Below are 115,343 nucleotides of genomic sequence, written 5' to 3'. Positions count from 1 at the left end.
GTCAAATTACGTACAACGGTTACGTATAAGAATAGTGAGTAGTTTGTGTGCGTGGATTTTCCGAAGGAAAATCATAAGCAAGCAAACGCGCATTTACTCTTGATTAGGTACTAAACTAAGCATTATTTTTATACAATGTTGGCATGCGTAGTTTTTTTGTAGGTAAAGTTTTTAGTTTTAAACCACAAAGTTGAGCACGTTTTAAGTCAGTCGTTCGCAACAGTTGCGTTGTGTTTGTAAAAAGTCCGAATATTTCGCGCAAGAGTGATGTCAGTCGTACGTACACTTTGCGTTTTGATTTGTTAAAAGTCAGTTGCACAATCTTTTTAAAGCACTTTTAAGATCGGTTTAATTCCTTTTTAGAGCAGAGTGAGCTATGAATGCCAACGTGTTTGTATATGATTTGTTGCGTGGTTTAAGCAACTAATTTAGTAAATAATTACCGACCAATAAAGTCCGCGAGGACTTTCGTAAGTAGGCGAGAAGCCAGCAATAAATTATATACGGTGTTAGGCACTGGTATTTTTAATTCGAATATTGATTTCTTTATTGAATAACTCTATTAATTTAGGTAGTCCAATACATTCAACATTTATTTCTTTGCAAATCGAAGGGATTTTTTTAAATAATTTATTGTCATTATTAGAACTTGTTTCCTCAGTTACAACTGTGATTTGATTATCTAAAGTTTTTGAGATTTCGATAGATTTAAGAATTATTTTTGCATCAGCTGATTTTAGAAAATCATTTGTTAAAGATTCAATATCTGTTTCTGATAATAATCTTTTTTGGAATTGATTACAAAACTGATTATCTAATAAGTTATAAAACTTCCTAGTTGGAAGTAAACTTGCTGTTTTTGTAATAAATTTTTTGTCAATTATAAAGTCCAGTTCTTTTGGAACTATTTTTTTTGAAACATAAGAACATTCTAATGATACTTCTGATAATAAGATAAATTCTCCATCTCTAATTTTTTGTTTGAAAAAATCATAGATTACAGAATTATTATCAAAAGGTTTGTAGTATCTAACTAATGAAACCCAAGTGCTTGTATCAATTATAAATCTCATTAGATATATTTATCAATTTTTTCAGGTTTAATATTTAGTTTTTTACAAAAGTCATATTCATTTATAACTCCTCCATATAATGCTGTTTGTAATGTGTTTACAAATAGTGGTGAGTTAATAGGTTTAGGGACTGAACCACCTTTTTTTATTCCTGAAATTTTATCTAATTCCTTTTTTTTGTTTTCTTCCTCTATTTTTTTTCTATAAAGTTCTTCAAGTTCATTTTTGACATTGTTATAATCTTTATAAGAAATCTTTTTAGAGTACAACAATCTTGTATATAAAGCTAATGTGCTTAAGTTCGTTTCTTTTGAAATCCTTTGAATAAAATCAAAATGATAATCATTTGATGAATCTACTTTATTTAGACCTTCAATAGTGTTTGCATAATTACCAACTAAAAAGAAATAAGAAAATTCATTACACCAATTTTCTATTTTACTTAAATCTTTTTGAGATATTGATTTAACATCAACTTCTTCAATTTCTTCTTCATTAAGTAAATAATGACCTAATTCGTGAATTAAAGTAAAGATTTCTCTTCTAAATGATTTTTGTTGTCGTTTTAAAACAATCACATTTGGGTTTAGATAAAATCCATTAATATTTGCAGTATCTTTTTTATTCCAAGTTTCTACAAACTCAAATACCATTATATTGTTTTCTGCAAATTTTGAGATAAGTTCTTTTAAGAAGTCTCTTAAAATTGGCGAAAACTCGTTAGGATATAATAAATCTCTAATTTCTTGTGCTACTTTTCTAGGACTATCTTTTATTGAGAAAATTGGAATTTTTCTCTCAAATTGTATGTCAGAAAGTTTAGATATTGCAGTTAATGAATTTTTTAAATCCTCAAATTGATTTACGATTTTTTTTGCTCCAATATTTAAGTCAGAATTGAATTTATCTTTTCTGAAAAAAATACTAGCATCTTTGTTTTCTGAAATTGGTCGAGGATTAATGTAGTACTCAAGACCTTTGTTGAAAACCTTATCAATTTTCTTTAAATGACTAATTTTAATTTCACTAGAGTATAAGTCATCCTTAGTTATTGGATTTTTCAGCCCTTCGCTGATTTTTTCCAACAACTCTTTCAAAGTTATTCTGTATAACTTTAGAAGATAATCTATTCGTGATATGTTATGTTCAATTGTCAAGAATCTTTCTAGTGTTTTTTACTAAATGCAAAGGTACATTTTTTTACTGAATTTTCATTCGTGGGTTACTTGTGCCTAACGTTTCGTGTATGGTTAGTGCGGAAATAGAAAGTCCCAAGACTTTCAGTTTAGCACTTAGCCAAAACTTTTTATTTTGTTTTAATTTTTCTTGTTCTAAAGCCAAATCAAAAGATTTGGCGGACTTTATAAAAATACACAAAACTTTGGATTAAGCAACAAACCCCGCATTAATTATACACATTGTTGGCAATAGGTTGTTTTAAAAATCATCGTGAATAAATTTATCGTTTATTATCATTAGATTCCCACTAAGTATAGAGTCTATAACCTTATCAGAACCGAACTTTTTGTTCAATACATTTAACAATATATTTCTTTGATTTTCATTATTAATTATAATATATCGAATATCATTAATGTCGTTAAGTTTAACAGAGTATTTCGGTAAATGAGGTTTTTCTCGAAATTCATTATTTTTAATTTGGTTAAATTCATTATCATACTTATTAAATATTTTTTTTTCATTTTCTAGTTCTGGAATAAATCTCCATTCCCTTTCTTGATATGTTATTATTTCGTTTTCTTTATAGTATGTTTTCCAATTTTTAAAGAATTGTATTAAAGAAATGTTTACAGTTGAAATTTTCTTTGAATTCTCGGTATGTCCTTCTATATTCTCATTGAAATTATTCTCTAGGTTCGAAAATGGTTGATTATTAAACAACTGTTTCATCATATTATTTAAAAAAATAAGATTAATGTTTTTATTGAAATCCCTAAAAGGTGTGTTTTCATGTATATAAATAACAGGTGAAATAGAGTTTTTTAACGCCCAATTTAAACTCATTCCAATACCATGCTTTCCATAACGCATATATAGGTCAACATCTCTTAGTGGTATATTACAAAAACTAACCATTGGTATATAATATTCTATGTCATTTATTTTTTCTTCACAATATGAAGGAATAAATCCATTATTTAATATTTTTAGAATGACTTCAAAATTATTTGTATAATGAAATATATGATTGATTTTCTTTTGATTAAATTGATTTTTTTCAATATTTATCTTTTTTTTTGAAGCCATTTATTTTCCCTTATATCAATTCTTTATAGTTTTACTTGTTGCCAACGTGTTTGTATATGGTTTGTTGCGTGGTTTAAGCACCTAATTTAGCAAATAAAAACCAAATAGAAAATCCGCGAGGATTTTCGTAAGTAAGTTAGAACTAGCAATAAATTATATACGGTGTTACATGGCGTTTTTAATTATTTTCTCAATCATATCAAAATTTTCATCTTTTGAAAAAATAAATCTATTTGCATGTTTGTATTGTAAGTAATTTAGATTCTCAATTATTTCTTCATTACAAATTAAATTAGATGCTTTTTTTGAAACTGTAGTCTGGCAAAATAGACATAAAAGAAGAGAACAACTTAAAGGAAAGTAGATTTCAATTCCTATACTATTTAAGCCAAGATTACCTCTTTCTTCTCTATAGTTTGTGGTGTTTTGCAAAACAATTGGATTGTCGGAAGTATAGAACTGTTCATTAGATTCTGCTAAAATCCATGTTTTGTTCAATAAGCTATCTTTATATTTATCAGCATCTTTTAATATATCTAACCAGAAATATTTAGAGTTTGGTCTTTCTTTTATGTTAAATAGGTTTTCAATTGGGCTATAAAATTCATTTAAAAAACGCTTTATATTTAGATAACTTTTTTGGGTTCTTAAAATTTGAAAAGCGATAAATTCACTTAAAATATCTTTATCTAAAACTGATAAATTCTTGATTTTACGGCTTTTAAGCAATTTTGTGATTACAGGTTCAGTTTTTGTTTCTAACTTACCTAATTGATATTCAATGCTTTTTTTTGAACTTCCAGGTATATAATCATAGATATATATATCAGTAGGCGTGTTTTTGATAGCTCTATTTTTCTTGCTTTTCCATCTTTTGTCAACAGCATTTTTGTCAAAACTCCATATGTGAGTTTGATTTTGATTACTGAAGTTTTTTAAAATAAATCTTGGGACGATATGTTGATTTTTAACATGTGACATTAAGATAGATATTCTAATTATTATTCAATAGATTTTCTAATTCACTAGAATACTTATCAAAATCGTTTTTAGCTATTTCTATTAATTGTTTATTATTTATGGCAATTCCGTTTCCTAAATCATTTAAAAAAGTTTTGAGTAATCTAAGGTGTCTAATTTCCTGCGTATTTTTAGAAAACCAATTTGGAAAGTTTTCTAAATCATTTATTTTCTTATTTAGTTTCCCAATGCTATTTTTATTAGTGTTATTAAGTTCTAATTTAATTTCTTTGAATTCATTAAATCTGTTTATAATATAGATTTTTTCTTCTTTTGTTAAAGAATTTTCAATTTTTTGTTCCTTTACAATTTCTTGTTTTAATTCAGTTTTTTTCTCGGTTTCTTTACAGCTTACTAATGTTAGCATAAATAATGCTAATAATGTTAAATTTTTCATAGATATTTGGTTTTAAATGACATGTAACAATTGTATATAGTTAGTACTAACTATATATCTATTATATGCGCACTAAGATAGTAAATCTTTAATTTCTGTAAAGGAACTCGTAGCAACATGTGTGTAAATTTCTGTTGTTTTAGTCGAATTATGCCCCAGTAGTAGTTGAATGTAACGAATATCGGTGCCACTTTCTAGTAAGTGAGTAGCAAAACTATGTCTTAACATATGCGGAGTAACTCTTTGTTTAATACCAGCATTCTTGGCAGATTTCACAACAATTTGTAACACGCTAGAGCTACTGTATGGATTACCCGAAATAGGGCTTTCAAATAAGTAGGTTTTAGGTCTGTAAATTTTAAAATACTTTCTCAAATCTTCTAGAACACTTTTGTTCAGTACAGTATATCGGTCTTTATTTCCTTTAGCTTGTTCAACTCTAATAACCATTCGTTTACTATCAATGTCTTTTATTTTTAATTGTAAAAGTTCATTTCTGCGCAAACCAGAAGAGTACAATAAGCTTATAATGCATTTATGTTTTATATTATTAGTTAAGTTAATTATTGCAATTATTTCTTCCTTTGATAGTACTTTTGGTAGTTTAGATTCTTTTCTAGGTCTTTCAATGGAGTAAAACCGATTAGGCATTCCTAAAACCATTTCATAATAGAATTTAATAGCGTTAATCGACATATTTATATATGAATTTGATCTATCTTCATTAACTAACTTTTTAAGATAGATTCGGATATCATTTTCGTTAATGCTAAATAATTCTCTTTCTTTATAGTAGTTGATAAATTTCTCAAAGCTATGCACGTAGTTTTTTACCGTGCTATTAGAATATTTTTTCAACTCTAATTTCTGTAAAAACTCATCAGGACATGCTCTAAAGTGTTTTTTAATAGGTCGATTTCTAAACCAAGATACATCTGTATTTTTGTTATCACTATTTAGTTTTTTGTCTTTAAAAAAATAGTTGCAATTAACCCAGGCAACACCTTCAAATTTCTCAAAAACCAAATTGATATTAGATTTGTTATTTATAATATATACCATATTAAACTCTTTACTCCATTTTGGGTTAGGTAACTCTTTAATTAGAGCTTGAATAACTTTATCTGCATTAAATTGTAAGCCAATACATTGTTTTTCTTTAATAAAAAGATGTTTTAATGTTATATGTTTATTTAGCATATCAGTAATTTTAAAACAAGATATTTATATAAAATAATTTAGTCGTATCTTAAACGAATAGTATTCGTGTAATCTTCGTTTAAGTTAATATGAAATTAAAAAATAATGAGTGTTTAGCCTGCGGAAAAGAGCTGATAGGACGATCAGATAAAATTTATTGCGATTTACATTGCAAAAGCTCATATCACTACCGGAAATCTTTAGATGAAGCTCCAAGGTTCTATAATAAAGTAGACAACCAGTTGAAGCTTAATAGAAAAATTCTTAAAAACTTTAATAAATCGGGTAAAGCAACTGTGCGAGCAAAAGTTGTTCTCGAATTAGGATTTAATCCAAAATATTTTACCCATTACTGGAAAAACAAAAAACATGATGTTTATCTATTTGTTTATGAATTTGGTTTTCTAAAAAAGAAAGAAAATAATGTAGAAAAATATATTTTAATAAAATGGCAAGAGTATATGGAGTAACTATTGTTGTATAACGGGTTATTGAAATTTAGATAAAAACAACAAAGCCCTGGATTATCCAAGGCTTTATTATTACTTAATTTAATGGGTTTTAATTAAAAGAATCCCATAGGTTTCTTGTCGTAAGATATTAACATGTTTTTTACAACACGGTAATGATCTAAAGCCATTTTATGGTTTTCACGACCAAATCCAGATTCTTTAACACCACCAAAAGGAGCATGTGCAGGATAAGTATGGTATTGGTTTACCCAAACTCTACCAGCTTGTATTGCGCGAGGTACTTGGTATAATTCGTGTGCATCTCTAGACCAAACACCAGCACCTAAACCGTAAGGCGTATCGTTTGCAATAGCAATAGCTTCTTCCGTAGAGCTAAATGTTGTTAAAGCTACAACTGGGCCAAAAATTTCTTCTTGGAAAATACGCATCTTATTATTTCCTTTTAAAACTGTAGGTTGAATGTAGTATCCTTCAGAAAGTTCACCTTCATAATTACCAGCATCACCACCTGCAACAACTTCTGCACCTTCATCTTTTCCTATTTTAATATAGTCAAGAATTTTGTCGTATTGTGGCTTAGAAACTTGAGAACCAATCATTGTTTCTGGATCTAATGGGTTTCCTGTTTTAATTGCTTTTAAACGCACTTTCATTTTTTCGATAAAAATGTCTGCAATATCCTCATGTACTAAAATACGTGATGGAGCAGTACAAATTTCACCCTGGTTTAAAGAGAACATTAATGCACCTTCAATAGCTTTACTAAAGAAATCGTCGTCATGATCTGCTACAGATGGAAAAAATACGTTTGGAGATTTACCACCTAATTCCATAGTTACAGGAATAATGTTTTCGGCAGCATTGTGTAAAACTTTACGCCCAGTTTCTGTAGAACCTGTAAAAGATAGTTTTGCAATACGTTTAGATGTTGCTAAAGCAGCACCAGCTTCTGCGCCAAAACCAGTTACAATGTTTAATACACCTGCTGGTAAAATATCACCAATAAGTTCCATTAATGCAATAACACTAGTAGGTGTTTGCTCTGCTGGTTTTACAACAGCTGTACAACCTGCGGCTAAAGCTGGAGCAATTTTCCATGCTAACATTAACATTGGAAAATTCCAAGGAATAATTTCTCCAACAACACCAACAGGCTCGTGCAATACAATGCTTACTGTGTTTTTGTCGTGTTCTGAAATACTACCTTCGTCTGCACGAATTACACCTGCGAAATAACGAAAGTGATCGATACAATAAGGGATATCTGCTGCACGAGATTCGCGAATTGGTTTTCCGTTATCTATAGTTTCTAAAGTTGCTAAGTACTCGAAGTTATCTTCCATTACTTGTGCAATTTTCAATAACGCATTACTACGTTCTGTTGCTGAAGATGTACTCCAAGACGGGAATGCTTCGTGTGCTGCATCTAACGCTAAATCTATATCTTCTTGTGTTGAGCGTGCTGCTTGCGTAAATACTTTACCATCTACTGGAGAAACGTTATCGAAATATTGACCTTTTACAGGATCCACGAATTTACCGCCAATAAAGTTACCGTATCTTTCTTTAAATACTGGTTTTGTTACATTTGCCATAATTATAATTTTTAATTATTAATAGTGCTTGCAAAAACAAGCGTTGTTTAATTATGGTACAAATGTATGTTGGGTTATTACCTTTCTATTTATTGAAACGGCTCAATAACTTATGAAAAAAGGTCAATGTTGTTTGTTATCAAAAAGAAATAGTTTGATGTGTTTTTTAGTGTTTTGTAAATCAATATGTTATGTATTGTTTTTCTAGCTTGAAATATCTGTTGGGCTAATTCCGAACTTTTTTTTAAAGGCTACGCTAAAGTTAGACAGGTTGTTATAGCCAATTTCTAAGTAAATATCGGATGCTTTTAGTTCACCTCCTTGTAACAATTCTTTGGCTTTTTGTAGACGTTTATCTTGCAACCATTTTCCTGGTGCTTGGTTGTATTCGTTTGTAAAATGACGTTTAAAAGTAGATAAACTCATATTGCAGAGAAAGGCAATTTCTTCTAACTTTAAATTAGAATGCACATTGTTTTCTACTATGTTTTTAAATGGTGAAACATCTTTAGAAATTAGAGAATGTAAGTAATACTCAAAGGTATCACCATATTTATTTAATAAGTACAATAAAATTTCTTCAAACTTTAAAGCTAATAATGCATCGCTAAAATTGTGGTTTTCGAATGTATGTGATGCTAACGAACTAATAAAAGAAGCTATATATGCGTCGTTTTCAATTACAAAATAGGGTACATCTTCTTTATACGGTTTAACGTCGTTTGTGTATTTGCTTAAAAAATCGGTTAGTTTCTCTTCAGAAAAGAAAAAGAGTTTACAGTAATAAATAGCTTCTGTGTCTAATAATTCTGTCCAAAGCCAATTTCCTTTTTTCAGTAATAATGATTGGTCTTTATTTACTGCAACCGATGTTCCTGCAAAATGCACTTGTTTTTTTCCTACTTGAAGAAAACTAAACATATTCATGCCTAAATTCACCTTACTTTTAACAACATCTGTGGTCATTTTAAAGTCGTAAACAAATAAATCAGGACTTTCTGTTTTGTCCTTAATGTAGAGTTCGGGTATGTTTTCTATTGGCATCTAGATTCTTTTTTGGCTAACAGGTAATGTTCTTTTTTTTTGCTTGTAGGGCAGAAGGTAAGCTCAGCCTTTTAAATTCTTACTTGGCCAAATTTACATGTTTTGCTTTTAAATTAGCCTTAAGTCGCGCTATGGATTTGCACGTTGTTAATTTCTGTGGTTTTTTATATACTCAGTAGGGTCTAAATACCCTTCGGTATCAAAAGAATATCCGCCACCTATTGGAAGTCCAACTTGGCTTCTTAATTCTAAATGTAAGTGAGCAAGATATTGCCCATTATTATTTCCTATTGTTCCAATTTTTTGCCCTTTTTCTATGTAATCTCCTTTTTTAATAATTATTTCATCACAATGTGCATATAGAGATTCAATTTGATTTTCATTGTCAATATAATGTACTATTCTAATAACGTTTCCCCAACCTCCATAAACATTTTCAGCATTAGAGACATATCCATTTGCTATAGCATATATCGGATCGCCTAAATCGGTGTTTCCTCCTCCAACTCCATTCCAATCATCTCCTAAATGTTCGTTTTCTCCAAATTTTTGAGCATTATAATATTTTTTTGCATCTGGTTTTCCTACAGGGAAATCAAATCCATTTGTGAATTTTATCGTGTCAGATTTTATAATCTTTATATTATTTTGAGCTGTATAACTAATGTTTTTTTTGGTGTCAGGTTTACAACTAAAAAATCCAATTAATAATATTAAAATTAAGTTTTTCATAATGTTTTGTTCTGAAATATGTCTACAGGTTAAAATTGATTTTATGCTGTTTCTATATCTGTTATTCGTTTATAAATGTTTCGTTTTTTTTAGGAGGAAAAATTATTACATGAGAATTATAATCATGGTAATCGGTGAATTTAGTTTTTAAAAATAGAGGCGTGCTCTTGCTTAAGTTGTGTTTTTCAGAAGGAGCTCCAAGCCAATTACATTCTTTTAAATAGTTAAACCGGGTTATCCAAGTGTGCCATCCCTGATTGCTAAAACCCCAGCCAAACTCATTTAGATTTAGAAGATTATTAATGTCGTCTTTATCATCATCAACATCAAAAATACCCGTTAAAGGAATGTTGGGTTGTTTCCAAACATGGTATTTTTTATCCTTTTTGTAATTCTTTAAACAGGCATCATATTCATTAGAGTTTTTTGAGATAAAAAGGTAGGCTTTCCAGTTGTAGAATTTAGTTAAAATATATCCTAAGCTCCAGCCAGCATGTTCGCGGTTAGCCCATATTTTGGTATGATGTTTTTCAATAGTTTTAAATTCCTTTCCAAACCCAGCTTCTAAAGCTTTTACAGCAAATATAGTGCAGTGCATACTATCTAGCTTAATATCATTTTTTTCTAAAGCATATTTTTGAAAAACATTTATAGAGTCTAGTAAATCCTTACTTAAACCTACTGAGTAATACCATTGTGTGCCATAGTATTTACTTGAGTTTAACCTATAGTCATTAAAATATTCGTTTTCTATGTCTGCTATTCGATTTATAGCTTCTGGAGAATTAAAATTAAGATATTCATTTTCAAGTTTACTTTTTGGTGTGTAAACTATAGCGCTATCTATGACTTTCTTTTTTATATAAGTGCTTTTCTTTGTTTTTTCCTTACAGGAATAAAACAAAGATGAAATTGTTAATAGAAAACAAATTACTTTTTTCATGATGTTTGCTAAGGTTTTAGCAATGTAATATTCAAATTTAAAAATTCAACGCTTAATAAGTAAGAAAAAACACTTTAATTTAGTAGGGAATTTTCTAGTGATAATTTAAATCCTCTTTTACCTTTTAGAACTATCTTTTACACGAAAGCAAACTTCAAGCATTTGATATAAGTCTGGATGTTTTTTCTTCATCTTTTCAGGTTGTTCAAAAAAATATTCGGAAGCTACAGCTAAAAATTCGGCTTCATTGGTACCTCCATAATTTCTAATATCAGATTTATTGTTATTTATATCCTCCATTTCTTTATGGATAATTTTTAACCAAGGTATAACGTAGGGTTGCTGTATTAATGTTTCTGGTACGCCATCTGTTAAGCCATCTAGTTTGTCTATTAAATGTACAAACTCATGAATACCTGTATTGTGAATATGAGATTTTTTTTGAAAGCCACCATGCAGTGCTTTTCGTGATAAAATCATTTGATGTTCAAATTGTCCCGTACCAACCATACCTGCAATTTGTCGGTTTTCATCGGTTTGAGCAAAACCTAAATTTTCGTTAAAATGATCTGGATAAACCAAAACCGTACTTAAATTTTTGTAATGCCATTCCTCGAAATTAAAAACAGGAATAACAGCGCTACATGCAATTAATATTTTATCGAGATCTTCAAGGTTGAAACCTACACTTTCAATATTTACTTCACTTAAAAATACCATAATCCGCTGCTGGAATCGTTTTTGTTCAGTGGTAGATAAACCTTTATAAAAATTAACATGTCGCATGATTTTGTTATGCCAATTAGCGGGAAATTTTTCAGCTTTTTTCTTTTTGGTCGCATAAAGAGTATAGAGAGCGAAAGCCACTAATAATATGAAAGCAATAGTAAATGCCATAAAATGATGATTTAGTTTTTTGTAAAAGTATTCTATTTTTTAAAGAAAAGGAATTACTGTTTGTGTTGCAATGCCTTTTACTTAATAATAAAAAAGAACTTAATTCACTTCTTCCCTAAAAAAGAAAAACCACCAAACAAAAACATAACAATTGCCATTAGCAATAACCCGTAAGCTTCTCGTGCTTCTTCTACATTTTTTATATCTCCTTTACCTATTTCAAAACCTTCAAAAGTTTCTGGGTAGGCTGAGAAAAAACCGATTAGGAATAAAGTGCCAAGAACAAGTAGAACCATTTTAGGTGTTTTGTTAGCGGCATAACCAAAACTAGCAATAGAAGCAATGGTATAAATAATAATCCATAATATAGGGTCTGGGTCGTTGTATTGCACAATAGCTCCAAAAATGAATAAAACACCAAATATAATACCGAGTACTTTTAATACTATTTTCATAATACGTGTAATGTCGTTTTTGCTTATTCTAAAATAGACCCCTAGGTTAAAGAAGGCTAAGTTACTATATTTTTAAACTTTCCATTTGATTAAAAAAGGCTTAGTTGAATCGTTTCGGGTTAATTTAAAGATTAAACGTAGTAACATATTGATGGATTAAGCCGTTTATTTGTGGCTAGATATAAATTATGACTTTTTTAACCTGCTTACTTTTTGGATTTCTTATTGCTGCTTCCGGTAGTATTGTACCTAGTTTTTTAAATCTTACAGTTGTTAAGTTTAGTTTGAAAAGTGGACGGAAATCTGCTTTTTATCTCATTGGTGGTTTTGCTACGGTATTGTTTTTTCAAGCTAATATAGGCGCATATCTTTCAAGCGTTTTAATGGCGAATTCAGAATATATAACCCTGATACAAAAAGTTGGTACAGGTATTCTTATCTTGCTATCTGCAAACTTTTTTAGGTTATATTTTACTTCAAAAAAGCAAATTAAAAAACAAGAAATCGATAAGTCTAAAGCTTACTTACACGGTATTGGTATGTCTTTATTAAATACTTTTGCCATTCCGTTTTACTTCACGTCTATTTCTTTGCTAATAGGTTTAGAGTATTTCGAATACTCACTTCTTAATAGTTTATATTTCTCTATAGGTTCTACGGCGGGCTCATTTACATTATACGCCGTGTATGCCACAGTAGCGAGCAGAATTGAACATAAACTTACTTTTATAGCAATTAGAATGGATTTTATTTTAGGCTGTTTAACAGGAGTTGTTGGAGTTGGGAACCTAATTTATTTATTGTAATTACCTATCAAATTAGTTTGTAGACAACATGAAATTAACAGAAGTAAATTATTCAAATCAGAATTAGATTTTCTATTTCGTTACTATCGATAATAAATTATATAAAACAAAAAGGTTCACTCCATTCAAAAATTTCAAATAAAGTAAACCTTTTGTATAAATAAAATTTTATTTCTTAACCAATCTACGCATAGCAACCCATTGTTTTAGCATATCTCGAGCGTCTTGCGCAGGATAACCTAAAACGGTTTGTCCGGCTTTTACATCGTTCATTACACCAGATCCAGCACCTACGGTTGCTCCCGAATCAATGTTGGTATGGTCTTTAATAGAAGCGCTTCCCCCAATAATAACACCATCTCCAAGTGTAACCGAACCAGCGAGTCCGCTATGTCCAGCCATAATACAAGATCGTCCCATAACACTATTGTGAGCCACCTGTACTAGATTATCAATTTTACACCCGTCGCCAATAATGGTCGAGCTGAATTTGGCTCTATCTACACAAGAGTTTGCTCCAATTTCAACAAAATGACCAATAATTACATTTCCTATTTGTGGTATTTTAACTAAGCCTCTACCATCGTTACTTGGTCTGTATCCAAAACCATCGGCACCAATACTTACATTAGTATGGAAAATACAGTTACTACCAATAATACAACGTTCGCGAATTACGGTACCCGACCAAACTATAGTTTTATCACCAATAATGGTTTCATCAAAAACACAAACATTAGGGTATAGTATAACTTCGTTACCCAATTCTACATCTTTACCAACGTAGCAATTGGCTCCAATTTTACATCCGTTACCAATTTTTGCAGTTTCGTGTATAACTGCTGTTGGGTGAATATCGGTATCGAATACGGGAGCTGGCTGATTAAAAAGTTCCAGTATTTTAGCCATTGCTAAATCGGCATTTTTCACTTTAATAATAGCGCGATTATCTCCGGCTTCAATTTTTAAATTATCATTTACAACAGCAGCACATGCTTTTGAGTCGACCCAAAACTTTACGTATTTAACGCTTCCAACGAAAGTGATATGGTTATTATTCGCGTTTTGTAATTGTTCAGGTCCATTAATTTTTTGCGTAGTATGGCCAATTAATTCGCCTTGTAATGCATCGTTAATTTCCTCAATTGTATATGATGTCTTCAAATTTTATGTGATTAGAATGTTAGTATTCGTAAATCTAACTGAAAAAAATAAAATAGTTCTAAAAGAACAGATGTTTTTCTGTGATAGACTAAGGAATTGGTCTAAAAATACTATTTAGCCTACGTAATTCAAAAAAAATATATACAAGAAGAAGGTAAATCTATTATTTCTTTATTCTATTTTCATCGAAAGCAGAAGGTAATAATTTTGGAATAAATTTAATAACTAAGGGTAGTAAAATGGCTCCGCCTGGCAAAAGGAAAATCGCTAAGCTAGGTATAGATTTAAAAATATCTAATAATTGATCGGTTACTTTTTTCTGTTCTTCTTTAGTTAAATCTCTAACCGTAGATTGGGTAAGTAGAACCATAAGTTCCTTACTATCCTTTAGTTCTTGGTACAAGCGTTTACTATTTCTAGTAATAAGTTTGTAAACCATTTTACTAGAATTATCGTAAAAACTGTGTACAATATTTTTAGAGCTTAAAAGCGCAATGTTGCCTTTGTTGGCTGTGTAAAAGGTGTTTACACTTTGGATGGATTGTTGAATACGTTCACTATTCAATCTTAAATCTTGACCTAGTTTTACTAAAAATTGATATTCTTTCTCGTCTATAATAGCATCACTCCAAGAGGCCATGCAAGCAATGTCTAAAATATAGTAGGCTTCCTTAGAAGTTTTTACCATGGCAACGGCTGCTTTATAATCTATATGCGTGTCGTTTTGGTAGCGTAAAGATGATTCAAACAATTTAATTAAACTTTCATCATATTTGTTTTTAGAGGCTTTGGCATTCAAAACTTCTAAAGAAATAGAGGTAATGGCAGCTTCTAAATTTTTTAAATATTCAATTGAAATGGTTTCGTTTTTTAAATAACCTTGGTACGCCAATACATCTATATATAATAGCGCGTTAATAACAAAGTAGTTGAAGTTTTTTGTTAAAACATTAGCGTCTATTTGAACGCGTTTGTGAATTATTTTTTCGAGTTGCTCGCTCGATTTTTTACCACCTAATAAACCTTGGAAAAAAGAATTTTTAGATTCCTTTATAGTAGAATAAAACCCAATAACACTATCTACAAATTCGGCTTTAGAGTTCGATGTTTTGTGCGTGTATAAAAATGCTAGGCATAAATTGGTTTTACAAAGTTCTTCTTCCGTAAGGTCTTTATTTTCAAAAGTATGTTCTACAACTTCTAAATTACTTCCGTAGATAAACCCAGAATCGCGCAATGCTTCATAAAAAGATTCTTTGTCTATATTAAATAGCGCATCCTTTTTACTAACATCTGTAAGCAATTTATTTATCCAACCAGAAGCCGATGGGTTCATTCTTCTATCATTTTTAATAAGGCACAAAGATAAATTTTATATCCAATATTTAGGCGGTTTTTCGCTTTAACATAATTTTAACAAAACCACTCTTGTTGTTTCTTCGTAGGTATGCGTGAATTCAAAAATTAACAGATTAACAAAAATTCAAAATCATGAAAAACTTAAAAAGAGTATTAGGAATTGGAGTAGTAGCTGCGGCTAGTGTCTTCATTTTAGCGGCAGATCATATCGATGCACCTGCTGTGCAAGGCGGAACAAGTGATATCACAGATTTTTATGCCTTTCAAGCTGAAAACACAAATAACTTGGTGTTTGTAGCCAACGTACAAGGTTTAATTAGCCCAAGCGCAACGGCCGATGCTGCATTTGATGAAAGTGTTTTAGTTGAAATTAATATTGATACCGATGGTGACAATATTGAAGACATGGTAATTCAAGCCATTCCGAGAGACGGAAAAATGTACTTTTTTGGACCCGTTGCACCATCGCAAACAGGACTTAACAGTACCATTGCAACTACAGCAACGAATACAGGTTGGGTAGATATTACAACATATGGTGAAGCTGCCGTAACAGAAACTAATGCAATGGGTATGACGTTTTTCGCTGGCCCACGTGACGATCCATTTTTTATGGATTTTGCACAATACTCTGCAATTATTGCTGGTACTGCCGATGGTTTTAACGATCCAGGAGCCGATACATTTGCAGGTAGTAATGTTATGTCTATAGTAGTAGAAGTGCCAAAAAGTATGATTGGTGGTTCGGGAACTATTAACACTTGGGTAGAATCTAAAAAGAAATAAAAAATAACTAATTAAAATTATTAAGTATGAAAACTATAAAAAATATAAGTGTCGCATTTGCATTATCATTTTTAGCATTTAATTGCTCATCGGACGATGATAACAATATTGTAGAAAATATGGAGCCTGATTTTTCGGGAACATTTATGCAACAAGATCAAATGGGAAGACCTGCAGTAAATACTGTATTTGTTTCTGGATCTAGTAAAGATGATTTCAATGTTACTATTCCTTCAGAACAAAATGCTGCATTCCAAAGTATGTTTCAAGCAAATTTAGAAGGGTTAAGTCCTGCTTTTGCTAACGCTGGCGATAAAAATGCATTACAACAAGATGCTGCAACCTTTACAGGTTTACTGGCAACCGATGTTTTAAATGTATCCTTAGACGGAACAACAACTTTTTATGATGGTACTAATGTTTTAACAGGTCGTAATTTAACCGATGATGTTATTACTGTAGAGTTATTATTAATTTTTGGTGGTGAAGATTTTACTGAAAACCCTCAATTTTCTAATGATAATGTAAGTGCTAATGATAAAGACTTTTTGCCTTCATTTCCTTACCTAGCTTCTCCTTGGTAGAAGCTTATTTAGAGGTTGTTTATTTATTTTTTTAAACAGCCTCTTTGTTTTTTCAACCTAAAAACGAATCACAAAAAAATCACACTAAAATCTAAAATCATGAAAATCACTCATCAACTGGCGTTTGTATTATTAGCAGCTTGTTTTGTAAGTTGTAATAATGCCGATAATAAAATTACCAACTCTAAAGATTATAATGTTTTTTTAGAAAACACAACTTATAAAGCATTAGCATTGGCTCAGGCCGATTTAAATTTTTGGAAACAAAAACTAGAAAAACAACCGAATCAATTTCCTTATTTATCAAAGGTATCTGCCTCACAATCTCAAATATTTGGAGTTACGGGTAATATTGAATCTCTTTTAGAGGCCGAAGAAAGTTTAATAAAAGCGAACGAGGCTGTAAACTATACTAGCACAGGCTATTTACGTGCTTTAGCAAGAAATTATATTTCGCAACACCGTTTTAAAGAAGCTTTAGGCTTACTTAAAAAAGCAGAAAATAATGGGGAACATTTAGAAAGTACTCAAAAAATGCTTTTCGATGTTAACCTAGAATTAGGAGATTTTGAAGCTGCGAAAAGTTATTTAGAAACTTTTAAAAATTTTGAAGATTTCGATTATATCATTCGTTTATCAAAATGGTCGGATGTTCGTGGCGATTTAGATGCTGCCATCAAATATATGGAACGTGCTAAAACCAAGGCGGAATATACCAATATGCCATCTACAAAAAAATGGGTGTATACTAATTTAGCCGATTATTACGGGCACGCCGGAAAAATAGAAGCTGCTTATAAGCACTATTTAATGGCTTTAGAAATTGATCCGCAAGATGCTTATTCTAAAAAAGGAATTGCATGGATTGTGTATTCTCACGAGAAAAACCCAAAGGAAGCGTTGCGCATTTTAGATTATGCTACTAGAACTCATTTATCTCCAGATTACTATTTATTGAAGGCCGATATTGCTGAATATCTAGAAGATGCTGAGCTGCAAAAAGAGCAGTTAGAATTATACAAAAAAGCAGTAAGCAATACGCAATATGGCGATATGTATAATAAGTATAACGCGCTTTTATTTGCTGAAGATATTAATATGAAAAACAAAGCTTTAGAAATAGCGTTAACCGAAATTGAAAATCGCCCAACACCACAATCTTACGATTTGTTAGCTTGGTCTTATTTTAATTTAGGAGACACTAAAAAAGCTTTAACAGTTATGGAAGATTTTGTTATAGGGAAAACGTCGGAGCCTTATGTATTATACCATTTAGCGTGCATTTATAAGGTTAACGGAAAGTTAAAAAAAGCCGAGGAATTAAAAAAAGAATTGAATAGTAGTATTTTTGAACTTGGTCCTTTAATGGCCAATGAAATTCGTAATATTTAAATGTTTTATATGAATTATAGAAAATATTTTTCTACATTTTTAGTCTTGTTTTTAGTGAATTTAGGGTTTTCACAACGTTTAAAAGGTGTGATTATAGATGAAAATAATCAGCCTTTAGAAGCTGCTTATGTTTATAACTTAAATTCCGAAACGCATGCGCACTCTTCGGCAAACGGTATGTTTGTTTTAGATGAAAATAAAATAGGAGATTCACTTAAAGTTGGACTTCTAGGTTATAAAAATCAGGTTTTGGTTTTAGAAGAGAAGGTTTTAAATTCTGGAATAACGATTACTTTACAAGAGAAAACATTTCAGTTAGAAGAGCTACACCTAAATGAGCAATTAAATGCGTTAAGCACAATTTCTCGATTAGATTTAAGTATCGATCCCGTAAACTCTTCGCAAGAAGTATTACGAAAAGTACCTGGTTTAATTATTGGTCAACACGCTGGTGGCGGAAAAGCAGAACAACTTTTTTTAAGAGGTTTTGATATCGATCACGGAACCGATGTTGCCATTTCGGTAGATGGTATGCCAGTAAATATGGTGTCTCATGCACATGGGCAAGGTTACAGTGATTTACACTTTTTAATAGCCGAAACGGTTAACAAAATAGATTTTGGTAAAGGAAGTTATTATGCCAATAAAGGTGATTTTAACACGGCAGGTTATGTAGATTTTTCTACTAAAGATTATATAAAAGATAGTCAGGTTTCATTGTCTATTGGTCAGTTTAACTCTTTAAGAACTCTTGGGATGTTTGATTTGTTGGGCGATTCTAAAAATGAGAATGCTTATATGGCCATTGAGTATTTAGAAAATGATGGCCCGTTTGAGTCTCCTCAAAATTTTAATAGACTCAACCTATTTGGAAAGTACACCGTTATTTCTCCACAAAACAATAAATTAAGTTTAACGCTATCTCATTTTAAAAGTCGTTGGGATGCTTCTGGGCAAATACCACAGCGTGAAGTTGATAATGGAAATATTTCTAGATTTGGAGCTATCGATGATACTGAAGGTGGTAACACGCAACGTACCAATTTAAATATAGAATATAGTAAGTATATAAATGATGATACAAGGTTAAAAACCAATATGCTTTACACACATTCGGCATTCGAACTGTATTCTAATTTTACATTCTTTTTAGAAGATCCTGTAAATGGCGATCAAATAAAACAAACTGAAAATCGCGATATTTTTGGATTTAATAGTCGTTTAATTCATGATACTTATTTAGGGGAAACACCTGTAGTTTTAAGTGCAGGTGTAAGTTTAAGAAATGATGTTGCAAACGATACCGAGTTGTCTAAAACGTTAAATAGAAGTACAACATTAGAGCAAGTGCAGTTGGGTGATATAAACCAAACTAACGCGAGTATGTTTGTAAACGCAGAATTCGAGTTTGGAAAACTTGTTGTTGCTCCGGCTTTACGCTTAGAGCATTTTAAATTTATGTATAATGATAAGCTACAAACAAACTACACGGCTTTAGATGAAACCAAAACAGCGTTGTTGCCAAAGTTAAATTTCTTTTATAACGCAAAAGATAACTTACAGCTATACTTAAAATCGGGTATTGGTTTTCACTCTAATGATACACGCGTTGTTGTAACCAATGCTAGTGAAAATGTTTTGCCAAAAGCCTATGGCGTTGATTTTGGTAATATTTGGAAACCAACACCAAAATTAGTGGTTAATTCTGCTTTATGGTATTTGTTTTTAGAACAAGAGTTTGTGTATGTTGGCGATGCTGGTATTGTTGAGCCTAGCGGAAGAACAAGGCGCTATGGTGCAGATTTAGGTGTAAGATATCAATTAAACAATTGGTTGTTTTTAAATACCGATGCTACACTTACAAAAGCGCGTAGTATAGATGAAGCTTCTGGTGAAGATTATATTCCGTTGGCTCCAGATTTTACTTTAACAGGCGGACTTGCGGTTAACGATTTAAAAGGGTTTTCTGGAGGATTAAATTTTAGATATATTGATGATAGACCAGCAAACGAAGATAATAGTATTATTGCCGAAGGTTATTTTGTGAGCGATTTTAATGTGAATTATACCATCAATAATTTAACTTTTGGTTTCGCGATAGAGAATCTTTTTGATACCGAATGGAACGAAACACAATTTGCTACAACCTCACGCTTACAGAATGAAACCGCACCTGTAGAAGAAATTCATTTTACACCAGGCACACCGTTTTCTAGTAAGTTTACTGTGAGTTATAGGTTTTAATTAAAGTACATTTTAAGAAGTGTAGTGATTTGAAAATATAAAGATTAAGCCAAGAATTTTGTGATTGATTTTGTTGGTTTTTTAGGTGAAAGCACTTGATTATAGAAATATAGTCAAGTGTTTTTTATGCTTAATAATTAGGTTTTGGGAAATTATTTAACGGTAGACAGGAGTGAGGTGAATAATAAATAAGCTAAACCGCAATAGACGTAAAGAATAGAGCATTTCTGTGCCTTTTCCTAGTCATAGAAAACACAAATAAGAAGATGAAATGTTTTTAAAATGAATTAACTAGCCGCAACACCAAGTGTGTATAAAAACTCCATAGTTGGGGTTTCGCTTCCGCCAGCAGGCTCTAAGGTTATACCAAAAGCTTCACTTTGATTGGCATTTGCAATCTCGAATATTTTGTTGGTATCCGTAGCAAAATCGTCAATAGTACCTAAGCTTGTAGGTGTTAAAGGGCTAAGTTTTAAAGACCAAACTTGATATACTTTACCTTCTGGAGGTTCTGGTAATCCTTGCGCGTCTAGAAAAATACGTTGTTCTTTTTTATCCCAATATACCTTGGCGTAAGTGCTTGCAAAATTTCCTTGACCAGCAAGAGGTATTTTAGTAATGGCATCGTCTCGTAAAACGGAAACTAGAGTTTGTGCTTCTTCTAAACTGTTTTTAGAATTTGCAATTTGAGTTTCTAATAAGGCCTGTTTTACGTTGGCAACTTCTAGATTAGATTGTAAAGTAGTGTTCTGGTTTACGGTCCATAATAGGCCAGCGGCCAAAACAACAGATGCTGCCCAACCGGTATAAGTAATCCAGTTGTATTTAGTAATCGATATAACTTTAGTATCGCTATTACCTTTAAAATTTAAAGTTTTTTTGATACTCGTTAATATATAGTTTTTGTTTTTTGGAGCTGTAGCTGCGGTAAGTTTAATAACGGCGGCTTCAATATTTAAAACTTCTTGTAAAATTTCGGGATGTTTTTGCATAAGTGCATAGATCTCCTCGTTTTCTTTATCAGAAAGCGAACCAGCTACGTATAGCTCTAAAATCCCAGACTCTATGTATGCGTTAATATCCATTTTAATTTTAACTAATGTTTAAAATATAGACTTAAAAGGTTTTAATTTAAAACCATATTTCTAAGCTCTTTTATACAATTTCTATTTCTTGTTTTAATTGTGCCAATAGGCATGTTTAATGTTTCGGAAGCTTCGGTTTGTGTGTAACCTTTAAAATAAAGAAGTTCTATAACTTCAATACATTTTTTTGCAAGTTTACCTACATAATTTTTTATACCTATGGCATCCGTGGTATTATCTAGATTATCACTAGTTTCAAGTATATCTACGAAAAAAGAGGCGTCAAGGTTTTGTTTGGTGTTCTTGAAACTTTTGGAGCGCGTTTTATCTATAGCCGCGTTTCTGGCGATATTTAAAATCCAGGTGAAGAAACGGCCTTTTTTACTAGAGTACGTATCCGATTTATGCCAAGCTTTTACAAAAACATCTTGCATTATTTCTTCAGCAATATCGTGGTTTCTAACAATATTAAAAATAACGCCATGCATACTTTCGCTATACATGGCGTACAAACTTTCAAAAGCCTTTTCGTCTTTTTGTTTAAATTTTTCGACTAGAATGTCTAAATCCATAAATGGTTTTAAAAGTTGAGTGCTATTTTTGGGTAACGTTTAGTTTTCTCGTAAAAAAGTATTCACTTCAATAGCGACATCGTCCCAAGTTTTACTAACACCATCTGAGCCTTTATGTAAATCGAAACATACTTTGTTTAACGATTCTAAGGCTCCTAATGCGTCCCATTCTTTTAAATCCATAACACCTGTCATTACTACACGGCGTTCTTCTGTAATTTTAACCTCTAGAGGTAAATCGCTAGTAACACCATTCATGGTAATCGCTGCAGAATAAGCACCATTGGCATATTTAATTGTACCGGTTAACAGCTCAGTGTCTAGCATAGCTCCAAAAAATGAAGTTTTAATTTTAGCATCACGTGTGTTTGTTGCATCGTTAGTAAATACACTGCTTACTGGGATAGAAAAGCTTAAGTTGTTTAACGCTTCTTCTGGAGTTGCTCCAGTTTTTTCATCAAATCTTAAAACTTTAAATTCTCCACCAACAGGTTTTTTCTCTGTGGTTTTGTAAGCGGTCCATTTTACTGAAGTCGCTTCTGGCTTTACTACGTATTGTACAGCCGTTTCAGTTGTTACTGTTTCAGTTGTTGTGTTGTCTTTTTTTTCGTTTTTACAAGAGGCTAAACTTACAGCCATTGCTAAGAAAAGAATACTTATTTTTTTCATTTTGTTATGCTTTTTTTATTTAGTCGAAAGTTAAGCCAATAATAAATGACATGCAAGATTTGGTATGATATATATCATATTTTTAGAACCCTAATTCTTCTAATTTTGAACTATAATTATTAGGTATGAACACATCATTAGTAGATAAATATAATATTTCTGGTCCTCGATACACGAGTTATCCAACTGTTCCGTATTGGAATAATGAAACATTTTCGTTAAATAAATGGAAAGAATCATTAGTACAATCTTTTAAAGAAAGTAACTCTAAAGAAGGAATTAGTCTATATATACATCTACCTTTTTGCGAAAGTTTATGCACATTTTGTGGTTGTAATAAGCGTATTACAAAACAACACAGTGTAGAGTCACCATATATAAATGCGGTTTTAAAAGAGTGGGATTTGTATTTAGAATTGTTTGATGAAAAACCGATAATTAAGGAATTACATTTAGGCGGCGGAACACCAACTTTTTTTAGTCCGGAGCATTTAAAAATATTAATAAATGGTATTTTAAATAGATCGGTTTTAGCCGATAATTATGAGTTTAGTTTTGAAGGTCACCCAAATAATACAACACGCGAGCATTTACAAGCACTTTTTGATGTTGGATTTAGACGCGTAAGTTATGGAGTGCAGGATTATAATGAAACGGTACAAAAAGCCATTCATCGTATTCAGCCCTTTGAAAATGTTAAACGTGCTACCGAGATGGCTAGAGAAGTGGGGTACACCTCTGTTGGTCACGATATTATTTTTGGTTTACCTTTTCAAACCATAGACCATGTAAAATCTACCATATTAAAAACAAAAGCATTATTGCCAGATCGATTGGCTTTTTATAGCTACGCACATGTGCCATGGATAAAAGGAAATGGGCAACGCGGTTTTAATGATAACGATTTACCAGCGCCAGAACTAAAAAGAAAACAGTACGAGTTAGGTAAACAATTATTAGCAGAAGTAGGATATCACGAAATTGGGATGGATCATTTTGCATTAAAAACCGATAGCCTTTTTAAGTCTATGGGAAATGGCGATTTACACCGTAATTTTATGGGCTACACAGCCTCTAAAACACAAGCCATGATAGGTTTAGGTGTGTCATCTATTAGTGATAGTTGGTACGGGTTTGCTCAAAACGTAAAAGGCCTAGAAAGCTATTATAATTTGTTGGAAGATAATATAATACCTGTTTATAGAGGTCATATTTTAAATGAAGAAGATTTGGTAATTAGGCAACACATTCTTAATTTAATGTGTCGTTTTAAAACCAGTTGGACCAATGATACTCTTCGTTTTCCGGAATTGCCCGATGCTTTAATTAGGCTAAAAGAAATGGAGCAAGATGGCTTATTGAAAATAGAAACAGATAGTATTGCCGTTACCGATAAAGGACAACCATTTGTACGCAATATTTGTATGGCTTTCGATTTACTATTGCAACGTAAACAGCCCGATACACAACTGTTTTCTATGACGGTTTAAAAAACCGCTACCAAATTAATTTAATATTTAGTAAGCTGTAATGGCTCTGAGATTTATAACAACTTAAAACCCAAGTAACATGAAAAAAATTATTGTACCCGTCGATTTTTCAGAACATTCAGAATATGCTTTAAAAACAGCAGCAAAATTAGCAAAAAAACATGATGCTGAGGTGCTTGCATTGCATATGCTAGAAATGTCTACTGAAGCCCTTTCTGTCTCAGATGAACTTCTAGGACAAAAAGCAGTATTTTTTATGAAATTAGCTGAAAAGAAGTTTAACGATTTCTTAGATAAAGACTATTTAGAAGGTGTTAAAATCACTCCAATTATTAAGCATTTAAAAGTGTTTAGCGAGGTTAACGATGTTGCTAAGCAACACGATGCAGATATTATAATTATGGGCTCTCATGGCGCCAATGGCTTCGAAGAGATGTTTATAGGTTCTAATACAGAACGCGTTGTACGTAGTTCAGAAATACCTGTGCTTGTTGTTAAAAGCAATGTAGCCAATATTAATTTTGATGTGGTTGCATTGGCTTGCGATTTCTCGGAAGAGTCTATAGAATCATACCACCATACCATGGAAATGTTCCAGGATATTGCCTCTAAAATTTATTTAGTGCATGTTAATTTACCAAACGAAAAGTTTAGTAGCACAGCACAATTAGAGAAAATGGCCGTTAACTTTTTTACAAAAGCAGATAAGCATTTAAGAAGTTTAGAGAACGTTCGTTATGTAAGTGACTATACCGTAGATGATGGTATTGTAAATTTCTCTAATAAACACAATGTAGATTTAATTGTAATGCCAACCCATGGCAGAAAAGGTTTAGCGCGCTTTTTTAAAGGCAGCGTAGGTGAGGAAGTTGTAAACCATTCACCTATACCAGTATTAACATTGAAAATTTAATAGTAATTTTTTGTATTGTAATGGGGGTAATTTCGTCATTCTGGTTAAACTCAGGGTGGCGAAATTATATTTTATAGCTATACCTAAAAGAGAAAATAAAATAGCTTAAAGCTGGCAATCCATACTAGCCGAAACTGCATCCAAAACCGGAGCAGGAGAGAGGTAAGGGATCCCTAAGCCTAAACCACGAATAATAAATAGCACACCAATAATAACTACAAAAACAGGAATTGCTTTCTGTATTTTTTGGCGAGCGGCACCTTTTAAAAACTGCGAAAAATAAATAGCCGTTGTCATCAATGGTATGGTGCCCAAACCAAAAACAGCCATGTATAGTGCGCCATTTAGCGCATTGCCGCTAGCAATAGCTGCAAAAACAGCCATGTAAACTAAGCCACAAGGTAAAAAGCCATTTAAAAAACCAATGGTTAAAAAAGTATCCATTGTTTTTTTCTTCATAGCAGATCCTAAAGTCGATTTAACTTTAGAAATTACCTTGTAAACCGGTTTAGAAAAGTTGTATTTGTTAAATGTTTTCTGCGGAATTAAAACCACTAGAATCATTAAAATTCCAATAAAAATAGAGAGTTGTTGCTGGAAACCAAATAAGTATAAGCTTTTGCCAATTAAGCCAAAAACGAGGCCAATAACGCTGTAAGCTAGTAGTTTTCCGAGGTGATAAACACCAATTTGTAATGCTTTTTTTAACGCATTATTTCGATCTACAGGCAGCATAAATGCAATGGGACCACACATGCCCACACAATGAAAACTACCTAAAAGGCCTAGTATAAATGCTGAGAAAAGCATGTTAATAAATTATAGATTCCTTAAATAAATAAGAATTTCCCTTATATTGCCAGTCAATTTTAATGTTCCAACGACCATCTACCAAACGTTTGTCAGGTATGAGCAAAGTAGAATCAGACAGTGAAACAATAGAAGTCTCAAAGTCTAGTTGTTTGTTAGATGGTCTATATAGGAACACTTTTCCTGTAATTTCTTTATAATCAAAACCCTTTGGGAATACCACTTTTAAGCCATCATTAGTGCGCAAGTAATTTACGTTTACCGTTAATTCTTTCGATTTTTCAAGCTTATTAATATCCTTTTGATACAATAATTCTGCACCATAATAATCTTCAGTAACCAATTCATTTTTAAACCTATTGTCCGCAAACATGGTTACAACAAAGTACATTATAAAAGCTATAAAGCCTATAAATGCAAGTACTACGCCAGTTCCCCAATTAAATTTCATCTCAATTATATTTTTTTATATTTCCGCGAAAGCGAAAAATGTAACGTTATTAATTTTATATTTAGGGCATTACCCTACGGGTCGGGCTATCACTACTCGCTCCCTTCCTTTGGTCGGGGAGCTCAAACATGCCGTTCTATCCCTAATGCAACTACGTGCTAAATTCCTTTTTAGTTTATAGCAATAGGTTTACTTAAAACTACGCGGCCCTAAAAAGTTGGCTGTAGTGGTTTCTATTAACTTATCACCAGAGTAAACTCCAATTTTAATTTTATTTCTATCGCCACTTAAAGCCGAATTATTTATTTCAACAAACAAAGTACCTTTCGATATTTCTTGCTTTGGCACTACAAAATGATCGTTTGTTGCAACCAATTTTAATTCCCCTTTATGCGACAGTAATTTAAAGCTTACGCTCTCAATATCTTTAGATGTTTTGTTTACCAGCTTATAGGTAAACACATTACTAATAATGTTGTTTTCCTTGTGTTCGTAAAGTTGACCTGGTAATCTTAAAATTGTCGCTTCTACATCGTTTCGTAAAAAAAGCATACCAACAAGCAAGCCGGTTAAAATGGCTAATACTGCTATGTAACCTTTAATTCTTGGTGTTAATTTAAAAGGTGTTTTCTTCTCTATATTTTCTTCGCTGGTATATCTAATTAAACCTTTTGGAAGATTAATGCTTTCCATAATATGATCGCACTCATCAATACAAGCTGTACAGTTCACGCACTCTAATTGTGTACCGTTTCTAATGTCTATACCTGTTGGGCAAACATTAACACATTGCATACAATCTATACAGTCACCATGGCCTAAAGCTTCGCGATCTTCAGTTTTTCTGAATTTTTTTCTACCATTTTCTGCCTCACCACGTTTATGGTCGTAAGCCACAACAATAGACTTGGTGTCTAAAAGTACACCTTGCAATCTACCGTAAGGGCAAGCAATAATACAAACCTGTTCTCTAAACCAAGCAAAAACAAAATAGAATACAGCTGTAAATATGGTAAGAGATATAAGGGTGCTTAAATGCTCTGTCGGACCATCAATGATGTAAGATATTAACTTGTCGCTTCCTATTAAATAAGCCAAAAATACATTGGCGATTATAAAAGAAATTAACACAAAAATTACTGTTTTTAATGTTTTCTTTCTAATTTTTTCGGCATTCCAAGGTTGTTTAGCTAAACGCATTTGTTTACCACGATCGCCTTCAATCCAATATTCAATACGTCTAAAAACCATTTCCATAAAAATGGTTTGCGGACAAATCCATCCGCAGAAAATACGTCCGAATGCTACCGTAAATAAGGCAACAAACACAACACCAATAATCATCGATATTACAAATAGATGAAAATCTTGTGGCCAAAACGGGAAACCAAAAATATTAAAACGCCTCTCTAAAATATTAAACATTAAAAATTGGTTGCCATTAATTTTAATAAATGGCGCCAATAATAAAAATGCTAATAGGGCATAGCTTACATATTTACGGTATTTGTAAAACTTGCCACTAGGTTTTTTAGGAAATACCCATGCACGTTTACCGTCTTTGGTAACCGTTCCAATGGAATCTCTAAATGTTTCGTTATCTGGCGTTTCCACAATGTTTGGTGTTAAATAGACCTGCTAGTTAGTTTTACTACCAGGTCTTGGATATATTAAGTTAGTTTTTTGCTTAATTTACTTCTGTAGCAGCATCACCTTCGGGAGTCCAAATATCGCCTTGTGGCTCTTTTGGGTTTGCAGGTGTTGTACCTTGAAGACTTAAAACGTAACTAGAAACCTGTGCAATTTGCGCTGGTTTAAGTTGTGCTTTCCAGGCAATCATACCTTTTCCAGAACGTCCACCTTCAGAAACTGTTTTAAATACGTGTTTAATATCGCCACCTAAAATCCAGTTTTTATCGGTTAAGTTTGGTCCAATTCCACCACCACCGTCAGCCATATGGCAAGCCACACAGTTGCTTTCGAAAATGGTTTTTCCTGCCTTTAGATCCGATGCTTCAGTTAATAGAGTTACCGTATTAAAATCGACTAAATCTTTTGCTGTTTTTTTGTATTCTTCAATAGCTATTCTTGCTTCTGCTAATTCAGTTTCTAATTCATCAATTTGATTATCTCCATTAAAAACTTCGTATTTCAACATGTAACCAATAGCAAAAATGATTGAAATATAAAAGGCGTATACCCACCATGGTGGTAAATTATTATCTAGTTCTTTTATACCATCGTAATTATGATCTAAAACAATTTCAGCTTCTTGTTCAATTGGTTTCTGACCTAATAATTTAATGTAGGTTTCTTTAACCCAAGTGAATTTATAGCCCAATTCTTTTTCAGCTAAAAAACGAGCTTTAGCTTCTTCATCTAATTTATGAAGCATAACATTTTCCAATGCTCCAATAACACCTTCAATAGCAATTAAAATTAGCAGCACTAAAATTAAAAATAATTGAACGGCAGTGTACTCCATAAAAGCAGGCTTTTCGCCAGAATCTACAAAGTATTCTGTTGCTGCGAAAATTATTAAAAAGGCTACGGGAATTCGTATCCAAGATGGAATTAGTTTTCTCATAATGTATCGTCGTTTTGAGTTTCTAAAGGCAGGTTGCTAACGTTTTGTATATAGTCTTTTTTCGCAGTAATTACCCACCAAAAAAGTAGTACAAAAAAAGTAAAGAATATCACTAACGAAATTATTGGATAAATCTCGATACCGTCAATACTCTCCATGTGGTATTTTACAAATTTCAACATGATTTTATATTGTTTTGGTGGTTATTATTTTTGTTCTGGTTTAACATGGATATCGGTGCCTAATCGCTGTAAATAAGCAATAAGTGCAACAATTTCTCTATTTTTCATTTCTATAAAAGGCTCTCCGTTTTCGGCTGCATATTTTTTATCAGCTTCATAGGTTTTGGCGAAATCAGGATCTTGATATAGGTTTTGTTCAATTTGCCCACCTTGCTCTAACATAGCTTGTTGTGCATTATCAATTTCTTCTTGCGTGTATGGTACGCCTAGAGTTACCATAGCTTCCATTTTTGTTTCGGTTAACGATTTATCTAGTTCACTACCTTCTCCAGTAATTAACCAAGGATATCTTGGCATAATAGAACCAGATGAGGTACTTTGCGGATCGTACATGTGGTTAAAGTGCCAGTTATCTGAATATTTAGCACCAATTCTATGTAAATCTGGTCCAGTACGTTTAGAACCCCAAAGGAATGGATGATCGTAAACAAATTCTCCCGCTTTAGAGTATTCTCCATAACGTTCAACCTCGTGTCTAAACGGACGAATCATTTGTGTATGGCAGCCCACACAACCTTCACGTATATAAATATCTCGACCTTCTAACTCCAGTGGTGTATATGGTTTTACTGTAGAAATAGTTGGTATATTAGATTTTACCATGATGGTTGGTACAATTTGAATAATACCTCCAATTAATATGGCAATAGTTGCTAAAATGGTTAGTTGTATTGGTTTACGTTCTAACCAAGTGTGCCATCCTTCGTTTGCAGTTCTACTTTTAGAAACACGTTCTAAAGCAGGTGCTTCGGCCAATTCATCTTGAACTTTGCTACCTTGTCTAATCGTCATGATTACGTTGTAAACTAAGATAAACATACCGATAATATATAAACTACCTCCAATAGCACGCATTAAGTACATTGGCATAATTTCGGTAACAGTTTCTAAGAAGTTACCATAAACTAAAGTTCCATCTGGATTAAATTGTTGCCACATAGAATACTGAGTAAAACCAGCAACATATAGTGGTAAAGCGTACATAATAATACCTAAAGTCCCTACCCAAAAGTGTAAGTTGGTTAAACCTGTAGAGTACATTTTTGTTTTAAATAATTTTGGTATTAAATAGTAGATAATACCAAAGGCCATAAACCCGTTCCAAGCTAATGCACCAACGTGTACGTGAGCAATAATCCAATCTGTAAAGTGTGCTACGGCATTTACACTTTTAAGTGAAAGCATTGGGCCTTCAAACGTAGCCATACCATAACCGGTAATGGCAACAACCATGAATTTTAAAACAGGATCGGTACGTACTTTATCCCAAGCACCACGAAGTGTTAATAATCCATTAATCATACCACCCCAAGACGGCATTAATAACATTACTGAGAATGCAACACCTAAATTTTGTGCCCATTCTGGTAAAGCCGTGTATAGTAAGTGGTGAGGTCCAGCCCAGATATAAATAAATATAAGAGACCAAAAGTGTACAATAGATAATCTATATGAGTATACAGGTCTGTTGGCTGCTTTAGGAACAAAATAATACATAAGTCCTAAAAACGGTGTTGTTAAAAAGAAAGCAACCGCATTATGGCCGTACCACCATTGTACTAGGGCATCTTGAACACCCGCGTAAACCGAGTAACTTTTCATTGCGCTTACAGGAAGCTCTAAGCTATTAAAGATATGTAGTACAGCAACAGTTACAAACGTGGCTAAGTAAAACCAAATAGCTACATATAAGTGACGTTGTCTACGTTTTAAAATAGTCCAAATCATGTTAATACCAAAAACAACCCAAATAACTGCAATAGCAATATCTATAGGCCATTCTAATTCGGCATACTCTTTAGAAGATGTATAACCTAATGGTAATGAAATAGCTGCTGCAACAATAATAAGTTGCCAACCCCAAAAGTTAATGTTACTTAACAGGTCGCTTGCCATTCTCGCTTTTAATAAACGCTGTAGCGAGTAATAAATACCAGCAAACATGGCGTTACCAACAAAAGCAAAAATTACAGCATTGGTGTGTAATGGTCTTAAGCGTCCAAAACTTAACCATGCAATTCCATCGGTTAAGTTGGGGAACAAAAACATAAAAGCAAGTAGTAAACCTACCGACATACCCACAACACCAAAAACGATGGTGGCGTAAATAAATTTTGTAACGATTTTATTATCGTACTTAAACTGTTGCATTTCCATAAATTAAAATGTTAATCGTTTTTAGTTAAAATTGTTTTTTCGGTTTTTTCTTTAACCAGTTCGTCTTCAAAAAGCATACGAACAGACGGCGTATAGCTATCATCAAACTGCCCATTACGAACAGCTATAATAAACGCCACAAAGAAGCCAATAGCAACAATAATGCTAATAGTTAATAAAATATATATAACACTCATACCTAATTGAAGTTATGCATCAAAAGTACTTTGATAGCGATAGTTAAAACATGACATTTGTCATGTTTAGTAAAATTTGACTCTATTTTGATTCAATAAAAATAAACACTCTTTTAATTATTTTTCTATTCTTTTTAATAGGCCTTTTTCTTTTGCAATTTTCGACCTAAAAAATTTGTACTAACGGTTGTAAATACTACAATGCTAATAGAGCTTAAAGGCATTAATATAGCAGCTATAACGGGGGCTAGTTGACCTGTAACGGCAAAATATAACCCAATACTGTTATAGAAAAAAGACAGTAGAAAACTCCATTTTATAATTTTGATAGCCGATTTTGAAGCTTTAATAAAATCATGCAATTGATTAAATTTTGAAGCATCGAGAATAGCATCACATGCTGGAGAAAAAATGTTTACATTTTCTGAAATGGCGATACCAACATTACTTTGTGCTAAGGCGCCAGCATCATTTAATCCATCACCTATCATTAAAACCTTAGCTCCAGATTTTTGATGATGTTTAATGTACTCTAGTTTATCTTCTGGTTTCTGGTTAAAAAACAGTTTCGTTTTTGCAGGCAATAGTTTAGTTAGGTTTTCTTGCTCGCCAGCATTATCTCCTGAAAGGATTACTAAATCGTAATGTTTTTTTAATTTATTAAATAGTTTAGAAAGTCCTTTTCTGTATTTGTTGTAGAAAGTAAATCGTCCTTTATACTTGCTATTGGTGCTAACGTAAACAGCAGTGTTTAAAGTAGCTGTTTCTGCGGTGGCACCTACAAAAGGCGCAGAACCTATTTTAATAGTGTCTTGGTTATGTTTGGCTTCTATACCTTTGCCTATATGTTCTTCGTAAGTATCTAGAGTAACAATATTGTGTTGATCTAAAAGGGAGTATAGCGATCTGCTTAATGGGTGATTGGAGTTTCTTAAAGTGCTTCTAAGTAAAGATTCTTCATTGTCAGAAAGATTAGAGCCTTCGTACATTACAGAAGTTTCTTTATTCGCAGTAATGGTTCCGGTTTTATCAAAAATAATAGTGTTAATAGCTGCTAATTGCTCTATAACGGAAGCGTTTTTTGCATAGAACTTCAGTTTCCCGAAAATACGAAGTAAATTTCCGAAGGTAAAAGGAGCAGCTAATGCGATTGCGCATGGACAAGCGATTATTAAAACGGCTGTAAAAACATTTAATGCTTTAGATGAATCTACAAAAAGCCAATATCCCGTAGCTATAAATGCGATGCTTAAAACAGCAATTGTGAATTTTTTACTAATAGCATTGGTTAATGTGGTAAAACCATCCTCTTTGTTTTTATTAAAGACATCGTTACTCCAAAGCTGGGTTAAATAACTTTGCTCTACGGTTTTTAATACATCTACTTCAATGCTGCCATTTAGTTGTTTTCCTCCTGCAAATAATTTATCGCCCGATTTTTTAGAAACAGCTTCAGATTCGCCTGTTACAAAACTATAATCAATACGTGCTTTTCCGTTAATTAATATACAATCTACTGGAATTAACTCTTCATTCCTAATCAATAATCTATCACCTTTTACAATATCGTAAACCTGCACAGATTCTTCTTTACCATCATTATACAATTTAGTGATTCCGATAGGGAAATACGATTTGTAATCTCTTTCAAAAGATAAAAAGTTGTATGTTTTCTGCTGAAAAAATTTACCGAGTAGTAAGAAAAATATAAGGCCAGTTAGACTATCGAAAAAACCTGTGCCTAAATTCAGAATTATTTCTGCAGTACTTCTTACAAATAAAACTACAACACCTAAAGAAATAGGAACATCGATATTTAAAATTTTAGATCGTAAACCTTTATATGCTGAAATAAAATAATCTTGGGCCGAGTAAAAAACAACAGGAAGTGAGAATGAAAACATAAGCCATCTAAACACGGGAGCGTAAGTTTCAATCCAAAAACCAGTAACCTGAAAATATTCGGGAAAGGATAAAAACATCACGTTTCCGAAGGCAAAACCAGCAACACCTAGTTTATAAATAAGCGATCGGTCTACATTTTTTTTACCAACGCTATAATCGTCTAAACTAATAAAAGGCTCGTAACCAATGCTGCCTAAAAGTTTAACCAATTGCTTTATGGTAATGTTATTACAATTGTAAGTTACACGTACTGTTTTTTTACCAAAATTTACAATTGATGCGCTTATGGCAGGATTTAATTTGTTTAAGTTTTCTAAAATCCAAATGCAAGAACTGCAGTGAATATGTGGTATGTATAAGGTTGCTATTTGTGTTGTATTGTCGTTAAAATCTAATATGCTTTCAACAATTTTAGCGTTGTCTAGAAAGTTGTATTTGCCTTCAATATCGCTAGGTTTGGCTCCAGCAGATGCTTGTAAATCGTAATAGCAAGTTAAATCGTTTACAGAGAAAATCTCGTATACGGTTTTACAGCCGTTACAACAAAACGGTTTATCATCAAATGTAATTTCAGCCGCAGACGCGTCTAAACCACAGTGAAAACATGGGGTTTTACTCATTTCTAATTGCTCATTTATACCTATTGCAAAATTCAGAAATCAACCGTATTTTAAATATGATATTAATCATGTTTTTGCTATTTTTACAAAGTACAAAATTTTACTACAAGGAAATTCTGACAGTATGAAATTAAGATAATTAGCTTAATTCTGTGTTTATCACTATTTCTGTTTTCGTGTTTCATGTAAGGTTTCAAAATCAATTTCAATAATGTTTCAGAATAGTGATCGAATTTTTAATGTGCTTTTTGAAGCTGTTTCAGAAGGTGTTATTGTTGTCGATAAAAATCAAAAAATTGTTGCAACCAACAAGTCTTCCGAGAGTATGTTTGGTTATACCAAAGAAGAACTTTTAAACGCAGACTTAAATATTTTAATTCCTAAAACTTATCATGCCAATCATGGTGCTCATTTTGATGGTTTTATGAAGAATAAAGAAAGCCGTAAAATGGGGCACGGTAGAGATTTGTATGGCGCTCATAAAGATGGTTCTACATTCCCCGTTGAAGCTGGATTAAATCCGTTAGAAATTGGAGGAGAGTCCTTTATAATGACATTAATTATAGATATTTCTATAAGAAAACAGCAGGAGCTTGAGTTACTCGAACTTAATAACGAGTTAGAGCGAAAAGTTAACGAGCGTACTACAGAGTTAAGTAATACGGTTGAAGAATTAAAGATTGTAAATGTTGAGCGTGACGAAGAAATAAAAAAACGTATTGATGCTCAAAATAAAATAAGCAACGCGCTTAAAAAAGAAAAAGAGCTTAATGAGTTAAAAACTAAATTTTTATCATTAGTTTCTCATGAGTTTAAAACGCCTTTAAGTGGTATTTTAACATCATCTATGTTGTTAAGTAAGTATAAGTTAACAGAGCAACAGGAAAGACGCGATAAGCATATAAAGACTATTTCCGATAAGGTACATTATCTTAATAATATTTTGAATGATTTTCTATCTATTGAAAAGTTAGAAACTGGAAAAATGAATTATAAATTAACTACTTTTAAATTGAGTAAAGTGGTTAACGAGGTGGTTTACAATGCAAATATGCTTTTAAAAGATGGGCAAAAAATAAATTATCCTGAGAATATTGATGATTACTCCATGCATCAGGATGAGAAAATTTTAGAATTAGCATTATCTAATTTAGTGCATAATGCTATTAAGTATTCTTCGGAAAATACCATTGTCGATATCATGATTAAGCAAGATGATACCCATACTACATTCGATATAAAAGATAACGGTATTGGGATTCCAGAAAAAGATCAAAAAAGTATATTTAATCGCTATTTTAGAGCTGAAAATGCCTTACTTGAGCAAGGAACGGGTATTGGATTAAATATCGTGAAAAGCCATTTGGAAAACTTAGGCGGTACTATAAGTTTTAAAAGTGAAGAAAATAAAGGAAGTATATTTACAATTATAATAAAAAATAAAGCAGAATAATGAATAAAGTATTATTGATAGAAGATGATGTTGTTTTAAGAGAAAACACAGCAGAATTATTAGAACTGTCTAACTATAATATGATGACTGCTCGAAACGGGAAATTAGGAGTAGAATTGGCTATTGCAAATTTACCGGATATAATTGTATGCGATATCATGATGCCAGAACTCGATGGTTATGGTGTTTTAGAAGCGCTATCTAAAAATGAAACGACTAAGCATATTCCTTTTATATTTTTATCTGCAAAAACAGAGCGTAGAGATGTGCGAAAAGGGATGGATTTGGGTGCCGACGATTATATCACTAAACCCTTTGAAGAAGATGAACTTATTAGTGCCATAGAAAGTAGATTAGCTAAAGCAGCTATTTTAAAAGATATAAGCGATAAAAAAGAAGACGCAAAGGTTGACGAGTCTGAGATTAGAACGCTTAATGATTTAAAAAACTTTTTTGATGATAATGGTGAAATAACAAAGTACGGAAAAGGCGATGTTATTTATGAAGAAGGACAACACTCTAATTATATTTATTTAATAGCTAAAGGTTTAGTGAAGTCTCATAAATTTGATGAAAAAGGGAAAGATTTAACCACTGCGCTCTATAAAGAAGACGATTTGTTTGGTTACACATCTTTTGTGCAAAACACAACTTACGAGGAGTCTACAACCGCCATAAAAGAAACCACCTTAATAGGTGTTACAAAAAGCGCTTTAAAAGAGGTGCTTAATAACAACCACCAAGTCACCTTAGAATTAATACAATTACTAACAGAAAATCTAACCGATGTAAAAGATCATTTACTGCAAATGGCATACAGTTCGGTTAAAAAAAGAACAGCAAATACCATTTTACAATTTGCTGAAAAATTAAATAGAAATCCACAAGATACTATTAGAATTTCGCGTAACGATTTAGCCAGTGTTGCTGGTATTGCTACCGAAAGTTTAATTAGAACCCTATCTAGTTTTAAAGACAGCGGTATTATTGAAATTGAAGGTAGAAATATCAAAATTTTAGATTTAGATAAACTGCAACAAGTACGTTAAAATATTCTAAATATGGCGTGTTCATGATATTGGTCATATTTCCTTAAACATCCTGCCTTTATTTTTGTTCTCTAGAAGAAGATAGGCATGAAGAATATTTTAATACCCACAGATTTTTCTGAAAACGCATGGAATGCCATAGAGTATGCGTTGCGTTTTTTTAGTAAGTCGTCGTGTAATTTTTACATATTGCACGTAAACACTTCCGAGGTTTCCAGATTTCAGGAACAGGTATCAACAAATGATGATACCATAGTTTCTAGTGTCGTAAAAAGTCCGTCAAAAAAACTGCTACAACAAACTATAAAACGTATTGTAAAAAGTCCTTATTTAAGTGATAAACATCGTTTTTATCCGGTAATGGATAACAACTATATTCTTAATTCTATTAGAAAACAGGTTACAGAAAAAAAGATTGATTTTATTGTCATGGGTACACGTGGCGCGTCTGGTTTAAATAATTTAGCTGTTGGGAGTAATACCGGGAATGTAATAACAAAAGTAAAATGTACTACATTAGTTGTGCCCGAAAACGCAAAGTACGTTAGTCCAAAAGAAATAGCTTTTCCTACAGATTTTTCTTTTTTCTATAATGTAGAAACCTTGCAGCCTATGGCCGATATTATTGAGGCAAACCATGCAGCGGTTAGAGCGCTTCATATCAATAAAAAAAGCACAGATCTTAATGAAGATCAACAAAAAAACAAAGAATTTCTAGACGATTATTTTAATAACCACGAGCATACGTTTCATTTTTTAACAGACCATCATATCGAAGATGCTGTTCAGAATTTTGTTGAACATAAGCACATTAATTTAATTGCCATGATGGCCAAGAATTTAAATTATTTTCAAAAAATTCTGTTTCATCCTACAACACCCAAAAAGCGCTATTATACAGATGTTCCTTTTTTAGTTTTACATTAAATGGAGTTTTCAATCAAAATTATTTTTAAAGTAAAAACAGCAAGATAGGTATGGGGAAGTGTGAACAATGTATAATAAAGCAGTTTAATGCAATGAAGTCTTTAACTAAAGATGAGTTAATTCGTATTTCAGGCTGTAAAACTTCTAGAATTATTAAAAAAGGAGAAGTTATTTTCGAAGAAGGAGAGAATATAAACGGAGTCTATTGCATAAAAGATGGTATTTGTAAGTTGTCTAAACTAAGTGAAAATGGAAAAGACCAAATAGTGAAAATGGTTGTAAAAGGCCAGTTGTTAGGGCAACGCTCACTAATAACTGAGGAAGTTTCTAATCTACAAGCTGTAGCATTAAATGATATGGAGGTGTGTTTTATTCCTCGTGGAGAGATTATGGCAGACCTTCAGAACAATCTAAAATTCTCTTTTGATGTGCTTAAGGTTATGGCTAGAGATTTGCGAGAGTCCGATGATATTATTGTCAACATGGCTCAAAAAACAGTGCGTAAAAGGCTGGCAGATGTTTTAATTTATCTGCATAGTAATTTTGGTGAAAACACAGATGGCACATTAAGTATTTTGTTATCGCGCGAAGATTACGCTAATATTGTAGGCACTGCTACAGAATCTGCTATTCGTATTATTTCTCAACTAAAAAAAGAAAACCTTATCTCTACTAAAGGCAAGTATATTAAAATCGAAGATTTGGCGGGTTTAAAACGTGTAGAATAACACAGTATAACCGAACTCATTCTACCCATAGATAATTCCGATTATCACTTGCTGCTTTTTTGATTTTAAATTGAGTATTTTTATAGAGTTATGAATAGAAATACATCAAGAAAAGGTTTTGTTTTTAAAACTTACGAAGCGCCTTATCAATCGCCTTTCGATAAGTTATTCGATATTTTTAAAGAACTTATTACACATACTTCTGGCGATTTCGACGAGGCTATAGATTGGTTGCGCGAACTCGATAAAGAATACACTTTAACTACTGCAGAATATACTATAGACGATTTTATTGAAGACCTTAAAAAGAAGGGCTACATAAAAGAAGAAATAGATCCAGATGGTAATGGCGGTATCGCGATTACAGCAAAAACCGAACGTGCTATAAGGCAGCAAGCCTTAGACCAGATTTTTGGAAATATAAAGCGCAGCGGGCAAGGGAATCATAAAAGTAAAGGGCAGGGCACAGGCGACGAGCATACTGGCGATTTTAGAAACTATCAATTTGGAGATGCTTTAGATAAAGTATCGATGACGGAAAGTTTAAAAAATGCGCAAATTAATCATGGAATTTCTAATTTTACCTTATCGGAAGATGATTTAGTTGTTGAAGAAACCTTGCATAAAGCGCAAATGAGTACCGTGTTAATGATTGATATTAGCCACAGTATGATTTTGTATGGTGAAGATAGAATAACACCAGCTAAAAAAGTAGCCATGGCTTTAGCCGAATTAATTACCACGCGATATCCAAAAGATACACTCGATATTTTGGTGTTTGGTAACGATGCTTGGCAAATAGAAATTAAAGATTTGCCGTATTTAAAAGTTGGACCATACCACACAAATACCGTTGCTGGTTTACAATTGGCTATGGATTTACTCCGAAGAAAACGAAACACCAACAAGCAAATTTTTATGATAACCGACGGCAAACCAAGTTGCTTGCGTCTTCCGGATGGTCAATATTATAAAAATAGTAATGGCTTAGATACCCATATTGTAAATAAATGTTATGCCATGGCGCAACAAGCGAGGCGTTTACATATTCCTATTACCACCTTTATGATTGCACAAGATAACTACTTAATGCAGTTTGTTCGTGAGTTTACAAAGGCCAACCAAGGGAAAGCATTTTACACCGGTTTAAAAGGTTTGGGTGAAATGATTTTTGAAGATTACGAAACCAATAGAAAGAAACGAATTAAAGGATAGAAAAGATAAAAGAATAAAGAGATTAGAAAAAGAGAGTTGTTGACGACTACGTATTGTCTTTTTTCTCTATTCTAGAATCTCTTTTCTAAATATAAGATATGAAAATAGAAAACATAAAAACATTAGGCGAACTTAAAAAGTCAGGTTACAGCAGTAAATCAATAAAAGATGAATTGCGAGATAATTTAATCGTAAAAATTAAAAATAAAGAAACCACTTTCGAAGGGGTTCATGGTTATGAAAATACTGTGATTCCTGAATTAGAGCGTGCAATTCTATCAAGGCATAATATCAATTTATTAGGTTTACGCGGACAAGCAAAAACACGTTTAGCACGTTTGATGCTGAATCTTTTAGATGAATACATTCCGTTTGTATCAGGTTCGGAAATTAATGACGATCCGTTACAGCCTATTTCAAGATTTGCCGTAGAGTTAATAAAAGAAAAGGGAGACGATACACCAATTTCTTGGTTACATAGAAGTGACAGATTTGCAGAAAAATTAGCAACGCCAGATGTTACGGTTGCCGATATTATTGGAGACGTCGACCCTATAAAAGCGGCAAATTTAAAGTTAAGTTATGCCGACGATCGTGTGATTCATTATGGTATGATTCCGAGAGCAAATCGATGTATTTTTGTAATTAACGAACTTCCCGATTTACAAGCAAGAATACAAGTAGCCCTGTTTAATATTTTACAAGAAGGCGATATTCAAATTAGAGGTTTTAAGCTGAGGTTGCCTTTAGATATTCAATTTTTATTTACGGCAAACCCAGAAGATTATACCAATAGAGGGAGTATTGTAACGCCTTTAAAAGATAGAATTGGTTCGCAAATATTAACGCATTATCCCGAAGATATTGAAACAGCTAGACGTATTACCGAACAAGAATCTAATTTAGTTGAAGGGCAAAAAAGCGCTGTGAAAGTTCCTGATTTTGCTAAAGACCTTTTGGAGCAAATTGTTTTTGAAGCTAGAGAAAGTGAATATATAGATGCTAAAAGTGGTGTAAGTGCTAGGTTAAGTATTACAGCATTCGAAAATTTATTAAGCACAGCCGAAAGACGTGCCCTAATTTGTGGAGACGATAGTACTACGGTTCGTTTAAGTGATTTTTCAGGTATAATTCCGGCAATAACTGGTAAGGTCGAGTTGGTTTATGAAGGTGAGCAAGAAGGTGCTGCTGTGGTGGCTTACAATCTTATAGGTGAAGCTGTAAAGAGTCTTTTTGAAGAATTTTTTCCGAAGATAAGTAAACTTCAAAAGCAAGATGAGGAAAGTCCGTATGATGATATAGTATCATGGTTTTTCAATGAAAAGGATGGTTTTGAATTGTTAGACGATTTAAAAAACAAAGAATACACTAATTTATTAGATGCTATTTCTCCTTTAGATGATTTACTTGGTGAATATCAACCTAATTTAAAACCTGAAGATGCTTATTTCATGAAAGAGTTTGTGCTTTGGGCATTAGTAGAGTTTAAATTATTAAGTAAACAACGTTTTTCCGAAGGCACTCAATTTAGAGATCCTTATGGAAGTTTTATAAGTGGGATTTAATCACTTGATAAATAAGTTTTTAATTAAAAAAGCGATAAGAAATAAATTTTCTTATCGCTTTTTTGGGTTCACCAATTATCATATACTCAAAAATTATAGTACTGTTTTTAATATTTCGTAGTCTTTATCTTTCTATTTTCCATATAAGGAAAACACTTTTGGTTTAATCCGTTTTCTTTGGTTTTTTGACGAAAAATCGTTAGTTTATACTCAAAACAGAGTAAAAATTGACAATAATCGATAAATTTTAAAGATTTTATGGAAAAACCTAATAGTGAAATTCAACATGATATCAATTTATTATCTTTTGATATAGATAACACGCTTATAGATTTTAATACTCATAAAAGTAACTTTCGGAAAGTATGGAAAAAACACAAGCCAGAACAAGGTGTTTTACTTGCATACAATACGGGGCGTTTGGTTGATGATGTTATTCATTTAATAGAAAAAGGGACATTGCCAGAGCCCGATTATATTATTTCTGGTGTAGGTACTCATATTTATGATTACAATAAAAAATGTGTTGTTAAGGAATTTAATGACGTTTTAGACGATGGTTGGGATTTAAAATTGGTAGAAGATATTATACAAAATATCGACGGCCCAATAAACGAACAACCAAGTAAATATCAGCATGATTATAAGCGTAGTTATTATTTTCACAATGCTACAGAAGCTGTTATTACCGAGATTGAAAATACTTTTGTTAGAGCCAATATGGATATTAACGTGGTATATTCTCAAGAGCAATTTCTAGATATTCTTCCTAAGTGGGCCAATAAAGGAAATGCGTTACAATGGCTTCTACGAAAACTAAATTTAAAAGCTTCGAATGCTTTAGTTGCTGGAGATAGTGGTAACGATTCTGCTATGTTCGATATGGAAGATATTAAAGGAATCGTGGTAGCGAATGCTCACGAAGAACTTTATAAATATACCAAATACCGTCAAATCTACCATGCAGAAAAAGATTGTGGAGATGGAGTTATAGAAGGTTTAGTGTATTATGGTATTCTGCCCGAAGAGGCTATTGTATCAAGCAATACAGACCATACCGAAGATTATATTATTCAACAGGAATTAAATAGTATTGCTTCCGAAGATGATAAAGAAAAACTAGATCTTATTTTAGAAGGCTACGAGAAAGCCATTATTGCTCTAAAGAAAAATATAACACCTCTTGGGTTTTCCGCATGCTCTATTGAAGATAATATTACCCATGGAACCGATGAAAACTACCATAGTGTTTGGGCGAGAGATGGCGCCATTACAGTAATTGGTTCGTTGTCTTTAGTTGATGATGAAGAGATACATAAATGTCAACGGCAGACTTTAGTAACATTAATTGAGAATAGCTCGAGAAACGGGCAAATCCCTTCTAACGTGCGTTTAAAAGATAAGCAACCCGATTATTCTGGAGTAGGTGGTATTTGCTCTATAGATAGCGGTATATGGGTTGTAATTGCATTTTACGAATATGTAAACGTTACAAAAGATATTAAGTTTTTACGTAAATATATTGGAGATATTAAAGAAACCATGCGTTGGCTTGGTGCGCACGATAGTAATAATGATGCTTTATTAGAAATTCCTGAGGCCGGAGATTGGACGGATTTATTTGGCGGAAGCTACAATATTTTATATGATGAAATTCTTTGGTATCGCTCTAATGTGTGTTTTGGTAGAATGTTAGAAATGCTCGGCGATTATGATGAAGCTGGAGAATACATCCGTTGGTCTCAAGTTATTAAAAAGGAAATTTTACAGAATTTCTGGCCATCTACCCAACAGAAATTATTTCAAACGGTGTCATTCGCAGAGCGTCAGTTTACACTAGGTGATACCCCGTATTTAATTCAACAAACTACTCCATTTGATTTTAGTTGGCGTTGTGATGTTTTCGGAAACGTGCTCGCCTTTTTGTTTGGTACAGTCGATGCAGAAAAAGCGCATCAAACCTTTAAATTTATGTTAGGCGTAGGGGTTAACGATCCTTTTCCGGTATCTAATGTGTATCCGGTTGTAACACCAGGAGATCCAGATTGGAAACCCTATTACACCGTTAATTTATTGAATTTACCAAACCATTATCACAACGGGGGTATTTGGCCTTTTGTAGGTGGTTTTTGGGTGAAGTTTATCGGGAAACTTGGTTTTAGAGATATGGCTATTTCTGAGTTGCATAAGCTGGCATTAATAAATAAGGAAGGTTTAAATGATGAGTGGGAGTTTAATGAATGGGCACATGGTATCACCGGAAAAGCTATGGGGAAAGCTTATCAAGCTTGGTCTGCTGCACAGTATATTTCGGCTTGTCACGATTTAAAAATAATTAAGAAATAATTTAACAAACTATAAAACTATAAAACTATGAAATCAATATTAATGATCTCTTTACATGGATATGTAGGAGCAAATCCAGAACTTGGTAAGCCTGATACAGGAGGCCAAGTAGTTTATGTTTTAGAACTTGCAGAACGTTTTAGTCGGTTAGGTAAGCGGGTAGATTTGGTAACACGTCAATTCGAAGATCAACCGGAGTACGATAATGTTCATGAAAATTATAGTGTTTGGCGAATTCCTTTTGGAGGTAAAAAATTTATTAGGAAAGAAGATATGCACGACCACCTTAAAGCTTTTGTAACAAATACTTTGGCTGCCATAAAAAAAGAGAATAAAAAATATGATGTCGTGTATTCGCATTACTGGGATGCCGGTTGGGCAGGTCAAAAAATAGCTGAAGAATTGGGCATATCTCACGTACATACACCGCATTCTTTAGGTTGGTGGAAACAGCATAGTATGGGAAGCGATATGGACGAAAAGGAAATGGAAAAGACTTATCGTTTTAAAGAGCGCATTAGAAAAGAATATTTTGTTTACCAAATGTGCAACCATATTGTGGCAACTACTTTGCCTCAAGTGGATTTATTGACTCAACAATACGATGTGCTGTCTAAAAATTGCACCATGATTCCTCCTGGTATTGATGAAAATCGTTTTTACCCAGTGCCTTCCAAAGAGAATGATAAAATTAGAGCAAAATACGATATACAACCTACAGATATTCTTGCTTTAGGTAGAATGGCGCATAATAAGGGTTACGATTTATTAATTAGAGCGCTCCCAACAGTTTTTGAGCTTTGTCCAGAAGCACGATTAGTCGCAGCCATTGGTGGTGACCAGTCTGAGCAAGATGATAAAGGTGTTGCAGGTTTAAAAAAACTAGCTAAGGAATTAGGGGTTTTAGATAGAATAACATGGAAAAATTATATCGCTGATGAAGACTTAGCCAACGTCTATCGCGCAGCTAATATTTTTGTAATGCCTTCACGTTATGAACCTTTCGGAATGGTAGCCATTGAAGCTATGGCGTGTGGAACACCGAGTGTGGTAACTGTGCATGGTGGCTTATACGATTTAATAGATTTTGGAAATCAAGCATTATTTGCAGATCCGCATAGACCTACAGAATTTGGAGCTATGATGGCCATGCCTTTATTATATCCTAAAATGCGAAATGAGCTATCTGTGGAAGGTGCTCGTTTTGCTAGACGTAATTTTGGATGGACAGGTATTGCCAAACGTATGTTGCAAGTATTTACAAGTTCTATCAGTCAAAACACCATGGAATCTAATCTGTTTTATTAATAGAAATTCTTGATTTACCAGGTATCTCTACTTTTGATATTATTAGCGCATAATCGAATAATTTCGGTTATGCGCTTTGTTTTTGTAGCCTCTCGTTTAGCGCTATGCAACCAAAATAAATAATGTTTTTTATAGGAAGGGGCAAAGTTTTCGTAATTTTTAAAAGCTTCAGGGTTTTCATCAAAGGCTTTTTTTAAAGCATCTGGTATAATGCCTTTTTCAACAGAATCAAGTGCAGTCCAGCTGCCGTTTTGTTTACCTAGATTTATAATGTCTAATCCAGACTGATGCATTAATCCTTCTGCAGTAAGCGTTTTAATATACTTTTTGTTTAAGGCGCTCCAAACGCTTTTTTGGTTTCTTGGAGAGAAATATTGTTTGCGTTTTCCGTCTCCCAAACTTTTTACTGTAGAATCTATCCAGCCATAACAAATGGCAACTTTTACGGCTTCTTCCCAGCGCATCGAAGGCTGTTCATTTTCAACTTTATAAAAAATCAAATAGACACCTTTAAATTCTTTATGGTTTTCATGTAGCCATTCGCGCCAAGTGGTGTCTGTTTTAAAATAGAGTTCCGGAGTTTCCAAAGGTATTATAGTTTCTTGGTTTCAACATAAAAATCAATATCCACATCGAATGTTGAAATGTTTGAGTTAAAGTCTAATGTTTTCCATTCAGAAGTTGGTTTTAACCAAACGTCTTCATCATTTATTTTAACTTCAAGAGGCATATCAAAATTGGTAACAATGTTTGTCCATCGATATTTTAGTGTTTTCTTGTCAATAGAATATTCTAAAGTAGGGACTTTCACAGATCTTAAATATTGATTGAAAAATGCTGTTAAATCAATGCCTGATTCTTTAGATAAATAATCTTCAATTTGCTTAGTAGTTACTGTTTGGTGATAGAATGTTACGTTCATTTTACGTAATATTTGTCTCCATTTTTCATCGTCTTCAATGAGTTGACGTAAGGTGTGCAGCATATTGGCACCTTTGTAATACATGTCTCCAGAGCCTTCTTTGTTTACGTTGTAATTTCCAATAATTGTGCGGTCGTTTCTAATGCTGTTTCGAGTTCCAACTACATATTCCGAAGAGGCTTGTTTTCCGTAGTAATAATCTAAAAATAAATTTTCCGAATACGCTGTAAAACTCTCATGGATCCACATATCGGCAATGTCTTTATTCGTAATATTATTGGCAAACCACTCGTGTCCCGATTCGTGAATAATGATAAAATCGAATTTTAAGCCCCAGCCTGTTCCCGATAAATCTCGGCCTAAATATCCTGGTTTGTATTGGTTGCCATAAGTAACCGAGCTTTGGTGTTCCATGCCTAAATAAGGTACTTCTACTAGTTTGTAGCCGTCCACATAAAAAGGATATTGCCCAAACCAATGTTCAAAAGCTTTCATCATTTTTGGCGCGTCTTTAAATTGTTCTTTGGCTTTTTCTATGTTATCTTTTAAAACATAATAATCCATGTCTAGGTTTCCTCCTTGGCCATCATAAACTTCAGAAAAATGAGCATAATCGCCAATGTTTATATTTACACCGTAGTTATTAATAGGGTTTTTTACAAACCAACTATATGTTTTGGTATCTCCAATACGCTCTTCAAGTCTCAACCTTCCGTTCGATACATTCATTAAATCTTTTGGCACGTTTACGCTAATAAGCATACTGTCTACTTCATCGTACATATGGTCTTTACATGGCCACCAAACGCTAGCGCCTAAACCTTGGCAAGATGATGCAATAAAATCATTTCCATTCGAGTCTTTTTTCCAAGAAATTCCGCCATCCCAAGGTGCGTTAACGGCTTCTTTCGGGTTGCCTTCATAATATACATCTAAACTTTTTACAGTATTTAAAACTTGGTTTTCTTGAAGTTTAATAAAGTGAGCATTGCCATCATGTTTAACATCAAGTTCAATATTATCTTGAACAACTTTAGTTATTTTTAAAGGTGATTGTAAATCAATTTGCATTACAGAATCGGCTTTCAATACTTTATATTGAATAGTGTTTTTTCCAGAGATAAATTTATGCTCCGGGTCTACTTTTATGTCTAAGTGATAATAGGTTAAATCCCACCATTCGCGCTCAGGAGTAATACTTCCGCGTAGCGTATCTTGCCTTGTGAAATTATGTTTTTCTTGCATTAGTCCTTGTGAAAATAACGATATAGAAAATAGAAACATTAAGAAGCAAACAGGCCATTTAAATTTCTGAGTAAACATGTTTTTTGGGTATTTGTTAGTTAATATATTTTGCGCTTATACAATAGTATTATTTTTTACGGCTCGAACCAAATATATTCTATGACTGATCAGAATAGATTAAATCTATTTGTTTCTAAAATATTTTAATTCATACTATAAAAAAACGCCTCAAAAATAAATTCGAAGCGCTGTGTTTTTAAGTTTTGAGTAACAGGTTTAGTTGGCGCACAAATCTAACTGCATTACATAATCTGAAGCTAATTTTTTTAAGCTCGAAATATAGTGCGTCTTAATAGTTTCCATGCTTTCTTGAGATACATCTGTATCTGCAGCTGTTAACGTATTACTGTTGTTACACAATTTTAAACTTTCATTATAAGTTTTAACTGTAGAGCTAATTGCCAGTTTGTATTTACCTATAAGTTGTTTCTTTTCTAAAGCCAAAGCTTCCGTTTGTTGTTCGGCTAACTTTTGTTTTATTTCTTGTTCTTTAAGTTTTAAAGCCGCTTGTTGTTGCTTTAATTGCTCTTGTTCTTTTTGTAAATTGGCTAAGGCATTATTTTCAGTTGGTGTTTCTTCAACTTCAATATTATTAGCATTGTTGTAGGCACATTTGTCAATTTCAATAACGCTTTGTTTACTTAAATCTCTGGCGCGTTTTACATAAAATCGGCCATCTTCATTTGTTGTTGCAGATTCTACCTGAACTAATAAATCTGAAACCTGATTAGCCAAATCAAGGGCTTTTTTACAATTACAATCTGCTAAATTTTGCTTAGATAGTTTTATAGATTCTACCGAGCGGTTCGAATAGTATTGTAAATGGCTAATATTGTTAGAGTCGTAAGCATCCTTAACATGCGAGTAAGAATTAATTAAGTAAGCACTTGCATCTTCGCAATTTCCTTGGCCCTGCATGGCGTAGGTTAAAAATAAAATAGGTAGGAGTAAAAGGGTTTTCATAATAAGTAGGTATTTAATAGGGATTTGGATGGGCTAAAGTATTAAAAACAATTTGGTCGAGGGTGCAGTTTGTCGAAAACACGGATAATACTTGGTATTGCCCTTAAAATTTGGGGTATTCGCTATTTCTAAATTCGGTTAGTAAGTGGTTTAATAAATTCTTTATTATATTTATACAAATTAATTTCCGCAACACTGTTATATGAAAAATATTGAAATAGATAAATTTAAGGTAACCTCAAATATTTCCCTAAAAAACTCCGAAACTAAATTGGTAATAGACGATGCTAAAAGTGAATTAAAAAGCATTCGTAAAAAACTGGGTGAGTGGCAAAACATAATGTATGCGCACGATAAACACGCGGTTTTGGTCTGTTTACAAGGTATGGATACCTCAGGGAAAGATAGTTTGGTGCGCGAAGTTTTTAAAGAGTTTAATGTGCGTGGTATCGAGTGCCATAGTTTTAAAGTACCAACCGATTTGGAGCGTGGTCATGATTATTTATGGCGTCATTATTTAGTACTTCCACAACGTGGTAAATTTGGTGTTTTTAACCGTACACATTATGAAAATGTATTAGTAACTCGAGTGCATCCCGAATATATTTTGGGCGAAAATATTCCTGGAATAGAAACTGTAGACGATGTAAATGAAGCCTTTTGGGATAAGCGTTTCGAGCAAATTAATAACTTCGAAAAGCACCTAGCCGATAACGGTACCATAATATTTAAGTTCTTTTTAAACCTATCTAAAGAAGAACAAAAAAGTCGATTATTACGCCGTTTAGATAAGCCTGAGAAAAACTGGAAATTCTCGCCAGACGATCTTAAAGAACGTAAACTATGGGACAAATATCAAGACTGCTATCAAGATGCCATAAATAGAACCTCTAAGCGACACGCGCCTTGGTACACTATTCCTGCCGACGATAAACCTACAGCGCGATTATTAGTTGCAAAAATTTTACACGATAATTTAATTAAATACACCGATATCACAGAGCCAGAATTAAACGATAAAATTAAGGCTAATTTAGAGAGTTATAAAGCTCAGTTAGCTAATGAGTAAAAGGTTTTGGGCGTTTTAACACGCTTTCACTACTCGCTCCCTTCCGCTGGTCGGGGAGCTTAAACAGGCCGTTCAATCGTTAACGCAATTTCGGCTGGTTAATTAACAAAAAGTTATAATTTTCAATCAAGCTCGGTTTTGATGAAATATTATCTTTAACAAAAAAAAACTAACCCATATTAATAACCAAAGTATATTACTAATGATAAAATTAAAAAGAGTTTTAACAATTGCAATGGCTTTAAGTTCTGTTGTTTTAGTTGCCCAAAGTGATGAAGATGTACTTAAAACCATCTACAAACAATCTTTAACAAACGGACAAAGTTACCAGTGGTTAAATCACCTTTCAAATCAAATAGGGAGTCGTTTATCAGGGTCTTTAGGTGCAGAGAAAGCAGTGGCTTACACCAAAGAAGAACTCGATAAATTAGGATTAGATAAAGTTTGGTTACAACCTGTAATGGTACCACGTTGGGTACGTGGAGCAAAAGAATATGCTTTTATAGAAACCGAACGCGGTAAAACAAACACGGTAAATATATGTGCCTTGGGAGGTTCAGTAGCTACGCCAGGTTTAGGTTTAAAAGCTAATATAGTTGAGGTTAAAAACTTTGAAGAATTAGAAGCTTTAGGGAAGGCTGAGGTCGAAGGTAAAATAGTGTTTTACAATCGCCCAATGCAGGCCGATTTAATTAGCACTTTCGAAGCTTATGGTGGTTGTGTAAATCAACGTTACAGCGGTGCTGTTGAAGCAGCAAAATATGGAGCAGTAGCAGTAATAGTGCGTTCTATGAATTTAAGACAAGACGATTTGCCACACACAGGAAGCATGACTTATGGTAATTTACCAGTCGATGAACGTATTCCTTCAGCAGCCATAAGTACTAACGATGCTAATTTATTAAGTACTATGTTGCAGCTTAATAAGGACATTAAATTCTATTTTAAGCAAAGTTGTAAACAGCTGAAAGATGTACAATCTTATAACGTTATCGGGCAAATTACCGGGAGTGAATTTCCAAATGAATATATGGTCGTTGGTGGTCATTTAGATTCTTGGGATTTAGGCGATGGATCTCACGATGATGGCGCAGGCGTTGTACAATCTATGGATGTTTTACGATTATTAAAAGAATCTGGAATAACACCAAAACGTAGCATAAGAGTGGTGCTTTTTATGAATGAAGAGAATGGTTTACGTGGCGGAAAAAAATATGCCGAAGTTGCTAAACAAAAAAATGAAAATCATGTATTTGCTTTAGAAAGTGATTCTGGTGGATTTACACCTAGAGGTTTTAATTTCGATTGTAGTGATGCTAGTTTTAGTCAAGTTTTAAGCTGGGAGCCACTATTTAAACCTTACCTAATTCATTATTTTGAAAAGGGTGGAAGTGGAGCAGATGTTGGTCCGTTAAAAACAGAAACTAATGTGTTGGCGGGTTTACGTCCAGATTCTCAACGTTATTTCGATCATCATCACGCTAGTAACGATACTTTCGATGCTATTAACAAACGCGAACTAGAATTAGGAGCAGCAACCATGACATCTTTGGTTTATTTGTTCGATAAATACGGCATTAACCCAATAAATACCTCAGGGAATATTAAAAAATAAATGTGGCTACTTCTAGCGGAATTAATAGCCGATTTATTACTCTTGTTTCAAGATATTAAATTTTGGTTAAAAAAAAGAAAACGGCGCAAATTTGAAAAAGAGCATGGACTTCCTAAAAAGTTCATGCTTTATCCTTCTCAAAAAATAATGCTAATCGTTTTTCCTATTTCCTTAATATTATTCATTTCATGGGGATTACTATTTACAGACTCTAATCAAGATTCTACACGCGGTAAAATAATAGAATTAGCAAAAATACTCGAAAAAGAAAAACAAGATATAGGTCGATATCCAGAAAAAATTGGTGATGTTGTTAGGAATAATCCGTTGAGACAAAATGTAATATTCGATTCGTGGAAACAAGAGTTTCACTATGAACCTCTTAATAACGGAACCGAATTTAAACTACAATCTTTAGGAAGTGATGGTGAATTAGATACAAGTGATGATGTTAAACACAATAAATAAATTATGAAATTAAAACTTCTTATTTTACTAATAACAATAAGCGGAGTGGCTATGGCACAAAACAAAGAATTACCTTATTATGAAATTCCAGAAATGACAGAGGCTTATACCGCCGGAACTGTGGCGGCTAGAATGGTTGACGCCTTAGGTTTTCGTTTTTTTTGGGCAAGTGAAGGCTTACGTACTAAAGATTTAGAATATAAAGCAAGCTCGTCAAGCAGAACAAGCGCGGAAACTATTGAGCATATTTTTGGAATGTCTCAGTTTATATTGAATACAATTTCAAAGGAACCAAAGACAACCAATAAAGAGCCATTGTCTTTTAAAGTGCAAAGAGAACAAACCTTATTGAATTTAAAAAAAGCATCAGATATCTTGAGAGTAAGTAATAATTTGGAGCAATATGATACAGAAAGAGTTCAGTTTTGGAACATGATAAACGGACCAATTTCTGATGCTATTTGGCATTGTGGGCAATTGGTAACACTACGCCGTGCTTCGGGTAATTCATTTAATTCTAATATTAATTTGTTTAGTGGGAAAATTCGTAATTAGGTAGTAGGTTTTAGCGATATTATTTAAAAATTCGCTTTAAAAATGATAATAATAGAGTTTTTCTGAAAGGTAAAAAGATAATCTGTAATTTCTATGAAACGCTGTTTTTCATCGATTTAGGGGAGAGCGTTTTTTGTAAGTTTGTGCTACAATTAATCCTATAAATTACAAATTACTATGAAATTAAAATTACTTTTATTATTTCTCGTTACGAGTTTGGGATATTCCCAAAATTCGATTCCTACGTTTGAGAGTGCGGCAGGTTCTGAGTTTGCTGTTGTAAGTGTTCCTGCAGATCAAAGTGCAGCTGGTTCTAATGCTACATGGAACTTTAATGTAACTTCTAGCAATAGTAGTACATCAGATGAGTATTCTACAGCAAGTACAGATATTATTGGTTTTCCAGGTGCTACAGCAGTAATAAAAGTAAATAATGGGGCCATTACGGTCAGTAAGATTTTTATTGAAAAGGCTGGAAATACAGTTTCTTTCGCCGGAGCTGAAAGTAATAATTTAATTTTAGCTTATACAAATAAAGGCGAAATAGGAACTTTTCCTTTATCTTATCCATATGCACCAAGTGATGATGCTATTGCAGGAGGGTTTTCTTTTGGAGAAAATAGTGGTACGTTTGGTGGAACTATGAGTAGAAGTGTAGATGCAAAAGGAACCTTAAGTGTAAATGTTATAGGGAAGCCTGAACAGAACTTTAGCGGAGCCGTTTCTCGATTAGTTATTATTCAAGATATAGCTTTATCTATATTCCCAATTAAAGTCGCTGATGTTGTGCAAACATCGAACTACTATTATAAAGACAATGGCGATTTAGTTTTTAGAACAAGTCGTATAGATATATCAAGCAGTATTATTCCTAATCAGTCTTTTGAGACAGCTGAAGTTCTCACAACTAGTACCCTCGGTTTAGGTGATCAAACAATAAGTGATGCAATTTTTTCTATTTTACCTAACCCTGTAAAGGAAGAGTTAAATATTAATGTTAAAGCAGAAGTAGAGTCTATTTCAATAGTAGATCTCTCTGGTCGTCAAGTTTTAAACGTAAAAACTAACGAAAGAAAATTAGTTGTAGATCAATTGAAATCTGGTTTATATATTGCAAATATCGCTACAGATAAAGGTGTGTTCTCTCAAAAATTTGTGAAGCAATAAAATATTCACATCTACATTTTATACCAAAAAAACAAAACCTGAAAATTAAATTTTCAGGTTTTGTTTTTTTAATAGTTTTCTTTGTTGCTTAATGGTAAGCGAACTTCCATCATGGCTCCAACCAGGAGCGGCAAATGCATACATAAATTTATGATACCAGTTTTTCGATTTTTTCATATCGTTCCAGATATCTTTGTATTCGTGCGTTAAAATCACCAAAGGATTATATGAGTTTGGTGCATGTGTAACACCGTATTTTATTTCTATATTTTCATCTAGTTCTTTCCAAGTCCCAAATATTTTATCAAAAATATTTAAGAATCCACCGTGGTTTTTATCCATGTATTCAAAGTTTTGAGCATGGTGTACTTGGTGCATGGTGTGTGTGTTCATAAATTTTTCTATAATTCCCATTTTAGGAATATAAACAGAGTGTAATTGAAACTGCCAAAGCGCTTCAATACCTAAACAAACTACTAACATTTCTGGCGGAAAACCAATAGCAACAATCCACATATAGAAAAAAGGTTTGTATAAAATAGTAAACCAACCGTTTCTTACAGCAGTACCTAAATTAAAATTATCTGATGAGTGGTGTACAATGTGAGCGGCCCATAAAAAACGAACGTTATGGTTTTGTCGGTGGAACCAGTAATAACTAAAATCGTCTAGCAATTGGCAAATAATCCAGATGTACCATGCGTATCCAAAAGATTCATAACCCATAATATTGGTGCGTACACCATCTACTATAGGATTGAAAATTTCGTATACATAGTTAAAAAGAACAATAGCTGCTATGGTTTTTGTAAGTGGAGCTAAAACAGCGGAGCCAATCCCCATAGTAAGGCTGGCAGCTAAATCTTTCCAGTTGTATAGTTTCTGACTTCGTTCTTCTTTACGATGCTTACTGTATGAGAGTTCTAATAATATGAGTCCTAAAAAACAAGGAACTCCATATACTAAAGGGTTTGTAAAATCCATTAAAAAATATTTGTTTGTCTCCAAAAATAGCGTGATTTTGCTCGAAAACCTTAATAAAAATAGTTTTTTTGAATAAAAAAATCCGTTTTAAGATAAATTTACCTCAAAACGGATTTAAAATTTTATAAAAAGTAACTTACTTGGCAGCTACAGTTTCTTTTTGTTCAGAAAAATCGACAGCTATTTGATTGTGTAAAATATCATCAAAAGTTTCTCTTTTTCTAATTAAATGTGCTTTTTCATTGTACCATAAAACTTCCGCAGGGCGCAAACGTGAGTTGTAATTGCTCGCCATAGAGAAGCAATAAGCTCCAGCATTTTTAAAGGCTAAAATATCACCTTCATTTATTTCGTTTATTCTTCTGTTATTTCCAAAAGTATCGGTTTCACAAATGTAACCTACCACGGTGTAAAAACGTTCACGACCTTTCAAGTTAGAAATGTTACTAATTTCATGATGCGACCCGTAAAACATTGGGCGGATTAAATGATTGAATCCAGAATCTACCTGTGCAAAAACAGTTGATGTAGTTTGTTTTACAGCATTTACTTGCGCTAAAAAGTAACCCGATTCGCTTACTAAAAATTTACCTGGCTCAAAGGCTAAGGTTAATTCTTTACCGTAATCTTTACAGAAATCGTTAAATCTTTTTGAAAGTTTTTTTCCTAGCTCTTCAATATTAGTTTCTATATCGCCTGGTTTGTAAGGCACTTTAAAACCAGAACCAAAATCGATAAACTCTAAATTATCAAATTGTTTTGCCGTTTCAAACAAAATTTCGCTTGCATAAAGGAATACTTCAATATCTAAAATATCACTTCCCGTATGCATGTGGATACCGTTAATATTCATTTTAGTATTTTCAACAATACGTAAAATGTGTGGTATTTGATGAATTGAAATTCCGAATTTAGAATCAATATGTCCAACAGAAATATTTGCATTTCCACCGGCCATAACATGTGGGTTTATTCTAATACAAACCGGTGTGTTTGGGTGTTTTGCACCAAACTGCTCTAAAATAGAAAGGTTATCAATGTTTATTTTAACACCTAATTTAGCAGCTTCTTCAATTTCGTTTAAAGAAACTCCGTTTGGTGTGAAAATAATTTGCTCAGGCTTAAAACCAGCAGCTAAACCTAATTGCACCTCTTGTATAGAAACGGTATCAATACCAGAACCTAAACTATGTAAAAGCTTTAAAACAGAAATGTTTGATAATGCTTTTACCGCATAATTAAGTTTTAACTTCTTAACATTTTTAAAAGCACTAGTTAAGCGTTTATACTGGTTCTCAATTTTATGACCATCATAAACATATACAGGGCTGCCAAATTCGTTGGCAATTTTAAGCAATTGACTCTCTTGCATGGTTTTTATAATTTTTGTCAAAGATATTTTTTTTGCTTCAATAAAAAATAAATAAAGTAAAAATTATACAAATTAAACATTTTGTTAATTATTTAACACTGAAAAATGGATAAATGATAATTTCCGCATAAAATAATTAGTGTAATTACCAACGATTATTTACATTTGTTGCACTTAAAATTATCAAGCAGATTATGAATTTACACGAATATCAAGGTAAAGAAATATTAAGCAGTTTTGGTGTACGTATCCAACGTGGTATGGTTGCTCAAAATGCACAGGAGGCAGTTGCTGCCGCAAAACAATTAACTGAGGAAACGGGAACAGGCTGGCACGTGATTAAAGCACAGGTTCATGCAGGTGGTCGTGGAAAAGGTGGCGGAGTAAAATTAGCCAAAAACCTTCAAGAAGTTGAAGACATTGCAGGACAAATTATTGGGATGGACTTAGTAACACCTCAAACGTCTGCTGCTGGTAAAAGAGTACACCAGGTTTTAGTTGCTGAAGATGTTTACTATCCAGGTGAAACTGAAACAAGTGAGTTTTATGTATCTGTTTTATTAAATAGAGGTACAGGTCGTAACATGATTATGTATTCTACTGAAGGTGGAATGGATATTGAAACGGTTGCTGAAGAAACTCCACATTTAATTTTTACTGAAGAAATAGATCCAAATACAGGTTTATTACCATTTCAAGCAAGACGCGTAGCATTTAACTTAGGGTTATCTGGTTTAGCGTTTAAAGAAATGACAAAGTTTATCACTAATCTTTATACAGCTTACGTAAAATCTGATTCTTCATTATTTGAAATTAATCCTGTTTTAAAAACAAGTGATAACTTGATAATGGCAGTTGATGCTAAAGTGACTATCGATGATAATGCACTTTACAGACATAAAGATTACTTAGCTTTACGTGATGTACGTGAAGAAAGTGCTATTGAAGTAGAAGCTGGAGAGCTTGGCCTTAACTATGTAGACTTAGACGGTAACGTTGGTTGTATGGTAAATGGTGCTGGTTTAGCAATGGCAACTATGGATTTAATTAAGCAAGCAGGTGGTGAGCCAGCTAACTTTTTAGATGTTGGTGGTACTGCAGATGCGGCACGTGTTGAAGCAGCATTTAAAATTATATTAAAAGATCCAGCAGTAAAAGCTATTTTAATTAACATTTTTGGTGGTATTGTTCGTTGTGATCGTGTTGCTCAAGGTGTTATTGATGCTTATAAAAACATGGGAACTATTAACGTGCCAATTATTGTACGTTTACAAGGTACCAATGCTGATATTGCAAAAGAATTAATTGATAATTCTGGATTGGCAGTAATGAGTGCTACAGAATTTCAAGAAGCTGCAGATAAAGTACAAGAAGTATTGGCTTAAGCTTTTGCTACATTATATATTAAAAAGAGTAACGTTTAGGCGTTACTCTTTTTTTTGTGATATATTTTGAAATAGTTGCTGTTATTGTAATTTTCTTATAGTTTTATAGTTGAATGATTTTTGAAAAGAAATAACAGCAAAAAGATATGAAAATAGTAGTTCTAGACGGTTACACATTAAACCCAGGAGATTTAAGTTGGAAAGCAGTTGAGGCCTTTGGCGATTTAGAAGTGCATGATAGAACAGCTTTTGATCACAATACTATTATTAAACATATAGGTGAAGCTGAAATGGTACTCACCAATAAAACACCTTTACCAAAAGCGGTTTTAGAGAAAGCTCCAAACCTTAAATATATTAGTGTTTTGGCAACAGGATATAATGTTATTGATATTATAGCAGCTAAAGATTTAGGTATCGTGGTGTCTAATGTTCCTGTTTATGGTACACAGGCCGTGGGGCAGTTTACTATGGCGCTTATTTTAGAATTGTGCCATCATGTAGGTGACCATAGCAAAGCCGTTAAAAATGGCGATTGGACAAAGTCTAAAGATTTTTGTTTTTGGAATTCACCACTTATAGAACTTTCAGGTAAAACCTTAGGTATAATAGGTTTTGGAAGAATAGGGCAGGCTACAGCAAAAATGGCGCAAGCTTTTGGATTAAATATTTTGGCTTATAACCGAAGTCAGGATTTACGATTAGAATCGGAAACTTTAAAATATGTTGAATTAAATGAACTTCTTAAACAATCAGATTTTGTGAGTTTGCATTGCCCATTAACTGAAAGCACAGAAGGATTGATAAATTCGGATTCTATTTCAAAAATGAAGGATAGCGCGTTCTTGATAAATACATCGCGAGGTGGTTTAATTGTAGAAGAAGATTTAAAAAATGCTCTTAATAACAATAAACTAGCCGGAGCGGCTGTAGATGTTGTTTCTAGTGAGCCTATAAAAGCAGATAACCCTTTGTTAGAAGCTAAAAATTGTATTATTACGCCACATATTGCTTGGGCATCAAAAGAGGCTAGAGCAAGATTAATGCAAACCACGGCAGATAATATAGGAGCTTTTTTAGAAGGAAAACCAACTCATGTAGTGAGTTAACTATTTAGGTAGAGAGTAATATAGTGCGCACGAGAAGATTCGAACTTCCACATCCTAAAACGGATACTGGCCCCTCAAGCCAGCGCGTCTACCAATTCCGCCACGTGCGCATTTGAGGTTTTAAATCGGGCGTAAATATAATGATGTCTGTGTGAACTAAAAATATAAAAAGCAAATAATTACAAAGTAAGCAACCAACTGCGTTGAAGTTTCTTAAATTTCTTTAACTCACTACGTAGAATAGGTAAAAAGTCTTTCCCGTTACTATTAGATTTTTCTAAGCGGTACGAGTTTTTATAAAGCATATTTGTTAATCGTCTTAAAGATGCAATATGTTTATACTTTCTTTCAGAATAACGCTCTAATTCTACATTTACAATTTCGGGAACAAGTGATACAGATTGCTGAACAATATCTCCTGAAAAATAAATATCGGCATCTTCCGTTCCATCGGCTTTTAAACCCGATAAATCGTGACTTAAATACATAGAAATACGTTGAGATAAAGATAAAATCTCGATGGCTTTTTTATAAACCGGTAATTCCGATAGATTTGATGGGGTATTAGAATTCATTATTTTTTCTCTTCAGCAATTTTATCAAATTTAGCAACAAGAAATTACATTTGTCTTTAGATTTTAAAGTTAAAATGTATATTTGCTTTAAATATTAATTTATTATAGTTAAAATTCTTTTAAATGAAGTTAGATGCGCTTAATGTAAAGATTTTAAAGTGTTTACAGCAAAATGCACGTATGTCTAATGCGGAAATAGGTAGGCAAGTTGGGATTACTTCGCCAGCAGTTTCCGAACGTATTAAAAAAATGGAAGACTTAGGGATTATTGAAGAATATAAAGCCATAGTGTCTCCTTTTGAATTAGGATATCAGCTAAAAGCCATTATTACACTCCGTGCTTTTATGGGGAAATTAAAGCCTTTTTTAGATAAGGTGAAAACGTATGATGAAGTAGTGAATTGCTACCGTATTACGGGCGACGAAAACATTGTAATGGAAGTGGTATTAAAAAACCATAAACATTTAGAAGTTTTCATTGATCAATTGATAAGTTATGGTGAAACTAAAACACAAATTGTACTGTCTCGTGTTGTTAAACAAAAGGGAATTAAGCCGATTTAAATGTTGCAATTTACACTTCGGAAGGTATACGCCAAGCCGGATTTTTTCTGTTTTCTCCAGCATAGAATAAAATAATATTATTGTCATCAGGATCTTTCAAATGTGCTTCACGCCAAAGCCAAGGTTTATCGTTTGGTAATTCAGTGAAAATAATGCCTTTCGTCATAAGTTGTTCAACCCAATCATCTAGATTTTCATCTTCAAAATAAACAGTGATACCGTTTCCTTTAGGTAATTTTTCTACTCGATGTATTGAAAACGTCGCATCACCATCTGGACATTCAAAACGTACATATCTTGGAATGGAATCTACAATAAGCTTCAATCCCAAAATAGTGTAAAACTCTACTGCTTTTTCAACATTAGTAGAAGGTATCGTTATTTGGTTTAAGTTCATGCTAGTCTTTTCTTTTTCTGTGTATTTAAATATCGACTTAAAGAGAATAATAAAAGTACGCAAAAGCCTGCTAACATTGTAAAAATGTACCAAGTATTATTAAAACCTAGATCGTCAACCATGTGCATACCTGCATTGTGTGCAAAAATATGGGCAATTGAAAATGCTATGGAATAGAGTGCCATATATTCACCTTGATTTCCTTTTTTTGCACGATCTAGGGCAAAAGCATTCGAGAAAGGAAACGTGATCATTTCACCTAAACTCATAAATAACATACCAATTATTAATACGCCAGTCCATGAGGTTAGGTTTAAAACCAAGATGCTTATACCAAGCAATATGGTGCCGAAAATCATGAGACCCGATTTTGTAAAATTGGTACTCTCTAACCATTTTATTAATGGCATTTCCAATAGGAAAATAGCAAAACCATTCATACCCAAAAGAATTCCAATATCAAATTCTGTTAAGCGATGGATATCTTTGTAGTATAAGGGCATAGTAGAAAAATACTGTAAAAATACAATGCCAAATAATACCATAGAAACTAAGAATATTAAAAATGCTTTATCATGATATGCAGAGCTTGGGTTTTCATTTTTTACTGTATCTAAGACTCTAGCTTTTTTAGGGTGTAAAACTTTAATAAGTAAACCTGTTGCTAAAATACAAGTTATACCATCGACCCAAAATAAACCACCATAACTTAGAGTTGTAATTATAATACCGCCAACTGCTGGACCTACAGAAAAACCAAGGTTTATAGCAAGTCTAATTAAGGTTACCGATCGCGTTTTGTTCTCAGGTTTGCTGTATGCGCTAAGTGCGACAAACATGGCCGGACGAAACATATCGGCAACGAGCATCACTAAAAATATACCAAAGCAAAAGCTTGCAAAGGTGTTTAGAAATTGAAGCGCAATAAATAAAACGCCGGTTGAAATTAAACTTCTAACCATTACTTTGTAGTAGCCAATTTTATCGGTTAATCGGCCACCAAGCCAAGAACCGACCACAGAGCCAAGACCAAAGGCACTCATAATCCATCCAACATCTTTTAAAGTGAAATCTAGATTTTCGGTGAGATAAAGTGATAAAAACGGTATAACCATTGTGCCAGCTCTATTTATTAAAGTAATAAGAGCGAGCCACCATACTTCGTGCGATAAGCCTTTAAATGTGTTGATGTAGTTGTTAAATAGCGTTTTCATTTTAATTGATTTTTATTGCTTAGTTAGAGCAACTTTTTGAAAAATATAATTTTGATGGAATTTGAAATTTTGGAAAATAAAAAAGTCCGACTGCGAAGTCGGACTTTTAAAATACTGAAAATAATATATGTTTATATCATCACAACATAGAGCAAGCCCAACCTATTCTCTTATAGCGAGAGGTCCATAACTTTCTATAAATAGTGACGTTACTTTGCATTATTGATAATTTATATTGGTCAAATGTATTTAAAATTTTCTTAAGTTGTATTTTTGAAATGAAATAATTTAAAAATGAAGAAAATATACATAGGTTTAAGTTTGTGCTTTTTACTGGTATCTTGTGGTAGTAGTTTTCAAGGGTTTTATAACAATCATAAAGCCGATATGGGAACCACATCTTTTCAAGTTCCTAATTTTATGAAAGCAGTTTTAAGTCAAATTTCACCCGAAGTAAAACATGCTATCGGTAATATATCAGACTTTAAATTTATAAAGTTTGATGCGCTTAGTAAGTTTAAACGCGAGAGTTTAATTGCTGAAATTAATGCCGTAACTAATAGTGGTTATACTGATGTTTTTAGAAAGAATGATGTGGTTAATACGCGTATAATTTCAGTAAAAGAATTAGGCGTAGTGGTAACCGATGCTATTATCTTTAATAGTACAGAAAACGAAACAATAGCTTATTATTTACAAGGGAATTTTGACCCGGAAAAAATTAAATCTCTAGCAGATGAAGATGCTTTTGGCGAATTTTCTAACAGTTTAATACAATCTTATAATACCAATATAAACCCATCTTTTAATCCATAAAAACAATGAAGAATTTAATGTTAATGGCTGTAGTTTTAATGTCTGTTTTAAGTTGCGGGCAAAATAAACGTCCCATTTTAGGGGAAACGGAATTCCAAAAAACAATAAATGCAGAGTATAAAGATGCTTCTACATCACCACTAAAAGACAAAGACAGAAAGGTGTTTGAAAGTTTAGAGTTTTTTAAATTTGATTCTACTTATGTTGTTACAGCTCAATTTAAACGTGTTGAAAATGCCGAATGGTTTAATATGAAAACTACAACAGACCGTGTTTCTAAAGAGCGTGTTTATGGCGTTTTGACTTTTGAATTGAAAGGAGAAACGTTTAGTTTAAATGTTTATCAAGGACAGGAATTAATGATTAAAGAAGGTTTTGAAGATTATCTTTTTCTTCCTTTTTTGGATGAAACTAATGGTTTGGAAAGTTATGGTGGCGGTCGTTATCTCGACATGAAAATCCCAGACTCTAATACCGTAGTTATAGATTTTAATAGCGCCTATAATCCATATTGCGCTTATAATGAGCGTTTTTCTTGCCCGGTTGTACCTCGTGTTAATTATTTAAAAACCCGAGTAGAGGCTGGTGTTAAAGCGTTTAAAAAACACTAATATTTAATTCCCATAAGTTTATTGAGCTTATGGGAATATATAGTTGAATGTGGTTGTTAATCGTCCAGCTTTGCTGAAAGTTCTAACCAACGTTCTTCTTTTTCTTCTATGGTATCAATAATAACTTGAAGTTTTCCGGAAAGTGTGTTTATTTGGTCAGGTGTTAAATCTGGATTGTTAAATTTTGATTCTAATTCCTTTTTATCAAACGTTAAAGACTTTATTTTGCTTTCAATGTTATTTAACTCCTTTTCTTCGTTGTAAGAGAGTTTTTTTGCATCCGTTTTCTTCCAAGCATTTTTTTCTTTTTTATCCTCGGAATCAGCTGCGGAAATAACATCTTGACTGTCCTCGTAAATCCGGTAATCGGTGTAATTCCCTGGGAAATCTTCAATTTCACCTTCGCCTTTAAAAACAAATAAGTGATCGATTACTTTGTCCATAAAGTACCTATCGTGAGTTACTACAATTACGCAACCGGGAAAATCTAAAAGGAAACTTTCTAGTACGTTTAGTGTTACAATGTCTAAATCGTTGGTAGGCTCATCTAGTATTAAAAAGTTTGGGTTTTGAATTAAAATGGTGCATAAGTACAAGCGTTTACGCTCGCCACCACTTAGTTTTTCAACAAAATCGTATTGTTTTTTTCTACTGAATAAAAAGCGTTCTAAAAGTTGTTGTGCAGAAATTTGTTTTCCTTTTTTTAACGGAATGTAATCTCCAAACTCACGAATAACGTCTATAACTTTTTGTTCTGGTTTTATGGTAATTCCGCTTTGAGTATAATAACCAAATTTTACAGTTTCACCTTTGGTAACTTTACCAGAGTCGGGCTGCGCTGTTTGGGTTAATATATTTAGAAATGTTGTTTTTCCTGTTCCGTTTTTTCCGATAATACCGACACGTTCTCCTTTTTGAAACATGTAGTTAAAGTTGTCTAGAATTGTTTTGTCTTTAAAGCTTTTTGATACTTTATGAAATTCTAAAATTTTACTACCCAAACGTTCCATGTTTAGTTCTAATTGAACTTCGTGATCGTTACGGCGTTGGTGTGCACGGTGTTTTATATCTGCAAAATCATTAATTCTAGATTTTGATTTTGTAGTACGTGCTTTTGGTTGACGACGCATCCAAGTAAGCTCTTTTTTGAAAAGTTGTTTAGCTTTGTTGGTTTCTATGGCATCATTTTCTATACGTGCTTCTCTTTTTTCTAGGTAATATGAGTAGTTTCCTTTGTAATTAAAAATCTGACCTTCGTCTAGTTCTACAATTTCATTACAAACACGTTCAAGGAAATACCTGTCGTGCGTTACCATAAAAAGTGTAATATTTTCTTTAGCAAAAAAGGATTCTAACCACTCAATCATTTCTAAATCTAAATGATTTGTTGGTTCATCTAAAATTAGTAAATCCGGTTTATTAATTAATGCATTTGCTAGTGCTAAACGTTTTATTTGTCCACCAGAAAGCACGCTTACTTTTTGAGATAAATCTTCTAATTTAAGTTTAAAAAGTATTTGCTTGTATAGGGTTTCAAAATCCCATGCTTCATGGCGTTCCATAGCATCAAAAGCGACTTGATAAGCGTCTGTATCGTCTGGGTTTAAAAGTGCTTTTTCATAATTCGAAATCACTTTTAAAATTGGGTTTTCACTAGCGAAAATAGTTTCTTCAATTGTTAAGTTTTTATCAAACTTAGGGTCTTGTGATAAAAAAGAAACGGCAATACCTTTTCGGAAAGTTACGCTACCAGAACCTGGTTCGTCATCTCCTGAAAGAATATTTAAAATAGAGGTTTTACCCGTACCATTTTTAGCCACGAAAGCTATTTTTTGATCTTTGTGGACACTGAAAGAAACGTTTTCAAAAAGTGTAAGTTCTCCGTAAGATTTCGATATGTTTTCTACTGTTAAATAATTCAAGTCTATTTGTTTTTTTACAAAGAACGTCTAAAAAACCAAAAAAAAGGGTATAAGTTTTATTCTTCACGGTGAAAAGTTATATTTGTGGTTAATCTATTAGCCTATATGTTAAAACAATTTGCTTTTTTTACTCTTTTCGCAATTACGTTAGTAAGTACTTCTTGTATCACAAATAAAGACGTTGTCTATTTACAAGATAAAGGAACCGTAATTAGTGATTCTTTGCAAATACAAGCATTGGCTAAGCCTTATAGGGTGCAGATTAATGATATTTTGAGTATCGACGTAAAGGCTTTAGATAAAGAATTGGTTGAGATTTTTAACCCAACAACTAATGATATTGGAAATACACAACAAGCACTTTATTTTACTGGATTTACGGTAGATTTACATGGAAATATAGAATTCCCTATTTTAGGAGAAATAAATGTACTCGGTTTTACAGTAGAAGAAATTGAAGATAAGGTAAAACATGAGTTATTACAGCAGTATTTTAAAGAAACGGCTCAAATATTTGTTACTGTAAAACTTGCTGGTTTGAAATACACAACGGTTGGAGAGGTTGTTAGTAAAGGTGTGCAAGTAATTTACCAAGATCGCGTTAATATTATTGAAGCTATTGCAAATGCTGGAGACATTCAGCAAACAGGAGATAGAACAGATGTTTTAATTGTGAGGCAATACCCTGGTGGTCAAAAAATACATCATATAGATTTGACAGATATAGCAGCAATGAAATCTGAGTTTTATTATATACAACCTAATGATATTATTATGGTGAAACCATTAAAGCGTAAATCTTTAGGGGCTGGTGAAACGGCTACGCAAACACTTACTACAATTGCTAGTTTGTTTTCAGTTGTTATTAGTACTTATTTTTTAGTAAAGAATTTGTAAGCTATGGATGATGGATTTGATTTTCAAAACGGACAGAACTTTAATTTTAAAGAGTTTGTTTTTAGGGCTATAAGCTATTGGAAATGGTTGCTACTTGGTCTTTGTATTGCTTTTTATGTCGTTTACCATCAAAATATTAGACGGGAGTTTCCTTATACTCTCGGTGCTTCTGTAACTGTCCAAGATGATAAAAACCCTTTATTTACTGCCAATACAAGTTTAGTATTTAACTACGGAGGTATATCTGGGAAAGTGCAAGAGGTGTTATTAAATTTAACATCAAGAAAACACCATGAGAAAGTTGTAGATAGTCTAAAGCTTTATCTAACATATTTACAACAAGGACGTTTTTATAAAACGGATATTTATAAAGAAACGCCTTTTATGTTTGAAGGTAAAGGTGATAGTTATCAGATTATTGGTCACCCCTTAAAAATTACGCTACTATCAGAAAATAGGTTTCAAGTTTCATATGATTTTGGTGAATTGAATGTTGTGGCAGCTCAAAATTATCGAAATAAAAAGGTTCAATATATAAACTTAAAGGAGAGTGTCTTTTCCGAAGAATATAATTTTGGAGATTATATAGATTTACCTTTTTTGAAAGGTCGCTTATTAAAAAGGAATGAAATGGCGTTAGTGCCTCAATCGGAATATTTTATTCAGTTTAATAATTTTGATAGCACGGTTTCTAGTTTTATTCAATCTTATGCTGTTAGAAATGAAATGAACTCACCTCTTTTGACTATAAGGTTAACTAATAAGAACAAATCTAAAATAGTTGATTACATTAATACATCTGTTTTTATTTTAGATCGCGATCAATTACAACGTAAAAATCAGTATGCAATAAATACCATTGAATTTATTGATAAGCAATTATCTAGAGTGAAAGGGGAGTTGACAAAAAAAGCCGATTCACTTAATGATTTTATGAGGGTTAATAAAATATTTGATATTGAAAGTGAAAGTGCCTTACTGACATCTAAAATTGAAGAATATAAGAGCCAAAAAGACGTGTTGACGGAGCAGCTATTGGCTTTGGATTTATTGAAAAATTATTTAGTTACTAATAATGACTATAGTGCTTTGCAAGTCCCGTCGACCACAGGAGTTTCAGAAGCTAATATAGGAGCGAATGTTTCTAAAATTATTTTGTTATCTGCCGAAAAATCTAAACTAGCCTATTCAGTAAGGGATAATGTGTCTGTTTTTGATGATTTAAATAGGCAAATAGGAGCATTAAAGCAGGTTGTTCTTGAGAATATTGCTTCAGAAAAATTTAATATTCAATCTCAATTAAAGTCTGTCAATTCTAAGATTTATAATTCAGAAAATGAATTTTCTACCATTCCAGAAAGTCAACAAAGACTAAGAGCTATAGAACGGGAATATTTGTTAAGTCAGAGTACATACGATTTGTATTTGGCAAAACGAGGTGAGGCCGATTTAATAAAAGCTTCTAATGTTTCTGATATTGTTCTAATAGAACCAGCAAAAGATACTGGACAAGGAAGAAACGCTGTTAATCTTAATATAAGATATGTTTTTGCTTTTTTCGGAGTGCTAATTCCTCTGTTTTTAGTTGCATTTGTTGTTACCTTTTTTGATAATAAACTTCATGCTCCAGGGGATTTGGAGGATTTAAGCAGTATACCATTATTAGGTGTTATTGGTCAAAATGATACAGCTAATAATTTGGCTGTTTTCAATAAGTCACAATCTGCAATGGCTGAGGCCTTTAGGGCTATACGGTCGAGTTTGCAATTTATGTATAAAAAGCATGATTTGGAAGGGAGTAAAACTGTTTTAATTACATCTTCTATAAGTGGAGAAGGAAAGACTTTTACAGCTATTAACATAGCGTCTGTTTTCGCTTTAAGCGGAAAACGAACTGTATTGGTAGGGTTAGATTTAAGAAAGCCTAGGATTTTTGGTGATTTTGAATTGAAGAATGACATTGGTGTTGTGAATTATTTGATAGGACAAAATTCACTAGAAGATATTGTGCAACAAACAAAAGTTGAAAACTTGGATATTATTACCTCAGGTCCAATACCTCCAAACCCTTCGGAGCTTTTGATTAGTGAAATAATGGATGCGCTCATAGCTGAGTTAAAAGAAAAATATGATTATATAATTTTAGATACACCTCCTGTTGGTTTAGTAGCTGATGCTTTGGAGCTTTTAGAATATGCCGACGCGTCACTTTATGTAGTCCGTCAAGATTATACTCAAAAAGAGATGCTTACCTTGATAAATGAAAAGTATAAAAATGGTGTCGTTAAAAATATTAGTTTCATTTATAACTTTTATAATTTAAAAGGAAAATATGGTTATGGATACGGTTACGGTTATGGGGATTATGCTAACGGATATCACGATGTAGCCGAGAAAAAGTCTTTTTTTAATAAGCTACTTTCTGTTATTAAAAAATAGATTGATATTTACTTTATTATTAAGTGAGTGTGTTTAAAATTATAATTTAAACTTTTAATATATTAATTTGAACTCGACTGTAAAAAATAATGATTGGCTTTATACCATTTCTCCTAAAAGGAAGCTGATAGATCTTAATTTTAAAGAAATTTGGCGCTATCGCGACTTGTTATTTCTATTTGTAAAGCGTGATATTATTACGGTTTACAAGCAAACCATATTAGGTCCTTTATGGTTTTTTATCCAACCCTTATTTACCTCTGTAATATTTACGCTAATCTTTAATAATTTAGCAGCAATTCCTACAGGTAATGGCGTGCCTCCATTTTTGTTTAATCTAGCAGGTATTACTTCTTGGAACTACTTTAGTACTTGTTTAACCGGCACAAGTAATACGTTTAAAGCTAATCAAGGCATTTTTGGTAAAGTATATTTCCCTAGAGTTATTACGCCTTTATCAGTTGTGTTTTCAAACCTATTAAAATTCGGAATTCAATTACTGGTATTTGTACTATTTTACGTCTACTATGTCTTTTTTACGGATCAGGTCGTATTAGCCAGACCACAATTAGCAATGGTGTTATTACCTTGCTTAGTCCTTTTTATGGGGTTATTTGGATTGGGATTTGGAATGTTGCTATCATCATTAACTACAAAATATCGCGATTTAACGTTTTTAGTAAGTTTTGGAGTGCAATTATTAATGTACGGATCAGCAGTAATGTATCCATTGTCTTATTTTAAAGCGCGTGTTCCCGAATATGCTTGGCTTGTAGAGTATAATCCAATGACCACAATTATAGAATTATTTAGGTATATGACTTTAGGAATTGGACAATTTTCTTGGGCTAATTTTATATATGCAGGTGTTATCAGTGTGGTAATTTTCTTGATAGGCCTGATTATTTTTAATAAAACAGAAAAGACTTTTATAGATACGGTTTAGACTAACCATTTTAAAAATATGAACGAGAATAAAAATGTTTTAATTTGTATAGGAACTAGACCTGAAGCTATAAAAATGGCTCCAGTATATTTTCAGTTTTTGAAGTCAGATTATAATACTAAGCTTTGTGTAACTGCGCAACATAGAGGTCTTTTAGATCAGGTATTAGATTTTTTTAAAATGAAACCAGATTTTGATTTAGATTTAATGACGCCTAATCAAACGCTAAATAAATTAAGTTCAAGAATTCTAGAAGGTATTGATATAATATTTACAGAAAACAAAATAGATCTTGTTTTAGTACATGGCGACACTACAACCTCTAGTGTTATTGCTTTAGCAGCATTTAATCGAAAAATTAAAGTTGCACATGTAGAAGCAGGATTAAGAACTTATAATAAGCAATCTCCATTTCCAGAAGAAATGAATAGACAACTAACAGGTAGGTTGGCAGATTTTCATTTTGCTCCAGGAGAAACTGCAAGCTTGAATCTTAAAAAGGAAGGAGTAGCATCAAATAATATTTTAGTTACTGGAAATACTGTTATAGATGCCTTGAAAACCACAAGTGCTATTTTAGATCAAGGTTTTAATAATACTGTTATTCAAGATTTAAAAGAAAAAGTAAATTTTAATAAAAAAATAATCCTTGTTACAGGACATAGAAGAGAAAATTTTGGTGAAGGTTTTGAGTCTATTTGTAATGCTTTAGTCAGAATAGCAAAAGAAAATGATGTGGAACTTATTTTTCCTGTGCATCTCAATCCAAACGTTCAAGAAGTGGTTTATAAACGGCTTTCTAATTTACCAAATGTGCATTTAATAGCGCCTTTAGATTATCCAACGTTTATTTGGATTATGAAGAAATCTCACCTTATTATTTCAGATTCGGGAGGCGTGCAAGAAGAAGCGCCAACTTTTGGAGTACCAGTTTTAGTGACTAGAACCGTTACAGAACGTCAAGAAGGTGTTACAGCAGGTTGTTCTTTTTTAGTAGGGACCAATGAGGTTTTAATAGTTGAGAAAACAAATGAGCTTTTGTCTAAGTCTAAAGCTAATAAAAGCATAAATCCATATGGAGAAGGTGATGCTTCAAGAAAGATTGTTGATTTTTTTAAGAGTAGAACATGGTAGATAGTCAAGATGTAATTTTAAAGGCCCAAAACATCTCTAAGCAATACCGTTTAGGGCTAGTTGGAACAGGTACTATAAGTCATGATTTAAACCGTTGGTGGAATCGTATTAGAGGTAAAGAAGATCCGTATTTAAAAGTAGGCGAAAGTAATGATCGTAGCACTAAAGGTTCTAGTGAATATGTATGGGCGCTTAAGGATATTAATTTTGAAGTTAAACGTGGTGAAGTTTTAGGTATTATAGGTAAAAATGGAGCAGGAAAGTCAACGCTTTTAAAAATACTATCTAAAGTAACAGGTCCAACTACGGGAGAAATAAAAACAAGAGGACGTATAGCGTCGTTACTTGAAGTTGGTACAGGGTTTCATGGCGAGATGACTGGACGAGAAAATATTTTCCTTAATGGTGCTATTTTAGGAATGACCAAAAAGGAAATTACGGCTAAAATAGATGAGATCATTGATTTTTCGGGTTGTCAACGGTATATAGATACACCTGTAAAACGTTATAGTTCTGGGATGACCGTGCGTTTAGCATTTGCAGTAGCAGCCTTTTTAGAACCAGAAATTTTGGTGATTGATGAGGTCTTGGCGGTTGGAGATGCAGAGTTTCAGAAAAAAGCTATTGGTAAAATGCAGGATATCTCAAGAGGAGAAGGTCGGACGGTTTTGTTTGTTAGTCATAATTTAATGGCAGTTCAAGCTTTATGTACAAGAGCTATCGTTTTAGAACATGGTAATATTGTTTTTGAGGGAAATACTAAAGACGGGGTTAGTTTTTATCTTTCTAAAACAAAAAAAATAGCGCGTTTTGAATCTGTATTAAACGAGTCAAATAGACGTTGGAAAACGTCGGGAGAAGTCGAATTAATTAAAATAGTATCAACAGCTAGGGAAGTAAATATACGATCTCAATTAAAATTCGATGTTTTTTTAAAAACGAATAAAAAAATAGAAGGTTTAGTGTCCTTAAGTGGTACAATTTGTAATAAAAAGGATGTTGCTTTAGGTTCCTTTTTTACAAAACCATTTGATATTGATAAAAGTGATAATATGAAAATTGGTTTTAGTATTACAAATCATAATTTAGCAGTTGGAGATTATTATTTAAATATATCAATATCTAAAGGGAGTATTTACACTTCTGATTTAGAGGATTTGGACCATGCATACGAAGCTATTGGTTTTGAAGTCTTGAGTGAAACAAAAAATAACGATTACATTATTAAATGGAACTCTGATTGGGGAGATGTTTTTTTTGACTCTAATATAGAGGGTGTTCGAAACATATAATTTTAAGGATTACTATTTTATATTTATTTAGAATTATGATTAAACAGTTTAAAAAAATACAAACTAAATTGAAAAATGAACTTGTTTGTTTTAAGGATAAGGATCATTTAGAGCTCTATCGATTGGGATTAACTTATTCTAAAGATGAGTTTTATCGAAGAGGTGCAGAAATTAATACCTTAGAGTTAAATAAATCAATTTATAGATATGATATTATTAATCATATTTTAAGTACTTTTAAAAGGCCTACGGTTTATCTAGAAATTGGAGTGAGATACCTTGAAGATAATTTTAATAAAATAGAAGCAAATACAAAGTATAGTGTAGATCCTGGTGTAGAAAACTCAGATAATCCAGTAGATTTTAAAGTAACAAGTGATGTTTTTTTTAATGGTCTAGAGTCTAATAAATTGTTAGATAACAATACTAAATTTGACGTTATTTTTATTGATGGTTTGCATTTGGCAGAACAGGTGGAGCGCGACATAGAAAATGCTCTAAAATTTTTAAATGATGATGGATTTATCGTTTTACACGATTGCAATCCACCAACAGAGTTTCATGCTAGTGAGACTTATGAATACAGACTCTCTCCTTCAAAAGATTTTTGGAACGGTACAACATGGAAAGCATTTTTCAAATACAGACAAAACCCAAACTTATTTAGTTGTTGTATAGATACAGATTGGGGAGTTGGTATAATCTCCCGAAGTAAAAATATTGGTGAGCCTACAAAAATAAAGAATGCTTATTTTGAGTATAAAGTTTTTAGTTCAAATAGAAAAGAAAGTTTAAACTTAATGTCTTTTAACGATTTTAAATTAAGGTTAAAATAATTTTATGAAACTGGCTATAATTATACCTTATTTTAAAATTACTTATTTTAATGATACTTTGCAGTCGTTATCTAATCAGACAAATAAGAACTTTAAAGTTTATATTGGGGATGATGCTAGTCCTGAAGATCCAAAGCAATTATTAGATAAATATAAAACTATTCTAGATTATAAATATCAAAGATTTCGTAGTAATTTAGGTAGTATTTCATTAGTGCAGCAATGGGAAAGATGCATTGCTTTGAGTGAAAGCGAAGAATGGTTAATGATACTTGGTGATGATGATTATTTGGATGAATCTGTAGTAGCTTCTTTTTATGATAATTATAACGTTTTTTCACAATCATCAAATTTATTGAGATATTCATCAAAATTATTGAATACTACAACAAATACAATTTCAAGTGCTTACTTGCATCCAATATGGGAAGATGCCAAGACGTCCTACTATAGAAAAGTAAACTCCTTAACAAGAAGTTCTTTGTCGGAGCATATTTTTAAAAGAGATATTTATAATGAATTTGGATTTAAAAATTTTCCGTTAGCATGGAATAGTGATGATTGTGCTTGGTTAGATTTTTCTAATAACAAGCCTATTTATTCAATCAATGATAGTATAGTTTTTGTTAGGATTTCTGATTTGAATATATCTGGAAAAACAGATAATTTAGAATTAAAACAAAAATCTCAACTTAGTTTTTATAAGTATATTATTACAAAAAAACATAATTTATTCAGTAGAGATGAGCTATTAGTTATTTTAAGAAGGTATGAAATAGGTAAAACTAATATAAAGAAATTATCTGTTTCAGAATGGTTTTTTTTATTTGTTTATTATCTTAAATTTTTTAAAATCAAGCCACTAAAAAAAATGTTTAAACGCTTTTTTAAATCTATAATTAATAAGGCATGAATATTAAAGTTTCAGTAATAGTTCCATGTTATAATCAATCGCAGTTTCTAGACGAGGCACTTACTAGTGTCTATAATCAAACAGCCAAAGATTGGGAATGTATTATAGTTGATGATGGTAGTAAAGACCAAACAAAAGAAGTAGCTAAAACATGGTGTGATAAAGATTCTAGATTTTCATACACATATCAAGAAAATGCTGGTTTAAGCGCAGCTAGAAATAAAGGAATAAATAACGCTAAAGGCATGTATGTTTTGCCATTAGATGCAGATGATAAAATAGCAGACAATTATCTTGCGTTAGCTTTAAATACTTTTAAAACAGATGAAACCGTTAAAGTGGTTTATGCTAATGCAGAAAAGTTTGGAGCAGTATCTGGAAAATGGAATTTAAAAGATTTTTCACTTAGAAATTTGAGTAGAAATAATATGATTTTTTGTTCTGCTTTATTTAGAAAGTCTGATTGGGAACGTATTGGAGGTTACGATGTTAATATGCTTTACGGTTGGGAAGATTGGGAATTATGGATAGCAATGCTTAAAAACGGAGGTGAAGTAGTTAAGTTGCAAAATACTTGTTTTTACTATAGAATAAAAGAAAACTCCATGCTTACAAGCATCGATAGAAATAAAGCAGACTATTTATTAAATCATCTTAATGTAAAGCATGCAGATTTTTTTGTAAAGCACTATGGTACTTTCCAAGATTTAGATAGAGAAATAAAAATGTTGAAAGAAACCCATAAAACACAAATGTCTAGCGAAAAATATGTGATAGATGTTTTTTTTAGTAAATTCTTGGGTTTCTCTGTTTTTGGAAAATATAAAAAGAATAGAAATTAAATAAATGAAGAAAAACGACATTCAATTTCTAGCTTATTATTTGCCACAATTTCATCCTATTCCTGAAAATGATGCTTGGTGGGGAAAAGGTTTTACGGAATGGACAAACGTAAAAAAAGCAAAGCCTTTATTTAAAGATCACAAACAACCTATAATTCCGGGTGAGTTAGGGTATTACGATTTATTAAAACAACCTAATATACAAGAAGAGCAAGCTAAATTAGCACGAGAGTACGGTGTTGATGGTTTTATATATTATCAATATTGGTTTGATACCGATAAGATGCTATTAGAAAAGCCCGCAGAAGCTATGCTTGCTAATAAAAATATTGATATTCCATTCTGTTTCTGCTGGGCAAACGAAACTTGGAAAGGCATTTGGCACGGTTTAGATAACCCTGAAGTATTAATAGAGCAGCAATATAGAGGTGTAAAAGGGTATCAAGCGTATTTTAATTATTTATTACCGTTTTTTAAAGATAAACGATACATTTTGGTAGATAATAAACCTATGTTTCATATTTATCGTATTGAGGATATTCCAGATTTTAAAGCATTTACAGATACATTTAATAGTTTAGCTGAGCAAGCAGGTTTTAATGGCGTTTATTTTATAGCAACGGTTGTTTCTCAATCTTTTAATGTATTAGATAATGCTTGTGTTTACGGTCAAGTAGGATTAGATGTGTTTTTTAAAATGCGTTACCAAAAGCCTTCTTTTTTTAAGTCAGGAAGTTTATTAAATAAGGTTGAAAATAAATTAAAAACAAAGTTTGGGGCATCTTACAAAATAGGAGTACGAAAAAAGCCTTTAATTTTCGATTATGCAAAAGGTGTTGCAGAATTTAATATCAAATCACCACATAATAAGTATATACCATGCGTGTTTCCTAATTGGGATAACTCGCCAAGAAGCGGAAAAAAATCTTTAATCTTTAAAAACGCGACACCCAAGGCTTGGCAAAAACATTTGGAAGTAACAGTAAACGAGGCTAAAAACAATGTTGATAATCCAAAGTTTATTGTTATAAAATCTTGGAACGAATGGGCAGAGGGTAACTATCTAGAGCCTGATAAAAACTATGGATTAGAGTGGTTAGAAGTTGTTAAAAGAGTTAAAAGTAACATAATAGAAACGGAACTATGATAAAAGATTTAGTTTCTATAATTATGCCAGTTTATAATGGTGAAAAATTTCTTGAAGAAGCAATAGATAGTTGCTTAAACCAGACACATACTAATATTGAGCTAGTTATTGTAAATGATTGTTCAACCGACAGAAGCTTAGAAATTGCTACTAAACTGCAGAAAAAAGATAATAGAATAGTTATTATTAACAATAATAAAAATCTAAAACTACCAGCAAGTTTAAATGTGGGCCACAAAGCGGGAAAAGGTGAGTATGTAACTTGGACTAGTGACGATAACATCTATAATTTAAATGCTATTGAGCGCTTATTGAAAACTTTAAAAATTAATAAAGTAGATTTGGTGTATAGTGATATATCAAAAATAGATGCTAATGGTAAGGAGCTAAAAGAAGTGTCTTTTTTAAGTTTTGAAAATATATTGTTTGGCAATTTTATTGGTTCCTGTTTTTTGTATAAAATGGAAGTTTTTAATAAAAACGATGGTTATAATGAATCACTCTTTTTAGTTGAAGATTACGATTTTTGGCTGAGAGCTTCTTTGCATAGCAAGTTTTTTCAGTTAAAAGAGAATTTATATAATTATAGGCTTCATAGAGATAGTTTAACACATAGTATTTCTTCTAATAGCGATAAAAATATACTTTTTATAAAAAATGTAGAATTAATGTATTCTAGTTTTGCTAAATCTATAATGCTAAACAATCATGAGGTTATTGCTAGATTTCAAACTAATATTTTAATACACAAAAAAATACAGTTCGATTGGATTAAAAGAAATAAGAACATGTTTTTTGAGTTTCTAACGACGCTTAGTAAGTTAAAGAACTACAGTAACAAAATTGCTTTAAAGAAGCTGCTTATGAATAAAATAACTTATGTTTTTGTTTTAAATTATAAAGAGAAACAAAACATTTCAAGAGCTGCATTTATAATTTTAAATTTTTATAGTGTATTGGATACAAAGACAATAAAAACACTAATTAAATATTCTTTTTTTAAAAAATAATGAAACCAACTATAACTATTATAATGGCAACATACAATAGAGCTCAATATATTGTTGAGTCTATTAAGTCTATACAAGCACAAACATTTAAGAATTGGGAATGCCTAATAATTGATGATGGCGGAACAGATAATACGGCTGAGGTTTTAGCCCCAATTTTAATAGAGGATAATAGGTTTTCTTATTTAAAAAGAACAGATAATTATACAAAAGGTTTACCTGGTTCTAGAAATTATGGATTAGATTTAGCTAAAGGGGACTATATTATATTTTTTGATGATGACGATATTGCACATCCTCAAAATTTAGAAATTTGTTTAGAAGAATTTGCTAAGGACGATATCTCATTTTGTCGTTATTTAAGGCACGTTTTTAGAGGTGATTTTGAATATAATTTCGATTTATCTAAAGAATACACACATTTTTATATAGACAAAAGAGATATTAATCAAATTCTTAGAAACGAGCTTCAATTTAATTCTTGTGCAGTTATGTGGACAAAGGAATGCTACAAAAAGCATCGCTATACAGAACATTTGAGATACGCTGAAGAATGGGAAGTGTATTCCCGAATTATTACATCGGTTAATAAAGGAATATCTATAAATAAAGCCTTGTATTACGGTAGAAAGCATGAAGAATCAATTACTGGTGATTTTAATAATAAGAATGAAGCAAGTCTTAAATCGTATGCAGATGCAATACATTTAGTAATTGCAGATTTGCATAAAAAACAATTATTAAATACTGAAATATTACGCTATTTTGTTCAAGTTTCTTTGGACTATAAGGAGTATAATCTGTTTAATAGAATTTTTAATACATTAGACTATTCTTATCTAAAAAAAATAAAATGGACAGCTATTTATTTACACTTACCATTTCGATTGTTTTTTTATAGAATCTATAAAAAACACATTAGATAACCTTTTATGAAATATATATCAGGTTTAAATGGTATTCGAGCTATTGCTGTTCTTTTTGTAATTGTTTCTCATCGTTTTCCGCAAGATCATATTGTGCATAAACTTTCCTTAGGAAATTATGGAGTAGATATCTTTTTTGTATTGAGCGGCTTTTTAATATCACGTTCTCTATTTAATAAAATTATAGCGCATAATAATGGAGAGATTTCAAAACAAAAGATTTTCAAGCAATTCTTTTATAACAGAAGCTTGCGTATTTTTCCTATTTACTATTTGTTATTACTTTTTATGTATTTAACTAATGGTATTATTGGTAATCAATTAAAAGAGAATGTATTATGGTACTTATTTTACGGTTCTAATTACTTAAATTATTTTGAGAACAAATGGTTCGGATCCTTAGCACATTTTTGGTCATTAGCTGTAGAAGAGCAATTTTATATCTTTTGGCCAATATTATTATTTATGTTTAAAAGACGAATTTTGATGTTTTTGTTAGTTTTAATTATAATTGGTACAATTTATCCGTTTTTAATATCTGGAAAATCTGGGGTGTTATTATTGTCTTGTGTTAATGCTTTTTCAGTAGGAGCTTTACTTGCTTATATAGAAATTAATAAACCTATTTATAAAAATACATTTATTAAAATTATAAAAGTTGTTTTGTTTCCGGTGCTAATTATGGTTTTAATACATCAACTTGTTGTAAATATTCCATATTTTTCGACTCGATTAGCAGCTGCAATTATAGCAGTGTCAATAATTTCATATTGTTTATATCATTCTAATAGTTTTTTAGTAAAACATATTTTAGGCAATAAAACTCTTAATTTTATAGGCACTATTAGTTATGGAATATATTTGTATCACAATATAGTACCAAAATATTGGGCTTGGGGTTTGCGAAAGCTAAATATAATTACTCCTGGGACACACTATGACTTTTCATATTTAGAGTTTTTTATTCAAACTATTTTTATAATTCTAGTTAGCTATTTTTCATGGATTATTGTAGAAAAACCAATATTAAAATTTAAAGACCGGTAATTTATTAATAGTAAGTTAGTATAACGTTATTAAATTATAGATTATATAACAAAAATGAAATTGTAAATATGAATTTTCTAGTAATAGCACAAGATCTTAGGGTTTCTGGTACAAGCGAAGGTGTAGTTTCACGGTCTTTTCTTGCAAAGTTAAGAATGGCGTATCCAGATGCTGTTATTGATGTTTTGTATCTTAAAAACCATAATAATGATGACCAACTAGAGTTGCTACCCGTAAACTCAATACAATCACATAAAATTAATTTAAAACCTACGTTTACTGTCAAATGGATTAATAGAGTTACAAGGCGATTATTTAATATTTCTTGGTATGATAAATTTATTCATAAGTCTTATGGTAAGCATATGAATGCTCTCAATCATGAAAAGTACGATCATGTTTTTATAAGAAGTTCAGGTTTAAAGCATGAAACCCTTTTGGCAGCAAAAGATTTGCCTATTTTAAAGAAAGCAATAATAAATTTTCATGATCCTTATCCATTTTTTTGGTATCAGGGTTCTTTAAATGAGTTGACTGGAGATGAGTTAAATCGTTTTCATAATATGTTCAAAGTAGTGCAACAAGCTAAAGTTTGTATTAGTACAGCAAAAATGATGTCTGAAGACTTAGAGTTTTTGTATGGTTCTAGAAAACGATTTTATACGTTACCGCATCAATTTTCGGAAACCGTGTTCGATTTAACAGACATAGAGCATGTGCGTAAAAAGCAAAAACTAGTAACACTTGCTTATCATGGGTCTATTCAGTTTGGAAGAAAGATTGATGTGCTTTTGGATGCTTATGATACATTAGTGAGAACTAATGTGCAAATTAAAGATAATACAGAATTTGTTCTGCGTTTAGGAGGGGGAGACGTGCAAAGGCTAAGGGAGAAGTATGCGGGAAACAACAATATTGCAGTTCTAGGAACACTAAATTTTTCTAACTCTTCTTACGAACAAAAACATATCGCAGATATTAATGTTATTTTGGAAAATGGCCCTTTTTATTGTAATATTTTGGTAGGTAAAGCTCCTTTTTTGGCATCTTTGAATAAACCTATATTTTGTGTGTCTCCGCAACGCAGTGAATTAAGTAATTTGATTAAAAATAAAAAGTTTATTGCGTGTGGAGATGATTTGGATGCTGTTAGGCTAAAATTAGAAGCTTTAATTACAGATACTATACAAACTAAAGAAAACGCTAAGGTGTTTGGAGACTATTTTAGTGATGCATATTTTAAAGATACTATTAATAATATTTTGAATCTAAGTTAGATGTTATGATAATAAATGCGCTAAAAACAATAATTAGAAGACGGTACAATATTAGTTTTTCAAAATCTGGAGATGATATCCAATTAATGAAGCTAATAAACAAAACCAAACCTGGTACTTATGTAGATATTGGATGTTGGCATCCTGTAAAAGCATCTAATACTTATTATTTTAGTTTAAGAGGATGGAAAGGACTTTGTATAGATCCTAATCCAGATTTAAAGCCATTGTATAAAACATTTAGGCCTAAAGACCATTTTATAAATGCAGCTATTGGAGAATCAAATACCAATTTGGATTATTATTTTCTTGAGGAAAGTTCAATGAATACAGTAAGTTTAGAGTTTATAAAAAAACACAACTTAGAGGATAAGATTCTTAAAAAAATAAATATTCCTGTATATTCATTAAAAGACATATTGGCAAAACACCTTACAGAAAACGATAGGTTAGACTTTTTTGATGTGGATGCAGAAGGATACGATTTGGAAATTTTAAAAACCAACGATTGGAAAAAATATAGGCCAAAAATTATTGTTATAGAAAGTGATATCAGCCTTAAAAGTGATCTGACTTCTGAGATTGTTAAATATTTAGAATTACAAGACTATAAACTTTTAGGAAAATCTATAATTAATGCAGATTTAGGTAATTTATTTTTAGCTTCCAATTATTAAAAATGAGAATAGGTTACAATCCACATAAAGACCAAGTATTAGAAAAATCTGAATTTACACATCAGGTTATAATGCCTGTTTATATACCAAATCAAGACGGTTATTTTAAAGACAGTTTATCTATTTTAAAATTATCTTTAGAGTCTTTATTTAAAACAGCTCACAACAGAACATTCTTTTCGATTGTAAATAATGGAAGTTGTGACGCAGTTGTAGATTACTTAGAGTATTTATACAAAAAAGGAAGCATTCAAGAGTTAATACATACCACAAACATTGGTAAGTTAAATGCCATTTTAAAAGGATTGGTTGGTAATACTATAGAGTTAGTAACCATTACAGATGCAGATGTGCTTTTTGCTAGTGGATGGCAATTAGAAACAGCTAAGGTTTTTAAAACCTTTCCAAAAGTTGGCGTTGTTGGTATTGTGCCTCAATTTAATATGTTTAAATCGCATTGCGGCAATGTTATTTACGATAACCTATTTAATAAAAACTTTAAATTTCTTCCTATAAAGTCACCAAAAGCATTAGCCCTATTTTATAAAAGTATCGGTTGGGATGAGACTTATAATAAAGATTTTTTAAAGTACGGTTTAGGTATCGAAAATAAAGAAGTAAATGTACTATTAGGTTCAGGTCATTTTGTGGCAACCTATAAAAAGCAGCAATTTGAGACTGTAAAATCGTATTTGGGTTATAAACTAGGAGGGAACACTGAAGGTTATTTAGATTCTGCAGCTTTAGAATTTGATTATTGGAGAGTGACAACGCAGGAGAACTATGCTTTCCATATGGGTAATGTTTTGGAAGAATGGATGTCTGAAGCAACTATAAATAATAGTGATAAAGATGTTGTTATTTCTGGATTTTCAGATAGACAAAAAATGAATAGTATTAGTTACTTTATAAAAAACAAACTGTTTTATAAGTTGGTTCTAAATAAGCGTTTTTCGAAATTATTCTACTCATGGAAAAAATTGCCAAAGCAAATGATTAGTAATTATAACAGTGTAAAAGCAGAATAGATGGTTAATAGAATTATTGTGTCGGCTTATTCTGTTCATCCAGATCAAAAATCTAGCGAAGCTATCGTTAATAAAAATTGGTTGGATATTTTATCTAAAAAGGGAAGTGTGTTGTATGTGATTACTGCATTCAATAATTATAGTTTTAAAGCAGGAGTAATTAAGCTAATAAAAAAACATAAAACAAATGCACTACTCTATAAAACATCAAAACAAAACAAAGGTTTAGGAAGTTTAGCTTATAAGGTTTTAAATACTTTATATAAAATGGTGTTTAGATCTAATTATACTCTTGTAGAGACCGTTTGGGTAAAAAAACAAGCTAAGATATTAAATGATGTTATCACTCAGGAAGATGTTGTTTGGTCAAGAATACTGCCAACCCTTTCAATAGTTCCAATACTACATGTTTATAAAAAAAAAACATTCCCATTTATAGTTAATGTAAACGATCCAATAAATGTAGGTGTCTTTAATCAGAACAATTTAGATAGAGATCAAACTACTTTTTTTAAGACAAAAGATATTGCGCAGGCTTGGACGTTTCCTTCATCTAAATTAGCAGATAGAATGGCTAATAATTACAATCTAGATAGGCAACGTTGTTTTGTAATACCACATGCAATGCAAAAAGTTGAAAAACTTTACAAAAGAAATGTAGAGAAAGAGGAAGTCAATTTTTTATACACAGGTACTTTTTATAAAAGTGCTTTTACTGAAGAGTTTAAGACGAGTCTAATTAACTTTAATAAGCTTGAAGTCTCGCAAAAAGTAAATTTTACATTTGTGCTTTCTCAGTTTGATGAAGAATCTATTACTTGGTTAAAAACATCAATACCCAATGTTATTTTAAAATTTAAATTAGAGAGAGCAGAAGTACTTGAACTTGTAAAGAAATCGGACTGTATGTTTGTTGTAGATTCTATTTTTCATGGCGAATTGTTAAAAGGTAAACTAATAGAAGCTTTGTCTTTTGGTATTCCTGTTTTTGGAATTACTTATCCCAATTCTATAATGGATAAAGTAGTTAGTAGTTATGGGAGTGTTTCGGCTTATCAAAATAAGGAAAATGACATCTTAAATAAAATGAAGTTTTTTGTAAATAACATTAACAACTTAGAGGTGTTAAACGCCTTTTACAAGCAAAGAACTACGGTTTTAGATAAAATTTCCGAAGATTATATTGCAGAGGCAACACAGTTGGTAACTGCTTTTGCTTATAACCGTTTTAATAACAAAATGGGAGTATATATAAAAGCACCAGATCAATTAAATTGGCCTTGATATAAAAATATAAACACTACTAAAATTGAAAACAATAATAGTTATACCAGCACGTGGAGGCTCTAAAAGGTTGCCAAATAAAAATGTTTTAGCATTAGGTGATTTGCCTTTAATAGCACACAGTATTTTGTATGCTAAAGCAAATTTACATTTAGCTGATGCTATTTATATTACAACAGATGATGCCACAATAAAAGAAATAGCATTGTCTTATGGCGTAAATGTTATAGATAGACCTTCGGAGATTTCTGGAGATCTTGAACCGACAGTTTCTGCGGTTAAGCATGTTTTAGAATCAATTAATGAAACTGTAGAAACAGTAATCCTATTGCAGCCTACAAATCCATTAAGACCAAAAACATTGTTAGAAGATTGTATAAATGCTTACAATGAAAAAGCTTGTGACAGTGTGTTTACAGTATCTCAAAGTCACCATAAATTAGGAAAAATAGAGAATGATAAGTTTAAGCCTTTTAATTATACACCAGGACAACGCAGTCAAGATTTAGAACCCTTATTTTTTGAAAATGGATTATTGTATATAACAAATGCAACAAGTGTATTAAACAATGAAATAATGACTACTAACGGATTTCCTTTTAAAATAAATCACGAGTTTTCAACTATAGATATTGATACACAAGCAGATTTAGACTATGCAAATTATATTTTAGAGAAGTCTAATCTTAACTTAATTTAAGTAAGCCAGTAATGAGAATAGAACAACTTACTTTTACTCGATTTGTTGCGGCACTTTTAATTGTTGTGTTCCACTTTGGTAGCGGATCAATGCATTTTACTAACGAGTATACTCAGTTTTTATTTAAACAAGCTAATATTGGAGTAAGTTACTTTTTTATCTTGTCTGGTTTTGTAATGATAATTGCCTACCATAAAAAAGCGAAGGTTAATTTTATGGACTATATGGTAAATAGATTTGCTAGAATTTATCCTGTATATCTCCTAGCCATTCTTTGCCTTTTGTTTCTAATAGTTGTTTCAGGTCAATTTAATTTTACCGAGTTTATTTTGAATCTATTTATGGTTCAAACATGGGTGCCTGGTCAAGCTTTAGTTTTTAATATTCCCGCTTGGTCATTATCAGTAGAGTTAGTGTTTTATGCATTGTTCCCATTTTTATACAATAGGTTTTACTCTAAAATTAGTTTCAATAAATTAATTGTTCCGATTATTTTATTTTGGTTAATTAGTCAAGTTTTATTTCATTATTTAATTAATCAAACAACGTTTACAGATTTATTTTATAGTTCGGAAGATGTAATGTATCATCCCATTTTTCACCTTAATGAATTTATTATTGGTAACCTAGCAGGTCTTTATTTCGTTAAAAAAAGTAGTGTAACTAAAAATTACGATGTGCATATAATCGCTCTAGTTATTCTATCTCTAATAGCCTTAAAATTTCCAATAGGATTTAGTTATCACAATGGTCTTTTAGCAGTTTTGTTTATTCCAATAATTATATTGTTGTCACTTAATAATGGGTTTTTAACTAAACTGTTTAATAAAAAAACTTTTGTTTTTTTAGGCGAAATAAGTTACGGTTTATATATTCTTCAATTTATTGTTTGGATGTATATAAGTGATTATAGATTGAATAAGTATTTAGGCTTAGATAAAGCAGAAGATTTCTTATTTTGCTTCTTTTTAAGGCTGTTTATACTCATTGGCTTATCTGTTTTAAGTTATTTATACATCGAAAAGCCAGCTAGAAGTAAAATAAAGAGTTATTTAAGTAAAAGAAAAAAGGTAAATTAATATAATATAGAGAATACAATATATGAATCCATATATAGAAATAGCTGGACGTAAAATTGGTAAAGATTTTCCACCTTTAGTCATTGCCGAAATTGGTATAAACCACGAAGGCTCTTTAGCAGTTGCTAAAGAAATGGTTGATGCAGCACATAGAGTTGGTGTTGAAGTTGTAAAACACCAAACGCATATTGTTGCAGACGAAATGAGTGGTGCAGCAAAACAGGTGATTCCTGGTAATGCAGAGGTGTCTATTTATGATATTATGGAGCGTTGTTCGCTTAACGAAGAAGATGAGCTTGCACTTAAAAATTATGTAGAGTCTAAAGGCATGATTTTTATTTCTACACCTTTCTCTCGAGCAGCAGCAGAACGTTTAAAAAAGTTCGATATACCAGCTTATAAAATAGGATCTGGTGAGTGTAATAACTATCCGCTTTTAGAGCATATTGCTCAGTTTGGTAAGCCTGTAATATTAAGTACAGGAATGAATACCATAGAAAGTGTAAGTAAAGCAGTCGCTATTTTCGATAAACATAAAGTGCCTGTTGCGCTATTACATACCACAAATTTATATCCAACACCAATTCATTTGGTACGTTTTGGAGCCATGATTCAATTACACGAAGCGTTTCCAGATAAAGTTTTTGGTTTAAGTGATCACACACTAAATAATAATGCCTGTTTAGGAGCTGTAGCATTAGGCGGTTCTATATTAGAGCGTCATTTTACAGACCACATGCAACGTACAGGCCCAGATATTGTTTGTAGTATGGACGAGCAAGCTTGTCGCGAACTTATTATTAATAGTGCAGAAATGGCATTAATGCGAGGTGGTGTAAAGGAGCCTGCTAAAGAAGAACAAGTAACTATTGATTTTGCTTTCGCAACGGTTTGTACAATTAAGTCAATAAAAAAAGGTGATGTTTTTACAAAAGAAAATTTATGGGTTAAAAGACCAGGGACCGGATCTATTCTTGCTGACAAATTTGAATCTATTTTAGGTAAAGTAGCAACCAGAGATTTATTAAATGATATCCAATTAGAATATAAAGATTTTCTATAAAACTCAGTTTATGCATAAGATTTCTGTTGTCATTCGTAATAAAAACCAGGCTAACGCGTTAAGTTTTTTGCTTAAAAATTTAACGGAAAGGTATAGTGAAGATATTAGTGAAATTATAGTCTTAGATAACTTGTCAACTGACAGAAGTGTCTCTGTTTGTGAGAAATATAAAGCAAGGGTCGTAACAATAGAGCAGTTTGGCTATGGTAGTAGTGCTAATTTAGCAGCAGCAGAAGCAATTAATACTATTGTAGTTATTTTTAGTGCACACGCTTATCCTGTAAGTCATGATTTTTTTAAGTTGATAAAAATTAAATTTTCGCAAAACCCAAATTTGGCAGGATTGCGATGTTTACACAATAAAAATGATTTTAAACATTACATTAATAATGTTTCGGCAAAAGACAACCCAAAAGCAGCTGGTGTTATTTTTTGTGGTTCAGCGTTCAGTAAAAAAGTATGGAAAGAACATAGTTTTAAAAATGATATAAGAACGATGGAAGATAAAGAATGGTCCAAACGCGTATTAAATGCAGGGTTTGATATAGAATTTGTTCCTTCAATATTTTGTTATGACATAAAAAGGAGTAAATCTCAGTTATACTTTAGATTTAAAAACGAATTGATTGGCAGCTATCAGCTTTGGCATACAGACTATAATTTAATTTCAATTTGTAAAAGTTTAATAAGGTCTATTTTAAATATTATCAGCAATTCTTTTTCTGATTTGTTTTATGCTTTTAAACGTTTTTTATTTTCTATTAATTTTATATTGAACAAGCCAGATAAATTTTAGAATATGAAAAAAATAGTATTTTTAACTGGGACAAGAGCGGATTTTGGTAAAATAAAATCACTAATAGAAATTGTTGAAAAACAAGAAGAGTTTCAGGCACATGTTTTTGTTACTGGTATGCATATGTTGGAAGAGTACGGATATACACTAATAGAAGTAGAGCGTTGTGGGTTTAATAATATATCAACATTTAATAATCACACGGATGAAGCAACAATGGATTTGACTTTAGCAAAAACCATTTCAGGCTTTTCAACTTTTATAAAAACAGCCAATCCCGATCTAATTGTTATTCATGGTGATAGAGTTGAAGCTCTTGCAGGAGCAATTGTTGGAAGCTTAAATAATATCTTAGTTGCTCACATTGAAGGAGGTGAGTTGTCAGGTACAATAGACGAGCTTATTCGTCATTCTACTAGTAAGATGAGTCATATTCATTTTGTCGCAAATAATATGGCTAAAGATCGTTTAGAGCAAATGGGTGAGTTGTCAAAATCTATTTATACTATTGGATCTCCAGATGTCGATATTATGTTTTCCAAAAATTTACCAAGCTTAGAAACTGTCAAAGAATATTACAACATTAATTTTGATAGCTATGCGGTAGCTATGTTTCATCCGGTAACCACAGAGCATGATCAAATGGAATTGTATGCAGAGCAATTTGTTCAAGCTCTAATTAATAGTAAAACAAATTATGTTGTTATCTTTCCAAATAACGATTTAGGGAGTAAAATTATACTTAAAGCTTATAAAAAAATACAAAATCATCCAAATTTCAGGATTTTTCCATCAATTAGATTTGAATATTTTTTGACTTTATTAAAAATGGCTCAATTTATAATTGGTAATAGTAGTGCTGGTGTCCGAGAAGCTCCATATTATTGTATTCCTACTATTAATATTGGTTCCCGACAAGCTAATAGAGTTGTGTTAGGTTCTATTATAAATACTAATTATACATCAGAAGCAATAGTGGAGGCTATAAAAAACATCAATAAAGTAAAAGATGTGAAAACTGATTTTTTTGGTAACGGAAATAGTGCAAAAGCTTTTTTGGAATCATTAATGTTGGAAGAATTTTGGAATACTAATCATCAAAAACAGTTTGTAGATTCGTAATAATTAATAATTATACAATGATAAAAAAGAAAGTTTTTTTGTTGATACCTTCAGGTGTTGCATTACGTAATTTTGCTTTTACTGATTTTTATGCTTTAGCTAAGTCTAGAAATTTAAATATAGTCTTTTGGAATGGAACACCTTTTGAATTATCAAATTTAGGATATGAAGAGGTAAAGCTTAAAAATATTAAGATTCATTGGTTTACAGATATTCTTAAAAATGTTAGGAAAGAAGTGGAACTTAATCTTAATATCGAAAATAATAAAGATTATGTTTATAATGCGTACAAATTTAAAAGAAAAAACAATTCATTTAAAGCATTTTTAAAAAACAGTATAATAGGTGTTTTAGCATACTTTTTAAAATCAAATAGAGGTTTGTCTTACTTGAAAAATAAGATAAATACATTAGAAGTAAGTACTGATTATTACAAACATTGTTTAGAAACATTAGCAAAAGAAAAACCTGATTTTGTATTTTGTGCTAACCAAAGAATTATTAATGCAGTAGCACCACTATTAGCAGCAAAAGAAATGAATATTCCTACAGCTGCCTTTATATTTTCTTGGGATAACTTACCAAAAGCCACTCTTGTTGTTGATTCTGATTATTATTTTGTTTGGAGTTTATTTATGAAGCAGGAGATGGAAAAATATTATCCACTCATAAATCAAAATAATATCATTAGTACTGGAACACCTCAGTTTGAATCTCATTTTAACGAAAATATTTTGGTCTCAAAACAAGAGTTTTATAAAACATATAGGTTGGATTTTTCTAAAGATTACATATGCTTTTCAGGTGATGACATTACAACATCTCCGGATGACCCAAAGTATTTGAGAGACTTAGCAAATGCTATAACAACTTTAAATAATAAAGGTTTTTCATTAGGAATAATACTAAGAAAATGTCCTGTTGATTTTTCTAATCGTTTTGATGGAGTTATATCTGAGTTTGATGATCTAATTATCGAAATAGCTCCAAAATGGAGTAATGTGAATAATTCATGGAATACAATACTACCTACTAAAGCGGATACAATATTGTTGAGTAATACAATAAAACATTCTTTATTTGTTGTAAATATAGGCTCTTCAATGGTTTTTGATTATGCAGCATTAAATAAACCTTGCTGTTATTTTAGATATAATCAGAAAACTCAAGAAAACCCTTCATGGGATATAAATAAAATTTATAATTACGTTCACTTTCGATCAATGCCAGATAAAGCAGTCGTCTATTTTAATAGTTCATCGGATATTGAGGCAAAAATTAAAGGGGTTTTAGATGATAATTCTCAGACAGTTGAGAAAGCAAATCTTTGGTTTGATGTAATTTGTCAATCACCTCAAAACCAATCCTCGAATAGGATAATTGAAGCTATTGAGACTATTATTTCTGAGCGTTAATTATGAACAATATGGATAATAATAATAATCTAACACATACTTTAGGAGAAGATTTAAAGCGCTATGGTATTAATACTAAGCCTTCTTTTGCAAGAAAGTTAAAATTACTTCTTTTTAATAGTGCTCCAGGCGTTAAATTTTCTGTTGTTTTTAGAAGTTGCCAATATTATAGAGGAAAAAATAAGGTGTTGTTTTATTTCTTCTTTTTGTATTTAAGGCGTATAAAATATAAATATGGTTTTGATATATCGTATCGTACAAATATTGGTAAAGGTTTATATATAGGTCATTTTGGAGGAGTGGTAATACATGGTGATTCTATTATTGGCGAGTATTGTAATATTTCTCAAGGAATAACGATTGGTGTATTAAATCGTGGAAAAAATAAAGGTATTCCGAAAATAGGAAATAGCGTTTTTATTGGTCCAAATGCTGTTATAGTTGGTGGTATTACAATTGAGGACGATGTTTTAATTGGTGCCAATAGTTTGGTTAATTTTAATGTAAAAGCTAACGCTGTGGTTGCTCCACAACCTTCACAAATCATATCTTACAACGGTTCAAAAGATTATGTGTAATACTTTATATTTAATAAATACTCAAGTCTTTAATACAATAAATCTATGAAAATAGCATTCTTAACACCAGAATATCCACATGAGCGTATCGGTCATTCTGGAGGTATTGGTACTAGTATAAAACATCTTGCTGTTGCTTTACAAAAACAAGGACATGAGGTATCTTTACTTATTTATGGTCAGGAAGAAGATGTAACGTTTAGCGATAATGGTATTGCTTTTTATAAAATTAAAAACCCCAAGCTAAAAGGTTTGTCGTGGTTTTTAACACGTAAAAAAATTCAAAAGCTAATAAATAGATTACATAAAGCGCAAAAAATAGACATAGTAGAAGCTCCAGATTGGACTGGTATAGCATCGTTTATTAATATTAATTGCCCATTGATAATTAGGGAAAATGGGTCCGATACTTATTTCTGTCATTTAGATCACAGACCAGTTAAAGCCATTAATCGCTTTCATGAAAAGCAGGCTTTAAAATCTGTTGATGGTATTATTTCGGTAAGTCAATTTACAGGAGAGTTAACTAATAAGCTTTTCAATCTAAACAAACCATTTACCGTAATTCCAAATGCTGTTAATATTGAAGATTTTGAGCCTACAGAGAGTCTTTTAGAAGAAAAAAATCAGACCATATTGTACTTTGGTACATTAATTAGAAAAAAAGGGCTGCTAGAATTACCCTATATTTTTAATAAAGTTAATGAGCACTATCCAGAAGCAACATTAATATTAGTTGGTAAAGATAGTCCAGATATTAAAACGCAAACGCAATCTACTTGGCAATTAATGCAACCGTTATTTACAGAAGCAGCGCTTAAAAGAGTAAATTACGTGGGCGTAGTGCCCTATTCTAAAATGAGATTGCATATAGAAAAAGCAACACTCTGTGTGTTTCCTACTTTTGCGGAAGCATTACCAGTCTCTTGGTTAGAAGCGATGGCCTTAAAAAAACCAATAGTCGCCTCAAATGTGGGTTGGGCAAAAGAAATTGTAGATGATGGAGAAGATGGCTTTTTAGTGCATCCAGAAGCACACGATAGATATGCAAATAAAATTAACGCGCTTTTAGAGAATGCAACTTTAAGAGACGCGTTTTCTATTGCAGCAAGAAAGAAGATTATATCAAAATTTAGTTCAGAAATTGTTGCAAAGCAGTCTGTCGAATTTTATAAAAAAACTATAGATGCTAATTCTTTTTCATAAAAACAATATAGTTGTTGAGGTTCTCGACACTATAACTAATAAGGTTATAGTAATTGAAGAAAAAGAACCGACAAAGGCATTGTTTGTTTTAGCGTCAAAGTATAGTAATTCTATTATTGCTTGGTGTCATATTTTAAATAAGAAAAACATAAATATAGAAGTATTACAATCTTGTTTTACGTCAAATAATATAATGGTTTCTAATGGTCACACTAACTATTTAACCGATGCCATTGGTTATGTTGAAGATTCACTTTTTATTAATGTAAATAGAAAAACAAAGTTTCCTACTTGGCTAATGTCTAGTAATTGTGGCGCAATTTATGGCGAAAATCTTTTAATGTTTAAAGACTCCATAAGTCACAAGGATAGTTTAGATTATAACCTGAATAGTATTGCAAAACTAGGAATGGAACATGGTTTACTTTGCTATTTTTATTCAGAAATCATAGAAGAAAATAATGAAGTCTACACAGATGAAAATGCAAGTGCAACTGAATTATTTCAGTTTGTAAAAGAACATTTTAGAGCACGATGGATCTTGTTATTATTTTTGAATTTATTAATTTTTGAAAAGAAAATTTTAGTGCTTCCTTTAATAAAAAGTCTGTTATATAAGCAGAAGACTTTTAATAACGAAATAACTTCAGAAGCCAATAGTAAAGCGTTAAAGGTAAACACATCAGTTTCGGTATTAATACCAACATTAGGAAGAGCAAAATATTTACACGATGTTTTAAAAGATTTAGCAAAGCAAACATTAATGCCTAATGAGGTTGTAATTATTGAGCAAGATGATAATGAAATTATAAAATCTGAATTAAACTATATTAAAACCGAGGAGTGGCCATTTAAAATAGTTCATAAACTCATATCCCAAACAGGAGCGTGTAATGCCAGAAATATTGGTTTGGAATTAGTGACATCAGATTATGTTTTTCTGGCAGACGATGATATCCGATTTAAGGAAAACACATTAAATGAAGCTTTAAGATTCATGCAAGCATACGATTTTAAAGCAGTAACCCTAAGTTGTCTAAGGGAAAATGAAACAGAAAAACGTAAAACACCGGTACAATGGGCTGCTTTTGGTTCAGGTTGCAGTATAGTCAAAACGGATGTAATACAGGCTATTAGTTTTGATATGGCTTTTGAGCACGGATTTGGCGAGGATTCAGATTTTGGAATGCAGCTTAGAAATAAAGGTGTTGATGTGATCTACTTACCTTATGTACAATTAAAACATCTAAAAGCACCCATTGGTGGTTTTAGAACAAAATATATCCATGCTTGGGAGAATCAAGTTGTACCTCCTAAACCATCTCCGACAGTCATGCTGTATAATTTAAAATATAAAACAAGACAACAAGTAAATAGTTATAAATTGACATTGTTTTTTAAATTTTATAAAAGACAATCTGTAAAACAACCTTTTAAGTATTATTGGATGTTTAAAGAACGCTGGGCAATGAGTCAGGCTTGGGCTAATAAATTGCAAAACAAGACCATTTAACATGAAGTTTTCTCTAATAATTTGCACGTATATGCGCCCAAAAGCGATAATTAAGCTTTTGGAATCGGTTAATAATCAAACATTGTATCCAAATGAGATTATTGTAATTGATGGTTCTACTGATACCTTGACTCAAGCAGTTTTAAAAATAAATACATTTAATAATTTAAAATATTATAATGTTGATGCTATTGATAGAGGATTAACTAAACAACGGAATATAGGTCTTTCAAAAGTCTCAAATACCTCAAATATTGTTTGTTTTTTGGATGATGATGTTATTTTAGAGCCCAGTTATTTTGAGCAAATAGTAAACACTTATAGTATTTATCCTAAAGCGTTAGCTGTGGGGGGTTATATTACTAATGAAGTAGATTGGAAGCTTTCCGATAATACGAACAGTAAAAATAATTTTTATTACGATGGTTGGATGCGTAATGAGTCTTCTAGATTTAAAATGAGAGCAGTCTTTGGTTTAGAACCAGATGCTAAACCAGGCTATTTACCCACGTTTGCACATGGACGTTCTATAGGGTTTTTACCACCATCAGGAAAAACGTATAACGTTGAACAAATTATGGGTGGTGTTGCTAGTTATAAAAAAGAGGTGTTTGATTCCTTAAGTTTTTCGACGTATTTTGAAGGGTATGGTCTTTATGAAGATGCGGATTTTTCAATTAGATTAGCTAAGTTAGGACCAATATATATAAATACTAGAGCGCGGTTAGCACATTATCATGATGGTTCTGGGCGCCCAAATCAATACAATTATGGTAAAATGGTAGTAAGAAACAGTTGGTATGTTTGGCGTGTAAAATATGCTAAACCTAGTTTTAAAGCACGTTTTAAGTTTTATGCTACGACTATATTGTTAATGACTATTCGCGGGACTAATTCTATTACTTCTCAAGAAAAACACAAAGCTTTAACTGAAACCTTAGGTCGATTTGTGGGTTTAATTTCGTTAATTTTTAATAAACCTAGAATTCAACTCTAATTTATGGAAACAGTATATATCTTAAATATTCCTAATTTTTATTCCTCTTATTATTTATCTGGTTTAAATAGTGTATTCAATATTAAGTTTGAAATGGATCCACGATTTTTAAAATATAATAATAGATCTGTACTTATTTTTAAAATTAATAACGAAATTGGTGTAATAGATAATGATGATCCCGCCAAAGTAATTACAGAATTATATGAACTGTCTACTCGTTATTTTGCAACTAATAAACTAATAGGAAGTGCTTCGTATAATCAAGAAAAAGTTGAGCCATTATTTCCGCATTACCCAATAAATAATATAAAATTATATTTAGGTTTATATAATTTCAAATTATTAAAATATTTACCTTGGAAGCCTTTATTAAAACAGATTTACACTTTATTAAGAAGGCCTGTTTATAAGGAGTATAAGTATAAAGTTAATTTGAGTAATTTTATGTTTTTCTCATCAAATATTTGGAAAAAAGAATCAGAAGCTAATCTAATACGTGCGGATTTTATTCGGTTTTGTAAATCAGATAAAAGGGTTGTCTTTGAAGGAGGTTTTGTACCTAGGTCAGATAATGATAATCAGGGGTTTGATCAAGAGCTTAATAGTAAAAAGTATACACCAAAACTGTTTTCTAAATTAAGTGCTAAGTCAAAAATGGTATTAAATAATCCCGCTGTTGGTGGAGCGGTTAGTTGGAGATTAGCAGAGTATTTAAATCAAGGTGTTTTTATTTTGTCTTTTCCTTTTAAAATTGAATTGCCAATTGCCCTAATACATTCGAAAGATTTGTATTATGTTAATGATTCATCAGACTATTCTACTGTTTTCGATAAAGTATTAACAGATAATAAATATCACGAAAAGATATCAAGAGCAGGGAAAGCATATTTTGATCAGTATTGCTCACCAAGTAGTCAAGCTAAATATATTGTGGAAACCCTTTTAAACTAATGTTTCGTAAATTAAAATTTTAATAATGCGTTTTTTAATAATAACTCATGTCTTGCATAAATCAAATGGCCTCAAATGGTATGCTTATGCACCCTATGTGCGCGAGATGAATTTGTGGTTGAAACATGTAGATGAGGTTGAGATTGTTGCTCCGGTAACTAGTATGCCTCTTTCCGAGATAGACATAGCTTATAGTCATGATCATATTACATTAACTCAGATACCAGCAATAGCCTTTATTAATATTAGTCTTGGAATAAAGTCATTATTGGCGTTGCCATATATTTTTTTAAAACTTTGGAAAGCTTGTAAGCGTGCAGATCATATTCATTTAAGATGTCCTGGTAATATTGGGTTATTAGGGAGTTTAATACAGGTTTTTTTTCCAAATAAGGTGAAAACTGCAAAATATGCAGGTAATTGGGATCCAAATGCAAAACAGCCTTTAAGTTATCGTTTTCAAAAAACAATTTTGAGTAATACAAAATACACAAAAAAGATGACTGCTCTAGTATATGGAGAGTGGCCCAATCAAACTAAAAACATTAAATCATTTTTTACAGCAACTTATAGAAATCAAGATCGGGTTGTACCTGTTATTCGTGATTATACAAAAGCATTAGAGTTTGTATTTATAGGGAGTCTGGTAACTGGTAAGCGTCCGTTATTAGCTATCCAAATAGTGGAACAATTACTAAGTCTGGGTGTTACATGTAAATTACAAGTGTTTGGAGATGGTGTTTTAAAACCGAAACTGCAACAGTACATAGATGATAAACAGTTAGGGGATTCTATTGTTCTGCATGGTAATAAAACTAGTGAAACAGTAAAAACAGCGTTACAATCTGCTCATTTTACAATATTAGCTTCTAAGTCCGAAGGTTGGCCTAAAGCCTTGGCAGAAGCTATGTTTTTTGGAGTCATACCCATTGCAACGTCTATATCTTGTGTGCCAAATATGTTAGACTATGGTAAACGAGGTATACTTATAGCGCCTAATTTAGAAGAGGCAGTATCCAAAATAGTACTAGCTTTAGAATCTAAACAAGCATTAGTGTCGGTGTCTAGATTGGCGTCGGATTGGTCACAACATTATACTTTAGATGTATTTGAAAGTGAAATTAAAAAACTATTAAAGTCTTAAGATGAGAGTATTGCAACTTATAGATAGTCTAGAAGCAGGAGGTGCAGAGCGGGTGGCTGTTAATTATGCAAATGGTATGATTAGTCAAGTAGACGGTAGTTATTTGTGTGTGACTAGAGCAGGAGGTCTTTTAAAAGCTAGTGTAAACAAGGCGGTTGGTTATTTGTTTTTAAATAAAAAAGCAACAATAGATGTTTCGGCGATTTGGCGATTGTATCGTTTTATAAAAAAAGAAAACATAACAGTAATACACGCACATTCGTCGTCTTATTTTTTAGCTACGCTGATCACTATTTTAAATCCTAAATTAAAATTGGTGTGGCATGATCACTATGGTAAAAGTGAATTTTTAGAGCAACGTCCTAAACGTATTCTGCAATACTGCTCTAAATATTTTGATCACATATTTAGTGTCAATTCCAAATTAAAAGATTGGGCATCATCACAATTAAAAGCAAAAACAGTTAGTTATTTACCTAATTATGCTGTGGTTGGAGATACAGTATTGTCTACACGATTAAAAGGTACAGAAGGTAAGCGTATTGTTTGTTTGGCAAATTTAAGACCGCAAAAGGATCATTTAAATTTACTTAAAGCATTTAAATTAGTAGCTAAAAAAAATCCAGAATGGACCTTGCATTTGATAGGTAAAGATTTTGAGGATGATTATTCTAAGCAAGTGTTTGAATATATTAAAAGCGAAACATTGGAGGATCATGTCTTTTTTTATGGGAGTTGTGAAGATGTTTCTGCAATACTTTTAGCTTGCGATATAGGTGTTTTATCGTCTCAGTCAGAAGGCTTACCTTTGGCTTTATTAGAATATGGTTTGGCTAATTTGGCAGTTGTAGCTACTAATGTAGGCGAGTGTAACCAAATTATAAAAAATAAAAATACGGGTCTGTTAGTTAGTGCTGAAGATAGTAATGCTTTAGGTAGCGCTATTATGTCTAGTATAGAGGATCTTAATTTAAGACGCGCACACGCTAAACAGTTAACCCAGTTAATTAATACAGATTTTTCTGAAACGAGAGCGTTACAAACTATTGTAAATACTTACACGCTATTTTAAAATAAATGCAAAATAATTATTTAAAACTTTTAGGGATACATATTTTAATAGGTGCTTTGATTTACCTCTTAAGACCTTTGGGTAATTTTTATTTTTATGGAATTTTTATTTATTTTTTAATTAGAATTATTAGTGCCAAAAGGCAATTAAAAACATTTGAGATTGTTAGAGCTTGTGCTTATGTTTTAGGGGCAGAGGTTATTTTGCGAATGACTAACAGTGGACCTTTTTATGAGGCTAGCAAATATATGGTTATAGTTTTTTCTGTTTTTGGTTTGTTTTATAATGGATTTAATAAAAAAGCGACACCTTATTTATTGTATATATGCCTTATGATTCCGAGTATTTATGTCTCTTTGTATCTCTTGGAAGTTGATCAGAACATTAGAAAGGCAATTGCTTTTAACTTAAGTGGTCCAGTTACTTTAGGTGTTTCTGCCTTATTTTGTTTTGGATTAAAAGTTTCAAGAAAACAACTGGAGTCCATAGTTAATTTTATCTTATTTCCTTTAGTAAGTACACTTGTTTATGTTTTTATGTATAATCCAGATGTATCTGCAGTATCAACGGGTACGGGGTCAAACTTTGCGGCTTCTGGAGGATTTGGACCTAATCAAATGGCGACCGTTTTAGGTTTAGGTTTTTTCTTAATGACGGTTCGTTTTTTTTATTTTAGTAAAAGTAAAATTTTTCGATATTTAGATTTGATATTTGTATTGTTATTTGCTTTTAGGGCTATTGTTACGTTTAGTCGAGGAGGTGTATTTACTGCGATTTTTATGATTGTTGCGTTTATATTCATTCTATACAAAGTGATGGATAAAAGAAATAAAAGTAAAATGCGTCTATCTATAATATTGTTTTTAATAATAGGCATTGTTACATGGGGTATTTCGGCTAGTCAAACAAATGGTATGATCGAAAAACGCTATGCTAATGAAAATGCAGCAGGACAAGAAAAAAATGATGTTACTACGGGTAGGGGGAGTTTGTTTTTATTAGAATTTGAAGAGTTTAGAAATAATCCGTTTTTTGGTATTGGAGTTGGTAGGGCCAAAGAAATTAGATTTCAAAAAACCGGAATTCATGCGGCATCACACAACGAAGTTAGTCGTATTATTGCAGAACATGGTATGTTTGGAGTTTTTGCATTCTTAATATTGTTATTGGCCCCATTATTTTTTAGAATAGGTAACCGAAGTAACGTGCTATTTTATTCTTTTTATCTATTTTGGCTACTTACTATAAATCACTCAGCCATGCGTATTGCGGCGCCTGCGTTTATTTATGCTTTAAGTTTATTACACATAGTTGATGAAAAAAATCCTCTACATAGGAAACAAGTTATCGAAAAAAGGTAAAACAGAATCTACAATTGATACCTTAGAGACTGGTCTAAAAAGTTTGGGATTTCAGGTTAATTCTGTTTCAAGCTATAAGTCAATAATATTTCGTTTTCTAGATATGCTTTGGACTGTTTTTAAACATAGGAAAACAGTCGATTATGTATTAATCGATACTTATAGTACCTTAAATTTTTACTATGCCTACTTTGTTAGTCAGCTTTGCAGATTTTTTAAAATAAATTACATTCCCATATTGCACGGAGGCGAATTGCCTAAACGATTATTGAAATCACCTAAATTATCGAAAGCAGTATTTAAACATGCATTTAAAAATGTGGCGCCATCATTATACTTAAAATCTCATTTTGAGGCCAATAATTTCAATAATATAGTTTACATCCCGAACTCAATAAAAATAGAAGATTATAAATTTCAAAAGAAAACCTATAAATCAATAAAATTATTGTGGGTACGTTCTTTTTCAGAAATATATAATCCGTGGTTAGCAATTCATATTTTAAAAGCTCTAAAAAATGAAAATATAGACGCTGAGTTGTGCATGATTGGTCCTGAGAAAGATGGAAGTTTAGAATCGACTAAATCATTAGCGAAAAGTTTGAATGTAGAAGTTGAGTTTACAGGCTTATTGTCTAAAAATGATTGGCATAAAAAAGCTGATGGTTTTAATGTTTTTATAAACACAACCACCATTGATAATACACCGGTAAGTGTTATCGAAGCTATGGCTTTGGGCTTGCCTGTAGTTTCTACAAACGTAGGAGGAATGCCATTTTTAATAGAGAATAATAAAGACGGGGTGCTTGTGGCATCTAATAATATTGAGGCTTTTGTATCTGCTATAAAAGTATTAATTTCCGACGTTAACAAAACCCAAGAAATGGTAAACCGAGCAAGACAAAAAGTAGAAGGTTATGCTTGGAATAAAGTTAAACAGCAATGGTATAATCTCTTAAGTTAAATAAGGGCAGTCTAGTTAACTTTTATATCTTTACAACTCTCTAACTAGTGCAAAATGTTTAAAAGTAGCATTCATTTTAATATTTCAGAACGTAAAGTTTTATTACGGATTATAGACGTTTTTGCGGTGCTTACCATTTTATACGCGGTTAGTAATTTTTTCGATTTTAATTATTTTATCATCAATAAAGAAAATTGGAAATGGGTATTTGTGCTTGTGTTATACATGTCTATATTCGGAACAATTTTCGAACTCTACGATTTACAAAAGTCTAGCAAGCTAGATAAAACATTCGCTAATATTGTTTTTACGGCATCGACCACCGTGTTATTTTATTTTCTAACACCACTTTTTACACCCGTTTTACCAGATAATAGGTTACAGATTTTATATTTTTATTTTTCTATTGTGTCGGCCTTGTTTGTTTGGAGGTGGTTTTATGTTACTTTTATAACATCGCCTAGGTTTCATAAAAAAGCTTTAATTGTTGGCGAAATCTCAAGTATTCAATCTATAGTTGAAGCTTTTAAAAATTCCGATCCTAATTACAAAATCGTTGGTTTTATTAATTGTGAAACAAAACAAGTTGATAATATAAAATTTACAGGAGCAAAGGAATTTAGTCCAACTGAAATTCATCAGGTTATTAAGGATGAAAATATATCGGAAATTGTAATTGCAAGTTATGATTCAGATTCTATAACCCCTGAGATCTATCGTGATTTAATTACCTTGTTAGAAAGTGGTTTTCCTATAAAGGAATATACACAAGCTTACGAGGAAATGACTCAGCGTGTTCCAGTTCAATTTGTAGGTAAGGATTTTTATAAGTATTTCCCTTTTAGTCGAAGCAATCATAACAAGTTGTATTTGTTTTTTAGAAGAATTTTTGATGTTTCAATTTCAGTAATTGGTTTGGTGGTTAGTTTGGTTTTTCTGCCTTTAATTTTTATTGGGAATTTAATAGGAAACAGAGGTTCACTTTTTTACACACAAGAACGTATTGGGAAAAATGGAGTACCTTTTCAGATTATAAAATACAGAAGTATGGTAGAAGATGCTGAAAAGAATGGTGCAGTTTGGGCTCAAAAAAACGACACCAGAATAACACCGTTTGGTAAATTTCTAAGGCATTCTAGATTAGACGAAATCCCTCAGTTTATCAATATTTTAAAAGGAGACATGAGTTTAATTGGGCCTAGGCCCGAACGACCACGTTTTGTGTCTGAGCTGTCTAGCGTATTGCCGTTTTATGAAACTCGACATATTGTTAAACCCGGACTTACAGGTTGGGCACAAGTGAAAACGAGATATGGGAGTTCGGTAGACGATAGTTTGCTTAAACTTCAATACGATCTTTATTATATCAAGCACCGTAGTTTTTTCTTAGATATAAATATACTAGTAAAAACAATAAGCACTATGATATTCTTTAGAGGGCAATAAGCTGATTTTAACTCGATATTCTGAACAACCTAACATTCCTTAATCAATCTTAGAACGAAGCTTTTAATTCAGCTCAAAACACCGGTCTTTACTTTCTGTTAAAGTGTTGTATTAGGTATAGGTAGCGAATAAATAAGGCTACTAATAGCGGGATTAATCCAATAGCAAATACTTGCACGCCAATACACCAATGTAAAGTGAGTAGGCATAGCATAATCATTAAGAATTTTATATATTTTGAAAACCAAGCGCTTGGTGTTTTTCTAAAAAGTTGTCCGATTACAAAAATGTTTAAAACAAATGCCCAAAGTAGGTTGTAGTTTTGATGTGTTCCTGTGTGGTCGGTCGCAAACCAAAGTAGTAAAATAACGATACCAATAATACCTGTGATAGAAAATAAACTAACATCTAACCAATTACTTCGTTTTCCTTTTTTATAATCTTTATAAGTGATAAAAATTATAAAACATCCAATAAGGCCAATTATAAATAACGGACTCGTTAAAAATGAAGTCGATACATATTTTTCCTTCTTATTAAATAGAATATGGTTTTGAGATACTAAAGGTTTGTTTCCATCTCCAATAGTTGCAACTTCAAAAAAGCGATAGATGTTTTCTGGTAAAAACATGTGTTCTTCAGGAGTGGCTTGTCTATCAATTACAGAACCTAAGGCTAAATCTATACCAAAACTTCCCCATGAATTTTTCTTGACATTTTGGTAAATTAATGTTCTAAAAGTAGCATTTTCAAAATCTTTTGGCTTATTAAAAATTATGCTATTGTTTACTGAGGTATTAGTGACTTCTTTTATTTTGGTAGCACAATTATCAAAGAAGAACTCATAGAGATATCTACGGTTTTCTGGTTTGTAGTTATTAATTAGAAAATCGTAAAGTTTTTGCTTTTCAACTTGAGATAAATTTAAAATCTGTGCTTTTATACTTCTGTTAAAATAAATATAGTATTGATAAAATTTATTGAATTCCGATTTGTTTATCAGGTAATCCAATTTTCCCTGAGCAAATTTTAAATAAAAATTAGGTGAGTCAAAATCGTATTGACCATAACCATAAACCACATCTAAGCCGCGAGAAGTATCTTTTATTCTAAAAGCACTATGTCCAAAAGCATCATTTAATTCGTTTCCTGGGCCAACGGTAAGTACGCTTATTTCTGCGTTTTCAGATAGTAAATGGTCTTGTGCTTGTATAGCTTCAAACGAAAATAAAAGTATAAGTAGAAAATATATTTTTTTCATAAATAGTAGAAATTATCTAAAAACGCTTAAGTCAATTTTTAACGAAAACACATTAGAGTAGAGCGCAACACTTTGGTCGCCAATATCGGTAAAAGCATAATCTACCTGAATGCCGTTGTATTTAAAACCAACACCAAAACTTGGTTGAAAACTAAGTTGCTCTGTATTATCGAGCTGTAATTCATTCTGAAAATTCCCCATTCCGGCACGTAAATAAACCATATCGATATAGCCAAATTCAAAACCTAAGGCAGGATTGATACTGGCTACGGAAGACGAAATAATATCATTATTTTCTTCAAATCTCACATTCAGGTTTACAGCCGTTAATAAGGTGTAATCGTAATTAAAATCTACAAGTTTAGAAATTCCTATTTGTAATTTAGGAATAGTAATTTCGGTAGTTTCAGGTAACTCTTGGTTTTGTCCTTCAACAGCATCTTGCACGGTTGCAAATTCTTCTTCATCAATGGCCCAAGCATTAAAAGTTGTGGTAATATCTCGAGCCATAACACCAAATTTCCAATCGTTTTCGGTTTCAAACTGAACACCTAAATCGAAACCAAACCCCCATGAAGATGCAAAATCACCAATAACACGGCGGATCACTTTAGCATTTATACCATAATTTAAGCCTTGTACAGGCAATGCTCTTGCATAAGAAAAGGTTAATCCATAATCTGCTGTAGAAAATAGGCTAATTCTGTCGTAGTTAATATTGCCTTGATCGTCAATTAATTGTGTGGTGTTCAAAATATCGTCAACAGCAAATCGTATTAACGAGATTCCAATGGCACTTCTATCGTCTAAAGGCATGGCATAAGCCGCATAATCATAATTCGCAATATTTGCAAAGTAGCTCGAGTGCATCAATGAAAGCTGATTGTCTTCTAATTTTAAAAGCCCTGCCGGATTCCAATAACCAGAATTAACATCGGCAGAATGCGAAGTTACGGCGTTACTCATACCTAATGCCGCCGCATCTACACCAATATTCATAAATTCGTTCGAGTATTTTCTAACCGTTTGGCTAAATACCGAAATAGATAATATAAAGAATAAGGTGGTCAGGTTAAGTTTCAATCGTAAATTTTTTACAAAGATGCACATAATACCTATTTAATCATAAAATTTCAAATTGAAACTTCAACTTATTTGCTGTCTAATGGCGTAATATTTAAGTCTATAAACTTGAATTTACGATAGATATTGTTTTAGACGAAATTTGTTTGCTATTTTTACAAACTTAAAAGACTAAATATGAAGAAACACATACCTAATGCCATTACGCTTTTAAATTTGTTAAGCGGATGTATTGCTGTTATTTTAGCGGTAAATGATGATTTTGTTGCAGCAGCATTATTTGTGTTTTTAGGCATATTTTTCGATTTCTTTGATGGTCTTGCAGCAAGAAAACTAAATGTATCTAGCCCATTGGGATTACAGTTAGATTCTCTGGCAGATATGGTAACCAGTGGTTTGGTTCCTGGAATTATAATGTATAAACTATTAATGTTAGCTACGGGTGGTTTTGTAGATTATTCTGAAGCTTCGCATTGGCAAGAGCATTCTAGTTGGATTGGTACTGAATTGCAAATTTTGCCATTAATGGGATTGTTGGTCACTTTAGGATCGGCATATCGATTAGCAAAATTTAATATTGATGAAGATCAACAAACCTACTTTAAAGGCTTGCCAACACCTGCAAATGCACTTTTAATACTATCGTTACCTCTTATTCTAGAATTTCAAAATAGTGACCTTATAAATTCTATTATTTTGAATAAGTGGTTTTTAATAGGCCTTACGCTACTTAGTTGCTACATATTAAATGCCAATATAAAATTATTCGCCTTAAAATTTAAAAATTATGGTTTTAAGGATAATGTAATGCGCTATATTTTTCTAATTTTGTGCGTTGTACTTTTAATTGTTTTACAGTTTGCAGCCATACCTTTAATAATAATTCTTTATATATTTTTATCTGTTATAGATAATCTAAACTCCAAATAATTTACCAATGTTAGAAAACATTTTCACGCTATTAATGCTAGTTCTTTTACAAGCTGTTTTAGGATTCGATAACTTATTATACATTTCATTAGAAAGTAAAAAAGCTCCGGAAAGCGAGCAAAAACGCGTACGTAAGGTTGGTATTTTAATCGCCATTGTTTTAAGAATAGTACTTCTATTTGTTTTAGTTTCCATTATTGGGTTTTTTAAAGAACCGTTTTCATTCTTAACAGGTGGTATTGGTGATATTCTTCATTTTGCCTTCAATGGGCATAGTATTATTGTGTTAGTTGGTGGCGGATTTATAATTTACACAGCTATTAAGGAAATTTGGCACATGATTTCTAATCATGATTTAGAGCATAATGTAGAAGGTGGTGATGGCAAGCGTTTAAAGTCTGCTAATGCTGTAATTACGAGTATTGTAATTATGAATTTAGTATTCTCTTTCGATTCTATTCTGGCCGCAATTGGACTTACTAGTCATTTAGAAAATACAACTGCAGCGTTTATAATTATGGCCATTGCTATTGTTGCAAGTGGATTATTAATGTTGGTATTAGCCGATAAAATTTCTTCATTCTTAGCTAAAAATAGAATGTACGAAGTGCTTGGCTTATTCATTCTTTTTATAGTTGGTATTATGTTAGTTACCGAAGGTGGTCACTTAGCGCATATCAATATATTTGGTGAAAATATTGTGCCAATGAGTAAAACAACGTTCTATTTTGTATTAGCGGTTTTAGTTATTGTAGATGTGGTGCAAGGGCGTTACCAAAAGAAATTATTAAAAGAACAAGCTGCTAAAAATAAATAGTTTATCGATATGCAAAATATTTCATTTCCATTAAATTTTAAGTTTAACATTTCGACTTTTGCTAACGATTTTGTTGCAACCGATGCTTCTGGAGCTACCGTTGCATATGTTAGGCAAAAAATGTTTAAGCTTAAAGAAGATATTCTTATCTATAATAATGAAAACAAGACTGAAGTAAATTATAGAATACAAGCAGATAGATGGATCGATTTTTCTGCGGCCTACAGTTTTAAAGATAAAGAAGGTAATGAGCTTGGTAAAATTGCAAGAAAAGGGTGGAGATCCATTTGGAAAGCGCAATATGAACTTATTGATCAAAATCAAAAATTACAATATCATATTCGTGAAGATAATGCTTGGGTAAAAGTATTCGACTCCATGTTTGGTGAAATACCAATTTTAGGGATGTTTACAGGATATTTTTTCAATCCGAGTTATAGTGTAATCGATTTGAATAATAAAGCTGTAGTTAAGCTTAAAAAAGAGGGATCGTTTTTTGGAAGAAAGTTTAGTGTTTCTAAATTACAAGAAATTGATAATGACGATGAATACCGTATTCTTTTGGGTTTAATGATGATGGTATTGTTAGAAAGAAGAAAAGGATAATTAATTTACTATGTTGTTTTTAATTTTGGAGAGGTGTTTGGCTTTTCGATTCCTTTAAGAATAACTAGAAATAATAAAAGCCGTTAGTAATAAGTTTATTACTAACGGCTTTTTTATAGTATTGTGTGAGGTAATGTTTTACTCTCTAATCTTTTTTCTACGCAACTCAAAGTTCTGACCTAAATATACTTTACGTACCATTTCATCACTAGCAAGTTCTTCTGGTTCACCAGCTTTTAAAATACTACCTTCAAACATTAAGTACGTTCTATCGGTAATGGCTAGTGTTTCTTGCACGTTATGATCGGTAATTAAGATACCAATATTCTTTTTAGTAAGTTGTGCCACAATACGCTGAATATCTTCTACAGCTACAGGATCTACACCTGCAAAAGGTTCGTCGAGTAGAATAAAACTAGGGTCGGTTGCAAGGGCGCGAGCAATTTCTGTTCTACGACGCTCACCACCAGACAATAAATCACCACGAGATTTTCTAATATGTCCTAAACCAAACTCATCAATAAGAGATTCCATTTTATGGACTTGTTCTTTCTTGCTTAATTTGGTAAGTTGTAATACACTTAAAATATTATCTTCAATACTTAGTTTTCTAAATACCGAAGCTTCTTGAGCTAAGTAACCAATACCGTTTTGTGCACGCTTGTACATTGGGTAATTGGTAATCTCTTTATTATCAAGAAAGATATGTCCACCGTTAGGTTTTACTAAACCAACAATCATGTAAAAAGATGTTGTTTTTCCGGCACCATTAGGGCCTAAAAGTCCAACAATTTCGCCTTGGTTAACTTCAAGAGAAATATCTTTTACAACTTTTCGTCCGCTATAGGACTTCATTAAATTTTCGGCTTTTAAAATCATATCTTTATTATGAACGTTAAAAATAGTGAAATCATATACACTTCTTTAACAGTTGTTGGTTTTTTATGTTTTTATTGGGTTTTGCTATCTTCTTCCAAGGCATCCCAAAACTCATAAGCACGACGTAAATGTGGAATTACAATAGTTCCGCCTACTAGGGTTGCAATACCTAAAGCTTCTACAACTTCTTCTTTTTTTAGTCCAATTTTATAACTGGTTTCTAAGTGGTATTTTACACAATCGTCGCAGCGTAAAACAGTAGAAGCTACCAAACCAAGTAACTCTTTAGTTTTTACATCTAGAGCGCCTTCCGCGAAAGCGTTAGTATCTAAATTAAAAATACGTTTTATAATTTTATTGTTATCACCTAAAATTTTATCGTTCATTTTAGAACGGTAATCGTTGAATTCTTTAACTGACTCTGACATTTTTTTTCTCTTTTCGTTTTTGATTTCTAATCACTATTTTAGAAATAGTGATACTTACTTGGTACAAAATTATAATAGGAATTGCCACAATAACCTGACTGGCAATATCTGGAGGCGTAATAATTGCAGATAAAATTAATACAATTACCATAGCGTATTTTCGATAAGTTTTTAAGAACTCTGGCGTAACCAAACCTATTTTTGTTAGAAAATAAATAATGATTGGTAACTCGAAAATTAATCCCGAAGCTAATGCTGAAGCACGAACTAAGGCAATATAAGAGCTAATATCTATTTGGTTATCTACCATAGACGATATGCTATAGTTTGCCAAGAAATTAATAGATAGCGGTGTGATGATATAGTAACCAAAAAGGACACCTATAAAGAATAGGAGTGAGCAAATAATAATAAAACCACGCGAATGCTTACGTTCTTCTTTATGCAAACCCGGACTAATAAAACTCCATAATTGGTAAATTACGTAAGGAAATGAGATAATGAAACCGCCCAAAATAGCTGTCCAAATATCGGCAGAAAATTGCCCTGCCATGGTTCGGTTTTGTAAAATTAACGGAATTTTGTCGGCACAAAACGTGGTGGTAACATCAAGAAATTGAGCCGCTTTACACAAGAAATCGTACGTTGGGAAATCCATATGTAGTGGCGCAAAAATAATTTCGTCGAAAATAAAACGACTAAAAATATATGCTAACGTGGCCACAATCATTACGGCCGAGCAAATTCTAATTAGGTGCCAGCGTAAATCTTCGAGATGGTCTAAAAAAGACATCTCATTAATATCCTTTTTTGCCATTATATAATACCTTCTTTTATTAAATCGTGTAAGTGCACAACACCTGCATATTTGCCTTCGTGCTCAACTAAAAGTTGCGAAATATCGTTGGCTTCCATAATTTCTAAAGCCTCAATAGCCATGGCGTTTGCCTGAATACGTTTAGGGTTGGCACCCATAATATCTTTAGCGGTAAGGTTAGAAAAATCGTCTACTTTGGTAAGCATTCTACGTAAATCACCATCGGTAATTATGCCTATAATTTCGTTGTTATCTACAACAGCAGTAACACCTAGCATTTTAGCCGTAATTTCAACAATAACTTCTTTAATACTCGCGTCACCATTAACTGCAGGTTTTTCGTTGGTAGAAGAGATATCTTCAACCCTTAAATATAGTTTTTTACCTAATGCGCCACCAGGATGGTATTTAGCAAAATCTGTACTCGAAAAACCACGTAAATTTAACAAACAAACGGCAAGAGCATCACCAATTACTAGTTGTGCCGTTGTGCTTGTTGTTGGTGCTAAATTGTTTGGGCAAGCCTCTTTTTCTACGTAAGCATTTAAAACATAATCAGCATGTTGCGCTAAAAATGAATTTGTATTTCCGGTAATAGCAATCATTTTATTGTTTGCGCGTTTTATCAACGGAATTATAACTTTTATTTCTGGCGTGTTACCACTTTTCGATAAACAGATTACCACATCATCGTTTAAAATTAAACCCAAATCACCATGTATGGCATCGGCTGCATGCATAAAAATGGCAGGCGTTCCGGTAGAGTTTAAAGTGGCTACTATTTTATTACCAATAATGGCGCTTTTGCCAATACCTGTAATAATAACGCGACCTTTGGAGTTATATATAAGATTTACAGCAGCTGCAAAATCTTCTGTTACTAAGCTAGATAAGTTTAAAATGGCTTTACTTTCCATTTCAATTGTTTGCTTAGCAGTTTCAATAATAGAATTTTCTGTACTCAAAATTTATTATTTTTTATAGTTGAAGCATTAAAGATTTTATTATCTTTAAACTTGATAACCAAATTAATTTTATTTTAACTTGTTTTTTTCGTTGCAAAACTAACGAAAAAAAGATTGAGACTCTCTAAATACGCAATGAAATTGAAAGCAATTAATAGGCTTTTGTGTGTTTACAATTTGCAAGTAAGAAATAATTTATACAATTCATGTTGACAGTTAAAAAAGAAATACACAGTGCCTTAAAAAAATATTTTGGATTCAATCAATTCAAAGGACTGCAAGAAGATGTAGTAACAAGTATTATTTCGGGCAATCACACATTCGTGATCATGCCTACAGGTGGTGGTAAATCGCTATGTTACCAACTACCTGCGTTAATGCAAGAAGGTACAGCAATTGTGGTATCGCCACTAATTGCTTTAATGAAAAATCAAGTTGATGCTATTCGAGGGATTTCGAATGAAGAAGGCGTTGCGCATGTATTAAATTCATCTCTAAACAAAACCGAAGTTAAGCGGGTAAAGGAAGATATTGTAAATGGGGTAACCAAATTACTTTATGTGGCTCCGGAGTCGTTAACAAAAGAGGAAAATGTTGAGTTTTTACGTACTGTAAAAATATCATTCATGGCCGTCGATGAGGCGCACTGTATTAGTGAATGGGGACACGATTTTAGACCAGAATATAGAAATTTAAGACATATTATCGGACGTATAGGCGATAATATTCCAATTATTGGTTTAACCGCAACGGCAACACCTAAAGTACAAGAAGATATTATTAAAAACTTAGGTATTTCGGGAGCTACAACTTTTAAGGCTTCTTTTAATAGACCCAATTTATATTACGAAGTACGCTCAAAAACTAAAAATGTAGATGCCGATATTATTCGCTTTGTAAAGCAAAACGATGGTAAATCGGGTATTATCTATTGTTTAAGTCGTAAGCGGGTAGAAGAGTTGGCGCAAGTTTTACAAGTAAACGGTATAAACGCACTACCTTACCATGCCGGTTTAGATGCAAAAACAAGATCGAGCCACCAAGATAAATTCTTAATGGAAGATTGCGATGTTATTGTAGCAACCATAGCCTTTGGTATGGGAATCGATAAACCCGATGTACGCTTTGTAATCCATCACGATATTCCAAAAAGTATAGAAAGTTATTACCAAGAAACCGGTCGTGCAGGTCGCGATGGCGGTGAGGGGCATTGCTTAGCTTATTATGCGTATAAAGACATAGAGAAATTAGAAAAATTCATGTCTGGTAAGCCTGTGGCCGAGCAAGAAATTGGGCACGCCTTACTACAAGAAGTTGTTGCTTTCGCAGAAACTTCTATTTCGCGACGTAAATTTATTCTTCATTATTTTGGTGAGGAATTTGATACCGAAACTGGAGAAGGTGGCGATATGGACGACAACGTTAGGCACCCTAAAAAGAAAGTGGAAGCCAAAGACGAAGTTAAAATTCTACTGGAAACCATTTCTAAAACAAATGAAAAGTACAAATCTAAAGATTTGGTAAACGTTATTATAGGTAAAGAAAACGCACTCATAAATTCTCATAAAACCAACGAACAAGACTTTTTTGGAAAAGGAAAAGCTAGAGATAATAAATACTGGATGGCACTTTTGCGCCAAGTATTAGTATCCGGGTTTCTTAAAAAAGATATTGAAACCTATGGTGTTATAAAATTAAAAGACGCCGGTCGTGATTTTATAGCAAATCCAGAATCTTTCATGATGACGGAAGATCATATTTTTGATGGAGCACAAGAAGATGGCTCTGTAGTTACAGCAGCAAAAGGAGCAAATGCCGTTGCCGATGCTACTTTAATGCGTATGCTAAAAGATTTACGTAAAAAGAATGCTAAAAAATTAGGCGTACCACCATTTGTGGTTTTTCAAGATCCATCTTTAGAAGATATGGCGCTTAAATACCCTGTAACCATTGTTGAACTTGGTAATGTACACGGTGTAGGAGACGGAAAAGCTAAGAAGTACGGTAAAGATTTCGTGGCACTTATAGCGCAATATGTAGAAGATAATGATATTACGCGTCCTGACGATTTAGTTGTAAAATCTACCGGAAGCAACTCCGCAAACAAGCTATACATTATTCAAAACGTAGACCGTAAACTTCCTCTAGACGATATTGCATCGTCGAAAGGAATGTCTATGAGCGATTTTATAAAAGAAATGGAAGCCATTGTGTATTCTGGTACTAAATTAAATATTACGTACTGGGTAGACGATATTCTCGATGAAGATCAACAAGAAGAAATTCACGATTATTTCATGGAGTCTAACACTGATAGTATCTCTGATGCTATTGAAGAATTTGATGGTGATTACGACGATGAAGAACTTCGATTATATCGTATAAAATTTATTAGCGAAGTAGCCAACTAAAATATGGGCGTTACCCGAAAAGGGTCGGGCTTTCACTACTCAATCTGTTTGTTTTTTTTAAGGAAAAACAAACAGGATTTCAAACATGCCGTTCAATCCCTAACGCGAGCTATTGCTTGGTTTAAGGGGGTTCGTTTATGGTTATTTTTTTAAGTAGGGTAGTAATCGCGTTTTTTAGATTTGAAATTTTTTATTATACCACTTTTTATATTTTCTATTCTTTATCTGTTTTGGATTAGGGAAGCTTGTAAACGCTTTGCAAGAACCCGAATTTTGGTTAGTTTCTCCATAGATATTGTAAGGAATAATTGTGTATATAGGTGTAGCCTTTTTCTTTTGTTCGTTATATGCCCATGTATAATTCATAGTTATTACTAGCGCTTCTTTCGATTTGTATCGGTGAGCATAATTAATGTCGGGTCCTTCTTTTATATATGGAATTTCAGCTAAAACATCAACATCTGCTCTTACGCTATAGTATTCCGAATTCCAGTCGCAACTAATAATTTCTGTAGATTTTACTTTCATTAAGTAGATTTTTGTAGCGTATTCACCTTCATAGTCACAACAATCGCAATAATCCAAAATATATGGATCTGTATTTAAAAATTCACAGACTTGTTCAGCTTGTTGCAAGGTTAAATTATCCCATGCATCAGCCCATGAAAATATTGGAAATAAAAGTAAAAGTGTAATTATAGTGTTTTTCATTTTATGCTATTGGGCAAAGGATTTATTGTTGTTAGCTATTAGTTTTTCTTATTTACTTAAGGCTTTAAGTATTCTTTCCTCGTTTATAACAATATCTCTAAATAATACATGAGGAAATTCGGTGTATTTAGACGATTTAAATGCATCATAAATATTAGATAGGGTAGAAGATGTTATAAGGGATAAATTCATTTCAGTATCCATTTCGCAATCTGTTACAAAATCATCACTAAATTCCGGTGCCACAAGCAATATTTTTACAATTCTTAAATTGTTTTTTAGAGCTAAGTTTTGGTAAGATTTTAATTGCCTTGAAACAGAGCTAAACTTATTATAACCTCTTTCCTTACTTGTCTTACATTCTACAATAATAATTTCTTGATTACCTAAGTTTAAAAGAATATCCATCATATCCTTCTTTGTGTTTAGTTGACTTTTTAATACATCATCTACGTTAAAACCTATTCCTTTTAAAATGATACCTGTAAGTTCTTCAAATTTTAAACCGAGTTCGCTTTCTTTTATAATAATACCATTTTCTTTAAGTAAGTTTAAATTTCTATATCCTACGTTTTCATAGTTTTCGAGATATAGGTTTTCTACATCCTTGTAGTGTTCAAGGATATTTAAAATATCATCTCCTCTTTGCTTTATAGAATTGTCTTTAATAAACTTAGTTCTATCCTCCTTAGTTATTAAGTCTAATATATCTCTAGGTTTAATATTATAATCAAGTAGGAAATCTGCCTTTAAAACAAATTCATCTTGAAGTTCAAATTGAACTCTTATCTGTTTGTTTAAGTCGGGAAGAGAGAGGTTTAATTCGGTTAAGAGCTTATCAAATCCATCAAGGGAGATGCCTACTTTTTCATCTCGTTCAATATTTTCAAAATATTCAATTAGACTACTAATTTTATCATCTAGCGTACTTCCTTTTAAGTTACTAATATTAAGTCCTTTTTCACAAAGTTCATTTAACGTTTTCTTTTTGTCTGTTACTGTACTTCCTGGCTTATATATATCCGATAGTAATAAATCAGTAAACGAAACGCCTTCTTTTATTATTTCCTCTATTTTCTGTGAATATGATAGTTTTCTATCGATATTATGGTCTTTTGAAATCTGATTAATTATTGGTTCTCGTAAAAGCTTTAAAGTTCTTCGATAGAATTTTTCGGCTATTTCTTTTTCGCGAATTTTGCGTAAAAGTCGAACCATTTCATCTGCAATATAAATTGTGTTTTCTTTGTTTGAATAAAATATTACACCGATGTTTTTAAGGCTTTTTATAACGTCTTGAATGTCTAGCTTTATGACGGGTAATATAGAATAATTTATGAGCTTAATTTCTTCTTGAGAAAGACCAAGTTGTTTTGAAAGTGTAAGCATTATTGATAGTTCATCCGAAGATATTTTTGCTTCACGATTATTATCTTGGTCGTTATAATATGCTGTGTGCAAGCAAGATTTATATATTTTGTAATCTCTTTTTCGAGATTCACTTAAATCTGATTTATCGTTTTCAAAATTGGCGTTTAATGTTTTTATTTTATTTTTTATCTGCTTTATTTCAATTTCGTATAACCTTGAAAACCAATCTTGTTTCATTATACAGTTACCGTCACGAATTATAATATCAATTAAAATATCAAGTTGCGAAGTGATTTCTTGAAATTCACATTTTACGTTTTGTTGAAATTCGTTAGAAGTTAAGGCGAAAACTTTAGAGATATTTTGATTGTCAACAGATTTTAATCCTTTGTTAGATGAGCTTAAAATCGTGTTTATTTCTTTAATGTTTTTGGGGTTTTTCGAAATGATATTATCAATAGCTTTTATAAATGAGTTTTTTTCTAGGGAGCCAAGTTTATCTAATATCTTTTCTAATTTCATAATCTATCTTAATTTGTTGGGTTTGTTGCTTGAATGAGGTTTGAGCAGTTGATTATCAGACCTAAAAACGAAGTTATTCTTTTTTACGAAATACCAAGTAAGTTTTAATGTAAAAATCCCACAAATCTCATAATATTCAATATTTCAAAGAAGCTAGGCCTTAAAACAACAAAACATTGCGATATTGGTAAATCTTTAAAAATTTCTGTTAAAAATTTGGATATTAGCGTTTATTAATTGAATATTTGCATTCACAAAGTTCAATAAACTTACTGAAATGTTATCAAGAAAGGTGGAGGGATAGACCCGCTGAAGCCTTAGCAACCCTTTACACTTAGTAATGAAGGTGCTAAATTCTACTTAAATTACCAATTCATTTATTGGTGTTTGGATAGATAACTAACAAGAATTGCTTTCTGCAATTTTAATTTTTCTTATAACATTTTTCTATTAAGTACACTTTTTTAAAGTGAATTTGACTTTTTATTTAATCGCAAAAAGCGGCAACCAATTAACTAAAAAAATAAGAAAAATGAGCGATCACAAATTATCAACAAACGCATTACACGCCGGACACGACGTTAAAGCAAACGGAGGAACGCAAGCCGTGCCAATTTACCAAACATCATCGTATGTTTTTAACGATTCAGATCATGCGGCAAACCTTTTTTCATTAAAAGAACTAGGTTTTATTTATACACGTTTAAACAACCCAACCAATCAAATTTTACAAGATCGTTTAGCGGCTGTAGAAGGTGGTGTTGGTGCTGTTGTTTTCGCATCGGGAACTGCGGCTATTTCTACAGGGTTATTAACGCTTTTAAAAGCTGGCGACCATATTGTAGCGTCTAGTAGTTTATATGGTGGTACTTACAATTTGTTGAGTGTAACTTTACCTCGTTTTGGTATTACAACGACGTTTGTAGATGCTTCTAACCCAGAGAATTTTAAAGCAGCAGTGCAAGATAATACAAGAGCGTTTTTTGTAGAATCTTTAGGGAACCCGAAATTAGATGTTTTAGATTTAGAAGCTATTGCAGTACAGTCTAAAGCGGCAGGAGTTCCTTTTATTGTAGATAATACAGTGGCTACGCCGGTATTATTAAATCCGCTAAAACACGGTGCAGATATCGTGATCCATTCTTTAACAAAATATATTGGCGGACAAGGAACATCTTTAGGTGGTGCTATTGTAGACGGTGGAACTTTTAATTGGGCCAACGGAAAATTTCCTGAATTTACGGAGCCTTCTGCAGGTTACCACGGATTAAAATACTACGAAACTTTAGGTGCGGCTTCTTATGTTTTTAAATTAATATTAGAAGGATTACGTGATTTTGGTGGTGCTTTAAGTCCGTTTAACGCCTTTCAAATTATTCAAGGTTTAGAGACTTTACCCGTAAGAATTAAGCAACACAGTGCAAATGCATTAGAGATTGCTAAATGGTTAGAGGCTCAAGAGGAGATTGCTTGGGTAAACTATCCTGGTTTAGAAAGTAGTAAATACAAAACTTTAGCCGATAAATATTTACCAAAAGGACAAAGTGGATTAGTTACTTTCGGGCATAAAGGTGGTTTTGAAGCGGCTAAGAAAATTGCAGATAACACCAAATTATTTTCTTTACTTGCTAATATTGGAGATACAAAATCTTTAATTATTCACCCAGCAAGTACAACACACCAACAATTGGATGAAGCGGCACAAGAATCTGCTGGAGTATCTAGCGATTTAGTACGTTTATCTATTGGTCTTGAAGATATCGAAGATTTAAAAGCAGATTTAACAGCGGCTTTTGCAACGATATAATTAGTAAAATAATACAACATCCTGTAAGGTTTTACGATCTTACAGGAAACAAAATAAACCGACACGATTTTAAAAATGGTGTCGGTTAAATAAAAACTTAGTCGGTTTTAAAAACATAAAGAATTGAAGCACCCATTGCAACATATTACCATTAAAAATTATCGCACGGAAAGCGATGTGCTTAATGCTGAACTTAATTTAAGTTATCAAGTGTTTGGAAAACCACTGGGTAGCGCACCTATTGTTTTAATAAATCATGCCTTAACCGGAAATAGTGATGTTGCTGGCGAAAATGGCTGGTGGTTAGATTTAGTTGGCGATGATAAAGTAATCGACACAAAACTATACAGCGTTTTAGCATTCAATATCCCTGGAAATAGTTACGACGGCTTTGTTGTTGAAAATTACAAGGATTTTATAGCACGCGATGTCGCAAAAATATTTTTACTAGGATTAAAAGAATTAAAAACAGGAAAACTGTTTGCAGCCGTTGGAGGTTCTTTAGGTGGCGGAATTGCTTGGGAAATGGCGGTTTTACAACCCGATTTTGCCGAAAATTTGGTGGTTATCGCAACCGATTGGAAATCTACAGATTGGCTTATAGCAAACTGCCAGATTCAAGAACAGTTTTTAATAAATTCAAAAAATCCGGTGCACGATGCGCGAATGCACGCCATGCTGTGTTACCGAACTCCAGAATCTTTTAAAGAACGTTTTCATCGTTCTAAAAATGTAGATTTAGAGATTTTTAATGTAGAAAGTTGGTTGTTGCATCACGGTAAAAAGCTACAAGAACGTTTTCAGCTTTCAGCTTATAAGTTAATGAATCAGTTGCTTAGAACAATTGATGTTACCAAAAATAGACCAGAAGACTTTAATGTTTTAGAAAATATAGAAGCGAATATCCATATTGTAGGTGTCGATTCCGATTTGTTTTTCACAGCAGAAGAGAATAGAGAAACGCACAAACAATTAGCATTAACCAACCCGAATGTTACGTACAACGAAATTCACTCGGTACACGGTCATGATGCGTTTTTAATGGAATACGAGCAGTTAGAAAAAATTATAGAAGGCATTTTTGTGCCAGATTCAAAAAAGAAAAGAATGAAAGTATTAAAGTTTGGAGGCAAATCTTTAGGCAATGGCGAAGGATTGAATAATGTAATTAGCATTATTGAAAATAAAATTAATAATGGTGATAAAATTTCGGTTGTGGTTTCGGCACGTGGAAATGCTACCGATGAATTGGAAGCCATTTTAAATATTGCTGCAAAAGGTATAGACTATAAAGCACAATTAGAGACCTTTAAAAACTACCAAACCGAACCATTAAAAACCATCGATTTTACAGCAGAGTTTACACTGCTTGATAAATTGTTTGAAGGGGTAAGTTTACTTGGTGATTTTAGTGGAAAAATTAAAGATACCATTTTAGCACAAGGTGAATTATTGTCTATTAAAATGGTGTCGGAATTACTGAATGAAAAAGGTGTAAAATCTAATGCTGTCGATTCTAGAACCCTTATAAAAACCGATGAAAACTTTGGGAATGCTATTCCTATTGCCAAAGTGTCTAAGGATAATGTCACTGCTTTTTTTAAAGCACATAAAGATGCGGTAAACGTGATTACCGGTTTTATTGCGTCTAACTTAAAAGATGAAACCACGACTTTAGGTAGAAATGGAAGTAATTATACTGCCGCCTTAATTGCAAATTATTTAGATGCTGAAGAGTTACAGAATTATACACACGTAAACGGTATTTATACGGCAAACCCAGATTTGGTTGCCGATGCTCAAAAAATTAGAGAATTATCATTTAGCGAAGCGAATGAGTTGGCCAACTTTGGAACCACTATTTTACACGCTAAAACTATAATTCCTTTAGTTGAA

Annotated in this window: 106 protein-coding genes, 1 tRNA gene and 1 riboswitch (1 of these 108 running past the window's edge); of the genes, 64 read left to right on the top strand and 43 right to left on the bottom strand. The window is 32.1% G+C overall.

The window, feature by feature from the left end; all coding sequences use genetic code 11:
- Nucleotides 1-509: 509 nt before the first annotated feature.
- From DFQ06_RS08460 to xerA, 6 genes are all read right to left on the bottom strand, one after another.
- A complete protein-coding gene (locus DFQ06_RS08460; protein WP_133967146.1) occupies nucleotides 510-1,073 on the bottom strand; it encodes a DUF4411 family protein in 564 nt (187 codons plus the stop codon).
- The gene (locus tag DFQ06_RS08455; RefSeq protein WP_235833508.1) at nucleotides 1,073-2,170 is read right to left on the bottom strand and encodes an ImmA/IrrE family metallo-endopeptidase; all 1,098 of its coding nucleotides are present in this window, start codon (nucleotides 2,168-2,170) and stop codon (nucleotides 1,073-1,075) included. Before DFQ06_RS08455 ends, DFQ06_RS08460 begins: the two co-directional genes overlap by 1 nt.
- 340 nt (nucleotides 2,171-2,510) lie before the next feature.
- Nucleotides 2,511-3,341: an abortive infection system antitoxin AbiGi family protein gene (locus DFQ06_RS08450; RefSeq protein ID WP_133967142.1), complete on the bottom strand. Its 831-nt coding sequence runs from the start codon at nucleotides 3,339-3,341 to the stop codon at nucleotides 2,511-2,513.
- A 165-nt stretch (nucleotides 3,342-3,506) separates the two neighbouring features.
- Nucleotides 3,507-4,322 carry a DUF4238 domain-containing protein gene (locus tag DFQ06_RS08445; RefSeq protein ID WP_133967140.1) on the bottom strand — a complete coding sequence of 272 codons (816 nt, stop codon included), beginning with the start codon at nucleotides 4,320-4,322 and terminating at the stop codon, nucleotides 3,507-3,509.
- A gap of 13 nt (nucleotides 4,323-4,335) precedes the next feature.
- The gene (locus DFQ06_RS08440; protein WP_133967138.1) at nucleotides 4,336-4,758 is read right to left on the bottom strand and encodes a hypothetical protein; all 423 of its coding nucleotides are present in this window, start codon (nucleotides 4,756-4,758) and stop codon (nucleotides 4,336-4,338) included.
- 72 nt (nucleotides 4,759-4,830) lie between these two features.
- Entirely contained in the window at nucleotides 4,831-5,958 is a 1,128-nt protein-coding gene (gene xerA / locus DFQ06_RS08435) for a site-specific tyrosine recombinase/integron integrase (protein ID WP_074938405.1), read from the bottom strand.
- Between the two features lie 89 nt (nucleotides 5,959-6,047).
- On the opposite strand from xerA, the gene DFQ06_RS08430 reads away from it, so the two are divergent.
- Nucleotides 6,048-6,428: a hypothetical protein gene (locus DFQ06_RS08430; protein ID WP_042506571.1), complete on the top strand. Its 381-nt coding sequence runs from the start codon at nucleotides 6,048-6,050 to the stop codon at nucleotides 6,426-6,428.
- 95 nt (nucleotides 6,429-6,523) lie between these two features.
- Here DFQ06_RS08430 and DFQ06_RS08425 read toward each other — a convergent pair whose 3' ends face one another.
- The 6 genes from DFQ06_RS08425 to DFQ06_RS08400 form a co-directional block, all read right to left on the bottom strand.
- Entirely contained in the window at nucleotides 6,524-8,026 is a 1,503-nt protein-coding gene (locus DFQ06_RS08425) for an aldehyde dehydrogenase family protein (protein ID WP_133967136.1), read from the bottom strand.
- A 204-nt stretch (nucleotides 8,027-8,230) separates the two neighbouring features.
- A complete protein-coding gene (locus tag DFQ06_RS08420) occupies nucleotides 8,231-9,070 on the bottom strand; it encodes a helix-turn-helix domain-containing protein (protein ID WP_133967134.1) in 840 nt (279 codons plus the stop codon).
- Between the two features lie 147 nt (nucleotides 9,071-9,217).
- Nucleotides 9,218-9,802: a M23 family metallopeptidase gene (locus DFQ06_RS08415; protein ID WP_133967132.1), complete on the bottom strand. Its 585-nt coding sequence runs from the start codon at nucleotides 9,800-9,802 to the stop codon at nucleotides 9,218-9,220.
- Between the two features lie 61 nt (nucleotides 9,803-9,863).
- Nucleotides 9,864-10,745 (bottom strand): hypothetical protein, encoded by an 882-nt coding sequence (locus DFQ06_RS08410; protein ID WP_133967130.1) that lies wholly within the window; start codon nucleotides 10,743-10,745, stop codon nucleotides 9,864-9,866.
- Nucleotides 10,746-10,862: 117 nt separating this feature from the next.
- A complete protein-coding gene (locus tag DFQ06_RS08405) occupies nucleotides 10,863-11,642 on the bottom strand; it encodes a M90 family metallopeptidase (RefSeq protein WP_042500114.1) in 780 nt (259 codons plus the stop codon).
- A 104-nt stretch (nucleotides 11,643-11,746) separates the two neighbouring features.
- On the bottom strand, nucleotides 11,747-12,097 hold the full coding sequence (locus DFQ06_RS08400; RefSeq protein ID WP_133967128.1) for a transmembrane 220 family protein: 351 nt from the start codon (nucleotides 12,095-12,097) through the stop codon (nucleotides 11,747-11,749).
- 188 nt (nucleotides 12,098-12,285) lie between these two features.
- On the opposite strand from DFQ06_RS08400, the gene DFQ06_RS08395 reads away from it, so the two are divergent.
- The gene (locus DFQ06_RS08395) at nucleotides 12,286-12,903 is read left to right on the top strand and encodes a LysE family translocator (RefSeq protein ID WP_042500127.1); all 618 of its coding nucleotides are present in this window, start codon (nucleotides 12,286-12,288) and stop codon (nucleotides 12,901-12,903) included.
- A 168-nt stretch (nucleotides 12,904-13,071) separates the two neighbouring features.
- Here DFQ06_RS08395 and lpxD read toward each other — a convergent pair whose 3' ends face one another.
- Complete coding sequence (lpxD, locus tag DFQ06_RS08390; RefSeq protein ID WP_133967126.1) at nucleotides 13,072-14,067, bottom strand: UDP-3-O-(3-hydroxymyristoyl)glucosamine N-acyltransferase; 996 nt, start codon at nucleotides 14,065-14,067, stop codon at nucleotides 13,072-13,074.
- Nucleotides 14,068-14,230: 163 nt separating this feature from the next.
- Nucleotides 14,231-15,403: an LETM1-related biofilm-associated protein gene (locus tag DFQ06_RS08385; protein ID WP_133967124.1), complete on the bottom strand. Its 1,173-nt coding sequence runs from the start codon at nucleotides 15,401-15,403 to the stop codon at nucleotides 14,231-14,233.
- Between the two features lie 155 nt (nucleotides 15,404-15,558).
- Between DFQ06_RS08385 and DFQ06_RS19605 the strand changes: the two genes are divergently transcribed.
- The 4 genes from DFQ06_RS19605 to DFQ06_RS08365 all read left to right on the top strand — a co-directional run bounded on the left by DFQ06_RS19605 (nucleotide 15,559) and on the right by DFQ06_RS08365 (nucleotide 20,432).
- Entirely contained in the window at nucleotides 15,559-16,212 is a 654-nt protein-coding gene (locus tag DFQ06_RS19605) for a DUF4331 family protein (RefSeq protein ID WP_074938377.1), read from the top strand.
- A 26-nt stretch (nucleotides 16,213-16,238) separates the two neighbouring features.
- Nucleotides 16,239-16,796, top strand: coding sequence for a DUF4331 family protein (locus tag DFQ06_RS19600; RefSeq protein WP_042500134.1), 558 nt, complete (start codon nucleotides 16,239-16,241; stop codon nucleotides 16,794-16,796).
- A gap of 99 nt (nucleotides 16,797-16,895) precedes the next feature.
- Entirely contained in the window at nucleotides 16,896-18,188 is a 1,293-nt protein-coding gene (locus tag DFQ06_RS08370) for a tetratricopeptide repeat protein (RefSeq protein ID WP_133967122.1), read from the top strand.
- Between the two features lie 9 nt (nucleotides 18,189-18,197).
- Complete coding sequence (locus tag DFQ06_RS08365; protein WP_133967120.1) at nucleotides 18,198-20,432, top strand: TonB-dependent receptor; 2,235 nt, start codon at nucleotides 18,198-18,200, stop codon at nucleotides 20,430-20,432.
- Nucleotides 20,433-20,719: 287 nt separating this feature from the next.
- On the opposite strand, the gene DFQ06_RS08360 is transcribed toward DFQ06_RS08365, so the two are convergent.
- The 3 genes from DFQ06_RS08360 to DFQ06_RS08350 are packed head-to-tail and all read right to left on the bottom strand — an operon-like array spanning nucleotide 20,720 to nucleotide 22,758.
- Nucleotides 20,720-21,517 (bottom strand): anti-sigma factor, encoded by a 798-nt coding sequence (locus tag DFQ06_RS08360; protein WP_042506541.1) that lies wholly within the window; start codon nucleotides 21,515-21,517, stop codon nucleotides 20,720-20,722.
- A gap of 41 nt (nucleotides 21,518-21,558) precedes the next feature.
- Nucleotides 21,559-22,089, bottom strand: a complete 531-nt coding sequence (locus DFQ06_RS08355; RefSeq protein WP_042506540.1) for an RNA polymerase sigma factor — start codon at nucleotides 22,087-22,089, stop codon at nucleotides 21,559-21,561.
- A gap of 39 nt (nucleotides 22,090-22,128) precedes the next feature.
- On the bottom strand, nucleotides 22,129-22,758 hold the full coding sequence (locus DFQ06_RS08350) for a YceI family protein (RefSeq protein WP_042506538.1): 630 nt from the start codon (nucleotides 22,756-22,758) through the stop codon (nucleotides 22,129-22,131).
- 125 nt (nucleotides 22,759-22,883) lie between these two features.
- On the opposite strand from DFQ06_RS08350, the gene hemN reads away from it, so the two are divergent.
- Nucleotides 22,884-24,248, top strand: a complete 1,365-nt coding sequence (gene hemN / locus DFQ06_RS08345; RefSeq protein ID WP_133967118.1) for an oxygen-independent coproporphyrinogen III oxidase — start codon at nucleotides 22,884-22,886, stop codon at nucleotides 24,246-24,248.
- 79 nt (nucleotides 24,249-24,327) lie between these two features.
- On the top strand, nucleotides 24,328-25,161 hold the full coding sequence (locus DFQ06_RS08340; protein ID WP_042500141.1) for a universal stress protein: 834 nt from the start codon (nucleotides 24,328-24,330) through the stop codon (nucleotides 25,159-25,161).
- 105 nt (nucleotides 25,162-25,266) lie between these two features.
- Here DFQ06_RS08340 and DFQ06_RS08335 read toward each other — a convergent pair whose 3' ends face one another.
- The 8 genes from DFQ06_RS08335 to DFQ06_RS08300 form a co-directional block, all read right to left on the bottom strand.
- Nucleotides 25,267-25,971, bottom strand: a complete 705-nt coding sequence (locus DFQ06_RS08335; protein ID WP_042500144.1) for a sulfite exporter TauE/SafE family protein — start codon at nucleotides 25,969-25,971, stop codon at nucleotides 25,267-25,269.
- Between the two features lies 1 nt (nucleotide 25,972).
- The gene (locus DFQ06_RS08330) at nucleotides 25,973-26,422 is read right to left on the bottom strand and encodes a FixH family protein (protein ID WP_074938369.1); all 450 of its coding nucleotides are present in this window, start codon (nucleotides 26,420-26,422) and stop codon (nucleotides 25,973-25,975) included.
- A gap of 189 nt (nucleotides 26,423-26,611) precedes the next feature.
- Nucleotides 26,612-28,036, bottom strand: coding sequence for a cytochrome c oxidase accessory protein CcoG (ccoG, locus tag DFQ06_RS08325; protein ID WP_042500147.1), 1,425 nt, complete (start codon nucleotides 28,034-28,036; stop codon nucleotides 26,612-26,614).
- Nucleotides 28,037-28,109: 73 nt separating this feature from the next.
- Complete coding sequence (locus DFQ06_RS08320; protein WP_042500150.1) at nucleotides 28,110-29,009, bottom strand: cbb3-type cytochrome c oxidase N-terminal domain-containing protein; 900 nt, start codon at nucleotides 29,007-29,009, stop codon at nucleotides 28,110-28,112.
- Complete coding sequence (locus tag DFQ06_RS08315; RefSeq protein WP_042500153.1) at nucleotides 29,006-29,191, bottom strand: cytochrome c oxidase subunit IV; 186 nt, start codon at nucleotides 29,189-29,191, stop codon at nucleotides 29,006-29,008. Before DFQ06_RS08315 ends, DFQ06_RS08320 begins: the two co-directional genes overlap by 4 nt.
- A gap of 24 nt (nucleotides 29,192-29,215) precedes the next feature.
- A complete protein-coding gene (gene ccoN, locus DFQ06_RS08310; protein WP_074938365.1) occupies nucleotides 29,216-31,408 on the bottom strand; it encodes a cytochrome-c oxidase, cbb3-type subunit I in 2,193 nt (730 codons plus the stop codon).
- A gap of 11 nt (nucleotides 31,409-31,419) precedes the next feature.
- Nucleotides 31,420-31,605, bottom strand: coding sequence for a cbb3-type cytochrome oxidase assembly protein CcoS (ccoS, locus tag DFQ06_RS08305; RefSeq protein ID WP_042500155.1), 186 nt, complete (start codon nucleotides 31,603-31,605; stop codon nucleotides 31,420-31,422).
- Between the two features lie 134 nt (nucleotides 31,606-31,739).
- On the bottom strand, nucleotides 31,740-34,130 hold the full coding sequence (locus DFQ06_RS08300) for a heavy metal translocating P-type ATPase (protein WP_133967116.1): 2,391 nt from the start codon (nucleotides 34,128-34,130) through the stop codon (nucleotides 31,740-31,742).
- Nucleotides 34,131-34,341: 211 nt separating this feature from the next.
- Between DFQ06_RS08300 and DFQ06_RS08295 the strand changes: the two genes are divergently transcribed.
- From DFQ06_RS08295 to DFQ06_RS08260, 8 genes are all read left to right on the top strand, one after another.
- Complete coding sequence (locus DFQ06_RS08295; RefSeq protein WP_133967114.1) at nucleotides 34,342-35,583, top strand: PAS domain-containing sensor histidine kinase; 1,242 nt, start codon at nucleotides 34,342-34,344, stop codon at nucleotides 35,581-35,583.
- A complete protein-coding gene (locus DFQ06_RS08290) occupies nucleotides 35,583-36,632 on the top strand; it encodes a response regulator (protein ID WP_042500160.1) in 1,050 nt (349 codons plus the stop codon). The genes DFQ06_RS08295 and DFQ06_RS08290 overlap by 1 nt, the downstream gene beginning before the upstream one ends.
- A gap of 87 nt (nucleotides 36,633-36,719) precedes the next feature.
- Nucleotides 36,720-37,559 carry a universal stress protein gene (locus DFQ06_RS08285; protein ID WP_133967112.1) on the top strand — a complete coding sequence of 280 codons (840 nt, stop codon included), beginning with the start codon at nucleotides 36,720-36,722 and terminating at the stop codon, nucleotides 37,557-37,559.
- 50 nt (nucleotides 37,560-37,609) lie between these two features.
- The gene (locus DFQ06_RS08280) at nucleotides 37,610-38,287 is read left to right on the top strand and encodes a Crp/Fnr family transcriptional regulator (RefSeq protein WP_042500163.1); all 678 of its coding nucleotides are present in this window, start codon (nucleotides 37,610-37,612) and stop codon (nucleotides 38,285-38,287) included.
- Between the two features lie 90 nt (nucleotides 38,288-38,377).
- Nucleotides 38,378-39,502, top strand: coding sequence for a vWA domain-containing protein (locus DFQ06_RS08275; protein WP_042500165.1), 1,125 nt, complete (start codon nucleotides 38,378-38,380; stop codon nucleotides 39,500-39,502).
- 98 nt (nucleotides 39,503-39,600) lie between these two features.
- Complete coding sequence (locus DFQ06_RS08270) at nucleotides 39,601-41,067, top strand: MoxR family ATPase (RefSeq protein WP_133967110.1); 1,467 nt, start codon at nucleotides 39,601-39,603, stop codon at nucleotides 41,065-41,067.
- A 258-nt stretch (nucleotides 41,068-41,325) separates the two neighbouring features.
- Nucleotides 41,326-43,413, top strand: coding sequence for an HAD-IIB family hydrolase (locus tag DFQ06_RS08265; RefSeq protein ID WP_133967108.1), 2,088 nt, complete (start codon nucleotides 41,326-41,328; stop codon nucleotides 43,411-43,413).
- Nucleotides 43,414-43,440: 27 nt separating this feature from the next.
- Nucleotides 43,441-44,721, top strand: a complete 1,281-nt coding sequence (locus tag DFQ06_RS08260) for a glycosyltransferase (protein WP_042506530.1) — start codon at nucleotides 43,441-43,443, stop codon at nucleotides 44,719-44,721.
- Between the two features lie 14 nt (nucleotides 44,722-44,735).
- On the opposite strand, the gene DFQ06_RS08255 is transcribed toward DFQ06_RS08260, so the two are convergent.
- The 3 genes from DFQ06_RS08255 to DFQ06_RS08245 all read right to left on the bottom strand — a co-directional run bounded on the left by DFQ06_RS08255 (nucleotide 44,736) and on the right by DFQ06_RS08245 (nucleotide 47,911).
- The gene (locus tag DFQ06_RS08255) at nucleotides 44,736-45,308 is read right to left on the bottom strand and encodes a YdeI/OmpD-associated family protein (RefSeq protein ID WP_133967106.1); all 573 of its coding nucleotides are present in this window, start codon (nucleotides 45,306-45,308) and stop codon (nucleotides 44,736-44,738) included.
- A 5-nt stretch (nucleotides 45,309-45,313) separates the two neighbouring features.
- Nucleotides 45,314-46,888 carry a M1 family metallopeptidase gene (locus DFQ06_RS08250; protein WP_235833507.1) on the bottom strand — a complete coding sequence of 525 codons (1,575 nt, stop codon included), beginning with the start codon at nucleotides 46,886-46,888 and terminating at the stop codon, nucleotides 45,314-45,316.
- Between the two features lie 276 nt (nucleotides 46,889-47,164).
- Nucleotides 47,165-47,911 (bottom strand): hypothetical protein, encoded by a 747-nt coding sequence (locus DFQ06_RS08245; protein ID WP_133967102.1) that lies wholly within the window; start codon nucleotides 47,909-47,911, stop codon nucleotides 47,165-47,167.
- A gap of 202 nt (nucleotides 47,912-48,113) precedes the next feature.
- On the opposite strand from DFQ06_RS08245, the gene DFQ06_RS08240 reads away from it, so the two are divergent.
- From DFQ06_RS08240 to DFQ06_RS08220, 5 genes are all read left to right on the top strand, one after another.
- Nucleotides 48,114-48,980, top strand: a complete 867-nt coding sequence (locus DFQ06_RS08240; RefSeq protein WP_133967100.1) for a PPK2 family polyphosphate kinase — start codon at nucleotides 48,114-48,116, stop codon at nucleotides 48,978-48,980.
- Nucleotides 48,981-49,182: 202 nt separating this feature from the next.
- Complete coding sequence (locus tag DFQ06_RS08235; protein WP_133967098.1) at nucleotides 49,183-50,595, top strand: M20/M25/M40 family metallo-hydrolase; 1,413 nt, start codon at nucleotides 49,183-49,185, stop codon at nucleotides 50,593-50,595.
- Complete coding sequence (locus tag DFQ06_RS08230) at nucleotides 50,596-51,063, top strand: type II secretion system protein GspG (RefSeq protein ID WP_133967096.1); 468 nt, start codon at nucleotides 50,596-50,598, stop codon at nucleotides 51,061-51,063. It begins immediately after the preceding gene.
- Between the two features lie 3 nt (nucleotides 51,064-51,066).
- Complete coding sequence (locus DFQ06_RS08225) at nucleotides 51,067-51,618, top strand: hypothetical protein (protein ID WP_074938341.1); 552 nt, start codon at nucleotides 51,067-51,069, stop codon at nucleotides 51,616-51,618.
- A gap of 177 nt (nucleotides 51,619-51,795) precedes the next feature.
- Nucleotides 51,796-52,785, top strand: coding sequence for a T9SS type A sorting domain-containing protein (locus DFQ06_RS08220; RefSeq protein WP_133967094.1), 990 nt, complete (start codon nucleotides 51,796-51,798; stop codon nucleotides 52,783-52,785).
- A 45-nt stretch (nucleotides 52,786-52,830) separates the two neighbouring features.
- Here DFQ06_RS08220 and DFQ06_RS08215 read toward each other — a convergent pair whose 3' ends face one another.
- Both DFQ06_RS08215 and lysA read right to left on the bottom strand, forming a co-directional pair.
- Entirely contained in the window at nucleotides 52,831-53,769 is a 939-nt protein-coding gene (locus DFQ06_RS08215; RefSeq protein WP_133967092.1) for a sterol desaturase family protein, read from the bottom strand.
- 136 nt (nucleotides 53,770-53,905) lie between these two features.
- On the bottom strand, nucleotides 53,906-55,141 hold the full coding sequence (gene lysA / locus DFQ06_RS08210) for a diaminopimelate decarboxylase (RefSeq protein WP_133967224.1): 1,236 nt from the start codon (nucleotides 55,139-55,141) through the stop codon (nucleotides 53,906-53,908).
- 194 nt (nucleotides 55,142-55,335) lie between these two features.
- Here lysA and sucC point away from each other — a divergent pair, with 194 nt between their 5' ends.
- On the top strand, nucleotides 55,336-56,526 hold the full coding sequence (gene sucC / locus DFQ06_RS08205) for an ADP-forming succinate--CoA ligase subunit beta (RefSeq protein ID WP_042500186.1): 1,191 nt from the start codon (nucleotides 55,336-55,338) through the stop codon (nucleotides 56,524-56,526).
- A 146-nt stretch (nucleotides 56,527-56,672) separates the two neighbouring features.
- Nucleotides 56,673-57,635 carry a D-2-hydroxyacid dehydrogenase gene (locus tag DFQ06_RS08200; protein WP_133967090.1) on the top strand — a complete coding sequence of 321 codons (963 nt, stop codon included), beginning with the start codon at nucleotides 56,673-56,675 and terminating at the stop codon, nucleotides 57,633-57,635.
- Nucleotides 57,636-57,659: 24 nt separating this feature from the next.
- On the opposite strand, the gene DFQ06_RS08195 is transcribed toward DFQ06_RS08200, so the two are convergent.
- Both DFQ06_RS08195 and DFQ06_RS08190 read right to left on the bottom strand, forming a co-directional pair.
- Nucleotides 57,660-57,745: transfer RNA gene (locus tag DFQ06_RS08195), tRNA-Leu, on the bottom strand.
- 69 nt (nucleotides 57,746-57,814) lie between these two features.
- Nucleotides 57,815-58,210, bottom strand: coding sequence for a hypothetical protein (locus DFQ06_RS08190; protein WP_042503288.1), 396 nt, complete (start codon nucleotides 58,208-58,210; stop codon nucleotides 57,815-57,817).
- A gap of 123 nt (nucleotides 58,211-58,333) precedes the next feature.
- On the opposite strand from DFQ06_RS08190, the gene DFQ06_RS08185 reads away from it, so the two are divergent.
- Complete coding sequence (locus DFQ06_RS08185) at nucleotides 58,334-58,774, top strand: Lrp/AsnC family transcriptional regulator (RefSeq protein WP_042503285.1); 441 nt, start codon at nucleotides 58,334-58,336, stop codon at nucleotides 58,772-58,774.
- Nucleotides 58,775-58,784: 10 nt separating this feature from the next.
- On the opposite strand, the gene DFQ06_RS08180 is transcribed toward DFQ06_RS08185, so the two are convergent.
- Together DFQ06_RS08180 and DFQ06_RS08175 are read right to left on the bottom strand one after the other, a co-directional pair.
- Nucleotides 58,785-59,171: a VOC family protein gene (locus DFQ06_RS08180; RefSeq protein WP_042503282.1), complete on the bottom strand. Its 387-nt coding sequence runs from the start codon at nucleotides 59,169-59,171 to the stop codon at nucleotides 58,785-58,787.
- Complete coding sequence (locus tag DFQ06_RS08175; protein WP_133967088.1) at nucleotides 59,168-60,385, bottom strand: MDR family MFS transporter; 1,218 nt, start codon at nucleotides 60,383-60,385, stop codon at nucleotides 59,168-59,170. The genes DFQ06_RS08180 and DFQ06_RS08175 overlap by 4 nt, the downstream gene beginning before the upstream one ends.
- Before the next feature lie 294 nt (nucleotides 60,386-60,679).
- On the opposite strand from DFQ06_RS08175, the gene DFQ06_RS08170 reads away from it, so the two are divergent.
- Nucleotides 60,680-61,201, top strand: a complete 522-nt coding sequence (locus tag DFQ06_RS08170; RefSeq protein WP_133967086.1) for a DUF4252 domain-containing protein — start codon at nucleotides 60,680-60,682, stop codon at nucleotides 61,199-61,201.
- A 5-nt stretch (nucleotides 61,202-61,206) separates the two neighbouring features.
- The gene (locus tag DFQ06_RS08165) at nucleotides 61,207-61,812 is read left to right on the top strand and encodes a DUF1684 domain-containing protein (protein WP_133967084.1); all 606 of its coding nucleotides are present in this window, start codon (nucleotides 61,207-61,209) and stop codon (nucleotides 61,810-61,812) included.
- A gap of 56 nt (nucleotides 61,813-61,868) precedes the next feature.
- On the opposite strand, the gene DFQ06_RS08160 is transcribed toward DFQ06_RS08165, so the two are convergent.
- Nucleotides 61,869-63,734 (bottom strand): ABC-F family ATP-binding cassette domain-containing protein, encoded by a 1,866-nt coding sequence (locus DFQ06_RS08160; protein WP_042500199.1) that lies wholly within the window; start codon nucleotides 63,732-63,734, stop codon nucleotides 61,869-61,871.
- Nucleotides 63,735-63,839: 105 nt separating this feature from the next.
- Here DFQ06_RS08160 and DFQ06_RS08155 point away from each other — a divergent pair, with 105 nt between their 5' ends.
- The 32 genes from DFQ06_RS08155 to DFQ06_RS08000 all read left to right on the top strand — a co-directional run bounded on the left by DFQ06_RS08155 (nucleotide 63,840) and on the right by DFQ06_RS08000 (nucleotide 98,839).
- Nucleotides 63,840-64,631, top strand: coding sequence for a polysaccharide biosynthesis/export family protein (locus DFQ06_RS08155; protein WP_133967082.1), 792 nt, complete (start codon nucleotides 63,840-63,842; stop codon nucleotides 64,629-64,631).
- 3 nt (nucleotides 64,632-64,634) lie between these two features.
- Nucleotides 64,635-67,070 (top strand): polysaccharide biosynthesis tyrosine autokinase, encoded by a 2,436-nt coding sequence (locus tag DFQ06_RS08150; protein WP_133967080.1) that lies wholly within the window; start codon nucleotides 64,635-64,637, stop codon nucleotides 67,068-67,070.
- 67 nt (nucleotides 67,071-67,137) lie between these two features.
- Nucleotides 67,138-68,016, top strand: a complete 879-nt coding sequence (locus DFQ06_RS08145) for an ABC transporter permease (RefSeq protein ID WP_133967078.1) — start codon at nucleotides 67,138-67,140, stop codon at nucleotides 68,014-68,016.
- Between the two features lie 18 nt (nucleotides 68,017-68,034).
- A complete protein-coding gene (gene wecB / locus DFQ06_RS08140; RefSeq protein WP_133967076.1) occupies nucleotides 68,035-69,150 on the top strand; it encodes a non-hydrolyzing UDP-N-acetylglucosamine 2-epimerase in 1,116 nt (371 codons plus the stop codon).
- Complete coding sequence (locus DFQ06_RS08135; protein WP_133967074.1) at nucleotides 69,144-70,442, top strand: ABC transporter ATP-binding protein; 1,299 nt, start codon at nucleotides 69,144-69,146, stop codon at nucleotides 70,440-70,442. Before wecB ends, DFQ06_RS08135 begins: the two co-directional genes overlap by 7 nt.
- Before the next feature lie 68 nt (nucleotides 70,443-70,510).
- Nucleotides 70,511-71,278 carry a class I SAM-dependent methyltransferase gene (locus tag DFQ06_RS08130; protein ID WP_159140066.1) on the top strand — a complete coding sequence of 256 codons (768 nt, stop codon included), beginning with the start codon at nucleotides 70,511-70,513 and terminating at the stop codon, nucleotides 71,276-71,278.
- Nucleotides 71,279-71,282: 4 nt separating this feature from the next.
- Nucleotides 71,283-72,191, top strand: a complete 909-nt coding sequence (locus tag DFQ06_RS08125; RefSeq protein WP_133967070.1) for a glycosyltransferase family 2 protein — start codon at nucleotides 71,283-71,285, stop codon at nucleotides 72,189-72,191.
- On the top strand, nucleotides 72,188-73,033 hold the full coding sequence (locus DFQ06_RS08120; protein WP_133967068.1) for a glycosyltransferase family 2 protein: 846 nt from the start codon (nucleotides 72,188-72,190) through the stop codon (nucleotides 73,031-73,033). The genes DFQ06_RS08125 and DFQ06_RS08120 overlap by 4 nt, the downstream gene beginning before the upstream one ends.
- A gap of 4 nt (nucleotides 73,034-73,037) precedes the next feature.
- The gene (locus tag DFQ06_RS08115; RefSeq protein WP_133967066.1) at nucleotides 73,038-74,180 is read left to right on the top strand and encodes a glycosyltransferase WbsX family protein; all 1,143 of its coding nucleotides are present in this window, start codon (nucleotides 73,038-73,040) and stop codon (nucleotides 74,178-74,180) included.
- Nucleotides 74,177-75,190 carry a glycosyltransferase family 2 protein gene (locus DFQ06_RS08110; RefSeq protein WP_133967064.1) on the top strand — a complete coding sequence of 338 codons (1,014 nt, stop codon included), beginning with the start codon at nucleotides 74,177-74,179 and terminating at the stop codon, nucleotides 75,188-75,190. Before DFQ06_RS08115 ends, DFQ06_RS08110 begins: the two co-directional genes overlap by 4 nt.
- A complete protein-coding gene (locus DFQ06_RS08105) occupies nucleotides 75,190-76,116 on the top strand; it encodes a glycosyltransferase family 2 protein (RefSeq protein ID WP_133967062.1) in 927 nt (308 codons plus the stop codon). Before DFQ06_RS08110 ends, DFQ06_RS08105 begins: the two co-directional genes overlap by 1 nt.
- A 6-nt stretch (nucleotides 76,117-76,122) precedes the next feature.
- Entirely contained in the window at nucleotides 76,123-77,163 is a 1,041-nt protein-coding gene (locus DFQ06_RS08100) for an acyltransferase family protein (RefSeq protein WP_133967060.1), read from the top strand.
- Nucleotides 77,164-77,231: 68 nt separating this feature from the next.
- A complete protein-coding gene (locus tag DFQ06_RS08095; protein ID WP_133967058.1) occupies nucleotides 77,232-78,440 on the top strand; it encodes a glycosyltransferase family protein in 1,209 nt (402 codons plus the stop codon).
- 5 nt (nucleotides 78,441-78,445) lie between these two features.
- A complete protein-coding gene (locus DFQ06_RS08090) occupies nucleotides 78,446-79,117 on the top strand; it encodes an FkbM family methyltransferase (protein ID WP_133967056.1) in 672 nt (223 codons plus the stop codon).
- A 2-nt stretch (nucleotides 79,118-79,119) separates the two neighbouring features.
- Nucleotides 79,120-80,145, top strand: a complete 1,026-nt coding sequence (locus DFQ06_RS08085; RefSeq protein WP_133967054.1) for a glycosyltransferase family A protein — start codon at nucleotides 79,120-79,122, stop codon at nucleotides 80,143-80,145.
- Nucleotides 80,146-81,429, top strand: coding sequence for a glycosyltransferase family protein (locus DFQ06_RS08080; RefSeq protein ID WP_133967052.1), 1,284 nt, complete (start codon nucleotides 80,146-80,148; stop codon nucleotides 81,427-81,429).
- A 25-nt stretch (nucleotides 81,430-81,454) separates the two neighbouring features.
- Complete coding sequence (locus DFQ06_RS08075) at nucleotides 81,455-82,129, top strand: acylneuraminate cytidylyltransferase family protein (protein WP_090839295.1); 675 nt, start codon at nucleotides 81,455-81,457, stop codon at nucleotides 82,127-82,129.
- A gap of 11 nt (nucleotides 82,130-82,140) precedes the next feature.
- The gene (locus DFQ06_RS08070; protein WP_133967050.1) at nucleotides 82,141-83,208 is read left to right on the top strand and encodes an acyltransferase family protein; all 1,068 of its coding nucleotides are present in this window, start codon (nucleotides 82,141-82,143) and stop codon (nucleotides 83,206-83,208) included.
- 22 nt (nucleotides 83,209-83,230) lie between these two features.
- Nucleotides 83,231-84,271 (top strand): N-acetylneuraminate synthase family protein, encoded by a 1,041-nt coding sequence (locus DFQ06_RS08065; protein WP_133967048.1) that lies wholly within the window; start codon nucleotides 83,231-83,233, stop codon nucleotides 84,269-84,271.
- 10 nt (nucleotides 84,272-84,281) lie between these two features.
- On the top strand, nucleotides 84,282-85,067 hold the full coding sequence (locus DFQ06_RS08060; protein ID WP_133967046.1) for a glycosyltransferase family 2 protein: 786 nt from the start codon (nucleotides 84,282-84,284) through the stop codon (nucleotides 85,065-85,067).
- 3 nt (nucleotides 85,068-85,070) lie between these two features.
- Nucleotides 85,071-86,189, top strand: coding sequence for a UDP-N-acetylglucosamine 2-epimerase (gene neuC / locus DFQ06_RS08055; protein WP_133967044.1), 1,119 nt, complete (start codon nucleotides 85,071-85,073; stop codon nucleotides 86,187-86,189).
- 17 nt (nucleotides 86,190-86,206) lie between these two features.
- Nucleotides 86,207-87,604, top strand: a complete 1,398-nt coding sequence (locus DFQ06_RS08050) for a UDP-glycosyltransferase (protein WP_133967042.1) — start codon at nucleotides 86,207-86,209, stop codon at nucleotides 87,602-87,604.
- A gap of 11 nt (nucleotides 87,605-87,615) precedes the next feature.
- Complete coding sequence (locus tag DFQ06_RS08045) at nucleotides 87,616-88,182, top strand: serine O-acetyltransferase (protein ID WP_133967040.1); 567 nt, start codon at nucleotides 87,616-87,618, stop codon at nucleotides 88,180-88,182.
- A gap of 45 nt (nucleotides 88,183-88,227) precedes the next feature.
- On the top strand, nucleotides 88,228-89,388 hold the full coding sequence (locus tag DFQ06_RS08040) for a glycosyltransferase family 4 protein (RefSeq protein ID WP_133967038.1): 1,161 nt from the start codon (nucleotides 88,228-88,230) through the stop codon (nucleotides 89,386-89,388).
- Nucleotides 89,369-90,901, top strand: coding sequence for a glycosyltransferase family 2 protein (locus DFQ06_RS08035; protein WP_133967036.1), 1,533 nt, complete (start codon nucleotides 89,369-89,371; stop codon nucleotides 90,899-90,901). Before DFQ06_RS08040 ends, DFQ06_RS08035 begins: the two co-directional genes overlap by 20 nt.
- Nucleotide 90,902: 1 nt before the next feature.
- A complete protein-coding gene (locus DFQ06_RS08030) occupies nucleotides 90,903-91,898 on the top strand; it encodes a glycosyltransferase family 2 protein (RefSeq protein ID WP_133967034.1) in 996 nt (331 codons plus the stop codon).
- 3 nt (nucleotides 91,899-91,901) lie between these two features.
- A complete protein-coding gene (locus DFQ06_RS08025; protein ID WP_133967032.1) occupies nucleotides 91,902-92,852 on the top strand; it encodes a hypothetical protein in 951 nt (316 codons plus the stop codon).
- A 25-nt stretch (nucleotides 92,853-92,877) separates the two neighbouring features.
- The gene (locus DFQ06_RS08020; protein WP_133967030.1) at nucleotides 92,878-93,996 is read left to right on the top strand and encodes a glycosyltransferase family 4 protein; all 1,119 of its coding nucleotides are present in this window, start codon (nucleotides 92,878-92,880) and stop codon (nucleotides 93,994-93,996) included.
- Nucleotide 93,997: 1 nt separating this feature from the next.
- Nucleotides 93,998-95,068 carry a glycosyltransferase gene (locus DFQ06_RS08015; protein ID WP_133967028.1) on the top strand — a complete coding sequence of 357 codons (1,071 nt, stop codon included), beginning with the start codon at nucleotides 93,998-94,000 and terminating at the stop codon, nucleotides 95,066-95,068.
- Between the two features lie 5 nt (nucleotides 95,069-95,073).
- Nucleotides 95,074-96,429, top strand: coding sequence for an O-antigen ligase family protein (locus DFQ06_RS08010; protein ID WP_133967026.1), 1,356 nt, complete (start codon nucleotides 95,074-95,076; stop codon nucleotides 96,427-96,429).
- Nucleotides 96,383-97,393, top strand: coding sequence for a glycosyltransferase family 4 protein (locus DFQ06_RS08005; RefSeq protein ID WP_133967024.1), 1,011 nt, complete (start codon nucleotides 96,383-96,385; stop codon nucleotides 97,391-97,393). The genes DFQ06_RS08010 and DFQ06_RS08005 overlap by 47 nt, the downstream gene beginning before the upstream one ends.
- Nucleotides 97,394-97,447: 54 nt before the next feature.
- On the top strand, nucleotides 97,448-98,839 hold the full coding sequence (locus DFQ06_RS08000; protein WP_133967022.1) for a sugar transferase: 1,392 nt from the start codon (nucleotides 97,448-97,450) through the stop codon (nucleotides 98,837-98,839).
- Between the two features lie 88 nt (nucleotides 98,840-98,927).
- On the opposite strand, the gene DFQ06_RS07995 is transcribed toward DFQ06_RS08000, so the two are convergent.
- Together DFQ06_RS07995 and DFQ06_RS07990 are read right to left on the bottom strand one after the other, a co-directional pair.
- Nucleotides 98,928-100,100 (bottom strand): lipoprotein N-acyltransferase Lnb domain-containing protein, encoded by a 1,173-nt coding sequence (locus DFQ06_RS07995; RefSeq protein ID WP_133967020.1) that lies wholly within the window; start codon nucleotides 100,098-100,100, stop codon nucleotides 98,928-98,930.
- A 12-nt stretch (nucleotides 100,101-100,112) separates the two neighbouring features.
- Nucleotides 100,113-101,183, bottom strand: a complete 1,071-nt coding sequence (locus DFQ06_RS07990) for a putative type IX sorting system protein PorV2 (RefSeq protein ID WP_042497165.1) — start codon at nucleotides 101,181-101,183, stop codon at nucleotides 100,113-100,115.
- 177 nt (nucleotides 101,184-101,360) lie between these two features.
- On the opposite strand from DFQ06_RS07990, the gene DFQ06_RS07985 reads away from it, so the two are divergent.
- The 3 genes from DFQ06_RS07985 to DFQ06_RS07975 are packed head-to-tail and all read left to right on the top strand — an operon-like array spanning nucleotide 101,361 to nucleotide 103,536.
- Nucleotides 101,361-102,113: a CDP-alcohol phosphatidyltransferase family protein gene (locus DFQ06_RS07985; RefSeq protein ID WP_133967016.1), complete on the top strand. Its 753-nt coding sequence runs from the start codon at nucleotides 101,361-101,363 to the stop codon at nucleotides 102,111-102,113.
- Between the two features lie 7 nt (nucleotides 102,114-102,120).
- Entirely contained in the window at nucleotides 102,121-102,930 is an 810-nt protein-coding gene (locus DFQ06_RS07980; protein WP_074938237.1) for a TerC family protein, read from the top strand.
- A gap of 9 nt (nucleotides 102,931-102,939) precedes the next feature.
- Nucleotides 102,940-103,536 (top strand): LURP-one-related family protein, encoded by a 597-nt coding sequence (locus DFQ06_RS07975; RefSeq protein WP_162857662.1) that lies wholly within the window; start codon nucleotides 102,940-102,942, stop codon nucleotides 103,534-103,536.
- A gap of 138 nt (nucleotides 103,537-103,674) precedes the next feature.
- Here DFQ06_RS07975 and lptB read toward each other — a convergent pair whose 3' ends face one another.
- From lptB to DFQ06_RS07955, 4 genes are all read right to left on the bottom strand, one after another.
- Complete coding sequence (lptB, locus tag DFQ06_RS07970; protein ID WP_042503199.1) at nucleotides 103,675-104,415, bottom strand: LPS export ABC transporter ATP-binding protein; 741 nt, start codon at nucleotides 104,413-104,415, stop codon at nucleotides 103,675-103,677.
- Nucleotides 104,416-104,486: 71 nt separating this feature from the next.
- Nucleotides 104,487-104,843 (bottom strand): carboxymuconolactone decarboxylase family protein, encoded by a 357-nt coding sequence (locus DFQ06_RS07965; RefSeq protein WP_074938235.1) that lies wholly within the window; start codon nucleotides 104,841-104,843, stop codon nucleotides 104,487-104,489.
- On the bottom strand, nucleotides 104,827-105,660 hold the full coding sequence (gene tatC / locus DFQ06_RS07960) for a twin-arginine translocase subunit TatC (RefSeq protein WP_042503198.1): 834 nt from the start codon (nucleotides 105,658-105,660) through the stop codon (nucleotides 104,827-104,829). Before tatC ends, DFQ06_RS07965 begins: the two co-directional genes overlap by 17 nt.
- Entirely contained in the window at nucleotides 105,660-106,625 is a 966-nt protein-coding gene (locus DFQ06_RS07955) for a KpsF/GutQ family sugar-phosphate isomerase (protein WP_174564433.1), read from the bottom strand. The genes tatC and DFQ06_RS07955 overlap by 1 nt, the downstream gene beginning before the upstream one ends.
- Nucleotides 106,626-106,831: 206 nt before the next feature.
- On the opposite strand from DFQ06_RS07955, the gene DFQ06_RS07950 reads away from it, so the two are divergent.
- A complete protein-coding gene (locus DFQ06_RS07950) occupies nucleotides 106,832-109,036 on the top strand; it encodes an ATP-dependent DNA helicase RecQ (protein WP_133967014.1) in 2,205 nt (734 codons plus the stop codon).
- A 174-nt stretch (nucleotides 109,037-109,210) separates the two neighbouring features.
- Here DFQ06_RS07950 and DFQ06_RS07945 read toward each other — a convergent pair whose 3' ends face one another.
- Nucleotides 109,211-109,747, bottom strand: a complete 537-nt coding sequence (locus DFQ06_RS07945) for a hypothetical protein (RefSeq protein ID WP_042503192.1) — start codon at nucleotides 109,745-109,747, stop codon at nucleotides 109,211-109,213.
- Between the two features lie 48 nt (nucleotides 109,748-109,795).
- The gene (locus DFQ06_RS07940; RefSeq protein WP_133967012.1) at nucleotides 109,796-111,640 is read right to left on the bottom strand and encodes a helix-turn-helix domain-containing protein; all 1,845 of its coding nucleotides are present in this window, start codon (nucleotides 111,638-111,640) and stop codon (nucleotides 109,796-109,798) included.
- Nucleotides 111,641-111,917: 277 nt separating this feature from the next.
- Nucleotides 111,918-112,042: riboswitch (SAM riboswitch) on the top strand.
- A 130-nt stretch (nucleotides 112,043-112,172) separates the two neighbouring features.
- Between DFQ06_RS07940 and DFQ06_RS07935 the strand changes: the two genes are divergently transcribed.
- Together DFQ06_RS07935 and thrA are read left to right on the top strand one after the other, a co-directional pair.
- On the top strand, nucleotides 112,173-113,447 hold the full coding sequence (locus tag DFQ06_RS07935) for an O-acetylhomoserine aminocarboxypropyltransferase/cysteine synthase family protein (protein WP_133967010.1): 1,275 nt from the start codon (nucleotides 112,173-112,175) through the stop codon (nucleotides 113,445-113,447).
- Nucleotides 113,448-113,570: 123 nt separating this feature from the next.
- Nucleotides 113,571-115,343 carry the 5' portion of a bifunctional aspartate kinase/homoserine dehydrogenase I gene (thrA, locus tag DFQ06_RS07930; RefSeq protein WP_133967008.1) on the top strand. Its footprint extends 1,626 nt past the window's final position, so only the first 1,773 of its 3,399 coding nucleotides appear in the window; its start codon is at nucleotides 113,571-113,573; its stop codon lies beyond the right edge, outside the window.

It is taken from the genome of Algibacter lectus, from assembly GCF_004368925.1.
In the GTDB taxonomy this organism is placed as follows: domain Bacteria; phylum Bacteroidota; class Bacteroidia; order Flavobacteriales; family Flavobacteriaceae; genus Algibacter; species Algibacter lectus.
The sequence above is the reverse complement of the archived record's forward strand: the minus strand, read 5'-3'. Positions and strand labels throughout refer to the sequence as shown.

Excerpts from the sequence above, each read along its gene's own strand:
- DFQ06_RS08460 (WP_133967146.1), bottom strand. The coding sequence starts at position 1,073 with ATGAGATTTATAATTGATACAAGCACTTGGGTTTCATTAGTTAGATAC.
- DFQ06_RS08450 (WP_133967142.1), bottom strand. The coding sequence starts at position 3,341 with ATGGCTTCAAAAAAAAAGATAAATATTGAAAAAAATCAATTTAATCAA.
- DFQ06_RS08445 (WP_133967140.1), bottom strand. The coding sequence starts at position 4,322 with ATGTCACATGTTAAAAATCAACATATCGTCCCAAGATTTATTTTAAAA.
- DFQ06_RS08440 (WP_133967138.1), bottom strand. The coding sequence starts at position 4,758 with ATGAAAAATTTAACATTATTAGCATTATTTATGCTAACATTAGTAAGC.
- xerA (WP_074938405.1), bottom strand. The coding sequence starts at position 5,958 with ATGCTAAATAAACATATAACATTAAAACATCTTTTTATTAAAGAAAAA.
- DFQ06_RS08430 (WP_042506571.1), top strand. The coding sequence starts at position 6,048 with ATGAAATTAAAAAATAATGAGTGTTTAGCCTGCGGAAAAGAGCTGATA.
- DFQ06_RS08425 (WP_133967136.1), bottom strand. The coding sequence starts at position 8,026 with ATGGCAAATGTAACAAAACCAGTATTTAAAGAAAGATACGGTAACTTT.
- DFQ06_RS08420 (WP_133967134.1), bottom strand. The coding sequence starts at position 9,070 with ATGCCAATAGAAAACATACCCGAACTCTACATTAAGGACAAAACAGAA.
- DFQ06_RS08415 (WP_133967132.1), bottom strand. The coding sequence starts at position 9,802 with ATGAAAAACTTAATTTTAATATTATTAATTGGATTTTTTAGTTGTAAA.
- DFQ06_RS08410 (WP_133967130.1), bottom strand. The coding sequence starts at position 10,745 with ATGAAAAAAGTAATTTGTTTTCTATTAACAATTTCATCTTTGTTTTAT.
- DFQ06_RS08405 (WP_042500114.1), bottom strand. The coding sequence starts at position 11,642 with ATGGCATTTACTATTGCTTTCATATTATTAGTGGCTTTCGCTCTCTAT.
- DFQ06_RS08400 (WP_133967128.1), bottom strand. The coding sequence starts at position 12,097 with ATGAAAATAGTATTAAAAGTACTCGGTATTATATTTGGTGTTTTATTC.
- DFQ06_RS08395 (WP_042500127.1), top strand. The coding sequence starts at position 12,286 with ATGACTTTTTTAACCTGCTTACTTTTTGGATTTCTTATTGCTGCTTCC.
- DFQ06_RS08385 (WP_133967124.1), bottom strand. The coding sequence starts at position 15,403 with ATGAACCCATCGGCTTCTGGTTGGATAAATAAATTGCTTACAGATGTT.
- DFQ06_RS19605 (WP_074938377.1), top strand. The coding sequence starts at position 15,559 with ATGAAAAACTTAAAAAGAGTATTAGGAATTGGAGTAGTAGCTGCGGCT.
- DFQ06_RS19600 (WP_042500134.1), top strand. The coding sequence starts at position 16,239 with ATGAAAACTATAAAAAATATAAGTGTCGCATTTGCATTATCATTTTTA.
- DFQ06_RS08370 (WP_133967122.1), top strand. The coding sequence starts at position 16,896 with ATGAAAATCACTCATCAACTGGCGTTTGTATTATTAGCAGCTTGTTTT.
- DFQ06_RS08365 (WP_133967120.1), top strand. The coding sequence starts at position 18,198 with ATGAATTATAGAAAATATTTTTCTACATTTTTAGTCTTGTTTTTAGTG.
- DFQ06_RS08360 (WP_042506541.1), bottom strand. The coding sequence starts at position 21,517 with ATGGATATTAACGCATACATAGAGTCTGGGATTTTAGAGCTATACGTA.
- DFQ06_RS08355 (WP_042506540.1), bottom strand. The coding sequence starts at position 22,089 with ATGGATTTAGACATTCTAGTCGAAAAATTTAAACAAAAAGACGAAAAG.
- DFQ06_RS08350 (WP_042506538.1), bottom strand. The coding sequence starts at position 22,758 with ATGAAAAAAATAAGTATTCTTTTCTTAGCAATGGCTGTAAGTTTAGCC.
- hemN (WP_133967118.1), top strand. The coding sequence starts at position 22,884 with ATGAACACATCATTAGTAGATAAATATAATATTTCTGGTCCTCGATAC.
- DFQ06_RS08340 (WP_042500141.1), top strand. The coding sequence starts at position 24,328 with ATGAAAAAAATTATTGTACCCGTCGATTTTTCAGAACATTCAGAATAT.
- DFQ06_RS08335 (WP_042500144.1), bottom strand. The coding sequence starts at position 25,971 with ATGCTTTTCTCAGCATTTATACTAGGCCTTTTAGGTAGTTTTCATTGT.
- DFQ06_RS08330 (WP_074938369.1), bottom strand. The coding sequence starts at position 26,422 with ATGAAATTTAATTGGGGAACTGGCGTAGTACTTGCATTTATAGGCTTT.
- DFQ06_RS08320 (WP_042500150.1), bottom strand. The coding sequence starts at position 29,009 with ATGAGAAAACTAATTCCATCTTGGATACGAATTCCCGTAGCCTTTTTA.
- DFQ06_RS08315 (WP_042500153.1), bottom strand. The coding sequence starts at position 29,191 with ATGTTGAAATTTGTAAAATACCACATGGAGAGTATTGACGGTATCGAG.
- ccoN (WP_074938365.1), bottom strand. The coding sequence starts at position 31,408 with ATGGAAATGCAACAGTTTAAGTACGATAATAAAATCGTTACAAAATTT.
- ccoS (WP_042500155.1), bottom strand. The coding sequence starts at position 31,605 with ATGAGTGTTATATATATTTTATTAACTATTAGCATTATTGTTGCTATT.
- DFQ06_RS08300 (WP_133967116.1), bottom strand. The coding sequence starts at position 34,130 with ATGAGTAAAACCCCATGTTTTCACTGTGGTTTAGACGCGTCTGCGGCT.
- DFQ06_RS08295 (WP_133967114.1), top strand. The coding sequence starts at position 34,342 with ATGTTTCAGAATAGTGATCGAATTTTTAATGTGCTTTTTGAAGCTGTT.
- DFQ06_RS08290 (WP_042500160.1), top strand. The coding sequence starts at position 35,583 with ATGAATAAAGTATTATTGATAGAAGATGATGTTGTTTTAAGAGAAAAC.
- DFQ06_RS08285 (WP_133967112.1), top strand. The coding sequence starts at position 36,720 with ATGAAGAATATTTTAATACCCACAGATTTTTCTGAAAACGCATGGAAT.
- DFQ06_RS08280 (WP_042500163.1), top strand. The coding sequence starts at position 37,610 with ATGGGGAAGTGTGAACAATGTATAATAAAGCAGTTTAATGCAATGAAG.
- DFQ06_RS08275 (WP_042500165.1), top strand. The coding sequence starts at position 38,378 with ATGAATAGAAATACATCAAGAAAAGGTTTTGTTTTTAAAACTTACGAA.
- DFQ06_RS08270 (WP_133967110.1), top strand. The coding sequence starts at position 39,601 with ATGAAAATAGAAAACATAAAAACATTAGGCGAACTTAAAAAGTCAGGT.
- DFQ06_RS08265 (WP_133967108.1), top strand. The coding sequence starts at position 41,326 with ATGGAAAAACCTAATAGTGAAATTCAACATGATATCAATTTATTATCT.
- DFQ06_RS08260 (WP_042506530.1), top strand. The coding sequence starts at position 43,441 with ATGAAATCAATATTAATGATCTCTTTACATGGATATGTAGGAGCAAAT.
- DFQ06_RS08250 (WP_235833507.1), bottom strand. The coding sequence starts at position 46,888 with ATGCAAGAAAAACATAATTTCACAAGGCAAGATACGCTACGCGGAAGT.
- DFQ06_RS08245 (WP_133967102.1), bottom strand. The coding sequence starts at position 47,911 with ATGAAAACCCTTTTACTCCTACCTATTTTATTTTTAACCTACGCCATG.
- DFQ06_RS08240 (WP_133967100.1), top strand. The coding sequence starts at position 48,114 with ATGAAAAATATTGAAATAGATAAATTTAAGGTAACCTCAAATATTTCC.
- DFQ06_RS08235 (WP_133967098.1), top strand. The coding sequence starts at position 49,183 with ATGATAAAATTAAAAAGAGTTTTAACAATTGCAATGGCTTTAAGTTCT.
- DFQ06_RS08230 (WP_133967096.1), top strand. The coding sequence starts at position 50,596 with ATGTGGCTACTTCTAGCGGAATTAATAGCCGATTTATTACTCTTGTTT.
- DFQ06_RS08225 (WP_074938341.1), top strand. The coding sequence starts at position 51,067 with ATGAAATTAAAACTTCTTATTTTACTAATAACAATAAGCGGAGTGGCT.
- DFQ06_RS08220 (WP_133967094.1), top strand. The coding sequence starts at position 51,796 with ATGAAATTAAAATTACTTTTATTATTTCTCGTTACGAGTTTGGGATAT.
- DFQ06_RS08215 (WP_133967092.1), bottom strand. The coding sequence starts at position 53,769 with ATGGATTTTACAAACCCTTTAGTATATGGAGTTCCTTGTTTTTTAGGA.
- lysA (WP_133967224.1), bottom strand. The coding sequence starts at position 55,141 with ATGCAAGAGAGTCAATTGCTTAAAATTGCCAACGAATTTGGCAGCCCT.
- sucC (WP_042500186.1), top strand. The coding sequence starts at position 55,336 with ATGAATTTACACGAATATCAAGGTAAAGAAATATTAAGCAGTTTTGGT.
- DFQ06_RS08200 (WP_133967090.1), top strand. The coding sequence starts at position 56,673 with ATGAAAATAGTAGTTCTAGACGGTTACACATTAAACCCAGGAGATTTA.
- DFQ06_RS08190 (WP_042503288.1), bottom strand. The coding sequence starts at position 58,210 with ATGAATTCTAATACCCCATCAAATCTATCGGAATTACCGGTTTATAAA.
- DFQ06_RS08185 (WP_042503285.1), top strand. The coding sequence starts at position 58,334 with ATGAAGTTAGATGCGCTTAATGTAAAGATTTTAAAGTGTTTACAGCAA.
- DFQ06_RS08180 (WP_042503282.1), bottom strand. The coding sequence starts at position 59,171 with ATGAACTTAAACCAAATAACGATACCTTCTACTAATGTTGAAAAAGCA.
- DFQ06_RS08175 (WP_133967088.1), bottom strand. The coding sequence starts at position 60,385 with ATGAAAACGCTATTTAACAACTACATCAACACATTTAAAGGCTTATCG.
- DFQ06_RS08170 (WP_133967086.1), top strand. The coding sequence starts at position 60,680 with ATGAAGAAAATATACATAGGTTTAAGTTTGTGCTTTTTACTGGTATCT.
- DFQ06_RS08165 (WP_133967084.1), top strand. The coding sequence starts at position 61,207 with ATGAAGAATTTAATGTTAATGGCTGTAGTTTTAATGTCTGTTTTAAGT.
- DFQ06_RS08155 (WP_133967082.1), top strand. The coding sequence starts at position 63,840 with ATGTTAAAACAATTTGCTTTTTTTACTCTTTTCGCAATTACGTTAGTA.
- DFQ06_RS08150 (WP_133967080.1), top strand. The coding sequence starts at position 64,635 with ATGGATGATGGATTTGATTTTCAAAACGGACAGAACTTTAATTTTAAA.
- wecB (WP_133967076.1), top strand. The coding sequence starts at position 68,035 with ATGAACGAGAATAAAAATGTTTTAATTTGTATAGGAACTAGACCTGAA.
- DFQ06_RS08135 (WP_133967074.1), top strand. The coding sequence starts at position 69,144 with ATGGTAGATAGTCAAGATGTAATTTTAAAGGCCCAAAACATCTCTAAG.
- DFQ06_RS08125 (WP_133967070.1), top strand. The coding sequence starts at position 71,283 with ATGAAACTGGCTATAATTATACCTTATTTTAAAATTACTTATTTTAAT.
- DFQ06_RS08120 (WP_133967068.1), top strand. The coding sequence starts at position 72,188 with ATGAATATTAAAGTTTCAGTAATAGTTCCATGTTATAATCAATCGCAG.
- DFQ06_RS08115 (WP_133967066.1), top strand. The coding sequence starts at position 73,038 with ATGAAGAAAAACGACATTCAATTTCTAGCTTATTATTTGCCACAATTT.
- DFQ06_RS08110 (WP_133967064.1), top strand. The coding sequence starts at position 74,177 with ATGATAAAAGATTTAGTTTCTATAATTATGCCAGTTTATAATGGTGAA.
- DFQ06_RS08105 (WP_133967062.1), top strand. The coding sequence starts at position 75,190 with ATGAAACCAACTATAACTATTATAATGGCAACATACAATAGAGCTCAA.
- DFQ06_RS08100 (WP_133967060.1), top strand. The coding sequence starts at position 76,123 with ATGAAATATATATCAGGTTTAAATGGTATTCGAGCTATTGCTGTTCTT.
- DFQ06_RS08095 (WP_133967058.1), top strand. The coding sequence starts at position 77,232 with ATGAATTTTCTAGTAATAGCACAAGATCTTAGGGTTTCTGGTACAAGC.
- DFQ06_RS08090 (WP_133967056.1), top strand. The coding sequence starts at position 78,446 with ATGATAATAAATGCGCTAAAAACAATAATTAGAAGACGGTACAATATT.
- DFQ06_RS08085 (WP_133967054.1), top strand. The coding sequence starts at position 79,120 with ATGAGAATAGGTTACAATCCACATAAAGACCAAGTATTAGAAAAATCT.
- DFQ06_RS08080 (WP_133967052.1), top strand. The coding sequence starts at position 80,146 with ATGGTTAATAGAATTATTGTGTCGGCTTATTCTGTTCATCCAGATCAA.
- DFQ06_RS08070 (WP_133967050.1), top strand. The coding sequence starts at position 82,141 with ATGAGAATAGAACAACTTACTTTTACTCGATTTGTTGCGGCACTTTTA.
- DFQ06_RS08065 (WP_133967048.1), top strand. The coding sequence starts at position 83,231 with ATGAATCCATATATAGAAATAGCTGGACGTAAAATTGGTAAAGATTTT.
- DFQ06_RS08060 (WP_133967046.1), top strand. The coding sequence starts at position 84,282 with ATGCATAAGATTTCTGTTGTCATTCGTAATAAAAACCAGGCTAACGCG.
- neuC (WP_133967044.1), top strand. The coding sequence starts at position 85,071 with ATGAAAAAAATAGTATTTTTAACTGGGACAAGAGCGGATTTTGGTAAA.
- DFQ06_RS08050 (WP_133967042.1), top strand. The coding sequence starts at position 86,207 with ATGATAAAAAAGAAAGTTTTTTTGTTGATACCTTCAGGTGTTGCATTA.
- DFQ06_RS08045 (WP_133967040.1), top strand. The coding sequence starts at position 87,616 with ATGGATAATAATAATAATCTAACACATACTTTAGGAGAAGATTTAAAG.
- DFQ06_RS08040 (WP_133967038.1), top strand. The coding sequence starts at position 88,228 with ATGAAAATAGCATTCTTAACACCAGAATATCCACATGAGCGTATCGGT.
- DFQ06_RS08035 (WP_133967036.1), top strand. The coding sequence starts at position 89,369 with ATGCTAATTCTTTTTCATAAAAACAATATAGTTGTTGAGGTTCTCGAC.
- DFQ06_RS08030 (WP_133967034.1), top strand. The coding sequence starts at position 90,903 with ATGAAGTTTTCTCTAATAATTTGCACGTATATGCGCCCAAAAGCGATA.
- DFQ06_RS08025 (WP_133967032.1), top strand. The coding sequence starts at position 91,902 with ATGGAAACAGTATATATCTTAAATATTCCTAATTTTTATTCCTCTTAT.
- DFQ06_RS08020 (WP_133967030.1), top strand. The coding sequence starts at position 92,878 with ATGCGTTTTTTAATAATAACTCATGTCTTGCATAAATCAAATGGCCTC.
- DFQ06_RS08015 (WP_133967028.1), top strand. The coding sequence starts at position 93,998 with ATGAGAGTATTGCAACTTATAGATAGTCTAGAAGCAGGAGGTGCAGAG.
- DFQ06_RS08010 (WP_133967026.1), top strand. The coding sequence starts at position 95,074 with ATGCAAAATAATTATTTAAAACTTTTAGGGATACATATTTTAATAGGT.
- DFQ06_RS08005 (WP_133967024.1), top strand. The coding sequence starts at position 96,383 with ATGAAAAAAATCCTCTACATAGGAAACAAGTTATCGAAAAAAGGTAAA.
- DFQ06_RS08000 (WP_133967022.1), top strand. The coding sequence starts at position 97,448 with ATGTTTAAAAGTAGCATTCATTTTAATATTTCAGAACGTAAAGTTTTA.
- DFQ06_RS07995 (WP_133967020.1), bottom strand. The coding sequence starts at position 100,100 with ATGAAAAAAATATATTTTCTACTTATACTTTTATTTTCGTTTGAAGCT.
- DFQ06_RS07985 (WP_133967016.1), top strand. The coding sequence starts at position 101,361 with ATGAAGAAACACATACCTAATGCCATTACGCTTTTAAATTTGTTAAGC.
- DFQ06_RS07980 (WP_074938237.1), top strand. The coding sequence starts at position 102,121 with ATGTTAGAAAACATTTTCACGCTATTAATGCTAGTTCTTTTACAAGCT.
- DFQ06_RS07975 (WP_162857662.1), top strand. The coding sequence starts at position 102,940 with ATGCAAAATATTTCATTTCCATTAAATTTTAAGTTTAACATTTCGACT.
- lptB (WP_042503199.1), bottom strand. The coding sequence starts at position 104,415 with ATGATTTTAAAAGCCGAAAATTTAATGAAGTCCTATAGCGGACGAAAA.
- DFQ06_RS07965 (WP_074938235.1), bottom strand. The coding sequence starts at position 104,843 with ATGTCAGAGTCAGTTAAAGAATTCAACGATTACCGTTCTAAAATGAAC.
- tatC (WP_042503198.1), bottom strand. The coding sequence starts at position 105,660 with ATGGCAAAAAAGGATATTAATGAGATGTCTTTTTTAGACCATCTCGAA.
- DFQ06_RS07950 (WP_133967014.1), top strand. The coding sequence starts at position 106,832 with ATGTTGACAGTTAAAAAAGAAATACACAGTGCCTTAAAAAAATATTTT.
- DFQ06_RS07945 (WP_042503192.1), bottom strand. The coding sequence starts at position 109,747 with ATGAAAAACACTATAATTACACTTTTACTTTTATTTCCAATATTTTCA.
- DFQ06_RS07940 (WP_133967012.1), bottom strand. The coding sequence starts at position 111,640 with ATGAAATTAGAAAAGATATTAGATAAACTTGGCTCCCTAGAAAAAAAC.
- DFQ06_RS07935 (WP_133967010.1), top strand. The coding sequence starts at position 112,173 with ATGAGCGATCACAAATTATCAACAAACGCATTACACGCCGGACACGAC.